General features: G+C 66.0%; 89 protein-coding genes and 2 tRNA genes (2 of these 91 running past the window's edge). 42 read left to right on the top strand and 49 right to left on the bottom strand.

Annotated elements, in window-relative coordinates:
• The 6 genes in view from VSX79_RS18325 to VSX79_RS18300 are tightly spaced (at most 48 nt apart) and all read right to left on the bottom strand, a layout consistent with a single transcriptional unit that may run on beyond the window.
• Positions 1-286 carry the 5' end (the start) of an HlyD family type I secretion periplasmic adaptor subunit gene (locus VSX79_RS18325; protein ID WP_179498081.1) on the bottom strand. 974 nt of this gene lie to the left of the window's left edge, so 286 of the gene's 1260 nt are visible here — the first part of the coding sequence; its start codon is at positions 284-286; the stop codon falls past the left edge of the window.
• A gap of 2 nt (positions 287-288) precedes the next feature.
• Complete coding sequence (locus VSX79_RS18320; RefSeq protein WP_326914038.1) at positions 289-1383, bottom strand: cell wall hydrolase; 1095 nt, start codon at positions 1381-1383, stop codon at positions 289-291.
• Positions 1380-3542, bottom strand: a complete 2163-nt coding sequence (locus VSX79_RS18315; RefSeq protein WP_179498079.1) for a type I secretion system permease/ATPase — start codon at positions 3540-3542, stop codon at positions 1380-1382. Before VSX79_RS18315 ends, VSX79_RS18320 begins: the two co-directional genes overlap by 4 nt.
• Before the next feature lie 36 nt (positions 3543-3578).
• The gene (locus VSX79_RS18310) at positions 3579-4973 is read right to left on the bottom strand and encodes a TolC family protein (protein WP_179498077.1); all 1395 of its coding nucleotides are present in this window, start codon (positions 4971-4973) and stop codon (positions 3579-3581) included.
• Entirely contained in the window at positions 4973-5698 is a 726-nt protein-coding gene (locus VSX79_RS18305) for an OmpA family protein (protein ID WP_326914037.1), read from the bottom strand. The genes VSX79_RS18310 and VSX79_RS18305 overlap by 1 nt, the downstream gene beginning before the upstream one ends.
• A gap of 48 nt (positions 5699-5746) precedes the next feature.
• Positions 5747-19063, bottom strand: a complete 13317-nt coding sequence (locus VSX79_RS18300; protein ID WP_326914036.1) for a beta strand repeat-containing protein — start codon at positions 19061-19063, stop codon at positions 5747-5749.
• 490 nt (positions 19064-19553) lie between these two features.
• Here VSX79_RS18300 and VSX79_RS18295 point away from each other — a divergent pair, with 490 nt between their 5' ends.
• Positions 19554-20039 (top strand): PilZ domain-containing protein, encoded by a 486-nt coding sequence (locus VSX79_RS18295; protein WP_179498071.1) that lies wholly within the window; start codon positions 19554-19556, stop codon positions 20037-20039.
• On the opposite strand, the gene VSX79_RS18290 is transcribed toward VSX79_RS18295, so the two are convergent.
• Entirely contained in the window at positions 20036-20515 is a 480-nt protein-coding gene (locus VSX79_RS18290) for a MarR family winged helix-turn-helix transcriptional regulator (protein WP_179498069.1), read from the bottom strand. The two genes, VSX79_RS18295 and VSX79_RS18290, sit on opposite strands and share 4 nt — an antisense overlap.
• 327 nt (positions 20516-20842) lie before the next feature.
• On the opposite strand from VSX79_RS18290, the gene ectA reads away from it, so the two are divergent.
• The 7 genes from ectA to VSX79_RS18255 are packed head-to-tail and all read left to right on the top strand — an operon-like array spanning position 20843 to position 28042.
• Positions 20843-21298 (top strand): diaminobutyrate acetyltransferase, encoded by a 456-nt coding sequence (gene ectA / locus VSX79_RS18285; protein WP_326915277.1) that lies wholly within the window; start codon positions 20843-20845, stop codon positions 21296-21298.
• Between the two features lies 1 nt (position 21299).
• The gene (ectB, locus tag VSX79_RS18280; protein WP_326914035.1) at positions 21300-22607 is read left to right on the top strand and encodes a diaminobutyrate--2-oxoglutarate transaminase; all 1308 of its coding nucleotides are present in this window, start codon (positions 21300-21302) and stop codon (positions 22605-22607) included.
• Positions 22608-22624: 17 nt separating this feature from the next.
• Positions 22625-23026, top strand: coding sequence for an ectoine synthase (locus VSX79_RS18275; RefSeq protein ID WP_179498063.1), 402 nt, complete (start codon positions 22625-22627; stop codon positions 23024-23026).
• A gap of 29 nt (positions 23027-23055) precedes the next feature.
• Positions 23056-23976 (top strand): ectoine hydroxylase, encoded by a 921-nt coding sequence (gene thpD, locus VSX79_RS18270; RefSeq protein WP_326914034.1) that lies wholly within the window; start codon positions 23056-23058, stop codon positions 23974-23976.
• A complete protein-coding gene (locus tag VSX79_RS18265) occupies positions 23973-25412 on the top strand; it encodes an aspartate kinase (protein WP_326914033.1) in 1440 nt (479 codons plus the stop codon). The genes thpD and VSX79_RS18265 overlap by 4 nt, the downstream gene beginning before the upstream one ends.
• A gap of 21 nt (positions 25413-25433) precedes the next feature.
• The gene (locus VSX79_RS18260; RefSeq protein ID WP_179498058.1) at positions 25434-26708 is read left to right on the top strand and encodes an MFS transporter; all 1275 of its coding nucleotides are present in this window, start codon (positions 25434-25436) and stop codon (positions 26706-26708) included.
• Positions 26693-28042 carry an MFS transporter gene (locus tag VSX79_RS18255; RefSeq protein ID WP_179498055.1) on the top strand — a complete coding sequence of 450 codons (1350 nt, stop codon included), beginning with the start codon at positions 26693-26695 and terminating at the stop codon, positions 28040-28042. Before VSX79_RS18260 ends, VSX79_RS18255 begins: the two co-directional genes overlap by 16 nt.
• 64 nt (positions 28043-28106) lie before the next feature.
• On the opposite strand, the gene VSX79_RS18250 is transcribed toward VSX79_RS18255, so the two are convergent.
• Positions 28107-28181 (bottom strand) — tRNA-Gly (locus VSX79_RS18250).
• 192 nt (positions 28182-28373) lie between these two features.
• Between VSX79_RS18250 and VSX79_RS18245 the strand changes: the two genes are divergently transcribed.
• Both VSX79_RS18245 and VSX79_RS18240 read left to right on the top strand, forming a co-directional pair.
• Positions 28374-29285, top strand: a complete 912-nt coding sequence (locus VSX79_RS18245; protein WP_179498052.1) for a tetratricopeptide repeat protein — start codon at positions 28374-28376, stop codon at positions 29283-29285.
• The gene (locus VSX79_RS18240) at positions 29285-29935 is read left to right on the top strand and encodes an LON peptidase substrate-binding domain-containing protein (RefSeq protein ID WP_179498050.1); all 651 of its coding nucleotides are present in this window, start codon (positions 29285-29287) and stop codon (positions 29933-29935) included. Before VSX79_RS18245 ends, VSX79_RS18240 begins: the two co-directional genes overlap by 1 nt.
• A 3-nt stretch (positions 29936-29938) precedes the next feature.
• Here the strand turns inward: VSX79_RS18240 and VSX79_RS18235 are convergent, their stop codons facing one another.
• Together VSX79_RS18235 and VSX79_RS18230 are read right to left on the bottom strand one after the other, a co-directional pair.
• Positions 29939-30637, bottom strand: a complete 699-nt coding sequence (locus VSX79_RS18235) for a sigma factor (RefSeq protein ID WP_326914032.1) — start codon at positions 30635-30637, stop codon at positions 29939-29941.
• Between the two features lie 96 nt (positions 30638-30733).
• Positions 30734-31975 (bottom strand): FAD-dependent monooxygenase, encoded by a 1242-nt coding sequence (locus VSX79_RS18230; protein ID WP_179498038.1) that lies wholly within the window; start codon positions 31973-31975, stop codon positions 30734-30736.
• A 124-nt stretch (positions 31976-32099) separates the two neighbouring features.
• Between VSX79_RS18230 and VSX79_RS18225 the strand changes: the two genes are divergently transcribed.
• From VSX79_RS18225 to ribA, 4 genes are all read left to right on the top strand, one after another.
• Positions 32100-34412 (top strand): FtsK/SpoIIIE family DNA translocase, encoded by a 2313-nt coding sequence (locus VSX79_RS18225; RefSeq protein ID WP_179498036.1) that lies wholly within the window; start codon positions 32100-32102, stop codon positions 34410-34412.
• 112 nt (positions 34413-34524) lie between these two features.
• Complete coding sequence (locus VSX79_RS18220) at positions 34525-35169, top strand: LolA family protein (protein WP_179498029.1); 645 nt, start codon at positions 34525-34527, stop codon at positions 35167-35169.
• 375 nt (positions 35170-35544) lie between these two features.
• Entirely contained in the window at positions 35545-36339 is a 795-nt protein-coding gene (locus VSX79_RS18215) for an exodeoxyribonuclease III (RefSeq protein ID WP_326914031.1), read from the top strand.
• A 5-nt stretch (positions 36340-36344) separates the two neighbouring features.
• Positions 36345-37391 (top strand): GTP cyclohydrolase II, encoded by a 1047-nt coding sequence (gene ribA, locus VSX79_RS18210; RefSeq protein ID WP_326915276.1) that lies wholly within the window; start codon positions 36345-36347, stop codon positions 37389-37391.
• 108 nt (positions 37392-37499) lie between these two features.
• Here ribA and VSX79_RS18205 read toward each other — a convergent pair whose 3' ends face one another.
• From VSX79_RS18205 to VSX79_RS18195, 3 genes are all read right to left on the bottom strand, one after another.
• On the bottom strand, positions 37500-38306 hold the full coding sequence (locus VSX79_RS18205) for a LytR/AlgR family response regulator transcription factor (RefSeq protein ID WP_179498025.1): 807 nt from the start codon (positions 38304-38306) through the stop codon (positions 37500-37502).
• A complete protein-coding gene (locus VSX79_RS18200; protein WP_179498023.1) occupies positions 38303-39427 on the bottom strand; it encodes a sensor histidine kinase in 1125 nt (374 codons plus the stop codon). Before VSX79_RS18200 ends, VSX79_RS18205 begins: the two co-directional genes overlap by 4 nt.
• Positions 39428-39490: 63 nt before the next feature.
• On the bottom strand, positions 39491-40012 hold the full coding sequence (locus VSX79_RS18195) for a winged helix-turn-helix transcriptional regulator (protein WP_179498021.1): 522 nt from the start codon (positions 40010-40012) through the stop codon (positions 39491-39493).
• Between the two features lie 124 nt (positions 40013-40136).
• Between VSX79_RS18195 and VSX79_RS18190 the strand changes: the two genes are divergently transcribed.
• Positions 40137-40472 carry a CC_3452 family protein gene (locus VSX79_RS18190; RefSeq protein WP_179498019.1) on the top strand — a complete coding sequence of 112 codons (336 nt, stop codon included), beginning with the start codon at positions 40137-40139 and terminating at the stop codon, positions 40470-40472.
• Between the two features lie 68 nt (positions 40473-40540).
• Here the strand turns inward: VSX79_RS18190 and VSX79_RS18185 are convergent, their stop codons facing one another.
• The gene (locus VSX79_RS18185; RefSeq protein WP_179498017.1) at positions 40541-41425 is read right to left on the bottom strand and encodes a glycosyltransferase family 2 protein; all 885 of its coding nucleotides are present in this window, start codon (positions 41423-41425) and stop codon (positions 40541-40543) included.
• 392 nt (positions 41426-41817) lie between these two features.
• Here VSX79_RS18185 and VSX79_RS18180 point away from each other — a divergent pair, with 392 nt between their 5' ends.
• Positions 41818-43911, top strand: coding sequence for a RelA/SpoT family protein (locus VSX79_RS18180; RefSeq protein WP_179498890.1), 2094 nt, complete (start codon positions 41818-41820; stop codon positions 43909-43911).
• Between the two features lie 163 nt (positions 43912-44074).
• Here the strand turns inward: VSX79_RS18180 and VSX79_RS18175 are convergent, their stop codons facing one another.
• The 5 genes from VSX79_RS18175 to gdhA form a co-directional block, all read right to left on the bottom strand.
• Positions 44075-48352 carry a hypothetical protein gene (locus tag VSX79_RS18175; protein ID WP_407697232.1) on the bottom strand — a complete coding sequence of 1426 codons (4278 nt, stop codon included), beginning with the start codon at positions 48350-48352 and terminating at the stop codon, positions 44075-44077.
• 112 nt (positions 48353-48464) lie between these two features.
• Complete coding sequence (locus VSX79_RS18170; protein ID WP_326914029.1) at positions 48465-50396, bottom strand: hypothetical protein; 1932 nt, start codon at positions 50394-50396, stop codon at positions 48465-48467.
• Positions 50397-50399: 3 nt separating this feature from the next.
• Positions 50400-52376, bottom strand: coding sequence for a heme-binding protein (locus tag VSX79_RS18165; protein ID WP_326914028.1), 1977 nt, complete (start codon positions 52374-52376; stop codon positions 50400-50402).
• A 3-nt stretch (positions 52377-52379) separates the two neighbouring features.
• Positions 52380-53813, bottom strand: a complete 1434-nt coding sequence (locus tag VSX79_RS18160; RefSeq protein ID WP_326914027.1) for a multiheme c-type cytochrome — start codon at positions 53811-53813, stop codon at positions 52380-52382.
• Positions 53814-53862: 49 nt separating this feature from the next.
• Positions 53863-55218, bottom strand: a complete 1356-nt coding sequence (gene gdhA / locus VSX79_RS18155) for an NADP-specific glutamate dehydrogenase (protein WP_326914026.1) — start codon at positions 55216-55218, stop codon at positions 53863-53865.
• 156 nt (positions 55219-55374) lie between these two features.
• Here gdhA and VSX79_RS18150 point away from each other — a divergent pair, with 156 nt between their 5' ends.
• Entirely contained in the window at positions 55375-56325 is a 951-nt protein-coding gene (locus VSX79_RS18150) for a tetratricopeptide repeat protein (protein WP_257018260.1), read from the top strand.
• 172 nt (positions 56326-56497) lie between these two features.
• On the opposite strand, the gene putA is transcribed toward VSX79_RS18150, so the two are convergent.
• Positions 56498-59593, bottom strand: a complete 3096-nt coding sequence (putA, locus tag VSX79_RS18145) for a bifunctional proline dehydrogenase/L-glutamate gamma-semialdehyde dehydrogenase PutA (RefSeq protein WP_326914025.1) — start codon at positions 59591-59593, stop codon at positions 56498-56500.
• Positions 59594-59691: 98 nt separating this feature from the next.
• On the opposite strand from putA, the gene VSX79_RS18140 reads away from it, so the two are divergent.
• Both VSX79_RS18140 and VSX79_RS18135 read left to right on the top strand, forming a co-directional pair.
• Positions 59692-60162, top strand: a complete 471-nt coding sequence (locus VSX79_RS18140; protein ID WP_179498007.1) for an Lrp/AsnC family transcriptional regulator — start codon at positions 59692-59694, stop codon at positions 60160-60162.
• A gap of 49 nt (positions 60163-60211) precedes the next feature.
• A tRNA-Gly gene (locus tag VSX79_RS18135) sits at positions 60212-60285 on the top strand.
• A 91-nt stretch (positions 60286-60376) separates the two neighbouring features.
• Here the strand turns inward: VSX79_RS18135 and VSX79_RS18130 are convergent.
• Complete coding sequence (locus VSX79_RS18130; RefSeq protein ID WP_179498005.1) at positions 60377-61162, bottom strand: transglutaminase-like domain-containing protein; 786 nt, start codon at positions 61160-61162, stop codon at positions 60377-60379.
• A 60-nt stretch (positions 61163-61222) separates the two neighbouring features.
• Here VSX79_RS18130 and VSX79_RS18125 point away from each other — a divergent pair, with 60 nt between their 5' ends.
• The gene (locus VSX79_RS18125; protein WP_326914024.1) at positions 61223-62461 is read left to right on the top strand and encodes an MFS transporter; all 1239 of its coding nucleotides are present in this window, start codon (positions 61223-61225) and stop codon (positions 62459-62461) included.
• Here the strand turns inward: VSX79_RS18125 and VSX79_RS18120 are convergent.
• Positions 62434-63195 (bottom strand): competence/damage-inducible protein A, encoded by a 762-nt coding sequence (locus tag VSX79_RS18120; protein WP_326914023.1) that lies wholly within the window; start codon positions 63193-63195, stop codon positions 62434-62436. The two genes, VSX79_RS18125 and VSX79_RS18120, sit on opposite strands and share 28 nt — an antisense overlap.
• Positions 63196-63297: 102 nt before the next feature.
• Between VSX79_RS18120 and VSX79_RS18115 the strand changes: the two genes are divergently transcribed.
• Positions 63298-63936 (top strand): glutathione S-transferase family protein, encoded by a 639-nt coding sequence (locus VSX79_RS18115; RefSeq protein WP_179497999.1) that lies wholly within the window; start codon positions 63298-63300, stop codon positions 63934-63936.
• Between the two features lie 111 nt (positions 63937-64047).
• Here VSX79_RS18115 and VSX79_RS18110 read toward each other — a convergent pair whose 3' ends face one another.
• From VSX79_RS18110 to VSX79_RS18080, 7 genes are all read right to left on the bottom strand, one after another.
• Positions 64048-64233, bottom strand: a complete 186-nt coding sequence (locus tag VSX79_RS18110) for a hypothetical protein (RefSeq protein WP_179497997.1) — start codon at positions 64231-64233, stop codon at positions 64048-64050.
• A 238-nt stretch (positions 64234-64471) separates the two neighbouring features.
• Entirely contained in the window at positions 64472-64933 is a 462-nt protein-coding gene (locus tag VSX79_RS18105; protein WP_326914022.1) for a YaiI/YqxD family protein, read from the bottom strand.
• An 11-nt stretch (positions 64934-64944) separates the two neighbouring features.
• Positions 64945-65226: a DUF427 domain-containing protein gene (locus VSX79_RS18100; protein WP_326914021.1), complete on the bottom strand. Its 282-nt coding sequence runs from the start codon at positions 65224-65226 to the stop codon at positions 64945-64947.
• Positions 65227-65246: 20 nt separating this feature from the next.
• A complete protein-coding gene (locus VSX79_RS18095; protein WP_257018259.1) occupies positions 65247-65378 on the bottom strand; it encodes a hypothetical protein in 132 nt (43 codons plus the stop codon).
• A 77-nt stretch (positions 65379-65455) separates the two neighbouring features.
• Positions 65456-66214, bottom strand: a complete 759-nt coding sequence (locus VSX79_RS18090) for a sulfite exporter TauE/SafE family protein (RefSeq protein WP_326914020.1) — start codon at positions 66212-66214, stop codon at positions 65456-65458.
• Between the two features lie 10 nt (positions 66215-66224).
• Positions 66225-66929, bottom strand: a complete 705-nt coding sequence (gene ung / locus VSX79_RS18085; RefSeq protein WP_326914019.1) for a uracil-DNA glycosylase — start codon at positions 66927-66929, stop codon at positions 66225-66227.
• A 183-nt stretch (positions 66930-67112) separates the two neighbouring features.
• Complete coding sequence (locus VSX79_RS18080; protein WP_326914018.1) at positions 67113-70202, bottom strand: TonB-dependent receptor domain-containing protein; 3090 nt, start codon at positions 70200-70202, stop codon at positions 67113-67115.
• Between the two features lie 182 nt (positions 70203-70384).
• Between VSX79_RS18080 and VSX79_RS18075 the strand changes: the two genes are divergently transcribed.
• The 5 genes from VSX79_RS18075 (at position 70385) to VSX79_RS18055 (ending at position 81051) form a co-directional block, all read left to right on the top strand.
• Complete coding sequence (locus VSX79_RS18075; protein ID WP_447954398.1) at positions 70385-70705, top strand: phosphoribosyl-ATP diphosphatase; 321 nt, start codon at positions 70385-70387, stop codon at positions 70703-70705.
• An 11-nt stretch (positions 70706-70716) separates the two neighbouring features.
• Complete coding sequence (locus VSX79_RS18070; protein ID WP_179497984.1) at positions 70717-71094, top strand: histidine triad nucleotide-binding protein; 378 nt, start codon at positions 70717-70719, stop codon at positions 71092-71094.
• A gap of 138 nt (positions 71095-71232) precedes the next feature.
• Positions 71233-77076, top strand: coding sequence for an alpha-2-macroglobulin family protein (locus VSX79_RS18065; RefSeq protein WP_326914017.1), 5844 nt, complete (start codon positions 71233-71235; stop codon positions 77074-77076).
• A gap of 173 nt (positions 77077-77249) precedes the next feature.
• Positions 77250-79391: a penicillin-binding protein 1C gene (gene pbpC, locus VSX79_RS18060; protein WP_326914016.1), complete on the top strand. Its 2142-nt coding sequence runs from the start codon at positions 77250-77252 to the stop codon at positions 79389-79391.
• A gap of 103 nt (positions 79392-79494) precedes the next feature.
• Entirely contained in the window at positions 79495-81051 is a 1557-nt protein-coding gene (locus VSX79_RS18055) for an amino acid permease (protein WP_179497978.1), read from the top strand.
• A gap of 367 nt (positions 81052-81418) precedes the next feature.
• On the opposite strand, the gene VSX79_RS18050 is transcribed toward VSX79_RS18055, so the two are convergent.
• The gene (locus tag VSX79_RS18050) at positions 81419-82741 is read right to left on the bottom strand and encodes a hemolysin family protein (protein ID WP_179497976.1); all 1323 of its coding nucleotides are present in this window, start codon (positions 82739-82741) and stop codon (positions 81419-81421) included.
• Between the two features lie 220 nt (positions 82742-82961).
• Between VSX79_RS18050 and VSX79_RS18045 the strand changes: the two genes are divergently transcribed.
• Positions 82962-83651 (top strand): OmpA family protein, encoded by a 690-nt coding sequence (locus tag VSX79_RS18045; RefSeq protein WP_179497974.1) that lies wholly within the window; start codon positions 82962-82964, stop codon positions 83649-83651.
• Between the two features lie 50 nt (positions 83652-83701).
• Here the strand turns inward: VSX79_RS18045 and VSX79_RS18040 are convergent, their stop codons facing one another.
• The 6 genes from VSX79_RS18040 to VSX79_RS18015 are packed head-to-tail and all read right to left on the bottom strand — an operon-like array spanning position 83702 to position 87836.
• Positions 83702-84331, bottom strand: a complete 630-nt coding sequence (locus VSX79_RS18040) for a MarC family protein (RefSeq protein ID WP_179497973.1) — start codon at positions 84329-84331, stop codon at positions 83702-83704.
• Positions 84328-84996 carry a hypothetical protein gene (locus VSX79_RS18035; protein ID WP_179497971.1) on the bottom strand — a complete coding sequence of 223 codons (669 nt, stop codon included), beginning with the start codon at positions 84994-84996 and terminating at the stop codon, positions 84328-84330. Before VSX79_RS18035 ends, VSX79_RS18040 begins: the two co-directional genes overlap by 4 nt.
• Positions 84996-85904 (bottom strand): bifunctional methylenetetrahydrofolate dehydrogenase/methenyltetrahydrofolate cyclohydrolase FolD, encoded by a 909-nt coding sequence (gene folD, locus VSX79_RS18030; protein ID WP_179497969.1) that lies wholly within the window; start codon positions 85902-85904, stop codon positions 84996-84998. The genes VSX79_RS18035 and folD overlap by 1 nt, the downstream gene beginning before the upstream one ends.
• Positions 85905-85907: 3 nt before the next feature.
• A complete protein-coding gene (locus VSX79_RS18025) occupies positions 85908-86207 on the bottom strand; it encodes a YggT family protein (RefSeq protein ID WP_179498882.1) in 300 nt (99 codons plus the stop codon).
• A gap of 46 nt (positions 86208-86253) precedes the next feature.
• The gene (gene argB / locus VSX79_RS18020) at positions 86254-87162 is read right to left on the bottom strand and encodes an acetylglutamate kinase (protein WP_407697231.1); all 909 of its coding nucleotides are present in this window, start codon (positions 87160-87162) and stop codon (positions 86254-86256) included.
• A complete protein-coding gene (locus VSX79_RS18015) occupies positions 87159-87836 on the bottom strand; it encodes a queuosine precursor transporter (protein ID WP_326914014.1) in 678 nt (225 codons plus the stop codon). Before VSX79_RS18015 ends, argB begins: the two co-directional genes overlap by 4 nt.
• Positions 87837-87961: 125 nt before the next feature.
• Between VSX79_RS18015 and VSX79_RS18010 the strand changes: the two genes are divergently transcribed.
• The 3 genes from VSX79_RS18010 to VSX79_RS18000 all read left to right on the top strand — a co-directional run bounded on the left by VSX79_RS18010 (position 87962) and on the right by VSX79_RS18000 (position 90395).
• Entirely contained in the window at positions 87962-89320 is a 1359-nt protein-coding gene (locus VSX79_RS18010; protein ID WP_326914013.1) for a NupC/NupG family nucleoside CNT transporter, read from the top strand.
• A gap of 123 nt (positions 89321-89443) precedes the next feature.
• Positions 89444-90061: a hypothetical protein gene (locus tag VSX79_RS18005; RefSeq protein WP_179497961.1), complete on the top strand. Its 618-nt coding sequence runs from the start codon at positions 89444-89446 to the stop codon at positions 90059-90061.
• Between the two features lie 13 nt (positions 90062-90074).
• Positions 90075-90395, top strand: a complete 321-nt coding sequence (locus VSX79_RS18000; protein ID WP_326914012.1) for an MliC family protein — start codon at positions 90075-90077, stop codon at positions 90393-90395.
• A 9-nt stretch (positions 90396-90404) separates the two neighbouring features.
• Here VSX79_RS18000 and VSX79_RS17995 read toward each other — a convergent pair whose 3' ends face one another.
• The 8 genes from VSX79_RS17995 to gluQRS form a co-directional block, all read right to left on the bottom strand.
• The gene (locus VSX79_RS17995; protein WP_179497957.1) at positions 90405-90893 is read right to left on the bottom strand and encodes a hypothetical protein; all 489 of its coding nucleotides are present in this window, start codon (positions 90891-90893) and stop codon (positions 90405-90407) included.
• Between the two features lie 67 nt (positions 90894-90960).
• Positions 90961-91563, bottom strand: a complete 603-nt coding sequence (locus tag VSX79_RS17990; RefSeq protein WP_179497955.1) for a class I SAM-dependent methyltransferase — start codon at positions 91561-91563, stop codon at positions 90961-90963.
• Positions 91560-92426: a 3-hydroxyacyl-CoA dehydrogenase NAD-binding domain-containing protein gene (locus VSX79_RS17985; protein WP_326914011.1), complete on the bottom strand. Its 867-nt coding sequence runs from the start codon at positions 92424-92426 to the stop codon at positions 91560-91562. The genes VSX79_RS17990 and VSX79_RS17985 overlap by 4 nt, the downstream gene beginning before the upstream one ends.
• A 68-nt stretch (positions 92427-92494) precedes the next feature.
• A complete protein-coding gene (gene egtD / locus VSX79_RS17980; RefSeq protein WP_326914010.1) occupies positions 92495-93481 on the bottom strand; it encodes an L-histidine N(alpha)-methyltransferase in 987 nt (328 codons plus the stop codon).
• A gap of 1 nt (position 93482) precedes the next feature.
• Positions 93483-94748 (bottom strand): ergothioneine biosynthesis protein EgtB, encoded by a 1266-nt coding sequence (gene egtB / locus VSX79_RS17975; RefSeq protein ID WP_179497949.1) that lies wholly within the window; start codon positions 94746-94748, stop codon positions 93483-93485.
• A gap of 96 nt (positions 94749-94844) precedes the next feature.
• The gene (locus tag VSX79_RS17970) at positions 94845-95426 is read right to left on the bottom strand and encodes a cob(I)yrinic acid a,c-diamide adenosyltransferase (protein WP_326914009.1); all 582 of its coding nucleotides are present in this window, start codon (positions 95424-95426) and stop codon (positions 94845-94847) included.
• A gap of 9 nt (positions 95427-95435) precedes the next feature.
• Positions 95436-95660 (bottom strand): HIG1 domain-containing protein, encoded by a 225-nt coding sequence (locus VSX79_RS17965; protein ID WP_179497945.1) that lies wholly within the window; start codon positions 95658-95660, stop codon positions 95436-95438.
• 9 nt (positions 95661-95669) lie between these two features.
• Entirely contained in the window at positions 95670-96533 is an 864-nt protein-coding gene (gene gluQRS, locus VSX79_RS17960; RefSeq protein WP_326914008.1) for a tRNA glutamyl-Q(34) synthetase GluQRS, read from the bottom strand.
• A 157-nt stretch (positions 96534-96690) separates the two neighbouring features.
• On the opposite strand from gluQRS, the gene VSX79_RS17955 reads away from it, so the two are divergent.
• Positions 96691-97257: an HNH endonuclease gene (locus VSX79_RS17955; RefSeq protein WP_037553138.1), complete on the top strand. Its 567-nt coding sequence runs from the start codon at positions 96691-96693 to the stop codon at positions 97255-97257.
• 79 nt (positions 97258-97336) lie between these two features.
• Here VSX79_RS17955 and VSX79_RS17950 read toward each other — a convergent pair whose 3' ends face one another.
• Positions 97337-97720 (bottom strand): hypothetical protein, encoded by a 384-nt coding sequence (locus VSX79_RS17950; RefSeq protein ID WP_326914007.1) that lies wholly within the window; start codon positions 97718-97720, stop codon positions 97337-97339.
• A 148-nt stretch (positions 97721-97868) separates the two neighbouring features.
• On the opposite strand from VSX79_RS17950, the gene VSX79_RS17945 reads away from it, so the two are divergent.
• Together VSX79_RS17945 and ppc are read left to right on the top strand one after the other, a co-directional pair.
• Positions 97869-98279, top strand: a complete 411-nt coding sequence (locus VSX79_RS17945) for a YbaY family lipoprotein (RefSeq protein ID WP_179497940.1) — start codon at positions 97869-97871, stop codon at positions 98277-98279.
• A gap of 65 nt (positions 98280-98344) precedes the next feature.
• A complete protein-coding gene (ppc, locus tag VSX79_RS17940; RefSeq protein ID WP_326914006.1) occupies positions 98345-101023 on the top strand; it encodes a phosphoenolpyruvate carboxylase in 2679 nt (892 codons plus the stop codon).
• Positions 101024-101068: 45 nt separating this feature from the next.
• Here the strand turns inward: ppc and VSX79_RS17935 are convergent, their stop codons facing one another.
• From VSX79_RS17935 to VSX79_RS17920, 4 genes are all read right to left on the bottom strand, one after another.
• Positions 101069-101587: a hypothetical protein gene (locus VSX79_RS17935; protein ID WP_326914005.1), complete on the bottom strand. Its 519-nt coding sequence runs from the start codon at positions 101585-101587 to the stop codon at positions 101069-101071.
• A gap of 151 nt (positions 101588-101738) precedes the next feature.
• Complete coding sequence (locus tag VSX79_RS17930; RefSeq protein ID WP_179497935.1) at positions 101739-102542, bottom strand: SDR family oxidoreductase; 804 nt, start codon at positions 102540-102542, stop codon at positions 101739-101741.
• A gap of 153 nt (positions 102543-102695) precedes the next feature.
• Positions 102696-103814 carry an acyl-CoA dehydrogenase family protein gene (locus VSX79_RS17925; RefSeq protein WP_326914004.1) on the bottom strand — a complete coding sequence of 373 codons (1119 nt, stop codon included), beginning with the start codon at positions 103812-103814 and terminating at the stop codon, positions 102696-102698.
• A gap of 3 nt (positions 103815-103817) precedes the next feature.
• Positions 103818-104999, bottom strand: coding sequence for an acyl-CoA dehydrogenase family protein (locus VSX79_RS17920; protein WP_179497933.1), 1182 nt, complete (start codon positions 104997-104999; stop codon positions 103818-103820).
• A gap of 171 nt (positions 105000-105170) precedes the next feature.
• Here VSX79_RS17920 and VSX79_RS17915 point away from each other — a divergent pair, with 171 nt between their 5' ends.
• The 9 genes from VSX79_RS17915 to VSX79_RS17875 all read left to right on the top strand — a co-directional run.
• Entirely contained in the window at positions 105171-106028 is an 858-nt protein-coding gene (locus VSX79_RS17915) for an SDR family NAD(P)-dependent oxidoreductase (protein ID WP_326914003.1), read from the top strand.
• A complete protein-coding gene (locus VSX79_RS17910) occupies positions 106025-107485 on the top strand; it encodes an MFS transporter (RefSeq protein WP_326914002.1) in 1461 nt (486 codons plus the stop codon). The genes VSX79_RS17915 and VSX79_RS17910 overlap by 4 nt, the downstream gene beginning before the upstream one ends.
• A gap of 110 nt (positions 107486-107595) precedes the next feature.
• Positions 107596-108885: an acyl-CoA dehydrogenase family protein gene (locus tag VSX79_RS17905; protein ID WP_326914001.1), complete on the top strand. Its 1290-nt coding sequence runs from the start codon at positions 107596-107598 to the stop codon at positions 108883-108885.
• Between the two features lie 22 nt (positions 108886-108907).
• Positions 108908-109999 carry a Zn-dependent alcohol dehydrogenase gene (locus tag VSX79_RS17900; RefSeq protein WP_326914000.1) on the top strand — a complete coding sequence of 364 codons (1092 nt, stop codon included), beginning with the start codon at positions 108908-108910 and terminating at the stop codon, positions 109997-109999.
• Positions 109996-111063: a phosphotransferase family protein gene (locus VSX79_RS17895; RefSeq protein WP_326913999.1), complete on the top strand. Its 1068-nt coding sequence runs from the start codon at positions 109996-109998 to the stop codon at positions 111061-111063. The genes VSX79_RS17900 and VSX79_RS17895 overlap by 4 nt, the downstream gene beginning before the upstream one ends.
• A complete protein-coding gene (locus tag VSX79_RS17890; protein WP_179497927.1) occupies positions 111060-111836 on the top strand; it encodes an SDR family NAD(P)-dependent oxidoreductase in 777 nt (258 codons plus the stop codon). Before VSX79_RS17895 ends, VSX79_RS17890 begins: the two co-directional genes overlap by 4 nt.
• Complete coding sequence (locus VSX79_RS17885; RefSeq protein WP_179498880.1) at positions 111836-112639, top strand: SDR family NAD(P)-dependent oxidoreductase; 804 nt, start codon at positions 111836-111838, stop codon at positions 112637-112639. Before VSX79_RS17890 ends, VSX79_RS17885 begins: the two co-directional genes overlap by 1 nt.
• A gap of 13 nt (positions 112640-112652) precedes the next feature.
• Positions 112653-113855: a serine hydrolase domain-containing protein gene (locus VSX79_RS17880; RefSeq protein ID WP_326913998.1), complete on the top strand. Its 1203-nt coding sequence runs from the start codon at positions 112653-112655 to the stop codon at positions 113853-113855.
• Positions 113856-113879: 24 nt separating this feature from the next.
• A protein-coding gene (locus VSX79_RS17875; RefSeq protein WP_179497925.1) for a 3-hydroxyacyl-CoA dehydrogenase NAD-binding domain-containing protein crosses the window boundary here: on the top strand, positions 113880-115343 show its 5' portion. It continues 570 nt past the right edge of the window; 1464 of the gene's 2034 nt are visible here — the first part of the coding sequence; its start codon is at positions 113880-113882; its stop codon lies off the right edge, out of view.

Here is a 115343-nt window from a genome sequence, read left to right as displayed (position 1 = left end):
CGAGCTGGCCGAGTTCGGACTGCGATGTCGTATTGTCGAGGCGAACGAGCAATTGTCCCTTCTTCACCGTTTGCCCCGACCGGACGAGGATTTCGCGGATCGTCGAGGGTTCGGACGACTGGATGATCTGCACCTTCGACGAAGGGATTACGCGCCCCTGCCCGCGCGACACTTCGTCAACGCGCGCGATGCTCGCCCACAGCAGGAACAGGACGAAGCCGGCCGCAGCCGCGACCATGATCTGCTCGCTCCCACGAAGGCGCTGCCAGAATTTCGCGATTCCCATAGTTAGGTTCCGGGCTGGATTTCGGGCGCGGCGTCGGCGCCCTGCTGGCTGGTCAGGCTGTCGAAACGCGCCTTGCTCTGGGTCGGATCGGGAATGTTCGGCACCCAGCCCTTGGTGACATCGACGCGGCCGCCGACGTCGTTGTCGGCGCGGTGATCGGTGGGGTCGCGCGGCAGCGGCACGCCCTGGGTCGCGATCACTACGCCGGGCAACGCCTCGGCAGCCGCCGCACCGCCCGCATAGAGCTGGCTGAAGGCGGGAATATATTCGGCGCCGGTATAGGCGTCGGAAAAGGCCCCGGGCTTCCCCCACGATCCCGGCCAGCGATAGAAGATATGCGCGCCGATCTGCTCGATCTTGGTCAGCTTGGGCGCCCAGCGCGGCAGGACATAATTGGCGTGATAGTGCGTCGCCATGCCGACGCTGGTCTCGACATGGCCCGCCAGCGCGGCGCGCGCGATCTCGGCCGAACGGCGCCAAAGCGCGGGCACCGGCGGACGGCGCATCGAGCCGTCGCACGCGAAGCTGAACTGGCAGCCGGGGCGCGTGCTGCCCTGATAGATCACGCCGCAGACGGTGTTCGGATAGGCAGGGTGCTTCATGCGGTTGAGGATAACCTGCGCGACCGCGGCCTTGCCCGCGTCGGATTCGGTCGCGGCCTCATAATAGATCGCCTGCGTCAGGCAGCGCTGCGCGTTGGTCGCCTGCACCAGCGAAACCACCGGCATCATGAACGGCCGCGCCGCCTCGACGGGCAGCGTCGACACGGGAAGCAGCGCATTTCGCGCGACGGCATCGGCGCCCTCGGCGGCCGGAACGATCGAGTCGGTCTCGGTTTCGGTGATCAGCTTCGCGATCGCCTTTCGCTTCGCCGCTTTCGCGGTTTCGGCGGGATCGGCCGTCCAGCCGGCGACAACGCCCTCGACGAAGCGCGCGAGGCGATCGTTCGATGCGGCGAAAAGGATTGCCGCCGCAAACAGCGTGAGCCCCAGCAATATGAGCTTCAGGCTCTTCGACGGCCGCCGCGTATCGGTGTCCGCCCAGGGAACCTCGGCGCGGGCCGTACCGTCGCGCCCGATGTTGAGCTCTGGGATCATGATGCCGGTTCCTTGGGCGCTGCGTCTTTGCTCGACCGCGCGAGGATGTCGGCGCGCGGGCCGTCGGCGACGATCCGACCGCCGTCGATGACGATGATGCGGTCGCACATCTGGAGGATCGCTTCGCGGTGTGTCGCAATGATCAGCGTTTGCGATTTCGCGACGGCCTTATCGAGCGCCTCGATGAAAAGCCGTTCGCTCTGCGTGTCCATCGCGCCGGTCGGTTCGTCGAGGAACAGCAAGCGCGAGGGCGAGGCAAGCGCGCGCGCGATAGTCAGGAAGCCGCGCTGGCCGCCCGACAACTGGCCGCCGCGTTCACCGGTGCCGCGGTCCAGCCCCGTCTCGTCGCGGCCCATGAAGCGGTCGGCGCCGATCGACTGCAGGGTCGCAAGCAGTTCGGCGTCGGTCGCCGCCGGCGCGCAATATTGCATATTCTGCTTGATCGAACCGCTGAACAGCACGGCGTCCTGCCCGACGAAGCGGAATTGCGAGCGCAGATAGATCGGCGAGTGCTGGCGGCTGTCGAGCCCGTCGATGAAGATATTGCCCGCATCGGGCGCATAGAGGCCGCAAAGCAGCCGCCCGAGCGTCGATTTGCCCGACGCGACGCGGCCGACGATCGCGATCCGCTCCCCCGCCTCGATTCGGAGGTCGATGTCGGTGAGCGACGGCGCAGCGGCTCCGGGGTAAGTGAAGGACAGCCCTTCAACCGCGACGTCGCCCTTGTCGATCGTCAGGTTCAGCGCGCTGCTGCCCATGCGGCGTTCGTCGTCTGCGTCGATCATCTGCTGGATGCTCGCCATCGTCGTCAGCGCCTGCCGCCCGCGCGTCATCAGGAAAGCGAGTTGGCCGACAGGGGCCATCGAGCGTCCGGCGAGCATGACGATCGCGATGATCGCCCCCATCGAAATCTTGCCGGCGTCAAAGAGGTAGAAGCCGCCGATGATGAGCGCGAGGCTGGAAAATTGCTGGCCGAGCGTCGCGAGGTTGATCGCGGCGGCGCCGGTCCGGCGCAGCGTCGCCTGGGTCCGCGTGCTGGTATCGACCATCCGGCGCCACTGGCCGAGTACCTGCCCCTCGGCGGCACAGCTCTTGACCGTTTCGGCGCCGCCGATCGCCTCGACCAGCATCGCGTGCTGGATGCTCATGTCGGCCTGGTTATCGAGCGAGGCCTGCATCATCCGCCGCTGAAGGAAGAAACCCGCAATGCCCATCACCGCAATGATCGCGAGCGGGACGAGCGCAAGCCAGCCCGCGAGCACGGCGATCATGATCAGGAAGAGGAAGAGGAAGGCGAGGTCGACGATCAGCACGATCGTCGTCGAGGCGAAGAAATCGCGCACGCTTTCGAATTCGGACACGCGCCGCGCGAGCATCCCGGTGCTGCCGCGCCGGTCGGCGAGCGGCATGTTGAGCACCTTCGAGAAAATCTTCTCGGACAATTTGACGTCGAGGTCGCGGCCGAGATCGTCGAGCAAGGTCGAGCGCGCGAGGCGTAACGTGAATTCGACCGCAAAGGCGAGCAGCGCGCCGATCGCGAGGACCCACAGGCTCGACACCGCCTTGTTCGGTATGACGCGGTCATAGACGTTCATCGTGAACAGCGGCAGCGCGAAGCCGAGCAGGTTGATCATCAGCGCCGCGCCGAGCACGGGATAGAAGGACCGGCGCACCCGCCGCACCTCGCCCCAGAACCAGTGGCGCTTCGCCGGTTCGTCCCACGGCCGCTCCTCGGCGCGGATCGCGGTCGGATCGGCGGCGACGGCCACCGCCTGTCCGGCATAGCTGTCCTCGACCGCCGCCGCGTCGGCCCAGAAAGGCAGGGCAGCGCCGGGTTCCCAGACGAGATATTGCTCGTCCTTCGCCTCAAGCAGCACCGCGCATGTGCCATCGGTGCGGCGGACGATCGCGGGCAGGTCGCGCGCCAGGTTCCGTACCTTGCGCGCATAGAGCCGCTCATTGTTGATGAAGCAGAGGTCGAGCGCGGCTTCGGCCTGATGAAAGGGAAGGAAGCCGCGCTCGTCGCGCGCGAGCGCCGACAGCGCGCCGCGCTGGAAATTCTGCCCGAAATGCTGCGCGACAAAGAGGATGCAGGCGATAAGCGGATCGCCCGGCGCCTCCCTACCGATACGCGCAATCGTGGATTGATCCTGCAACATGTCTGGTTTTTCTACTTGGAATCAATCCACTGCTGATCATTGCGGATAACGGCGACGCTGAAGCTCGGCGGGCGCCGGCGGGCCGTAGCCGACCTCTTCGCGTGCATAGACACGGCGCGATTCGGGTGCGGCCAGATTGAACGCGTCGAGCAGATTGTTGGTCGAGGCGAGGATCTGATAGACCGCGAACATCTCCGAGAAGCGCGCGGTTTCGGCGCGGACCTGGACATTGAAGCGCGTGTTCTGCGCATCGAGCACGTCGAGCAGCGAACGGCGACCGACCCCGAACTGGTCGCGGTACGACAGAAGCAGCTCGTCGGTCGCCTTGCTCTGATCGACGAGGTCGCGGAACACCGCGGTCTGCGTCTCGCGCGCATTCCATGCGCGGCGCGTGTCGGCCTCGGCATTGCGTTCGGCCTCGTGCAAGCGGAAACGGCTCTCGCTCGCGCGGCGCACCATCTCCTGATATTTCGCGCGGTTGATCCCGCCGTCGAAAATATCCCAGCGCATCACGACGCGGCCGAGCAGGTCGTTCGTCTCGCCGCGGAAGGCGTCGATATCGTCGCCGATCCGGCCCGACAGCTCGAGCCCGATCGTCGGGGCGAAATCGCCCTTGGCCTTTTTGGCTTCGGCGTTCGACGCATCGACGTCGGCCTGTGCCTCGAGCACTTTCGGATGCCGCGCGCGGGTGAGACCGACGGCTTCGCTGAGGCTCGCGGGCAGCTTTTCGGCCATCGCCGGCGGCATCTGCACCTCGTCGACCTGAAGCCCGCTCAGCGCGAGCAGTTCGATCCTGGCATTTTGTAGCGCTTCCTTGGCTTCGCTGACGCGTACGCTCGCCGCCTTGGCACGCTCCTGCGCCTGTTGCAGATCGGCGATGCTGATCGAACCCGCGGTCACCCCGCTCGACAGGTCGGAGACGAGGCCGTTGTGGAAGGTCATATTGTCTTCGGCGGCAGCGACGACGCGCTGCTGGAGCAGGATGTCGAGATATTGCCGCGCGCTTTGCAGCGCGATGAATTCGGAGCGCTCGACGACGCGTAGCGCCGCCCCGTCGACGCGCGCCGCCTGGCGCAGCTTCTCGCCGCGGCGCCGCCCGAAGTCGATAAGCGTCTGTTCGGCGCGAATCCCGGCTTCGAGCGGATACAGCTCGTCGTTGGCGATGCCGAGCGCGCGACGGGTCGCATTTTCGAGCCGCCGGACGCCCGCCGACAATTCGAGCGTGACGCGCGGCAGATAAAGGCCCTTCGCCTGCTCGAGCTCGAACTCGATCGCCTGCTTGTTCATTTCGGCCTGATGGATCTGCGGGTTCGAATCGATCGCGACCGCCATGACATTCTGCATGCTGGTCGGCTCGGCCGAAGCCGAGGCCGCGAAGAAGGCCATAGCGAGTGCCGAGGCAAGGCCTGCGAGCTTGTGTTGCGGTCTCATCACTGTCCCCCCATCCCGTTCACTTCGACTTCGACGCGCCGGTTTTCTGGCGTCCGCTGGCCGTCGACGGTCTGGACGCGCGGCTGGCGCTCGCCCATTCCCGAAACGGTGATCGCGCCTGCGGGAATCCCCGCCCCGCCCATCATGTCGGCGATCGCGTGCGCGCGGCGCAGCGCGAGGCCGTCGTTATAGCTATCGGGCCCCGACCGGTCGGTGTGGCCGACGACGGTGAAATTCGCCCAGCCGCAGCGTGCGCGGTTTTCGGCCATGAAAGCCACCGACTGCGCCGCATCGGCGGGCGGGGTGGTCGAATCCCAGTCGAAATAAAAGGTCGACGCGACCTCGGGCGGGCAGTTTTCGGTCGCGGGCGGCGCGGGCGGCACCAGCGGCGCCTCGGGCGCGGGCTGCGGCGCGCGGGTCATCATGCCATAGGCGAAATCGCAGCGGCGCAGGCTTTCGGCGTCCTTGCTGTTCGATTTCAGGAACCCCATCGCGATGCCGCACTGGACCTTCGCCTCCGACGCCCAGGCGTAGCTGCCCGTGTCCGCCGCGGTGACAGCTGGATCGACCGACATCGCCAGCGCCGCATCGTAACGGCTCCGCACCTCGGTCTTGAGTTCGTCGATCGGCCGATCGGCCAGCGCTTGCGCCATCGCGACGCCCGGCTGAGCGAGTAGCAGCCCCGCCAGCGCCCCCGCCATCCATTGTCCCGGTTGATATGCCATGATCTAATCGCCCTCCCACTAGGTCTTTTTGGTCCTGAAATGCGGCGGTCAGGCCGTCGCCAATTGATGAAGATCCTGCTCGATCGCCGGATGCGGCATGATCGCCGCGCCGGGCGCCACGCTCTGGCCCAGGAAGTGTGCGAGGTCGAAAGCGGGCGTTTCACCGCCCGCGACCTGCGCCGCCCCGCCTTTCGCGACGGCGTCGATCAACTGATCGACCGCGTTGCGGCCCTCGATGACTTCCGCGAGCACCGCGGTCGCGGCCGGGTCATGCGCCGCCGCATCGGCGACGCCTGCGTCGGCCGGCAGCGCGGCGAGTGCGAACAGTCCGTCCATCAGGCCATGAGCCGGGGCAATATGGTCCGCGACCTGATCGAACAGAGCGTCCGCATCGCGCTCGGCGGGCGCGTCGGTCCCCGTATCGTTGCGCCAATCGCCCCGATCCTCGTCGATCGAAGCGGCCGCTGGGTCGTCGGGCGTCGCCGCGGTCGATAGCACGGACGGCGCATCCTCCACCGATTCGAGCGCCGTTTCGTTCGCGATAGGCGGCGTGGTCGCGCCGGAGATCCCGGTCGCCGCGACGGTGCCGCTTCCCTCCGCCGTATCGACGGCAATCGCATTTTCGCTCACCATCTTGTCCATGACCGGACCGTCCGGCTGCGCGTCATGGACCAGCGCGACCAGCGACGCCGCCACCAGCGAGCTCGTCAGCGCCTGGGTGCCCGCCGTCCGTTCGGCGTCGTTCGCCGCGCGGGGGGTGATGAACGACACGTCGCCGACCGCGCCGCTGCTGCCGTCGGTTCGCGTGAAGCTCGCCTCGCCATGGACGATCACCTCGCCCTCGCCGGCGACATAGGCATTGCCGTCGGACGTCAGCGCGATGCTGACGATGCCGAGGTCGGCGAGCGAGCGGAACTCGCCCGCGTCGGTGAGGCCGTCGCCATTCGCGTCCTGCCACACGCCGAAGCTGGCGAATTCGGCGTCCCCGGCGCTGAGCCGGCCGTCGCCATTGCTGTCATATTGCAGCCGCAACCCTTCGAGGTCGGTCGAGCCGGCGACCGAGAAGCTGATCTCGCCGCCATGATTGGCGATGCCGTCCCCGTTGGCGTCGCGAACTAGGATGCCGTCGCCGCGGCCCGCCCACGAGGTCGCCTCGCGCACACCGTCGCCGTCATGGTCGAAGGCGGCTCCCGCAGAAGACGGGACGAAATCGAGCCCGTCGCCGCCGAGGTCGAGCGTCACCGGCGTGACGCGGGTGCCGATCAGCGTCGTCAGATTGGTGATCGTGACGCCCTGCAACTCGATGAGGATATCGTTAGCCGGGTTCGCATCGGCCCCGACCTGCTGATAGACGAAGGTCCGCGTGCCCGCGACGAAAGCGACGGTGGTTCCCGCCGGGCCGAGGTCATTGCGCTGCAGATAATCGACCGCCGCCGCGACATGCGCGTCGCTCGACAAGGTGAGCGCGTTCGCGAAGCTGTTATTGTCGTCGAACGTAATCACGCCGTTGGTGACCGAATGCGAGCGGATCGCTTGTCCGCTGATCGTCAGAACCGAGTTTGTTCCGTCCACCGCACCATTCCCGTCGGGGACCGGCGTTCCGGGCAGGTTCAAAATATCGGCCGCGAGATTGAAATCAGTGATCACGTCGTGCCCTGTGATCGTCCCGCCATTCCCGCTGCCACCCAACGTCGGGCGGCTGTCGCCCGCGTTGAAGACGTAGGTGTCGCCCCCGGTCCCGCCGGTCATGACATCGCGGCCCGTGCCGCCCTGGATCAGGTCGTCACCACCCCCGGCGTTGATCGTGTCATTGCCTTCCTGACCAAGGATGATGTCGTTGCCGGCGCCGGCATTGATCGTGTCGTTGCCGCCCGTCCGGCCGCTTTCCTGCGCCAGCGCCGTATAATTGGCGCGGACATAGGCGATCGTGTCCTGACGATTCCAGTCGGCGCCATTGCCGGCGGGATCGATCGCTTCGGCGTTCACGCGGCCTTCCAGCGTCTGGAACACCGCCCAGCCCGACCCCGGCGACAGGTTCACGCCGAGCTGCGCCGCGAGGGCGTCGGTGTAAAGCACGTCGCCGAAAATGATGTCGGCGCCGTCGCCGCCGTTGATCGTGTCGTTCCCCGCCGCGGCAAGGTCGGTCGAGCCGCCAAGCACCTGAAGCACCGCCGCGAGCTGTTCGGCGGACGTCGCGTTGGTCGCGCTGCCGGTTCCACCCGAAGCATTGCCATCCTCGACATCGCTGAGCCGCGCCAACAGGCTCGCATTGACGTTGACCCCCACCGAATCGATCGAATAGCCGGTCGCGAGGATCTGCTGCGGTTCGTTCGTCCCATCCGAGCCCAGCACCTGGTTCATCGAATTCTGGACGTTGGTGGCGTCACCGTCGTCGCCGTTGCCGCCATTGTTCCAGACGGTCGGGTTGCCGTCGGACACGAATACGACCTTGTTCACGTCGGCGCCGGTGATCCCGTTACCGCCGTTGATCCAGCTCAGCGCATCCTGCAGGCCGTCCTCGTAATTGGTGCTGCCCGATGCCGTCATCCCGTTGACCGCAGCCTTCGCCGCCGTGACCTGCGCCGCCTGGACCACGCCGTTCACGATGAGGTTGAAGGTTCCGAGATTGTCGCCGTCGCTGTCGAAATCGATCACGGTGATGCGCACATCGAGGGCGCCCGATTGCGACAGGCTGTCGATCAGCGCGTTCACGCCGTTCTTGAGCGCCTGCATCCGCGAAATCGTGCCGCCGCCGAACGCGATCTGGGTCGTCATGCTGCCCGAGCTGTCGAGCACGAGCACGACATTCGCCTGCTGCCCCTCGGTGATCGTCACCGATCCGGGGTCGCCGACGAGCGTGTCGTCAAACGCGCCGCCCGCGATCGCTCCGTCGGGCAGACCCTGCGGATTGGCGACGACATGGTCGGTCGCCTCGCCGCCAACGTCGCCGGTCGCCGACCCGATGACGAGCAGCGGCGATGCGGTCGTGATCGACAGCGACCCCGGCGCGGTGTCGCCGTCGCCATCGACGATCGTCACGGGGACTTCGAAATTCACCGGATTTTCGGTCTGGACCACCGCGCCGAAGTCGCCGATCTTGAACGTGTCGCCGCCCGCGTGGTGGAATTCGATGCTGTTGTAACCGTCGGCGGTGAAGCCCGCGAGACGGGTGTCCGCGACGACCCCGTCGATCGTCGCTTCGCCGCCGCTGAAGCTGACCGTATAATTCTGCCCGCCGACATTATAGATGCCCGCGGTGGTCACGATCAGCGTCGAACCGTTGTAGCTGATCGCGACCCCGGTGATTATGTCCTGGACCCCGTCGCCGACGTCATTGTCGGTGTCGATGTCGTCGCGCGCGACGATGCGGACGCTGCTGCTGCTGTTGATGTTGGAGAAGAAGGCCGACGCGCCGTTGGCCGAATAATGCGAATCGAACGCGTGAGTCTGATTGGCGATCGGCGCGTAGTCGTTGTTGCCGGGCGTTCCGGTGAGATCGACGACGAAATCGATGCGGACCGCCTCGGTCGGACCGACGCTGTTACCGTCCGATACGCCGGTGTTGGTCGCGTTCGCGTTCATCTTGCCGCCGTCGACGCCGTTCGTCATCGGCGTGATGAGAATGTCGGGGCTGTTATTGTCGCCGGCCAGGGTAAAGCCGATCCACGCGGTGTTGCCGCCGACGATGTCATAGCCGCCGCTGTTGAAATCGATCGTCGCCGTCGAATCGAGCTTCTGGACCATCTCGACCTGATATTGGTCCGCATGGCCCGCGGGTTGCAGGCGGATGATGAAGACATCGTCGCCATTCGGCTTTTCAGCGGTCAGGACGGTGCCGTTCGCCGAAATGACATAGGTCAGCATCTGGCCGCCTGAGGTCAGTTCCTGCGCTTGCAGCGCCGCGATCGTCGCGGCGGTGAAAATCACGCTTCCGGGCCCGTCGCCGCCATAATTATTGTCAACGTCGCCGTCGCTATCGAGCGACTGATACACCGACGCGCCCGGCGCGTTGATCAGCGCGGCGGCGAGCGGCGCGATCGCAGCCGGCGCGTCATCCTCCAGCCCGATGGTCAGCGCGGCCGCATTGGTCACGGTCGTCGTGCCGTCGTTCGCGCTTACCGGCACCACAAGCGACAGCGCATCCTCGAGCGTCGTGTCGGGGTGATCGATCGGTCCCTGCAGCGATACGGTGAAATTGCCGCCATTGTCGATCGCGACGCTGATGATCGTTTCGGTCCCGACCTTGCCGAGCAAGAGCTGCGGGTTGGTCGTGTCCCACACGATCGGCTGGCCGCCCGAGAACAGGGCGGTCGCGGGCGCACCGAGCGACAGCGTCAGCGGATCGCCATCGGGGTCGCCGACCGCGATGGTTCCGGTGCGGAGCGTGAGGTTGGTGGTGTCGACAGTCCCGACGCTGTCGGGCAATCCGCCCGCGAGGCCCTCGTCCGACACGGCGGTCGTCGACGATCCGATCGTCGGCAGGTCGTTCGCGCCGTTGATCGTGATCGTCAGCGTGGTCGTCGACTGGTCGCCGTCGCCGTCGGTGATCGTATAGGTGAAGGTTTCGGTCAGCGTCTCGCCCACGCCGAGCGCCTGCACCGCCGCATTGCCGTTGTTCAGCGCATAGGTGTAGCCGCCGCCCGCGCCCAGCGTCAGCGAACCATAGCTGCCCCCCAGCGCCGCGCCGACATTGCCCGCCACCGCCGTCGCCGACGTCCCCACGGCAACGCCGGTCACGCTGGCGCCATCGGCGCCCTGTGTGTCGGCGCTGCCCGGCGCGTTGGTCGTGCCGATGCCGGTCATGACATTGCCCGTCGCCCCGCCCGGCGCGTCCTCGGTCACCGCATCACTGTCGGCGCGCGCCGTCGGCAGGTCGTCGGAGACGGTGACCGCCACGCTGCCCGTCGCGGTGTCGCCATCGGCGTCGGTCGCGACGACGCCTACCGAACCGAGGTTCGCCAGATCGTCGAGGTTCAGTCCCGGATGGCTGTCATAATTGTCATTGAGCGTCGCGGTGACCGACGCGCTGTTGCCGACGCGCACCAGGTCGAGCGTAACGACGAGCCGCGCGCCGTCCGAACCCGTGACCTGCGTATCCGACACGCGCACCCAGGTCAGCCCGCCGCCAAGGCCCGCAAGGCTGTTCGCGAAGACGATCGAGGCGATCGCGTCCGAGCCCGGCGTGAAGACGAGCGTGTCGTTCGCCGAATCCGGACCCGCCGGGGTCGATCCGTCGGACAGATTCTGGTCGTCGAGCGCGAGCGTGATCGAACCGCCGCCGAGCGGACCGGCGCCGTCGGTCAGGCTGATCGCCTGCGTCGCGGTCGCGATATCGCCGTCGCCGTCGGTGATCGTGTAGCTGAAGCCGGCATCGACCGCCGCCGCGTTGTTCACCGGATTGGGATCGAATGTCCAGACGCCGGTCGCGGTGAAACTGTAGATGCCGTTCGCGGTCGGGATCACGGTCGTTCCGGCCGCGGCGATCAGGGTCACATTGCCGCCGATCGTCACCGAGGTCAGCGTCGCGCCGTCGGCGCCCTGCGTGTCGTTGGCGAGCAGATTGCCGCCGACCGGAGCGGCGTCTTCGGCCACTACAATGTCCGCATCGGCCGCCGCCGTCGGGATATCGTCGACGATGTTGATCGACAGCAGGCTGTCGGTGTTGTCGCCGTCGGCGTCGGTCAGCTCGACGACGAAATCCTCGAACAGGCTGTTTTCGCCCTGCACAGCGCCATGGGTTTCGGCGGCGCCTAGCGTATAGCTGTAGCTGACCTCGCCGTTCGCCGGATCATAGGCGGTGATGTCGAGCGTGTTGCCGAGCGGCGTGACGATCGTCGCCGGCGTGAAAACGCCATTTGCGATGACCTGCACCCCGTGGACCGACAGGTCGGCAACGCCGTCGGGCGCCGAGATGGTGAAGCTGCCCGTCTGCGTGAGCGACTCCTTCATCGTGTCGGACCCGGCGGGCAGGTCGTCCTCGTCGACCACCGCGTCGCCGCCGTCGAGCTTGGGCGTCAGGTTGGTGATCGTCACGCCGTCGTCGGTGCCGGTCAGCGTGACCGTCAGCGTCGCGGGATCGCTGTCGCCGTCCTTGTCGGTGAGCGTGTAGGTGAATATATCCGTCAGCGTCGCCCCCGGCGCCAAGCCGTCGATCGCCGCCTGTCCGTCAGGGGTCAGCGTATAGGTCTGGGTGCCGTCGCCATTCAGGGTGATCGTCCCATAGCTGCCCGTCAGGCTGGTGAAGGTCCGGCTGCCCAACCCGTCGGCGCCATTATTGTCGTTGGTATCAACGTCGAAGGTGACAAAGCTCGGCCCGCCCTCAGTCAGTCCCGCGCTATCATCGTTCGCTACCGGCGCATCGTCCCGGAAAACGAGATTCTGGCCGATGTTCGCGGTGGCGCTCGCGGTATCGCCGTCCCCGTCGGTGACCGTCGCGGTCAGGGTGACCAGATTGTCGGCGACAAGACCCGCCGGCTGGTCGGGCCCGCTGTCGGGCGCGTGGACCACGGCGCGGATCTGGTCGAGCGTGACCGTCCCGTCCGCCGCGACGCCGATCGTGAAGACGAGCGCGTCCGAGGTCGCGGTCCGGCCCTGGACCACCCCGCCGACGACGCTGAGCACGACAGCTTCGTTGGTCGCGGTGTCGACAAGACCCGTCGCTCCCGCGTTGATGCCGAGCGCATAGGTCGTCGGGTTGGCGAGGGCCGCTCCGTCGGCGCCGAACACCGGCGTGAACACCGAAGCAAAGCTGGCCTGCGCATCGGTGCCCAGCGCCGTTTCATCGACCGTCAGCACCGGCTGCGTGCCGCCTGCGGTGACTGTCGGCGCGTCATCGTCAAAGGTGATTTCGAGCGTGCCGGGCGCGGTCGATCCGTCGCTGTCGCTGACGACGAAGCCGAGCGTCGCCGACGCGTCATTTTCATCGCCCTGTGCGGTGTGCAGCACATTGTCGAGCAGGGTGACCGTATAGGCCCCGGTCGCAGGGTCGGTGACTTCGACCGTGAACAGTGCGCCACGCGGCCCGGTGGCCGTCAGCGTGCCCGCGTTCCAGTCATAGGTCACCATTTCGGTGCCGACCATTGCCGTCTGGCCGTCCATCGCGGCAAAGCTCACCGACCCCGCGCCGTCACCGCCGAAATCGAGGTTGAGCGCGCCGCTGAACGTCGCCTGGTCATTGTCGCCGTCGCCGTTTGCGTCGGGAAGATCGCCCGTCATGCTCGCGGGATTGCCGCCGAGCAGCGCATCGTCGTCGACCGACGCCTGCGTCGTGCCCGCGGTGGGGACATTGGCATCGACGATCGTGAAGGTAATCGGCGCGGTCGATGTGTCGCCGTCGCCGTCGGTGACCGTATAGGTCGCCGACGCGCTGCCGGTGCCGGCGACGGCGGCATCGGCGGTGAAGCTGTAGCTGCCGTCGGCCTTCACCTTGATCGTGCCATCGCCGATGTCGATGCCCTGCGAATAGCCGTCCATGCCGAAGACCAGCGCCGTGCCGTTGATTTGGGTGACGCTCGCCCCGTCGGCGCCTTCGACGAAGTCGAGCGTGCCGGTGACGGTCGCGCCCTCGGCGACATTCTGGTTCGGCTCGGCCGCCGCGGCCGGCACGTCGTCGATGACGACGATGTCGAGGCTGGCGTTGGCACCCGACCCGTCGCTGTCGGTGACGGTGACCGGGAAACTCTCGGTCACATTGTCTTCGCCCGCTGCCGGATGGGTCAGCGTGTTGTCACCCAGAACATATTCATAGGTGAAGGTGCCGCCGATCACCGAGCCGTCGCTCGCGGTGACGGGAGTGAAACCGGTGATCGTCACCGTGCCGAGGGGGCTCGTGGTCGTCAGGCCGGGGGTGAAAACGCCGTTCACCATCACCGGCGCGGTGCCGATGGTGACGTCGTCGAGGCCGTCGGGCGCGGCGACGGTGAAGGAACCCGTCTGGGTCAGCGCCGCGGCATCGGGCGACGAGCCGTCGGCCAGGTCGTCCTCGTCGACGATCTCCTCGCCGCCGGGAACCGCCAGGCCATTGATCGTGACCCCGTCGTTGGCGCCGTCGATCGTGATGGTCAGCGTCGTGGTGGCGGGATCGCCATCGCCGTCGGTGATCGTGTAAGTGAAGGTCTCGGTCAGCGTCTGGCCGGCCGAGAGGCCCTGCACGGCCGTGTTGCTGTTATCGAGCACATAGGAATAGCTGCCGTCGGCGTTGAGCGTCAGCGTGCCATAGGTGCTGACGAGCGGCGCGCCGACCGTGCCGCCAACGAGCGCGGTGACGGCCGCACCGTCGGCGCCCTGCGTATCCGCGGCGCCATCGGTGGCGTTCGCGTCACTGCCGCCACTGCCGGTCAGGACGTTTCCGTCCGCGATCAGCGCGCCGTCTTCGGCGACGCTGTCCGCATCGGGGTTCGCCGCCGGAATATCGTCGATGACTTGCACGGTGACGACGCCGGTTGCGGGGTCGCCGTCGGTATCGGTCGCCTGCACGGTGACCGTTCCCAGCGCCTGCGTCTGCGCCGCATTGGCGAGCGCGTGCGGCAGGTTGTCGGCGAGGGTTACGGTGACGCTTGCGTTCGCGGTCGCGCCGAGCGCGATGCTCGCGGGTGCGGTCAGACCGATCGTGATCGCGGCGGGACCGCCCAGCGTCAGCGAGCCGGTGATCGTCTGCCCGTCGGGCGCCATCGACCAGAAGATGTCGGTACCGGCGCCGTCGAGATTGGCGACGAGGCCCGCGACCCCGGTAAAGACGAAGCCCGAGAGCGTGTCCGAACCCGCGGTGAAGCTGAGGTTGCCGCCAGCGGTTTCGGCATTGCTGGCCGGATCGCTGCCGATGGCATCGAGCGCCGCCTCGTTCACGGTCAGCGTGATCGGCGTCGCGTTGATCGGGTTCGCGCCGTCGGTGATCGCGATCGTCAGGCTGTCCGATGTCGGATCGCCGTCGCGATCGACCGCCGACAGGGTGAAGGTCGCGGACGGATTCGTGGCGTCATCCTGATCGGCCGCCGCCGCGAAGCTGAAGCTGCCATCGGCGCCCACCGTCAGCGTGCCGGTCGGCTGCGCGATCGACACGCTGCTCCCCGGCGTCAGCGCAAGCGTGGCGCTGCCGCTGCCGAAACTGACGAGCACCGACGCGACGCCGTCGGCGCCCGCATCGAGCGTCCATGTGCCGTTCGCGGTCGCGCCTTCGACGACGCTCGTCGGCGCATCGGACACGCTGAGCGTCGGAAGGTCATCGACGATGGTGACGCCGAACGCGCCTGACGACTGGGTGCCGTCGCTGTCGGTGACGGTGAAGCCGATGCCCGTCAGAAGATCGCTGTCCTCGACGCCGGGCAGCGCCTGATCGACCGCCTGCGACAGCGTGACCGTATAGCCATAGGTGACTTCGGTCGCGCCGGGACCGGCGGTCGCGCTCGTCAGGCCAATACGGATCACCTCATTGCCGCCGACCGAGCCGACAAGATCGTCGCCAACCTTGGCAAAGGTTACTGGCACGCCGCCAACGGTCAGCTGCGTATCGAGCGCGGCGGCATCGTTCAGGACGAGCGAACCCGCCAGCGTCGCGGGAACATCGCTGCCGAAATCGACAATGATCGTGCCGCTCGCGCTCGCGCTGCCCGTCGAGGTCACCTCGCCCGCGAGGCCGTTGTCGATGTTCGCGCCCGCAAGCCCGTCCTCGTCGACCGTCAAATCGGCCACCTTGCCGATCTGCGGCGCCGAATCGGCGACGAGGGTGATCGTCGCGGTGGCGACGTCGGTGTCGCCGTCGCCGTCGGTGATGCGATACTGGAAGCTGACGGTGCCGCTTTCCTGCGCCGCGGGGGTGTAGGTGAAGCTGCCGTCGCCATTGTTCACGAGCGTGCCGGCGCCGGTCAGCGAACCGGCGACAAGCGCGACCGCAGACGGCTGGACACTGTCGGCGCCCTGCCCGTCGTTGGCGAGCACGTCGATCGTGACGGGCGCATTCTCGACCGTCTGCGCCGTGCCGTCGTCGATCGCGTCGGGCACATCGTCGGTAATGCGGATGTCGATCGCCGCGCTGGCACTCGATCCGTCCGCGTCGGTGACGGTGACGCCGACGCTGTCGGTGCGGTCGTCCTGACCCGCGGCGGGATGGTCGGTGCGATTGTCGGTCAGCGTATAGCTATAGGTGAAGCTGCCGCCGATCACCGATCCGTCTGAACCGATAACCGGCGTGAAGCCGGTGACCGAAAGCGTGCCATAAGCGGTCGTGACCGATTGCGGCGTGAAGCTGCCGTCGGCGGTAACCAGCGTCAGCGGTGCCCCGAGCGGCACGCCGTTGAAGCTGTCGAGCACGACCGTGCCCATGCCGTCGGGGGTCGATACGGCGAAGCTGTCGCCGTCGGTCACGCCGTCGGGGGCCGTGTCCGACCCCGGCGCTTCGCCCGCGCGCGCCGGCAAATCATCTTCGTCGACGAACAGTTCGGCGCCTTCAGCGTCGAGGCCGGTGATCGTCACGCCGTCGTCGGCGCCGGTTATGGCGATTGTCAGGGTCGCGGTGGCCGTGTCGCCGTCGCCGTCGGTGATCGTGTAGGTAACGCTGTCGGTCAGCACCTCGCCCGCCGAAAGGCCCTGCACCGCCTGCGACGCATTGGCGAGAGCGTAGCTATAGCTGCCGTCGCCGTTCAGGGTCAGCACGCCATAGCTGGTTGCGAAGGCGGCGCCGATCGTGCCGCCGGTCACCGCCGTGACCGCCGCGCCGTCGGCGCCTTGAGTGTCGGCGACGCCGTCGGTCGCATTGGCGTCGCCGCCACCCAAGCCCGTGAGCACATTGCCGTCGGCGACCGCCGGACCGTCTTCGGTCACGTTGTCGCTATCGTCGCGCGCGGTCGGGACGTCGTCGACGATGCGGACATCGAGGCTGGCGTTCGCGGTCGATCCGTCGCTGTCGGTGACCACGACATCGAAGCTGTCGATGACGCTGTCCTCGCCGTCGGGACCATGCGTCAGCGTATTGTCGGCCAGCACATATTCATAAGTGAAGGTGCCGCCGATCACCGAACCGTCGGCGCCGGTGACGGGGGTGAAGCCGGTGATGTTGACCGTCCCGAGCGGACTGGGCACCGTCGCGGGCGCGAACACGCCGTTCGTCACGACCTGGACGCCGCCGATGGTCACATTGCCGAGCCCATCGGGGGTCGAAACGGTGAAACTGCCGTCCTGTGTCAGCGCGGCGGCATCGGGCGAGGAGCCATCGGCAAGATCGTCTTCGTCGACGGTCAGTTCGGCGCCCTCTCCATCGAGGCCATCGACCGTCACGCCGTCGTCGGCACCGTTGATGGTGATCGTCAGCGTGGTCGTCGAGATGTCGCCGTCGCCATCGGTGATCGTGTAGGTGAAGCTATCGGTCAGCACCTCGCCAGCCGACAGGCCCTGAACAGGCTGCGACGCATTGTCGAGGACATAGCTGTAGCTGCCGTCGCCGTTCAGCGTCAGCGAGCCATAGGCGCCCGCAAGCGGTTCGCCGACGCTGCCGCCCGCCACTCCGGTCACCGTCGCGCCGTCGGCGCCTTGAGTGTCGGCGACGCCGTCGGTCGCATTGGCGTCGCCGCCGCCCAAGCCCGTCAATACATTGCCGTCGGCGGTCGCCGGACCGTCTTCGGTTACGCTGTCGCTATCGGCGCGCGCGGTCGGCGCGTCATCGACGATGGCGATATCGAGCGTGTCTGTCGCCGCGTCGCCATCGACGTCGGTGATGGTAAGGTCGAAGCTGACCCTTGTGCCGTCGCCGTCGAGCGTGTTGTCGATCAGGGTATAGACATAGGTGACCGATCCCTCGCCGGTCGCTGGATCGTAACTATAGCCGGTGACGACGAGCGTTCCTGTTGCGTCGCTCGCGATCGTCTGCGGCAGTGCGCCGGGCGTCAGCGTTACGCCGCCGATCGACACGCTGCCGACGCCGTCGAGCGAAGTGAAGGTGATGGTGCCGCTGGTCGAAGCGCCACCACCTTCACCGCCCCCGAAGGCCGAACCCGGGGTCTCGCCATCGCGGCCCGCCAGGTCGGCTTCGTATACGATAGTCCCGTCATCACCTTCGCCCGGGACGAAAGTGATGACGGTCGGCGCATCGGCGATACGGATCGTCAGGGTCGCCGTCGACGTATCGCCGTCGCCATCGGTGATCTGGTATGTGAAAATATCGTCGACGCCGCCCGGCGTTCCCGGATCGCGGACATAGCTATAGCCACCGTCGGCACCGATGGTCAGCGTGCCATATTGGCCCTGCACCGTCCCCGGCTCGGAGAAACCGCCTTCGCCATCCGCGCCGCGGATGCCCGTCAGCACGGCGTCGTCGGCGCCCGGCGTGTCGGCGCCCGCCGCGCCACTCGTAGTCCCCGCGCCGGTGAGCACATTGCCCGCCTCGGGCGCGAAGCTGCCCGCCGCGACCGCGTCGGTATCGGCGCGCGCGGTCGGGACGTCGTCGACGACATCGATGGTGAGCGTCGCGGTCGCGGTGTCGCCGTCGCGATCGGTGACGACGACGGTGAAGATGTCGGTCGGATCGCCGTTCGCATCGCTGTTGTCGGCCAGCGTATAGCTGTATCCGACATTGCCTGGCGTCAGGCTGGTGATCGTCAGCTGGCCGAGCGGGGTCGTGATGACCTGGCCGACGGCGGTGACCGCGGTGCCGTTGATCGTGATCGCGTCGAGGCCGTCGGCCGCGTCATAGACGATCGATCCGGTGGTGGTTTCGCTGTTCGCTTCGCTCGCGCTGCCTGCGGGTTCGCCCTCACGCACCGGAAGCCCCGCCTCGTCGACGCTCGCGGTGGCGGCCGCAGCGCCGGCGGGCTGGTCGGGAGTGACGATGACGATCTCGGGTTCGTCGTCGGGCACGGCGGGCAGCAGTTCGCGGTCCTCGGGCTGCGAAAAGGCGAGTTCGGTGTACGGCAGGAGGTCGCCGAGCGCATAGGCGTCCTGGATCGGCCCTTCGGGGTCGGCGAAATTGCCGCCCGAGCTGCGGGTTCCGGCTTCCGGATTCAGTTCGCCCAGATTTTCGAGCAGCTGCGCGACCGTGCTCGCGGGCACCGTGTCGCCATCGATGACGATCGAGGGAATATCGACCGCGCCGTTCGGAATGATCAGTATCTGCCCGTTCGGCAGCGTGACGATCAGGTCGGCGCCCGACACGCTGATGTCATCGACCGATGCGCCTGCGGGCAGGACAATGCGTCCGCTCGCGTCGGGAACGAGGATCGCCTGGATGGCGAGCGGCAGCGCCGATGCGGCCGCGGTCACGTGCGCGGCGGCGACCAGAAATTCGCTATCCGAAACGGCCTGGCTCGACTCTCCCGTCGATCCGCCTCCGCGTTGAAGCCCCGCATTTCCGTTCCGTGCCGGATTGTCGAAAGCATCCATATCTATTTCCCTCGCCCGCACCTCGCCCTGCCGCAAAAACGGCACAGCAAAATTTCCACCAATGTCAGTGCGACCCACTGTCCGAGCGACTCGGACCTTCCCCACCCATCAGGAGAGCATGGATTCTCGAGACTCTGCAAGCGTGTTAACAATTTTTTAGGAAAAGCGGCCTCGCGCTTAACCGTCGCCCATCGGACGCAACATTATCAGCCGGAAGAATCTTACTATTCAATTAGATGAAACAACTTGATGAAGCCGTAGCCTGTTCGCCCGGCGGCCGATTGCGTCCCAATTCGACCCACAAGAAGCTTCGGCTCGTCGCAGTTTTTTTCCGGCCCACGGCAACATATCCGTTTAATTGTTAAGTGGCGAGCGTCGCTGCGGTTCTTCACCCCGCCCGATATTTTGCGCCTCCAGCCCCGGCGATCGGGTCGGCAACAAGGCAATTTTAAGCTTGTCGTGCGATATCCGGTCGCCAAAGGAGACGTCGGTGAGATCCTTGCTGGCCCATATCGCCGGACCGTCCGAAACGGCCGACCGCAGGCGGACGCAGCGGCGCACGCTGCGGCTCGACGTTGCGGCGCGATCGGCGACGGCCGAAGCCGCGGTCGTCATCCGCAACCTGTCGCGAACGGGGCTTTTGATCGAGACCGACGCCGCCTTTTCGCTCGGCGAAACCTTTCTGCTCGTCCTCCCCGAACTCGGCGCCGCCCCGGCACGCGTCGTGCGCGAGGACGGCCGGCGCTTCGGGTGCGAGTTTCTGACGCCTGTCCCGGCAAGCGCCATCAGCGCCGCGCTGCTCAAGGCGCCGCACGACGACGAGGATGAGGATGCCGGCGCCGCGGCCGTGCGCGGTTTCGGGGAGCTTTATACGCGGCGCGCACCCAGCGCGGTCCTGTTCACGGCGCTGACGGCGCTGTTCACCGCCGTGATCCTGCTCTTCATCGTCGCACTCGCCTCGCTGACCTTCGCCTAGGCCCGGTCAATCGCCCCCGCGTCGAGCAACGGCGCGGCGTCCATGTCGCCCGCGCCGAGCAGGTCGGCCAGCCGTTCGGCGCCCGCCAGCAGCATCGCCTGTTCCCATGCGGGAAGCGCCGAAAAGCGGTCCGCGAATATTTCCTGCAGCATATCGGGCGCCTCGGCGAGGCAGCGCCGCCCTTTCGCCGTTGCCTCCAACAGCACGCGGCGCTTGTCCTGATCGCTCCGCGACCGTGCCGCGAGATCAAGCGCGACAAGGCGGTCGACGATCGCGGTGATCGTCGCATGGCTGAACTGCAGCCGCCGCGCGATCAGCCCCGGGGTCACCTCCTCACCCACATCGATCTCGCGCAGCACCAGCAATTGCGACGGCGTCAGCCCCGTCGCCGCGGCCAGCCGGCGGGTGCCGCCGTCGGTCGCGCGCAGCACGCGCCGCAAGGCCTTCAACGTCGCGTTCGCAATTTCGGAGTCCATGCGCCCTGTTAGCCGTCCGGCCCGCGCGCGCCAACGCATTATCGCCGATTGCGCAGGCCTGACACAGCGATGTCATATATTTCGATATATGAAATAAAATTACGGCGACGGGTTGAACGCCCGGCTTCAATTCTTATATTTTGCGCGACTCGCGGCCTTTCGGCGCCGCATGAATCCGAAATTTATTTCAGGAGATGAAAGATATTAGATCGGCAAAAAGACGAAGAGTCATTGCCTCCAGGGAAAGATTGGGATGCGGTGCCGGCCTCGGCGAACGATGTGCGGTTCCGGCGCCCGCGCGCGGCCGACGGACCGGCGGTGACGGCGCTGATCGCCGCCTGCCCCCCGCTCGACCGCAACAGCCGCTATTGCAACCTGCTCCAGTGCGAGCATTTCGCCGATCAATGCGTCATCGCCGAAAAGGCGGGGCGGATCATCGGCTGGGTATCGGGCTATCGCCCGCCTTCGGATCCCGCGGCTTTTTTCGTCTGGCAGGTGGCGGTGTCCACCGAGGGACGCGGAAAGCAACTCGCGAGCCGCATGATCGCCGACCTGCTGGGCCGGCCCGCACAGGACGGCGTGACCCACATGATCACCACGATCACCGCCGACAATCAGGCATCGTGGGGATTGTTCCGCAGCCTTGCCCGCAAGTGGGACGCCGAACTCGAACGCAGCGCGCTGTTCGAACGCGAAGTCCATTTCGCGGGCGCCCACGCCACCGAATATCTGGCCCGGATCGGGCCGATCGACCGCACGAAGATAGACGCAGAACAGGGATAAGATGATGATTACGACACCCCAGCCGTCCGGCGCGATTCCGGACAGGAATATCTATGAGCGCCGCGAATCGGCGGTGCGCAGCTATGCCCGCTCGATGCCGCGCCAGTTCGGCAAGGCCGAAGGCGTGTGGATGCACGACGATCAGGGCGGGCGCTATCTCGACTTCCTGTCGGGCTGCTCGACGCTCAACTATGGCCATAACCACCCGATCCTGAAGCAGGCCTTGCTCGACTATATCGCCGCCGACGGCATCACGCACGGGCTCGACCTGCACACCGATGCCAAGCAGGATTTCCTCAACACCTTCGAGGAGCTGATCCTGAAGCCGCGCGGGCTCGACCATCGTGTGATGTTCACCGGTCCGACGGGCACCAACGCCGTCGAGGCCGCGATCAAGCTCGCGCGCAAGGTCACCGGCCGCGAAATGGTAATCGCCTTCACCAACGGCTTCCACGGGATGACGCTGGGGGCGCTCGCCTGCACCGGCAACGCCACCAAGCGCGGCGGCGCGGGCGTGCCGCTCAGCCACGTCGCGCACGAGCCCTTTTATGATTATTACGGCCCCGAGGTCGATACCGCCGAACTGCTCGAACAACGTCTCGCCGATCCGTCGAGCGGGCTCGACGCGCCCGCGGCGATCCTGGTCGAGACGGTGCAGGGCGAAGGCGGGCTTAACGCCGCGTCGCCCGAATGGCTGCGCCGGATCGCCGAGATCGCGAAGGCCCACGGCGCGCTGCTGATCGTCGATGACATCCAGGCCGGCTGCGGCCGCACCGGCGGCTTCTTCAGCTTCGAGGATATGGGTTTCACCCCCGATATCGTGACGCTGGCGAAATCGCTGTCGGGCATGGGGCTGCCCTTTGCACTGACCCTGCTGCGTCCCGAACTCGACCAATGGTCGCCGGGCGAGCATAACGGCACCTTCCGCGGCAACAACCATGCCTTTGTCACCGCGACTGCCGCGCTCCGCCATTTCTGGAGCACCGGCGATTTCCAGCGCGACGTCGAACGGCGCGGCGAGCTGCTCGCGATGCGGCTGGGCCGCATTGCCGCCGAACATGGATTCGAAACGCGCGGCCGCGGCATGATGCGCGGCGTCAATGTCGGATCGGGCGAGCTTGCCGGCGCCGTGACCGCCGCCTGCTTCGACGCTGGCCTCATCATCGAGACCAGCGGCGCGCATGACGAGGTGATCAAGGTCCTCGCCCCGCTCGTGATCGACGACGCCGTGCTCGGCGCCGGACTCGACATCCTCGAAACCAAGATCCGCGAGGCGATGGCCAGCGATTATGCCGTCGCCGCCGAATAATCACAGGAGATATCCACATGATCCTTCGCAACCTCAACGCCATCCGCAAATCCGACCGCAACGTCCGTTCGGACGGCTGGGCCAGCGCCCGTATGCTGCTCAAGGACGATGGTATGGGCTTTTCCTTCCATGTCACCACCATGTTCGCGGGCACCGAGCTCAAGATGCACTATCAGAACCATCTGGAGGCCGTCTTCGTGCTCAAGGGCACCGGCACCATCGAAGATCTGGGAACGGGCGAAATCCACCGGCTCGAACCCGGCGTGATGTACGCGCTCAACGACCATGACCGCCATATCGTGCGCCCCGAAACCGACATTCTGACGGCCTGTGCCTTCAACCCGCCGGTGACCGGCAAGGAAGTGCACGACGAAACGGGCGCTTATCCGGCCGACGCCGACCTCGTCGCCGCCGACTGACAATCAGAAAACAGAAAGGGAGACGTCCGATGCAAGACCTCTACCCCTCACGCCAAGCCGCCGAGGCCGAAATGCGGCCGCGGCAGGATCCCGTCGTCCATAGTCAATGGAGCAATGACGCGCCGATCAGCCCGGCCCAGGCCGCGCAGTTCGACCGCGACGGCTACATCGTGCTCGAGGACATCTTCTCGGCCGACGAAGTCGCCTTCCTGCAAAAGGCGGCGGGCAATCTGCTCGCCGATCCGGCGGCGCTCGACGGCGACACGATCGTCACCGAGCCGCAGGGCAACGAGATCCGCTCGATCTTCGAGATTCACGCGCAGAGCACCGCAATGGCGCGGCTCGCCGCTGACGCGCGGCTCGCCGACGTCGCGCGCTTCCTGCTCGGCGACGAGGTTTATATCCACCAGTCGCGCCTCAACTACAAACCCGGCTTCACGGGCAAGGAGTTCTATTGGCACAGCGATTTCGAGACGTGGCACGTCGAGGACGGCATGCCGCGGATGCGCGCGCTGTCGATGTCGGTGCTGCTCGCCGAGAACACCCCGCACAACGGGCCGCTGATGGTGATCCCGGGGTCGCACCGCACTTACCTCACCTGCGTCGGCGAAACCCCCGACGACCATTATCTGAGCTCGCTCAAGAAACAGGAATATGGCGTTCCCGATGAGGAAAGCCTCGCCGAGCTCGCGCACAAGCACGGCATCGTCGCGCCGACCGGCAAGCCCGGCACCGTCATCCTGTTCGACTGCAACCTGATGCACGGGTCGAATGGCAACATCACGCCCTTCCCGCGCGCCAACGCCTTCCTTGTCTATAATGCGGTCAGCAACCGGCTCGAAAAGCCGTTCGGCGTCGACAAACCGCGCCCCTGGTTCCTCGCGCATCGCGGCGAACCCGAACCGCTGACGATCGAACGCGGCCCGCTCGCCGAGACGGTGCCGGCATGACCTGGCATAGCGTCGAGAAAATCGGCGGCACATCGATGGCCGCGACGGCGACCCTGTTCGACAATGTGCTGATCGCAGGGCGCTCGGGCGCCGACCTCTATAACCGCATCTTCGTCGTCTCGGCCTATGCCGGGATGACCGACCTGCTGCTCGAGAACAAGAAGAGTGGGGCGCCGGGCGTCTACGGCCGCTTCGTCGCCGACGACGATGCCGACGGCTGGCGCGAGGCGATGGAAGCCGTCCGCCGCGCGATGCACGAACGCAACGCGGCCATGTTCGCGCGGCCCGAAAGCCGTGCCGAAGCCGATGCCTTCGTCGATACGCGCATCGCCACGGTCGCGGCGTGCCTCGACGATCTGGCCCGCCTGCGCGCGCACGGCCGCTTCTGCGTCAAGGAACAGCTGATGACGGTGCGCGAGCTGCTCGCCGGGATCGGCGAGGCGCACAGCGCGCACAGCACGGCACTGTTGCTGCGCGACCGCGACGTGAACGCGCGCTTCGTCGATCTGACCTTGTGGGACCAGGACGACCTCAGCAGCCTCGACGAACGGATCAGGGAGGCTTTCGCCGCGATCGACCTCGCCACGACGATGCCGATCGTCACCGGCTATGCCGGCTGCGAGGGCGGCATGGTGCGGCGCTATGCGCGCGGCTATACCGAAATGACCTTTTCGCGCCTCGCCGTCCTGACCGGCGCGCGCGAGGCGATCATCCACAAGGAATTTCACCTGTCGAGCGCCGACCCCAGGCTGGTCGGCGAGGACAGGGCGCGCAAGATCGGCCGCACCAATTACGACGTCGCCGACCAGCTTGCTAACCTGGGGATGGAGGCGATCCACCCCGGTGCCGGGCGCGGCCTGCGCCAGACCGACATCCCGCTGCGCGTGCGCAACACGTTCGACCGCGAGGATGGCGGCACGCTCGTCACCGGCGACTATGTCTCCGACGTCCCGCGCGTCGAGATCGTCACCGGCATCCGCCAGTTGCAGGCGCTGCAATTCTTCGAGCAGGATATGGTCGGGGTGAAGGGTTATGACGCCGCGATCCTCGACGCGCTGACGCGCCACCGCCTGTGGATCGTCAGCAAATCGTCGAATGCCAACACGATCACCCATTATCTGTCGGCGAGCGCCGACGCGGTGAAAAAGCTGATCGCCGACCTGCAGAAAGACTATCCCGAGGCCGCCATCTCGGCGCAGCCGGTGGCGATGATATCGGCGATCGGCAGCGATATTTCGCGCCCCGGCCTCGTCCCCGACGCGCTGCGCGCGCTCGACGATGCGGGCATCGCGATGATCGCGATGCAGCATCAGATCCGCAATGTCGATGTCCAGTTCATCGTCGAAAGCCGCGATTTCGATGCGGCGGTGCGTGTGCTACACAAGGCGCTGATCGAGGACGTCGACGCGAGCGCGGAGGGCCGGCGCGCCGCTTGACGCGGCGGCCGGGCGCGGCCGATGTTCGCAACGATCCTGCCCGTGCGGAGCCTGCTGGTCGCGATTTTCGTGATGATGGCGGGCAGCGGATTCCTCTCGACGCTGATCGGGCTCCGGCTCGAACGCGCGGGCAGCGGGACGATGGTGATCGGTGCGGTCGCGACCACCTATTTTGCCGGGCTTGTGCTGGGGGCCTTGCGGGCCGGCGACGTCGTGCGCCGCGTCGGCCATATCCGCGCCTTCGCCGCCTTCGTCGCGTTGCTGTCGGCGAGCACGCTCACCTATGCGCTGTTCCAGCACCCGCTGCTATGGGCGGCGCTGCGCTTCGTCGACGGGCTGTGCGTCGCGGGCGTATTCATCTGCGTCGAAAGCTGGCTCAACGACCGCGCCGAGGCGAACACGCGCGGCACGGTGCTCGCCTGGTACATGGTCGCGCTCTATTCGGGGCAGGCGCTCGGGCAGATGCTGCTGCGTTCGGGCAGCAGCGCGCCGCAAATCCCGTTCGAACTCGCCTCGATCCTGATTTCGCTCGCGATCATCCCCGTTTGCCTGACGCGCGCCGCCGCGCCGTCGCTCGAGGATGCGGCCTCGCTGCCGCTGCGGCGCCTGTTCGAAGCCTCGCCGCTCGGCGTCGCGGGCGCGGGGATCACCGGGCTGCTGCTCGGCGCCTTCTATGGCCTTGCCGCCATCTACGCGCGCCGGATCGGCCTCGGCCTCGGCGACACCGCGACCTTCATGATGACCGTGATCCTCGGCGGCGTGGCGCTGCAATGGCCGCTCGGCCGCCTGTCGGACCGCTACGACCGGCGGCGCGTCATCATCGCCTGCTTCGCCGCGACGCTTGGCGTCAGCATCGCGCTTGCCATGGCGCCGACCGGCGTCCTGCTGCTCGGCCTCGGCGCGCTGTTCGGCGGGCTCAGCTTCGCGCTCTACCCGCTGTGCGTCGCCTTTGTGAACGACCGGCTTTTGCCGTCGGAGCGCGTGACCGCGAGCGGCCAGCTCGTCCTTCTCTATTCGACCGGCGCCGCGCTCGGTCCGCTTGGCGCCGCGGCCTCTATGACGCTGGCGGGCGCGGGCGGGCTCTTCCTCTTCATCGCGCTCGCGGCGGGGATGATGCTCGCCTTCGGGCTGTGGCGCCTCGCGACCAGCGATCCGGTGCCCGGCGCCGCGCAGCAGGATTTCCAGATCCTGCCGCGCACGACGCCGGTCGCGGCGCTGCTCGACCCCGCCGGTCCCGATTCTCCCGCCAGTTCCGACTCCCATTCGCAAACAGGTGACCCATGGAAAAGCCCGTAACGACCCACGCCCCGGGGCATCCGCCCCCCTTTCGCAAGCCTTCGCCGCTGCATCGCGCGGTCGGCGCCTCGGCGCTCGGCAATGCGGTCGAGTGGTTCGACTATGGCATCTATGCCTATGGCGTCACCTATATCTCCGCAGCGCTCTTCCCCGGCGATACCGAGGAAGCGGTGCTGTTCGCGCTCGCGACCTTTGCCATCTCCTTCCTCGTCCGGCCGCTCGGCGGGCTGTTCTGGGGGCCGCTCGGCGACCGTATCGGTCGCAAGTCGGTGCTGGCGATGACCATCCTGCTGATGGCGGGCGCAACCTTCGCGGTCGGGCTGATTCCCTCCTACGACAGCATCGGTTTCTGGGCGCCCACCTTGCTGATCCTGCTCCGGATGCTCCAGGGCTTTTCGACCGGCGGCGAATATGGCGGCGCGGCGACCTTCATGGCCGAATATGCGCCCGACGACCGGCGCGGCTTCTATGGCAGCTTCCTCGAATTCGGGACGCTTGCGGGCTTTTCCTTCGGCGCCGCGCTGATGCTCGGCTATTCGCTGCACCTTGGCGACGCGGCGATGCACGAGTGGGGCTGGCGCATCCCCTTCCTGATCGCGGGGCCGATCGGGCTGATCGGCATGTATGTGCGCTCGAAGATGGAAGATACGCCGATTTTCCGCGAGGAAATGGCATCGGCCGAACGGCGCGAGCCGCCGGGGCTCGGGGTCCTTGTCCGCGACTATTGGCGCCCGCTGCTCGTCGTCGGCGGCCTCGTCGTCGCGCTCAACGTCGTCAACTATTCGCTGCTCAGCTATATGCCCACCTATCTGCAGCGACGCATCGGCCTGTCGAACGAAGAGGCGTTGCTCGTGCCGATCATCGGCATGCTCTTCATGATGCTCTTCCTGCCCTTCGCGGGGGCGCTATCCGATCGCGTCGGCCGCCGCGCGATGTGGCGCTGGTCGCTGGTCGGCCTGCTGCTGCTCGTCGTGCCGCTCTATATGCTGATCGGGACGGGGTTCGCCGGCGCGCTGATCGGCTTCATGGCGCTCGGCCTGCTCTATGTGCCGCAGCTCGCGACGATCTCCGCCACTTTCCCCGCGATGTTCCCGACCGCGGTACGCTTCGCGGGTTTCGCGATCGCCTATAATATCTCGACCTCGATCTTCGGCGGCACCGCGCCGATGATCGGCAGCGGTCTGATCAGCCTGACCGGCGATCCGCTGATGCCCGCCTATTATATGATGCTCGCCTGCCTCGTCGGCCTCGCCGCGCTGCGCTACATGCCCGAAACCGCTGGCCGTTCGATGCGCGAAGATCCGTTCAGGCCCGCGCCGGCCGCCGAAAATTGATCGGCGCGCGGCCGGTCGGCACCAGCGGAGGCCCGCGGGCATGGTGTTACCGCTATTCGGAAACTGGAGCGGGCGAAGGGATTCGAACCCTCGACCCCAACCTTGGCAAGGTTGTGCTCTACCCCTGAGCTACGCCCGCTCTGGCGGCTGGAAACCGGTCGGTTCCAGCGGGTGAGGCGGGCGATTAGCACCGGCCTTTTGACTCGGCAACCCCTGATTGCGCATTTTCTCCGAAGGGTTGGCATATCGTCCGCAAATCCCACATAAGCGGGACAAGCGTCCGATCCGCATCGGCGGTGGCGGCGCACATTCTGAACAGGAGCATGTTTTCGTGGCCACTCTCGGTCTGAATCCGCAGGAAAAGGAAGCCGTCGAAGCCTTCCGCCGCGACGTCGTCGAACCGTCGATGAGCAATCTCGTCATCCTCGATTTCTGGGCCGAATGGTGCGGCCCGTGCAAACAGCTCGGCCCCGTGCTCGAAAAGGTTGCCGAGGATTATGCCGACAAGGGCGTCCTGCTGGTCAAGGTCGACGTCGATGCGAATCGCTTCATCGCCGGCCAGTTCCAGGTCCAGTCGATCCCGACCGTCTATGCGATCTTTCAGGGCCAGCCGGTCGCGAACCTGACCAACGCACGCACCGAAAGCCAGCTCAAGGCGATTCTCGACCAGCTGCTCGCACAGCTGCCGATCGAAAGCGCGGCGAAGGACCTCGCGGTCGAGATCGCACCGCTGATCGACATGGGCGAAAGCGTGCTCGCCGAAGGCGACGGCGCGCGCGCCGCGAGCATCTTTGCGCAGATCCTCGAGATGGCGCCCGATAATGCCGCGGCGCACGGCGGGCTGATTCGCGCGTTCGTGCTGACCGGCGATGTCGAGGGCGCGCAGGCGGCGCTCGACGCGCTGCCCGCCGAGATCGCCGCGGATCCTGCCATCGCACAGGCGAAAAGCGCGCTGGCGCTCGCCGCCGACGCCCCCGACCCGGGCGAACTCGCGGCGTTCGAAGCGGCGGTCGCGGCGAACCCCGCCAATCATCAGGCGCGCTTCGACCTTGCGAGCGCGCAGATCGGCGCCGGCCAGCGCGATGCCGCCGCCGACAATCTGCTCCACATCGTCGCGGCCGACCGCGAATGGAACGACGATGCGGCGCGCGCTAAGCTGTTGTCGCTGTTCGAAGCCGTCGGGCTCGAAGACCCGTGGGTCGCCGCGCAGCGCCGCCGCCTGTCGCTGATCCTTTTCGGCTGATGGGCGAAACCGCGCCTTTGACGATCCAGCGGATCGCGATCTTTCCGCTCACCGGCGCGGTGCTGTTCCCGGGGCTGCACCTGCCGCTGCACATTTTCGAGCCGCGCTATTCGGCGATGGTGCAGGAGGTGCTGGCGCGCGACCGGCAAATCGGGATGATCCAGCCGCGCCAGCTTCCCGGCGAAGAGGATCGTGAACCGCCCGCGCTCTATGACGTCGGCTGCGTCGGACGCATCGTTGATGTCGAGGCGCTCGACGAAGGGCGCTTCAACCTCGTGCTCGAAGGCGTCGCGCGTTTTCGTGTCCGTCGCGAGCTCGACGTCACCACGCCGTTTCGGCAGGTCGAGGCGGAGCTCGAGCTTGAGGGTGAAGACGATGCCGTGCTGGCGAGCATCGAGCGCGCGAGCCTCGAACGCGAAGCCAAGCGTTTTGCGGCGCGGCAGGGTTATGTCGTCGATTGGGATTCGGTCGGCCAGCTCGACGACGCGACGCTGGTCAACGGCATCGCGCAGGTCGCCCCCTTCGATGCGGCCGCGAAACAGGCGCTGCTCGAAGCGAGCCCGATCGACGCGCGCGCCGAACTGGTCGTCCAGCTGATGCAATTCTTCGGCCGTTTCGACAGCGACGACGGGCGCGCGACGCTGCAGTAACTTTCAGTGAAGCTTGCGGACCGGCGCATGCCGCGCGATGTCGGCGAGCGCCCGGCGCACGATATGACGGTCGCTTTCGCGCAGACGTTCGGCGGCGTCGCTGACCGTCAGATGGCGGCGAACGAGATCCGTCTCGGTCGCAAGCCGCGCGTCCATCCGGGCGCCGTCCGCGCGCGATGCGCTTGATTTTGCGCGGCGACGGTCTGCCCAGTCCTCGACCAGCCGGTCGGCCAGAAGCGCGGCGAGATTGTCGGCCGCGCCTTTTTCGGTCCCGATTTCCGCCGCCGGATCGAGCAGCCACTCGTCGCCGTCTTCCGCCTGTAACGCGTCGATCGACAGCGTCGCGGTGACGTGGCGGCGGCCGGCGCAACGCTGGTCGCCGTGAAGGCGAAGCCGCAGCGCCTGCAACTCGGCACGGATTTGCCAGTTCACATAGGTGGTGAAGCGCGCCCGCGCGGGATCATAGCGTTCGGCGGCGCGGTGGATCGCGATCGCGCAGACCTGCGCCGCGTCCTCGGCGACGTCGGAAAGGCCATAGCTGCGCGTGAAATAGCGGATCCGCGGCGCCGCCAGCGCCGCGAGCCGCGCAAAGGCGCGATCGGCGAGCGCCCGTGCCCGCACGCCCGGCGCCGCGTCGAGCGCGGTGCGCGCCCGGATATAGTCTGTCACAGCCGTTTCGAGTGCATCGCTTTTTGCCGACATGGCCCCCTCCCCATCCTGCCGCGGCACGGTTGCCGCGCGGTTGAGGATAGGCGGGCATGCTTAGCGCCCGCCTGTCCGGGACCTAGGTAGTAATACCTAGATTTCGGCGCCCGCGAGCAGGCGCGGCAGGTCGCCCGCCTCACCGCGCGCTTCGTCCATGAAGAAGCGTTTGAGCATCGGCATGCGCTGCACCGCGCCGAGCCCGGTGCGGCGGACCGCTGCCGCCGTGCGTCCCGGAATGCCGAACAGCCGCGTCAGCCCGTCGGTCGCGAGGCTAACCATCATATTGTCGAGCCCGCGCCAACGCTGGTAGCGCGCGAGCAGCGCCGCATCGCCGAGGTCGAGCCCGAGCCGCGCGCCCTCGACGAGCACTTCGGTCAATGCCGCGACGTCGCGCAGGCCAAGGTTGAGCCCCTGCCCCGCGATCGGGTGAATGCCGTGCGCCGCGTCGCCGACGAGCGCGATCCGGTCGGCGACGATCGAGGCGCTGTGGTGGAAGCCGAGTGGATAGGTCATGCGCGGCGCGACAAGTTCCATCGCACCAAGAACGCCGCCCGCGCGTTTCTGCAGTTCGGCGACGAAGCCGCGCTCTCCGAGCTTGGCGAAGCCGGGACCGTCCTTCTCGGACACGGTCCAGACAAAAGCCGAGCGGTGGCGCCCCCGTTCATCGTCGACGAGCGGCAGCAGCGCGAAGGGCCCCGACGGATAGAAGATTTCGTGCGCGACATGGCCGTGCGGCTTTTCGTGCGCGACCGCGCCGATCATCGCGTGATGATGGTAGGACCAGTTCGCGATGCTGAATCCGGCGGCATCGCGCGTCGGCGAGCGGCGACCCTCGGCCACGACCAGCAGCGGCGCCGCGAGCTTCGTGCCGTCGGCGAGCGTCAGCGTGACGCCATGCCCGTCGATCTCGCGCGACACGACGGCGGCGGGCATCGCAAGTCGCACCAGCGGCGCATTGGCGAGCGCGGCAGCCAGCGCGAGGCGCAATTGACGATTTTCGACCATCGTGCCGAGCGGCGGATCGCCTTCGGCGGTGACGAAATCGAGTTCGCCGCCGCGTCCGCTATCGGGCGCACCGTCGCCCACCTTGATGGCGCGGATCGGACAGCCGTGCCCGGCGAGGCGGTCGGCGATCCCCAGCGCCTCGAACATCTGCCACGTCGCGCTCGCGATCGCCGAGGCGCGGCCGTCGAAGCCGAGCGCGATCGTCGCGACGGGATCGGCGGGATCGACGACCTGGACCGACAGGCCGTGGTGGGCCAGGGCAAGGGCGAGCGCCTGGCCGACGAGGCCGCCGCCCGAAATCAGGACATCGCTGCGCAGGAGTTCGGTCATGGTTTCGCCCTAGCGCGCGGTGGGACGGTTGGAAAGGCTGTGGGCGAGCGCGGGGCCCCGCTTGACGGCGAGTCCGCCCCATGCGCATATCGCCGGATCAACTGACAGGGACCGGAACAAGAGCATGGCTAGCCGCAAGGCCGCACCCGCAAAGGCCGATTGGCGTACGGTTTTCCGCCAAAGCATCGCGCGATCGCTCGTGATCGCGGCGGCGGTGGCGCTCGGGCTCTTCACGCTGTTCCTCACGCTCGCTCTCCTCACCTACGACAGCACCGACGCCGCGCTCAACACCGCGGCGCACGGCACCGCCGCCAACTGGATGGGCAGCGCGGGCGCCTGGTTCGCCGACCTCGGCCTGTCGATCGGCGGCATCGGCGTCGCGCTGCTGCTGCCGCTGCTCGGCATCATCGCATGGCGGCTCTGGACCGGCGAAGCCCAGCCTTATTGGCCGCGCCAGCTCGCCTACAGCTTCATCGGCATCCTGCTCGTCGGGCTAGGCGCCGAGCTCTGGTCGCCGGCGACGAATGCCCCGCTGCCCGCGGGCTGGGGCGGGATCATCGCGCTGCTGCTCGGCGGCGCCATCGCGCCCCTCTTCGCTCAGGCGGGCGAACCCGCCGCGGCGCTGATCCGCTTCGCTACGATCCTGCTGCTCGTGGGGCTGGGGTTGTGGCTCGCATGGCGCGCGCTCCGGCTCGAAAAGGGCTGGGCGTCACGGTTCAGGCTACCCGCCGCCCAAAACAGCCGCGTCGTCGAGCCCCCCCGCGTCGCGCGCGCCGACGACCGCGCGCCCGGCCCGATCGAGCCCACCGTGCGGCCGCGCGCCGTGGCCGAGCCGGTCGACCGCGCTCCGCCCGAAATCGCCGATCCCGCGCAGCGCACCGCGCCGTCGAAACCCCGGCCCAAGCCGCAAACCGAGCTGTTCACCAATTACCAGCTGCCCTCGATCGACCTGCTTGCCCCTGCGCCCGAGCGGCCGGCGGGACAGATCGACAAGGCGGCGCTCGAGCGCAACGCGCGGCTGCTCGAATCGGTGCTCGAGGACTTCCAGGTCAAGGGCGTCGTCACTGCGGTGCGCCCAGGACCGGTTGTCACCATGTACGAGCTCGAACCCGCACCGGGCACCAAGGCGAGCCGCGTGTCGAACCTCGCCGACGACATCGCCCGCAACATGTCGGCGCTGTCGGCGCGCATCGCGCCGATCCCCGGGCGCACGGTCATCGGCATCGAGCTGCCCAACGCGCAGCGCGAAGCGGTGGTGCTCCACGAAATCATCGGCAGCGCGCTGTTCCAGGACCAGACCGGGGCGCTGCCGATCATCCTCGGCAAGAATATCAGCGGCGACGCGATGATCGCCGACCTCGCACCGATGCCGCACCTGCTGATCGCGGGCACCACCGGCTCGGGCAAGTCCGTCGGCCTCAACGCGATGATCCTGTCTTTGCTCTACCGCCTCGGCCCCGACCAGGTGAAGATGATCATGATCGATCCAAAGATGCTGGAACTCAGCGTCTATGACGACATCCCGCACCTGCTCGCCCCCGTCGTCACCGAGCCCAAGAAGGCGATCCGCGCGCTTAAATGGGCGGTCGAGCAGATGGAGGACCGCTATCGCATGATGTCCTCGCTGTCGGTGCGCAACCTCGCCTCGTACAACGACAAGGTGCGCGGCGCGCTCGCCAAGGGCAAGTCGCTGGGGCGCCGCGTCCAGACGGGCTATGACCCCGACACCGGCCAGCCGGTCTATGAGGAAGAGACGCTCGACTATCAGCCGCTGCCGCAAATCGTCGTCGTCGTCGACGAACTCGCCGACCTGATGATGACCGCGGGCAAGGAGGTCGAATTCCTGATCCAGCGGCTCGCGCAAAAGGCGCGCGCGGCGGGCATCCACCTGATCCTCGCGACGCAGCGCCCGTCGGTCGACGTCATCACCGGCGTGATCAAGGCGAATTTGCCGACGCGCATCAGCTTCAACGTCACGTCGAAAATCGACAGCCGCACCATCTTGGGCGAGGCGGGCGCCGAGCAGCTGCTCGGCAAGGGCGACATGCTTTACGTGCCCGGCGGCAAGCAGATCACGCGCATCCACGGCCCCTTCGTCTCCGATGACGAGGTGCGCGCGGTCGCCGATCACTGGAAGGCGCAGGGACGCCCCGACTATGTCGAAAGCGTCACCGAGGATCCCGAGGATGGCGGCTTCGCGATGGAGGGCGCCCCTGCGGGCGGCGACAGTGCCGAGGACCGCATGTACGCCAAGGCCTGCCAGATCGTCGCCGAAAGCCAGAAAGCCTCGACGAGCTGGCTGCAGCGCCAACTCCGTATCGGTTACAACAGCGCGGCGCGCCTGATCGAGCGGATGGAGGAGGAAGGCATCGTCAGCCCGCCGAACCATGTCGGCCGCCGCGACGTACTCACCGACCAATATGGGCAGCCGCGCTGAGGAACCTTTTTCCCGGTTCGCGACTTGAACAGCGTCTAACGGTGGGGTTCAGCGCGGGTTCAATGCCCCGATGCGAGAAATCCTCCAATCAATCCGAAAAGATGAGAGCCCGATGATTTTCAAGACCACCCTCCCCCGCGCCCTTGCGTGGACGCTCGCTCCCGTCGCCGCCGCCGGTCTTGCCATCGGCGCGCCCGCGATCGCCCAGTCGGCGAACGCGCTGGCTTCGGTGCAGTCGCACCTCAAGTCCACCAGCTCGATGACCGCCAACTTCGTGCAGACCGACCGCAACGGCCAGCGGCTGGGCGGGCAGCTCACGCTGAAGCGCCCCGGCAAGATCCGTTTCCAGTATCAAAAGGACGTGCCCTTGCTGATCGTCGGCGATGGCAGCCGGCTCACCGTGATCGACTATGAGGTGAAGCAGGTACAGAGCTGGCCGGTGAAGAATTCGCCGCTCGGCGCGCTGCTCGATCCCGACCGCGACCTGACCAAATATGCCAAGGTCCTGCCGACCGGGAACAACGATGTGCTGAGCGTCGAGGTCAAGGATCCGAAGCGCCCCGAATATGGCACGATCACCATGGTGTTCGTCCGCGACGGCGCGGCACCCGGCGGACTGCGTCTGCGCGGCTGGGTTGCGCTCGATTCGCAGAACAACCGCACGCGGATCGACCTCAGCAACCAGAAATTCAACGTCGCGGTCGCCGATTCGGCTTTCCGCTGGACCGATCCCCGCCCGAAACGGCGCGGGCGTTAACCCTCGCGCCATCATCGCGTCGGTCCGGCGCCACGGCCGGCGCCGATTTTCCGGACCAACCGTCGCCCTGGATCGACGAACTGCACAGGCGACGCCGAAGCGGGATTTTTGTTCAGCTTGGCGACAGGGAAGGGCGGTTATTCCATCTCTCGAAGGCGCCAACACGGCCCCCGGATTTGGGTTTCCCCCTGTTGCCCCTCCCGGGCTGCCAGGCACCTTCATTCAAGAGCGTGACGAACGCTGACCTTGAACCCCCGTTCCACCGCCCCTGGGACGGGGGTTTAATTTGTCCGGTGTATTTTCTGCCGCCAACGCGGCGGGGCCGCAACAACGACCTCGTTGCGAACCGAACCGCGCGCCGATAGAGCCGACCCCATGACTCGCACCAGCATTGCTTCGTGGAACATCAACAGCGTTCGCGCCCGCATCGGCATCGTCGAGAAATTCCTGCGCGAAGAAGCCCCAGACATCCTCTGCCTTCAGGAAACCAAGGTCGAGTGCAGCTTGTTCCCGCCCGAGATGTTCCGGCGGCTGGGCTACGAGCATATCGTCACCCACGGCCAGCGCATCCACCACGGCGTCGCGATCGTCAGCAAGATGCCGCTGACCGACGTGCGCAAATATGACTGGCAGGCGAATGGCGAGGCGCGCCACGTCGGGGTGACGCTGCCGTGGGGCGTCCGCCTCGACAATGTCTATATCCCCGCGGGCGGCGATATTCCCGACCGCGATCTCAATCCCAAATTCGGGCAGAAGCTCGATTTCTTCGGCCGCATGACCGAATGGTCGGGCGCGCTGAACGGCACGCCGACGGTGCTGACGGGCGATTTCAACGTCGCGCCGCTCGAAAGCGACGTCTGGAACCACAAGGCGCTGCTCGACGTCGTCAGCCACACGCCGGTCGAGGTCGAAACGCTGGCAAGGCTGCAGGCGGCATCGAACTGGGTCGATCTCGGTCGCCACTTCATCGAAGCGCCGACGCCGCTCTACACCTGGTGGAGCTACCGCGCGAAGGACTGGGAGGCGTCGAACCGCGGCCGCCGGCTCGACCATATGTGGGTGACGCCCGACCTGACGGCGAAGGCGGTGTCGCATCGCATCGTCCGGCCGGCGCGCAGCTGGGAACGGCCGTCGGACCATATCCCGCTGATCACCGAGTTCGACTTTTGAGCGATATCGGAGCTCGCCGGGCAGCCCGCGCCATAGACGCGCTGCGGCGTGGCTGGCCGTTCCGCATCGCGGGCGGCGATGGCGCGCTCGACCTGCTCGCCGTCGAAAGCGCGCGCGATGGGGCGCTCGCCGACTTCGCCAGCCAGGATGTGCTGCTGTCGGGCGAACGCGCTGTTACGCTCAAGCTCACCAACCAGCGCGCCGCCGCGACGCCCGGACCGGTGCGGCTGGCCCATGCGGCCGATACGGTCGCGGCGGCGCTGGCGATTGCCGACCCGGCGCTCGACCTCGCGAATCCGCTTAAAGGGCCCTTCCGCACGGTCTCGACCGGGGGCGAAACCGCTGCCGCGGCCGCGATGACGATGGCCCGTCATGCCGGGCTGCTCCCGGCCTTTTTCGTGCGCGAAGCGACCGGCGATGCCGAGACCGAATGCGGCGTCGACGATGTCGCCGCGCTGCTCGATCCCGCCCGGCTCGAAATCGCGGCGCGCGCTCGCCTGCCCGTCGCGGCGAGCGAGAGCGCCGAAATCGTCGCCTTCCGTTCGCCCGAGGAGGCGTCGGACCATGTCGCGCTGGTCATCGGCAAGCGCGATGCGAATCCGCCCGTGGTGCGCCTGCACAGCGAATGCCTGACCGGCGACGTGCTCGGCAGCCTCAAGTGCGATTGCGGGCCGCAGCTCCACGCCGCGCTTCACGCGATGGCCGATGCCCCATGGGGCGTGCTGCTATACCTGCGGCAGGAAGGGCGCGGGATCGGCCTCGTCAACAAGCTGCGCGCCTATGCGCTGCAGGACCAGGGCTATGACACGGTCGATGCGAACCTGAGGCTCGGCTTCCCGGTCGAAGCGCGCGATTTCGCAATCGCAGGACGGATGCTCTATCTGCTGAATGTCCCCCGCATCCGGCTGATGACGAACAACCCCGAAAAGGTCGCGCGGCTGGAGAAGGAAGGGGTCGAGGTCGTCGAACGGCTGCCCCTCGCGCTGCCGACGAACAAATATAACGAGCAATATCTCGCGACGAAGCGCGATCGCACGGGGCACCAGCTTTAGGCGAACGTCATTGCGAGCGAAGCGAAGCGATCTCCAGCTATCGTCCTAAAAGACCGATGGCTGGAGATTGCTTCGTCGCTACGCTCCTCGCAATGACGAGGTGTTGGATTAATGCACGAAGCGCGCCACCACGTCGCGATAGCTGCGGCTGACCTTCACCTGCGCGCCCGATCCGAGCACCAAGAAGCATTCGCCGTTGGTGTGCGGCTTGACCTGCTTGACCTGGCTGAGGTTCACGATCGTCGAACGGTGGACGCGCTGGAAATTGCGCGGGTCGAGCCGCTTTTCGAGATCCTTCATCGTCTCGCGCAGGATCAGCGAATTGTCGGCGGTATAGATGCACATATAATCGCCCGCCGCATCAATGCGCTCGATGCTATCGACATCGACGCGAAAGATCTGGCCGCGATCCTTGATGTTGATCATCTTTTCATAACGGTCGGCGGCGTGCGCGTCGGGCTGCGTTTCGGCGTCATAATCCTCGACCGCTTCGGGCGCGACTTCGGCGAGCACGGTCTTCAGCCGCTCGACCTCGGCCGCACCGCGCTTTTCGGTAAGTCGCTGGCGGACGCGGTCGAGTGCGTCGGCCAGCCGCTCGGGCTCGACCGGCTTCACCAGATAATCGACCGCCTGCGCCTCGAAGGCGCGGATCGCATGGTCCGAATAGGCCGTGACAAAAACCACCAGCGGCGGTTCGACTTCCATCAGGCCCTGAATCACCGAAAAGCCATCGAACCCCGGCATCTGGATGTCGAGGAAAACAAGGTCGGGTTTGTGGGTCTTGATCTTTCTTATCGCCTCGCGGCCGTTCTGTGCGGTGTCGACAATTTCGACATCGGCATGCGCTTCGAGCCGCAATTGCAGGCCCTGGGTCGCCAATTTCTCATCATCCACCAGGATGGTTCTGATCGTCATGTGCGTTCGGTTCCAATCGTCATTTGCCCGTCGGGCTGGAACGGAAACTCGATGACCACCGTGAATCCGCCTTCACCGCCCATATGGACGTCGAACCGTTGCTGATCGCCAAAAGCCTGCGCCAGCCGGTCCCTGATGTTGGCTAAACCCACACCGGTCGATTCCGTTGCAACGCCAGTGGTGGGGTCGGTGGGGTCGGCTGACAATCCCGCGCCGGTGTCGGACACGGTGATCCGGACATTTTGACCGGCCAGCTGTGCGGAAATCGTGATATCGGCGCCTTCCTCCTGCGGCGTCACCGCATATTTGATCGCGTTTTCGATGAGCGGCTGAAGCAGAAGCGACGGCAGACGCGCGCGCGAAACCGCCGGATCGATCGCGAAATGCGGACGCAGTCGTTCCTCGAAGCGCATCTTTTCGATATCGAGGTAGAGCTTCAGCGTCTCGATCTCCTGCGCCAGCGTCACCTGCGCGGTCGGCTCGTTCGCGAGCGTGTAGCGCAGGAAGGCCGAGAGGCGCGACAGCATCGCGTTGGCGGGTTCGGCCTGCTTCAAGAGCACGAGCGTCGAAATGCTGTTGAGCGTGTTGAACAGGAAATGCGGGTTGAGCTGGTAGCGCAGCATCGCGAGTTGTGCCGACGCCGCCTGCGCCTCGAGCCGGATGACGCGATCATTCTGCTCCTCGAGTTGGAGGAAATAGTTGATCGCGAAATAGAGCGCCGACCAGGCCGCGAGCGACGTCGCGTCGATATACATCGCGCCGAGCAACAGGCTGGTGAAGCCCGCCTCGCTCGCCGGATTCTGGATCTGCGCCACCCATGCATCGATGAACGCCCAGAGCGCGGTCGCGACGCCGGCGAGGCCGAAGCTGACCCCCCACATGAGCAACGGGCGGCGGCTGATCAGCGCGCGGTAGCAGACCGACAGGATCAGCGTCAGCGAAAAGCCCGTGATCGCCGAAATCGTCTGTGGGATGAAAAAGGTGAAGGCCTGCCCATTGGCAAGCCCCGACACACCGCGCAGCCCAAGCCACGCCGCCCATCCCAATATCTGTAGATTCCAGAAGGCCCGGACCTTGTTATCGAAGAAGGGCCCGGGCGAAGTCAGTCGAAACAGCGGCATGAGGATCCGTCGTATGGCGATGTCAGTGGCCGCGCGCAGGGTAGCGAACGGCGGCGTGGCGGATCATTCCGCCGCGACCGTCGCCGCGGGATTGTCCGCGCGCACGCGCGCCTGCCCCAGCGGCTGCAGCTCCGAGCGATGCTTCCACAGCAATTCCTTGTATCCGATCACCCGGCCGTCGTGCGCGGTCAGCGTGACGGGGCCGATCGGCTGTTCGTCGCGCGCATCGACCAGCACCGGGGTCGAAGGCACGCCCGCGCCCCATTTCTCGCCCCATTGGCGCAGCGCGATCATCGCCGGCAGCAGTTCGATACCCTTTTCGGTGAGCTGGTAGCGGACCTTGCGCCGGTCCTCAGCCATGACCTCGCGCGCCATGATGCCATGGTCGACGAGCTTCGACAGCCGGTTCGACAGGATGTTGCGCGCGATGTTCAGTTCCTGCTGGAACTCCTCGAAATGATGGACGCCGTTGAACGCGGCGCGCAGGATCATAAACGACCATCGCTCGCCCATCGCCTCGAGCGCGAGCGGCAGGGCGCAATTGCCCCCATCGAGATCGTTCAATAATTCGCGTAATTTTCCCATGGCCAATGCCCTAACGTAAAATCGCCCCGTGCGCCAAAAAAATATAAGACCTTCGTTGCATTTCGCAACTCAATTGCTACGGCGCGTTTCGCGGCCCATCGGGCGCGCAAAACAGGAGGTCCAGATGCCCATATTCAAGCTTTCTCCCCTTTTCGGATCGCTGCCGCTGGCTGGCACGGCGCTGATCGGCGGCCTCGCGCTCGTCCCCGCCGCAGCGACGGCGGCGGGTGGAACCTATTACAGCGCCGAACTCGCGAGCCCCGCGCCCAAGGCCCGCTTCGTCGCGCGCGATGTCGTCTGGGCGTGCAAGGATGCCGGCTGCACAGCGGGTCAGGGCACGAGCCGTCCGCTGATTATGTGCGCGGCGCTTGCCAAGGCGGCTGGGCCGGTCGCGAGCTTCACCGCCGGGGGCAAGGCACTCGACGCCGACGAACTCGCGCGTTGCAACAGCGCCAAATAATCGGGAAAGCGAAAGGACCGCCGCATCATGGCGGCGCGGCGGTCCTTGCACGGCTCGGTGCGAGCCGATCAGCCCGCTATGCGGTTGCGCGCGACGACGAGCGACCAGCGTAGGATCGCGGGGGCCTTTGCCAAGACATGCGCGGGGTCTGCACGAAAGGCGCGGCCGACGAGGTCGAGCCGCCAGCGGCGGCGGCTGCGCAGCGCGAGCCCGAGCAGGATTTCACTGCGGCTGTGCGCCGGCAGTGTTTCGGGCAAGGCGCGCTCGACTATCTCGGCAGTCAGCGCCTGGATTCTTTCGGCACGCTGGCTCGTCAGGCTGCCGTCATGTTTGCGATAGAGATAGAGATCCTCGTGCAGGGCGACGAAGGCGAAGCGCTGCGCGGCGCGTAGCCAGAAGTCATAATCCTCGACACCGAACAGCGCGGTGTCATAGCCGCCGAGCGCCTCGGTCACGCGCGCGCGATAAAGGAAACAGGCACCGACATTATTGCCATAGAGCAGCCGATCGACCGGGCCGACGCGCGAGCGGCCGAGTTCGCCCCCAGCATCGTCGATCAGCATGAAATCGGCATGGACGATATCGGCGTCGGGCTTTGCGTCCAGCGTTGCGACGAGGCGGTCGAGCATCTGGGGTCGGAGGAGGTTGTCGTCCGAGGTCCAGCTGTGCAGTTCGCCGCACGCCACGGCAAAGCCGTGATTGAGCGCCGCGGGCAGCCCGACATTCGCATCGAGCCGCAGCAGCCGCACGCGCGTGTCGCGCGCCGCGGCGTCCGCCATGATCGCGGGCGAGGCGTCGCGCGAGGCATCATCGACGAGGATCAGCTCGAAATCGGCGAAATCCTGCGCCAGGACCGACTCGATAGCCTCGGCGAGCCAGCGCGCACCATTGTGCACGGGCATCACCATCGACACCCGCGGCGGCGCTGTCGAATCGAGCGTTTCGGTCCCCATCTCTGATCGTCCTACCCGCGACGAACGATGCTTCCAACGGGCTTTACCAAAGTTGCTAACGACTTCGGCCCCGCGCACACAAATTTCGCATTGCAATATATGCAACATGAACGACATTGGGGACTAAGGGTCAGGACCCACCTATTGCACGATCGAGGTTTGAAGCGATTTTGTTCAGGGCAAGGAAGCGAGGCGCAGGCATATGAGTATATTCCAAGGCTCGCTGACGCGGCCATGGACAAAATCGGTCAAATCCCGAAGGGACGTCGAAATGGCTTCGATCTCGTCCCCGCGCGGCCTCGCTGATGGAACCACCATCTGCGGCGACCACGCGAAGCCGATATCTTCGCCATTTCGACGCCTTGAACGTGCAATAGGTGGGTCCTGACCCTGTGCTGAGGCAATATGAACTTGTCGAGCGCGTGCGCGCTTATGATCCCGACGTCGACGAGGCGCTGCTGAACCGCGCCTATGTGTTCACGGTACAGAAGCATGGCAGCCAGAAACGCGCGTCGGGCGATCCCTATTTCAGCCATCCCGTCGAGGTCGCGGGCATCCTGACCGACCTGCATCTCGACAGCGAGACGATCGTCACCGCGCTGCTCCACGACACGCTCGAGGATACGCTCACGACGCCCGAGGAAATCGAGCGGCTGTTCGGCCCCGATGTCGGCCGGCTCGTCGATGGCGTGACCAAATTATCGAAGATCGAAGCGCAGACCGAGAATGAGCGCGCGGCGGAAAATCTGCGCAAATTCCTGCTCGCCATGTCGGACGATATTCGCGTGCTGCTGGTCAAGCTCGCCGACCGGCTGCACAATATGCGCACGCTGCATTTCATCAAGAATCCGGACAAAAGGCGGCGCATCGCCAAGGAGACGATGGACATCTATGCCCCGCTCGCCGAGCGGATCGGCATGTATGAATATATGCGCGAGATGCAGCTTCTCGCGTTCAGCGAGCTCGAACCCGAAGCCTATGCGACGATCACCGGCCGCCTCGCCAAGCTGACCGCGGGGGGTAAGGACAAGGTCGCGGGGATCAGCCGCGAGTTCAAGGAGCTACTCGCCGGGGCGGGGATCGAGGCCGAGGTATCGGGACGCGAAAAGCACCCCTATTCGATCTGGCGCAAGATGCAGGAACGTCACGTCAGCTTCGAGCAGGTGACCGACATCATCGCTTTCCGCATCGTCACCCCGACCGACGCCGACTGCTACGCGGCGCTGGGGCTGATCCATCGCAAATGGAAAATGGTCCCCGGCCGTTTCAAGGATTATATCTCGACGCCGAAGCGCAACGGCTACAAGTCGCTGCACACGACGATCATGCACCAGCAGAATATGCGGATCGAAATCCAGATCCGCAGCCTGGGCATGCACCAGCAGTCCGAATTCGGCCTCGCCGCGCACTGGGCGTACAAGCAGGGCGGCTCGGCGCCCGACGGTCAGGCGGGGTGGATTCGCGACCTCATCGAAATCCTCGAACAGACGCACGACCCCGAAGAGTTCCTCGAAAACACGCGTATCGCGATGTATCAGGACCGCATCTTCGCCTTCACCCCCAAAGGAAGTCTGCACCAGCTGCCCAAGGGCGCGACCCCGGTCGATTTCGCCTATGCCGTCCACACCGGGCTCGGCGACCGCACGGTGGGGGCAAAGGTCAACGGGCGGCTCGTCCCGCTGCGCACCCAGCTTTCGAACGGCGACACCGTCGAAATCCTGTCGTCGGACAAGCAGACGCCGCAGCCCACGTGGCTCGGATTTGCCGTCACCGGCAAGGCGCGCGCCGCGATCCGCCGCCACGTCCGGTCGAAGGAAAAAGTCGAACTCGCGGCTTTGGGCCGCAAAATGTATGACGAGATGGTCGCGCGGCTGCCGAACAAGGTCGGCGACAAGGCGCGCGCTGCCGCGCGCGAACGGCTGAAGCTCGACGACGATACGGCGCTCTATGTCGCGATCGCCAAGCAGCGGCTGACCGACAATGCGGTGCTCGAAGCGCTCGTGCCCGGCATCACCGCCGAGATGAAGACCAAGCCCGGAAAGCTGGTGCAGGGCGCGGCGGTATCGATCGCGGGGCTCACTCCCGGGGTCGCTTACCAGCTCGCCGATTGCTGCCATCCCGTTCCCGGCGACCGCATCGTCGGCCTGTCGCGCCCCGGCGAGGGCATCGAGGTGCATGTCATCGACTGCCCGAAGCTCGCCGACGGGATCGACGCCGACTGGATCGACCTGCGCTGGCAGGAGGACAGCGAGGGCGGCAACGCGCGGCTGTGCATCGTTATCCTCAACGAACCCGGCACGCTCGCCGAAATGTCGGGCATCCTCGCGGCCAATTCGGCGAACATCACCAATTTGCGGCTGTCGAACCGCGAGGGCGGTTTTCACACCTATGACGTCGTCGTCGAGGTGCGCGACGTCCAGCATGTGATGCGTATCCTGTCGGCGCTGCGTGCGTCGGACACGGTGGTGCAGGCCGAACGGCTTTAGGCAGGATTGGGACGCCCGCCTTGGGGTGGTGAGCTGCCGTTCCCTTGTTCGTCATCCCGGACTTGATCCGGGATCCACTGCGGCGCTGAAGTCATGGACCCCGGATCAAGTCCGGGGTGACGATGAAGGAGAACGCACTTCCAGTCGAAACCCGACGCTCCCCTCAATTCGCGTAAAGCAGCGGCGGCCTCCACGCGCTTTCATCGACCTCGTCGCGCACCTTGTAGACCATCCCCTTGCTGTTCAGGAACAGCTTCTCCATTTCGCCGCGCGTGAAGGGGCGCGAGCCGACACGCCCGAACACCGCCATCTGCCCGCCGGTTTCGTCGACCGCGCGGTCGCGGTCGAGACCCTTCGACAAAGCGAGCGCCGGCGACGGTGTCTTTGCCCACGCGATCAATTCGGGGGTCGGCTTGGGCGAGAAGCCATAGAGGCCTGGATTGTCGGGGCTGGTGAGCTGGAGCACCTTGATCCCGTTCCGGCCGTCGGCGACATAGCCGAAGAGCGACGCATTGGTCGATGCGACGATGACGTCCTCGGCATCATTGAGCGCGCCGCCAAAGGTCAGCCCCGGCCAGACGACCGGCGCCGCAGGACGCGTCACATCGACGATCACCAGCCCGTCCGCCTTCGCCGCAACATATATATAGGTGCGCGCGATATAGATTTTGCGCGCATTGGCGAGCCGCACCGTGCCCGCGGGGACCGCGACCGGCTGCGCGAGATTGGTGACGTCGAACAGCTTCACCCCCTCGGCATCGGTCACCCAGAGATAGCGGAACTGCACCGCGCTCGCGCGCGCGTCGGTCAGCGGCAGCTGCGCCGTGACCTTCGGCTGCAGCGGCGCCGTCAGGTCGAGCACGACCAGCCCGGCGTCGGTCGTCACATAGGCGATGCTGCCCGCAAGCGTGATGTGCCGCGCGCCCGCGAGTATATTGCCGTCATTCCACGTCAGCGCGCGCTTCAGCTTGTTGTTGCGGAACTCGCCGTCAGCCATCGTGTCGATGTCGACGAGGATCAGGCCTTCGACGCCGTCGGTGATCACCGCGTAACGATAGATGTCGTGCATCGCCTGTTCGTGGTTCTCGGGGAAATTCTTCACGATATTCTCGTTGCGCGACACGCTGATCGGCTGCGTCGTCGGAAGCGCCATGCAGGTCGCATTCTTCGTCTTCACATGCGTATCGTGCCCGAGCGGCGAGAAGGGCGCGCGAACGATGCGTTCGGAGAAGCCCTTGTTGCCGATCGAGGCGACGTCATAGACGCGGAACCCGCCCTTGCCCTCGGCGACGAACATATATTCGCCGCGCTGTTGCAGGCAGTTGACCCGCCCGCTCGTCCCCTGAACGATATTGGCAAACTCCTCGAGCGCGTGCGTTTCGCCCGATCCTTTTTTGTCGAAGGTCTTGCCGCGCACCCAGTTCTTGAGTTCGCGCCCATTCTGTTCGACGTGCAGCTTCCAATAGTCGGGATAGGCATATCTCTGAAGATAGCTGCCGATCACCGCCTGCGGTTCGTCCCATTCGGTGACCCGCGTCGCCTGAAAGCCGTCTTCCATCCCCGACCAGACGTTGAGGCCGACGAAATTGACGAAATTGGTGCCGAGCAACAGCAGCTGCGACATGACCGCATTATTATCGTCGGCGGCCGACAAATGGCAGTCCGAACATTGCTTGGTTTCCTGCCGGCGGACCGTGTGCGGGAAATGCGGCGCGAACGCCTGGCTCGAATAGCCCGCCGAAGAGATCGGCGGCTGCTGCACATAGATGCGCTCGCGGTTGATGTTCGTCGATGAGAGCACGAGCGCCGAAGTCGAACGCACGGGCGTGATGATGCCGCGCACCTCGCCATCGGGACCGGGTTCGCCGGGCTTGGTGAGCTGGTGCCGGCCGAGCTGGAACATCTCGTCGCGCGCGACCTGCGGGTTGTAGGTCGCGAAGTTGCGCGTCTCCTCGCCCTCGAAATGATGCGACGTCGTCTTCCAGTTCGCCTCGATCGGCAAATGGCAGCCCCCGCAGCTCGTCGTCCATGACAGGTGACAGGTGAAGCAGGTCATCCTGTCGTCGCCGTGCGCGCGGTCTTCCTTGGCGACCCCCGGACCCCATTCGAACTTGCCGTCCTCCGATCCGCTGCGCGCCATCAGCTTGGCGCGCGCCGCCTTGGCATTGAAATGCGGCCCCGGGGTCACTGCCTGCTTGACCAGGCTGACCTGCCATTCGAGCTTGGGGTCGACGATCGAGCGCTGGATCAGGCCGATCACCTCGGCATCGTCATTATACTGGAATTCGAAGCGCCGCCGCCCGTCGGGGTTGCGCAGCAGCGCAAGGTTGGTCCCCTGCGGCCGCGCCGCGACGTTCGACGTGAGCAGGTTCGGGAAGGCATCGGCGGTGCCGTGACAGTCCCTGCAACTGATCTCGACCGCGTTCGCGACTTCGCCCTGAATATAGCCGTTGCCGTGGCTGTCCTGCGCAAAGTGGCAGTCGGCGCACTGCATCCCTTTTTCGGCGTGGATGTCCATCATATGGACCGTTTTGCCGGGGTTGAGGCCCGGCGGCACGAACTTGCCCTCGACGCCGGGCTTGCCCGGATCGGCGCTCGACAGGCAGAGGTCGCGTTCCTTGGGATCGCTGTAATGGCTGCAGCTCTTGCGCCATTTTTCGGGATCCTTGGGGTCGATGATATTCGCCGCGTCGGTGCCCCAGGTCGCCATATTGCCGTCGGCGTTCAGCAGGTTCCCGTTGCGGTCGCGCTTGAAGATGCCGCGGAAGTTCCAGCCGTGACCGTGATAGTCGGCGAACTGCGTGTCCTTGTTGCTGTCGTTGACGTCATAGACGTCGCGCAGGAACTCGACGTCGGCCCACAGCCCGCGCGTCGCCGCGCCCTCGGGGTTGCGTTCGAGCACCTGATGCACTTCGGCGGCGGTCGGATAGCGCTGCTGCTTGTATGTCTTCTGATACTCCGCGTCGCTCATCCCCGGCGGGCGCGGCGCGCTATTCTCCGGGCCCGGCCACATCTGCGGCGCGTCCGATTCATAGTCCCACATCGTATAGCCGAGGTAGGAGTTCAGGAAGATGTTGGGCTGGTGCATGTGGCACGACATGCACTGCGAGGTCGGGATCGCGCGGGTGAAGGCGTGGCTGATCGGATGGCCCGATTCGCGCCGCTGCGGCGATCCGGGGCGCACCGGGACCTCCGGATCGGCGGGGTCGATCAACGTGCCATGCCCGCCGCCGCCATGGTCGCCGGCGTCGGCGCCATGCGCGTCGCCGCCCTTCGGCTTCTTTTCCGCGATCGTCGGGTCGATCGTCGCCGTCTCGCCGTCGCGGCCGAACTGCGCATAGGTCAGGCTGTGCCGCGGCTCGCGGTCGTTGGCATAGACGACGTGGCAGCCCGAACAGCCCGAATGGCGATAATCGCCGGGCTGGTCGTTCGTCCCCATGAACCATGACAACGGATCGTTGAGGCGCGTCTTGTGGATGTTGAGCACGGGGATCGAGACGCGCAGGCCGGTGCCGGGACCACGATTCGATTGTTTGAGGTCGGGGCGCCCCGGCTCCTCGAGCCGCTGGATGCTGCCGGTCGGGTTCGGCAAGCCGATTTCGGGGAATTGCGTGTTGATGTTGCGCCCGCCGCGTTCGAAGACACGGAAGACATCGCCCGGCGGGATAACGTTCCAGCGCGGCAGCGGATACATTTTGGCGAGCGCGCCGCGCTTTTTCTCGGCATCGGTCAATATCTTGTCGAAACCGAAGCTCGGCTTGCACGCTTCCTTATACTCCTCGGCCGTCAGCCGCGACGAGGGCGACAGGATGCACGCCGGCTCGCCGGTGCGCGTATAGGCCTCGCCGAAGACATAATTCTTATAGGGGACGATGCCGTTGTTATACGCCGCGCCGCCCCACAGCATCGCGCCGGTCGACATCAGCGAGCGCTCGGTCGCCTCGATCACCTCGAGGTGGCACGCCCCGCACGCCTCGCGCGCGATGCGATAGTCGCTGGGGTTCACGAAACGGATGAATTCGGGCGATTCCTTGTTAAGCAGGGTATAGCTGCGCTGCGGGTTCGCCGAGCTGTCGTGCCAGGCACCGGGCAGCGTCGGCTGTGGATGCGCGAGCTTCATCACCGCCTTGTTCGTGGCGTGCGCGTAACCAAGGCTCGGCGTGCCGCGCTGGCTCGCATCGCCGCCGTGGCAATCGGTGCAGCCGAGCTTCACCGCCGGGGTCGCGTGCATCGACGGCTGGTCGGTGCGCGTGTGGCAGCTGTAGCAGCCTTCCGACTTCGCGCTGACATCGGCGTCGCTCTGCTCGCGCGGCGCGGGCGGGGTGAAGCGATATTCGATCTTGAGCGGCTTCTCCTCTTCCGCCGCGCGCGTGACGCTGACGCCCAGGCTGATGCTCACCAGCAGGAAGGCGAACAGGGCGAAGAGTTTGCGCGCCATCATTCGCCCCAGGCCCGGTTCGCATCGAGCGAAGTCGAGATGCCGTGAAGGCAGGCGCGACCGATGGGCATCTCGACTTCGCTCGACGCGAACGGATTATGTGGGAACAGCGCCATCAGAAACTCACGATCACATTGGCGAGGATCGACACATAGGCGTCGTTCTTCTGCTTGTTGTCGAACAGATCCTTGAATCCCTTACCCGGCAGCAGCACCGCGGCGCTGAGGCGCCCGACGATATTCTGCGTCGCTTTCGGGCGCCAGATCGTCGCGACCGACAGGTCGAAGCCGATATCCTTCGGGATCGACCCTTCGCTGCGCAGCACCTGCAAGCTCGACGTGTCGGCAAACCACAGATGGTTGAAATTGGTGCTGACGCGAAACTCGGGGGTCAGGTCGAAATCGGCCCCCGCGCCGATGAAGACGGTGCCCGGATTGTTGAAGTTCGACTGCCCCTCTTCCTTCGACGAGCGCAGCGAGTTCAAAATGCCGTTGCGCCCGTTGATCGCAATCGCGCGCCCGCCGCCCGCGAAGGGGATCGTCTGGCGGATCCAGTAGCTCGTGTCGGCGCCGCCGAAGATCGGGTTTTCAAAGATCGCGTCGAACCCGCCCTCGGTGTTGTTGTACGGGTCGCCGTCGCCGGTCGCATAGAGGCCCGACAGGCGGAAGCGCATCCAGTCATGATCGTAGCTGAGTTCGACCGCGCCAAAGCCCGCGCGGATTTCGGCGGGCTTGCTGGTGAAGAAGCTGTTCCGGTCCTCGCCCAGCGCGGCATAGAAACTCGCGGTCAGGTTGATCCGCCCGATCCGCCCATCGGCGCTGTAGCCGAGGTAGACGACATCATATTCGCGCCCGCGCAGGTCGCCGAGCAGCGCCGGTCGCACCGGGAAACCATTATGGTCGATCTGCACGTCATTCTTTTCGCGGTTCATATTATAGGTGACGCTGATCTGGCTGGTCAGCCCGACGACCGGAAAATCCTGGCGATAAAGGTTGCCGATAAAGATGAAATCGTCGCGCGGCGTCTGGGTTATGTCGTTGAGGCCCGAATTGGTATCCTTTTCGAGCCGCCAGAACGCCGCGAGATTATATTGGAAGCGATTATTGTCGCGGTTGCCGAACAGGCGGATACCAAGCTGGCTGTCGTTGAACAGGAAGCCGCGAAAATCGCTCTGGAACGGCTGGATGCCGACGCGGATCGAATAGAAATCATAGCGGTCGGACGTGTTGCCGAGATGCTTGTCGACGAACAGCTCCTGCACGCCGAGGAAGCTGTCGTAACGATGGCTCGCCTTCGACGGGCGCACGTCGAGCACGCGCCGTTCGGGCACGTCGACATAATTTGCCTGATAGGCGAGCGTGACGCGATATTCGATGTCGGGCGGCTTGAACGCGGTCGAACCCTTGATCAGCGCCGCGCCGGCGATGAAGGTCTGCGCAAAAACGAAGCTGCGATCCTTGCCGAACACGTCGAGGCTGCCCGGCCGCTCGGTCGTCTGGACGCCGACGGGAATCGGGAAGGTGCGCGGTTCGAACACCGTATCGGACACCGCATTGGCGACAAAAAACCAGTCGTCGCCCTTGATCGGCAGCCATTTGACCTTGCTGCGGTCGATCGCGCGGTCGCCCTTGTACGTATTCTGGTGATAGGGATCGAACCAGCGTTCCTTAACCACGCCCAATGTCTCGATCAGGCGCCAGCGGTCTGGGACGGGCAGCTGATCCTCCATCCCCGGAAACGCCTGCGGCGGCGGCGGACGTAGCGCGCCGACATTGTCCTGGCTGAGCGCGTCGGGCAAGTCGGGGCGATAGCCGGGGCGGCGGCGGCCCTCGATAATCTCGGTGACCAGATCGTCCTTGACCATCTCCTGCCAATTGACGGGCGGCGGCGGCGGGATCAGCTCGTCGGCGGGCTGCTCGGCGGGCGCGGCATCGCCCGCGACCGGCGGGTCTTCGGGCGCGGGCGGCGGCGGCAACGCCTCAGCCTCCGGCGCGCCTTGCGCCGCGAGTGTCGCGATGACCGGCCAAAGGCTGCCCCCCGTCATCATCGCCTATAGCCCGTCGCAGACATTCTGCTGCGCCGTGTCGAGGAACGGCGCGAAGGGACAGCTGATGTAACGCAGGCGAACTCCCGCGCCGACATTGACGACGATCGTGTCCGCGCGAATCGCCTTGGGCGCATTACCGATGCCGCCGACGCGCGCGCCGCCATTATGCGTCCCCAAAAAGCTGATCATGTCGTCCTGGTCGATGCCGTCGCCCGAGACGCCGATCGCGCCCACCAGCTGGTTGCCGCGATAGATGGGGACCGAGCCGGGGAAGATCTGGATCCCGTTCTGCAGTCGGTTCTGCCCCGCCGCGACATCGGGCAGCGTCGTGCAGCGCGCCGGCGTATCGGTCGGGCTGGCGCCCGAAACAAAGCCCAGATGCGTGCCGAGATTGCCGATGATCAGCGCCGATTGCAGCCCGGTCGAGAAGGGATTGAACTGCGCGATCGGGCGCGACAGCGGCCCGTGCGGACGGCCCACCTCACCGTCGGGGAAATAGGGCCGCGACAGATTGCCCCCCGAGCGGTCGGCAAAGGCGATCGTGCCGGTCAGCGCCGCCGGATCGTTCAGGAAGCTTCGCACGGCGGGCACGAACTGGCGGACATCGGCGCTGGCATTGGCGCTGAGTTCGGTCCCCGCCTGTGCGCCCGAGAAGAAAGCCGCGGTGCGCGCTTTCTGCAACGATACGTCCGTGCCGAAGATCGGCGCATCGGGCGAACGCACGATGCCGAGCACCGCGCCGTGCGTGTCGACGATGCTGATCGTCACCTGCGCGCGGCTGTCGAGCGGGCGGCGGATCTGCGCGCGCGCGCGGCTCATCACCGCGAAGGTTTCCTCGAGCACCGCGCGCGCCTCGGCCTGCGTCAGCGGGGCGCTGTTCGTGGCGCCGTCGGTGCCGGCGCGCAGCGGGTAGCGGTTCGTGCCGCTGCCGTCGGTCAGCACGAACGCGTCGCGGTTGGAAAATTCGGCCGCCGTCGAGGCGCGGATGCCCGACGCTTCGGTGCCATAGGCGATCCCCGCGGTGACCGCGGCATTGGCATAGCCGGTCACTGCGACGAGATTGCCCGCAGTACCATTGAGGCTCGCAAAGCTCGCGCCGCCGCTGCTCATCACCCCTGCGAAGGTCGCATCCGAAAAGCGCAGGCTCGTCCCGTCGACGGTGATCTTGTCGGCGGTGATCGTCGACGGCGGCTCGAAGCCGCGCGTGCCCGCGAGTGCGATAAACTCTTCCGCGTCATTGTCGATATCGAGGATATTCGGATCGCTGCCATAAACGCCGTCGCCCATCACCCCGATACCGCCGACGAGCACGCCATTCTTGTAGAGCGGCAGCCCGCCCGGATCGGCAGCAAGGCCGAGCGGCGAGCGTTTGGGGCCGATCAGCGCCGCTGCGCCGGGTGCGCCGAAACGCGCCGACAGGTCGCTGCACGGCAGCTGGCTGAACTGCACGCCGAACAAGGGACCGCTTTCGAGGCCGACCGTCGTCGGCGCGGGCGGGAAATGTTCCTGGACGATCTGGCTCGCGGTGCGCGTCGAAAAGGCGTTGCCGCCGCTCGACAGATAGGCGCCGGTCACCGCTTTCGCGATCGCGCCGCCCTCGGCCGGAAAGGTAACGTTTTGCGCGTCGATATTGTCGCCATTGGGCGCGGGAGCGGTCGTCGCGGTCGCGCGCGCGCCGGTCATGCGGAAGACGCCGAGCACATTGCCGACGCGGTCGGTCACCGCGATCACCGACGGCAGACCCCGCGCCTGTGCTTCCGATATCGCCTGCGCGAGCACGCGCTCGACCTCGGTCGTGGTGAGCGCCTCGGCGGCGGGCGGGGTGTAGAGGCCGCCCGTCGACGTCGGGGTTGGTGTGGGCGTCGGCGTGGGTGTCGGGGCCGGCGTGCTGCCCCCGCCGCCGCCGCCGCACGATGTCAGCAACAAGGCGCCCATTGCAGCAAGGGCGGCCGAACGGAAAAGACGGGCTTTGCTTCGCATGGCTTACCGCAGCGCCCCGATCGCGCGCACCGCGCTGCCGAACGAAGCCTGGAATTCTGAGGGCTTATAGGCATTGGGGTCCTTCACCGCGGCATAGGCGCGGTCGATGTCGCCGCGGATTCCCGCCGCCGCGCCCACGGTGACGCGCCCCGACGACACCATCGCGTTGAGCAACGTATCGACCCCCATGACGGCCTGCTGCGACCCCGAATAGTCGGTGTAACGATCGCTGATCGCCTTCGCCGAGATCGCATCGACCATCGCGAACGCATCGGCGCCCGAGAAATTGCGCGAGGCGAAGGCGCTCTTGAGTGCCGCCACCGTCTGCGCCAACTGCGCCGCCGCCGCGACCGCACTCGCCCGATCGCTCGCCATGGCCTTGTGAAACGCCGCTGTGCGTGCCGCGAGCTGCTCGGCGAGCGCGGGCGACGCCATGCGTGCGGCAGCGGCGAGCATGATCAGATTCTCGTCATTATAGGGCGGCATGCCTTCGGGGATCGACCGGCCCGGATTGTCGAGCCCGGTGCGGACGGGCTTCGCCTGGTCGAAGATACGGCGGTGGCAGCTGTGACAGTCGAGGAAAGTGAATTCGGGGAATATCCCCTCGGTCCCGCGCCGCGTCTGAAACAGCGCGAGGCTGCGCTCGAGCGCGGTCGCCTGCCCCACCGCCCACATCTGGACATGATCGGTGCGCCGGCCCGCCGCGCCGAACTTGCGCCAGCCATAATCACCATCCTCCTGATGATGCGCCTGGAGCGAAGAGAAGAGGTCGAGCTCGAACGAGATACGCGGATGCCCCGCGGCCATGATGCGGTGGGTGACGAACTGGCCGTCGGCCGCCGAACCGAAGTGGCAATCGACGCACACGCCCGCGCGCACGACCGGATCCTCAAGCTTCTTCAGCCCCGCCGACAGGTTGGCGAGATGCTTGTCGCGCATTTCGCGGTCGGGATCGGCGTTGGTGCCGACCCCGGCATAATGGCTCGCGAGCCAGCCGCCCGCAGGTCCGTGGCACGATTCGCATCCGACGCCGTCCTCGGCGGGGACCGCGCGCGCCGTGCCCGTCGTGCTGTGGCACCCAAGGCACATCTGCGCCTTGGCGGGATCGCCGATACCAAGGTTGCGCGCGATGAACTGGCTGCGGTTATTGTTCAGCACCGCCCAGGCGCGGCTGTGCGCGCCGCCGGGGGTCGAGGGTTCCTGCCAGCGCATCAGCTCGTCCTGGCGGACGATTGTGCCATCGCCCTCCATCCGGCCATGACAGGTCGATCCCGCGCAGGATGCGACGCCCGTGTAGCGCGCGCCGCTTTCGCCCTGTGACCGCGCGGGCGGAGCAAAAATGAAGGCGGCAATCGCCAGCGCGCACAGCATCGCGACGAGGACGGCAAATGCCGTCCAAGGTCGATCGCCGCGCTCCTTCCCAGCGTGCGCCGTCATCCGCAATACCCCTTTTCCCCAACCCGGCGCTTTTACGCCTTGGGCCGAATTACACCACCCCGAAAGCCAACATCGCGTCGGCAACCTTCTTGAATCCCGCGATATTGGCGCCCTTCACATAATCAATATAGCCGTCGCCCTGGTCGCCATAGGTCAGGCAGCGCGCGTGGATGCCGTCCATGATGTCTTTCAGCATCTGTTGCAGTTCGCCCTCGCTCCAGCTGCGGCGGCCGCTGTTCTGACTCATCTCGAGTCCCGACACCGCGACGCCGCCGGCATTGGCGGCCTTGCCGGGCGCGAACATGATCTTCGCATCCTTGAAGACATGCACCCCGTCGAGGTTGGTCGGCATGTTGGCGCCTTCGCTGACCGCGATGCAGCCATTCTTGACCAGCGTCTTCGCATCCTCGCCGAGCAGCTCGTTCTGCGTCGCGCACGGCAGCGCGACATCGCACTTCACCCCCCACGGCGTCTTGCCGGGGGTAAAGGTCGCGCTTTTGAACTCCTCGCAATATTCCTCGATCCGCCCGCGGCGGTGCGTCTTGTGTGCCTTTACCCAGTCGATCTTGTCCTGCGTGATCCCGTCGGGGTCGTGGATGAAACCGCCCGAATCGGACAGCGTCAGCACCTTGCCGCCCAATTGCACGATCTTTTCGGCCGCATGCGTCGCGACATTGCCCGAACCCGAAATCACGGCGGTCTTGCCGACCAGATCCTGCCCCTTCGCCGCGAGCATGTTGGCGAGGAAATAGACCGCGCCATAACCCGTGGCCTCGGTGCGGATCAGCGAGCCGCCCCATTCGAGCCCCTTGCCGGTGAGCACCCCGGTAAATTCGTTGGTGATGCGCTTATACTGGCCGAACATGAAGCCGATCTCGCGCCCGCCGACGCCGATGTCGCCCGCCGGCACGTCGATGTCCGCGCCGATGTGGCGATACAGCTCGGTCATGAAGCTCTGGCAAAAGCGCATGATCTCGCGCACGCTCTTGCCCTTGGGATTGAAATTCGACCCGCCCTTGCCGCCGCCCATCGGCAGGCCGGTCAGCGCATTCTTGAACGTCTGTTCGAAGGCGAGGAATTTGAGCACGCTTTCGGTGACGCTCGGGTGGAAACGGATGCCGCCCTTGTACGGGCCGATCGCGTTGTTGTTCTGGACGCGCCAGCCGCGCTGGACGCGGATATTGCCGTTGTCATCCTCCCAGCAGACGCGGAAGGACACGACGCGATCGGGCTCGGCGATGCGGCGCAATATCTGCTGCGCGTGATATTCTTCCTTGTCGGCGATGAAATCGAAAATGTCCTCGGACACTTCCTGCACCGCCTGGACGAACTCGGGCTGGCCCGGGTTGCGCCTTTTCACGCCCTCCATGAACGTCGCGAAATCGACGTGATCCGAAATTGCCATGCACCCCTCCCCTGCTGACTGGGAAAGCCGGTGCGACCCCTGACGATTTTATCGTTGACCGACCTTGTATGCCAAAGGCTACACCATCGCCAAACAAAGGCAATATGACGGCGCGCACAGCCCGCATTTTTCACATCGCGTAAAAGAGGGGCAAAAATGAGCGAGGGCGACAAGATGGCCGAAGACGCGAAGCGCGGCATGACGCGTACCAATCGTGCGATACTGATCGCCGCCTTCGTGCTGCTCGCTGCGGCGGTCGGCTATGCGATCTGGCGCGATGCCGCGCCATCGGCCGCCGCTCCGGCCAGCGAAACCGCTGCCGCGCCCTCCGACCAGCTCGCCGCGCTCGAAACGCGAGCGCAGCGCGAACCGAACAGCGCCGATGCGTGGACCGCGCTCGGCGCGGCAAAATTCGACCTCGGCGATTTCGCGGGCGCCATCGCGGCGTATGACAAGGCCGTGGCCCTCTCACCCGAATCGGCGGGATTGTGGTCGGCGCTGGGCGAGGCGCGCGTGATGGCGAGCGACAGCGACCCGATGCCCGCCGCCGCTTCGCAAGCGTTCGACAAGGCGATCGCGCTCGACGCGAGGGATCCGCGCGCGCGCTATTTTCTCGCGGTCCGGAAAGACATCGGCGGTGACCACCAGGGCGCGATCGACGACTGGTTCGCGCTGCTCGCCGACACGCCGCGAGGCGCGCCGTGGGAAGCGGACCTGCGCCGCACGATCGAACAGGTCGGCGCGATCCACAAGATCGAGGTTGCCACGCGCCTTGCCAGCACCCGGCCGCGACCGCTCACCGCCGACGAAATGCCCGTCGCCGCGCGCGCGATTCCGGGGCCGAGCCGCGCCGACATGGAAGCCGCGTCGCAGCTCCCCAAAGGCCAGCAGGATGCGATGATCGAGGGCATGGTGAGCGGGCTTGAGGCCAAGCTCAAGGCCAATCCGGCCGACGTGGACCGCTGGATCATGCTGATGCGCAGCCGCATGACGCTGGGCGAGACGGCGAAGGCGGCGCAGGCGCTGAAGGACGGCGTCGCGGCCAACCCCGCGGCGGCAGGGCGGCTCCAGGCCCAGGCGCAATTGCTCGGCGTGCCGGGCGCATAGACTCGCTTGGCGAAAAGCTGCGAAAGGCGTATGGCGAAGCCGCTGCGGGGGGCAACCATAACAAAGGGTCGCCGCGGCACAATGCCGCGAGACGCTTTCGGACGTATTGCCTGGGACAGCCGTCCACTCTGTATCAGGCCTCGTGGTTGAAGCGTGCCGACGCGCGCCGGCCTTATCCCGCCAACAGCGCCGCATTGCCGCCCGCCGCGGTGATGTCGGTCGAGATCGACTTTTCCTCGGCGAAGCGGTGGAGATAATGCGGACCGCCGGCCTTGGGCCCGGTACCCGACAGGCCGCGCCCGCCAAAAGGCTGCGAGCCGACGATCGCGCCGATCTGGTTGCGGTTGACATAGACATTGCCGACCGCCGCGCGCGCCGCGATATGCGCCGCCACGCCGTCGATGCGCGTGTGGACGCCGAGCGTCAGGCCATAGCCCGAGGCATTGATCGCATCGATCAGCGCGTCGAGTTCGCCGCCCTTCCACGTCGCGACGTGCAGCACGGGACCGAAAATCTCGCGCTTCAAGTCGGTGACATGGTCGAGGCGGATCGCCACCGGCGGCACGAAATGGCCTTCGACGGGCAGGTTCGTCCGCCCCGCTTCGGCGATCACGCGCCCCGCGGCGCGCGCTTCGGCGACATAGGCGGCGATATTCGCGCGCGCCTCCTCGTCGATGATCGGGCCGACGTCGGTCGCGAGGATCGACGGATCCCCGACATTGAGTTCGGCCATCGCGCCCGCGACCATTTCGATCATCGTGTCGGCGACATCTTCCTGCACGCAAAGCAGACGCAGCGCCGAACAGCGCTGACCCGCCGACTGGAACGCCGAAGCGACCGCGTCGCGCGCGACCTGTTCGGGAAGCGCGGTCGAATCGACGATCATCGCATTCGCCCCGCCGGTTTCGGCGATCAAGGTCGCGATCGGTCCGTCGCGCCCCGCGAGGCTGCGATTGATCATCCGCGCGACCTCGGTCGACCCGGTGAAGGCGACACCGATGATGTCGTCATGGCTCGTCAGCGCCGCGCCGACGGTTTCGCCGCGGCCGGGAAGGTAATGCAGCACATTGCCTGGAATGCCGGCCTCGAGCAGCAGCTCGACCGCGGCGTGGGCGATGAGCGGCGTCTGCTCGGCGGGCTTCGCGAGCACGCTGTTGCCCGCGGCGAGCGCCGCCGACACCTGCCCCAGGAAGATCGCGAGCGGGAAGTTCCACGGGCTGATGCACACGAACACGCCTTTGCCTTCGAGCATCAGTTCGTTGCGCTCGCCGGTCGGGCCGAGAAGTGCAACCGGATAGGTGAAGTCGGCGCGCGCCTGCGCGGCATAATAGCGCAGGAAATCGACCGCCTCGCGCACTTCGGCGATCGCATCGACGAGCGTCTTGCCCGCCTCGTCGATCGCGAGGCCGAGGAAGAGCGCGTCATGCTCTTCGAGCAGGTCGGCGGCGCGTTCGAGCCGTTCGGCGCGGAAAGCGCCGCCGGCGAGGCTCCAGTCGCCCTGCGCCTTGCGCGCGGCAGCTACGGCATCGGCGACTGTCGCGGTATCGGCCTCGATCACCTGTCCGACGACCGCCCCCGTCGCGGGATTGCGCACCGGCTCGGCCTTGCCCTTTCGCGAAACACCGCCGACGATGGGCGCCGCGACGAGGTCGCTGCGCCGCGCCGCCCCGATCGCCGAAACCAGCGCTTCGGGCACGCCCGGATCGCCAAGGTCATAGCCGCGCGAATTGCGCCGCGCCGGGTCGAACAGGCCAAGGCCCGTCGCAATGGTCGAAGACGCCGCGCTTGCGACGCTGCGCGGATCGACCGCAAGCTGCTCGGCGGTGACGCCGGGGTCGGAGAATTGGTGCACGAAGCTCGAGTTCGCGCCATTTTCGAGCAGGCGGCGGACGAGATAGGCGAGCAGGTCGCGGTGCGTCCCCACCGGCGCATAGACGCGCACCGGGCGCGGCGGCGGGAAAAGCGCGACCAAGGCGTCGTGGGCGCCCTCGCCCATGCCGTGCAGCCGCTGCAGCTCGTAATCGGCGCCGTCGAACAGCTCCGAGACGAAGGCGAGCGTCATCGCATTATGGCTCGCGAAGGCCGGATAGATGCAATCCTGGCAGTCGCGCAGCAACTGCGCGCAGCGCATGTAATTGAGGTCGGTGTGCAGCTTCGCCGTGAACACGGGGAAGTCGCCGAGCCCCAGCGTCTGCGCGCGCTTGATCTCGGTATCCCAATAGGCGCCCTTGACGAGGCGCATCGACAGCTTGACCCCGCGCGTCCGCGCCCGGTTCGCGAGCCACTCGATCACCGCCGGCGCGCGCTTCTGATACGCCTGGACCACGATGCCAAGCCCGGTCCAGCCGTCGGCGATGCCCGCATCGATCAGCGCCGCGAACACGTCCATATGCGGTTCGAGCCGGTCGCTTTCCTCGGCGTCGATCATCAGCGGGATGTTGACCGCGCGCGCGGCCTTCGCGAGTTCGATGACGTTCGGGATCAGCTCGTCGCGGACACGCGCCGCCTGCAGATATTCGTATCGCGGGTGGAGCGCCGAGAGCTTGATCGAAATGCCGTGATTGGCGTGCGGATCGCCCGGCTTCGCCGCCTTGCCGATCCGCGCGATGGCATTGGCATAGCTGTCGTAGTAGCGCGCCGCATCTTCGGCGGTGCGCGCCGCCTCGCCGAGCATGTCGAAGCTTGCGAGTTCGGACTTTTCCTTGTCGGCGCGCCGACAAGCGGCGTCGATCGTCTCGCCCATCACGAACTGCTGGCCGAGCAGCTTCATTGCCGCGAGCGCCGCCTGGCGGATCACCGGCTCGCCCGAGCGTCGGATCATCGACTTGAGCAGGCCCAGCGGGTTCGCCTTGCTGCCCATCGCGTCGAGCATCAAGGTCGCCGATCCGAGCGACAGGCCGCGCGCCGACAGCGCGACGACCAGCGGGCTGTCGTCATCGTCGCCCTCGGCCCAGTGACGTCCGGCGATCTTGTCGCGGATCAGCGCGTTGGCGGTCGCATTGTCGGGCACGCGCAGCAGCGCCTCCGCAAGGCACATCAGCACGACGCCCTCTTCGGTCGACAGGCGATAGCGGTTCATCAACTGCGCGACGAGTGTCTCGCGCTCGCCCTCGGCCTTCGCCTTGCGGATCAGTTCAAGTCCGCGCCGCGTCACGGCATCGACGCTCGCCGAAGAGGTCGCAAGAGCGGAGCGCAGCTCGGCGACGAGGTCGGCTTCGCTGCGGCGGGCGAGGGCGCGGATGGGCGCGCGATCGGGGCTGTGAGTCATGGCATTCCGTTACCATATCGCCGAAAGTCGATCCGACTTGTTTATTGGCATATCATATATCAATTGACCATGTTTTGGATCAATCCTAGTCGATTTGCATGAAAAGGTCTTCTTCGACAGTCGAAATGGATGAGTTCGACCGCAAGATCCTCGCGATTCTGGGCCGCGACGGGCGGATCACCTTTACCGAGCTCGCCTTGCAGGTCGGCCTGTCGAAAACGCCCTGCCAGCAACGCGTGAAGCGCCTGGTCGACAGCGGGCTGATCGTCGGCTTCCGCGCGATCGTCGATCCGGCCAAGGTCGGGCTCGACCATGTCGCCTTCACCGAGGTCAAGCTGTCGGACACGCGCGAGGAGGCATTGAAGCAATTCAACAATGCGGTGCGGCGGATTCCCGAGGTCGAGGAGTGCCATATGATCGCGAGCAGCTTCGACTATCTGCTCAAGGTCCGCACCCCCGACATCCGGCGCTATCGCATCGTGCTCGGCGAGAAAATCTCGAGCCTGCCCCACGTCGCGAGCACGTCGACCTTCGTCGCGATGGAGACGATCCTCGAATCGGCGCGCTGACGCCAAGAGATTGACCGCCGCCCCGGCCTGTGCCAATCGCGCAGGCCACGCGGGTGTAGCTCAATGGCAGAGCAGAAGCTTCCCAAGCTTACGACGAGGGTTCGATTCCCTTCACCCGCTCCAGCTTTCGCGGCGATTGAGCTGAGCTGGATCGCGGCTAGCGAAAACTCGGCCAGACCCTTATGCGGGATGGCGGGGCTTTGCCACGCCGAGCTTATTTCCCTTCATAGGCCTCCACCCTCACCTCCTGCTCGACCAGCTGGATCTCGCGATAGGCGGTCAGGAAGGCGATGTCGGCGGCGTCGCGGCCGGCGCAGATGCGCGCGCATTGGGTGGGCCGGGTCATGCCCGTCGCGTCGGCCATATACCAGTCGCCGTCGAGATAGACTTCCGCGACCGCGTGGAAGTCCATGGGCTTGACGCCGAGCGCATAGACGCTCGCCATGCGCGCCGGGATATGCGCGGCGCGGGCGAGCGCGATCATCACATGCGCATAGTCGCGGCACACGCCGCGCCGCTCGACGAAACTGTCGAGCGCGCCGGTTTCAGCATCGCTCGAGCCCGAGACATAGGTAAAGCGGCTTTCGATCCAGTCGCGCATGCGCGCGACCTTCGCCCCGCCTTCCAGCTCTCCGAAGCGGCGGTCGACGAAGGCGTGGAATTTGTTCGACGGGCAATAGCGCGATTCGTTGAGATAGGGGACGGCCTCCGCAGGGAGCCGATGGAGCGGTACCTCGCCAAGCGACGAAAGGTCGACGTCGGGGCGGTCGATAGCGACGCGCGCACGATATTCGGCGCGGAGCCTGCCCTCGGCGCGCAGCCAGATCGGCTCGCAAATGCCGCCGACGGCGGGAACGCGCGAGATATATTCGGGTTTGCCGAGGTCGAGCGACGCGTCGAGGATGCGCTGGCCGCCGCCGTTCGCCGCCTCGATCTGCAGCATCAGATCGACCGGTTCGGGCAAGCGATAATTTAGGGAGGCGGTTATTTCGAGTTTCATCTATCGGCTACGCATGAGGGAGGCTTCGGTGGCGCTAGGATCGACAAGGACAAAGAGCAAGTGACGTCGTCGCGCACCATCCCGTTCATCGTCGCGACGATCTTCATGGACGCGGTCGGTTTCGGCATCATCATGCCGGTGCTCCCGCAGCTGGTGATGGAGGTCGGCGAGATCGATCTGCCCCACGCGATCGAGGTCGGGGCGTGGATCGGCCTCGTCATGGCGGTCGCGACCTTTCTTGCCTCGCCGGTGCTCGGCAATCTGTCGGATCATTTCGGGCGGCGGCGCGTGCTGCTGCTCGCGCTCGGCGGACTCGCGGTCGATTATGCGCTGCTGACGATCGTCGAAACCTTGCCCTGGCTGTTCGTCGCGCGCGCATTATCGGGGATTTTCGGCGGTAGCTATGCCGCGGCGCAGGCGGCGATCGCCGATATAACGGCGCCGGAAGAACGCGCGCGCAACTTCGGGTTCGTCGGCGCGGCCTTCGGGATCGGCTTCGTCGCGGGACCCGCGATCGGCGGCTTCCTCGGCGAGATCAGCCCGCGCGCGCCCTTCGTCGCCGCCGCGATCCTCGCCGCCGCGAACATGCTCTACGGCCTTTTCATCTTTCCCGAAACGTTGCCGCCCGAGCGACGACGCACCTTCGACTGGCGCCGCGCCAATCCGCTCGGCGCGTGGAATACGATGCGCGCACTCCCCGGCATGGACGGCGTCGCCGTGGTGCTGGTGCTGTGGCAGATCGCGAGCCTCGTCTATCCGATGACGTGGAGCTTCTATTGCATCGCGCAGCTTGGCTGGACACCGGCGATGATCGGCGCAAGCCTTGCCGCGGTCGGGGTGATGATCGCGCTGGGGCAGATGTTCGTCGTCGGCCCCGCGGTCGCGCGCTTCGGCGAGCGCGACGCGGCGACGCTCGGCATCCTCGTCGCGGTCGCCGTCTATATCGGCTATGCCTTCACCACCTCGACGGTCGGCGCCTTCCTGCTGCTGATCCCCGTAGCGCTGCAGGCGCCGGTGCAGCCGTCGCTGATGGCGATGATGTCGCGCCGCGCAACCGCCGAAACGCAGGGCGAGGTGCAGGGGATTTCGGCGATGGCGATGGGGCTGGGGCAACTCGTCGCGCCGCTATTGCTGACGGGGACGATGGCCTATTTTACCGCCGACAAGGCACCCGTGCATTTCCCCGGCGCGGCGTTCGTTGTCGCCGCGATCTTCGGCTTGCTCGCGATCCTGATGCTCCGCCGCCTGCCGCGCCCGGCGCAGGTCGCCGATCAGATGCCGCCGTCGGTCACCGTATAGCCGAGCGCCTCCAACCCCGCTGTCAGCATCGCGACGCACGCCGCGACCTCGGCGCCATCGACCGAACGGACGACGAAATTGGCCCCCACCTTGCCCTCGCGAAAGAAGGGATAGCTGCCGATCGCGACCCCTGGATGCTCCTTTTCGCCGAGGCGCAACAGGTCGGCGATCTCGCTTTCGGGCGCCCAGGCGCCGATCGTGTGCGCGGCGAGCGGCGTGCCGCCTTCGAGTTCGCCGGTCAGCGCGTCGAGCATGCCCGCGGTGATATGCGGAACGCCCGCCATCACGAACAGATTGCCGATGCGGATTCCGGGCGCGCCCGACATGCGGTTGGGGATCAGCTCGGCGCCCTCGGGGGTGCGCGCCATGCGCAGCCGCGCCTCGGTCAGCTCGCCGCCGCGCGCACTGTAATAGCGTTCGAGTATCGCGCGCGCATCGGGGTGAACGATCACGCCGACGCCCAGCGCCTTCGCCACCGCATCGACGGTGATGTCGTCGTGCGTCGGGCCGATACCGCCGGTGGTAAAGACATAGTCGTAGCGCGCGCGGATCGCGTTGAGCGCCTCGACGATCTCCTCTTCGACGTCGGGAACGATGCGCACCTCGCGCAGCCTTATCCCCTGCACGTCGAGCCATGTCGCGATCTGCGACACATTCTTGTCCTGCGTGCGGCCCGAGAGAATCTCGTCGCCGATGACCAGCACGGCGGCGGTCCAGATGCGTTCGTCGCTCATCGCTTTGCCTTAACCCCGAACGATGACAAAACAAGCCCGGTGGAACGGTGATTTCGTTCCTGATATGTTCGCATCCGAATCGAAATGCATGGGAGACGCGCGATGGCCGACGAACTGATTTTCTATACCAACCCGATGTCGCGCGGACAGATCGCGCGCTGGATGCTCGAAGAGGTCGGCGTCGCCTACGAACCGCGCATCCTCGATTATGGCACGACGATGAAGGATGCCGCCTATCTCGAGGTGAACCCGATGGGCAAGGTTCCGGCGATCGTACACAATGGCAAGGCCGTCACCGAATGCGCCGCGATCTGCGCCTATCTCGCCGACGCCTTTCCGGAAGCGGGCCTCGCGCCCGACCCCGCAGACCGCGCCGATTATTATCGCTGGCTCTTCTTCACCGCGGGCCCCGTCGAGCAGGCAATCACCGCCAAGCATTTCGGGATCGAACCCGATACCGACCAACAGCGCATGGCGGGCTTCGGATCACTGGCCGCCGCGCTCGACGCGCTCGAAAGCGCGGTCGCGGGCAAGGCGTTCGTCGCGGGCGATCGTTTCAGCGCCGCCGACGTCTATGTCGGCAGCCAGATCGATTGGGGGCTGCAGTTCGGCACCATCGCGCCGCGCCCGGCGTTCGAGGCTTATGCCGCCGGGCTTCGCGAACGCGCCGCCTACAAGCGCGCGAAGGACATCGACAACGGCCTGATCGCCGAAATGCAGGCGGCGGGCGCCGCGAGGTAGGCGCGGAACTCGAAAACGACACAGCCCTCCCGCCTGGGTCGCAGGGGCGGGAGGACTGTGGTTCCGGACCGGCGTGGTGGGCCGGCCCGGAGACGAAATCGGGATGCGGGCCTAGCGCGCCGCGGCTTCGCGAACCTTCTGCACCGCGGGGAGCAGCAGACCGACGAGGATCTGGATCGGGTTCGAGGTCACCGTCATCCCACCCTGCGCGGGCTGCGCCGACTGCGCCATCGCCGGGGTTGCCGACAGGAGGACTGTGAGGGCAAGCGCGGGCGCGAGAATCATCTTCCTGGTCATCGTCATTTCCTTTCCGGATCGGTTCAAGTCGTCGAATTGGGCTCGGGTCGTTCCCGATGACCTGAGTTATGCCGCGCGGCGCCGTGCCCGGCGGTGATCGCCGTCACTCGGCCGAATAAATTTCTCAAGCAACTGAAAGAAAACTGAAAAATATTTTAGCGCGTTTTTTCGGGTGAAATCGTCATCCCGGCGAAGGCCGGGATGACGGGATGAGGCGTTCGGCCTAACCGATCAGCCCCTAACCGCGCTTGAGCCGAACGAGTGCGGTGTCGAGCGCCTGGAGGAATTGCGAGCGATCGGCCTTCGAGAAGGGCGGCGGCCCGCCCACCCGGCCGTCCATGCCCGCGCGCAGGTCGGCCATGATCGCGCGCGTCGCGATCGCGGGGCCGATCGATGCCGTCGTAAAGGGTTTGCCGTTGGGCGCGAGCACGCTCGCCCCGGCTTTGAGCGCGCGGTCGGCGAGCAAGATGTCGGCGGTGATCACGACGCTCTTCGCATCCGCCGTCTCGGCGATCCAGTCGTCGGCGGCATCGAAGCCGTCCGAGACGACCACCCGCTCGACCAGCGGGTGCTCGGGCACGCGCAGCCGGCTGTTGCTCACGACCTTCACCTGCGCCTCGTGCCGCCACGCGACACGATAGATTTCGTCCTTCACCGGACAGGCGTCGGCATCGACGAGAATCTGGATGGCGGCAGACATGCAGGAAAGGCTCAGCCGACCTCGACGCCTTTCCAGAAGGCGATGCGGTCCGCAATCGCGGCAGCGGCCTCCTTGGGGTCGGGATAATACCAGGCGGCGTCCGCGTTCACCCGTCCGTCGATGGTGACATGATGATAATGCGCGATGCCTTTCCACGGACACAGGCTCGTCGTCGCGCTATCGGACAAGGCTGCGGCATCGACCGCCGCGCGCGGGAAATAATGATTGCCCTCGATCACGACCGTGTCGTCGCTGTCGGCGATCACCGCGCCGTTCCACCGTGCCTGAACCATGACCGCCTCCTTGCGCGCGATTATTTCTTCATATTGTCGAGCCCCGCGACGACCCCCACCTTGGTCGAAGGATTGCTCGCATTGGGCTTTTTCGGCTTTTCGGCCTTGGGCTTGCGGGTTTCGCGGTTCGATTTTTTCTGGCCCTTGGCCATGGTCAATACCTTGAAAAAGGCGGGCGCCTGTGCCCGCCGGCGACGAGCCTACGCGCTTTCGCGGCGCCCGTCGCCCCTTATCCGGCCAGCCCGTCCCACAGCAGCTTGGCGCCGAGCAGCACCATCAGCATATAGATGAGCACATAAAAGCGTTCGGGGTTCATCCGCTTCATCCAGCGCACGGTCAAAAGGGTCGATACGATCGCGAGCGGCATCAGCAGCAGCGCGGCGACGACCACCTCGTGCGGAAAGGCGCCGAGCGCGAGATAGGCGGGCACCTTCATCCAGTTGATCAGCGCGAAGAGGATCGAACTCGTCCCGATGAAGGCGAGGTGCGGCAGGCGGCGCGGCGTGACCCACATCTGGAACGGCGGCCCGCCGGCGTGCGCGATCTGGCTCGTCAGCCCGGTCGCGAAACCGAACAGGCTGCCGACCCAGCCCGACGACTGCGACGCGGCGACGATCCGCCCGCCGCGCTCGACCCACAGGCGATAGAGGCCGAAGGCGAGCGTGATCGCACCCAAGGCCGCCATCAGCTGCGCTTCGTTCACCCGTTCGGCATAATACCAGCCCGCGAGGATGCCGAGCGCGGCGCCGGGGAGCATCCAGCCAATGATCCAGCCGTCCCATGTCTTGCGGAACGACCAGACGCTGATCACGTCCTGCACGATCAGCACGGGCAGCAACAGCGCCGCCGCGGTCGCGGGCGGCAACACCAATGCAGCCAACGGCGTCGCCAGCGCGCCGACCCCGGCGAGCCCGCCCTTCGCCATGCCGAGCAGCACCACCGCGACGATCAGAATCGCCAGCGTCGCCGGATCGGCCAGGATGCTCATGCCGCGCGGTTCATGCTTCAGGATTGTCCGGCAGGCGCCAGTCGATCGTGCCGCGCCCGTGGCCTTCGAGAAACGCGTTCGCCTGACTGAACGGCCGCGACCCGAAAAAGCCGTTATGCGCCGACAGCGGCGAGGGGTGCGGCGCGCGCAGGATCAGGTGCGGGCTTCCCGAGCCCAGACCCGGCACGTTCGCCGCCTTTTTCTGTGCGTGGCTGCCCCACAGGATGAAGACCTTGGGCGCCGGATCGGCCGCGACTGCGGCGACCGCGGCGTCGGTGAACTTCTCCCACCCCTTGCCCTGATGCGACGCCGCCATCCCCGCCTCGACCGTCAGGCAATTGTTGAGCAACAGCACGCCCTGTTCGGCCCAATGTTTGAGATAACCGTGCGAAGCGGGCGCGATACCGAGGTCACTCCGCATTTCCTTATAGATGTTGACGAGGCTCGGCGGCGTGCGCACGCCGGGCTGGACCGAAAAGCAGAGCCCGTGCGCCTGCCCCGGCCCGTGATAGGGATCCTGCCCCAATATCACGACCCGCACATCCTGCGGCGGCGTCGCGTCGAGCGCCGCGAACCAGTCGCGCGGGCGCGGAAAGATCGCCTTCCCCTTCGCGCGCTCGTCGGCGAGGAATTGCCTCAGCGTCGCCATATAGGGCTGCTCGAACTCGCCGCCGATGCGGGTGAGCCAGTCGGGATGCAGTTTGACCTCGGCCATGCCGCGCGCTTCACCAGAGCGGCGCGGGCTTGTCCAGCCCCTGTTCCCCGTCCTCCTCGATGGCGCGATTATCCACGTCGCAAATTTGGACGTCCGCTAGCGAGCGGTTGCGACCGTAAAGCCTCTCTCCTTGGGAGAGAGCTTATGTCCGCTTCCTACCCCAAAAGCCGACCTGCCCGAACTCTAAATCTTCCCGCGCACGCCCAGGAAGAAGCGCCGCCCGAGGTAGTCGTACTGCGTCCCGAACGCCGGCGCCTGGCCGATCACCGGCGGCGTCGCGGTCACCACCGTCGACACGCGCGGCGGCGGCGTGTCGAACAGGTTGGCGACCCCCAGCGTGATGCGGAAACGGTCGGCCACATCGCGGCTCAGCGACAGCGAATGATAGAAGGTCGCGGGCACGCTGACGTCGGGGCAGAAACGCCCGCCCGGACGAAAGCTCGACGTGCGGCACGCATCGCCGCCCTGCGCGCGGAGCAGGTCCCTCCTGTTCGATGCCGCGCCGATGACGTCGAGCCCATAGAAAAGCGTCCACGCGTCCTTCGTCCAGCCGAGGTTGAAATCGCCGACCCATTTCGGATTGCCGATCGTGCCATTGTCATCGATCTCGGTGCCGGGGAACAGTTCGACCTTGTCCTCGACCTGCCACGTCATCTGCGCGCGAAAGGCAAGCGATCCCATATTGCCGAGGTCCTGATCGATCGCGAGCGAGAGGTCGACGCCGCGGTTGCGCTGGCGGCTGATGTTGACATAGCGGTCGGTGACGCTCGCGACGCTCTGCGCGTCGGGGCCGGCTGCGGTGCGCGTGAACAGGCCGCAGAAGGCTTCGCTCGTGAAATCGTCCGAATCATAGCAGCCGGCGAGGATGTTGGACGCGCCGAGCAGCGTAATCTCTTGCCTGACCTTGAGGTCGAAATAATCGACGGCGAGGCGCGCCTTGAGCCCGCCCCACAACGCACCCGACAGATCGGGGGTCAGGATGACCGACACCGTCTTCGCGGTCGAGGTTTCGGGCTCGAGCCGGCCAAGCCCGCCGCCCGACACGATCGTCGCCGGGGCGATCCCGCCGGCATAGTCCGGCGCGATGCCGTCGGCGGCGCAATTGTCGAAGACGCGCTGGCTGATCGCGCCCGCCGCGAGCCGCGCTGCGGTCTGGATGCACGGATCGATGTCCTGCTGGCCGAGGAAACCCGTCTGGTCCTGCAGGAACAATTCGAACAGCGCGGGGGCACGGAAAGAGGTGCCCCAGGTGCCGCGGAAACGCAGCCAGTCGGTGACCGCCCAGTCGGCGCCGACCTTCCACGTCGTGTCGCCGAAACCGTCCTGCGCGCCGGTACGCGATGTCGCCTCGACATGCGTATAGCGCGCCGCGCCCGACAGCGTCAGCCGCTCGATCATAGGCACGCCTTCGAGCAACGGCACTTCGACCTCGCCGAAGACTTCCTTCGACACGGTATGCCCCGCGGTGATACCCGAGGTCGTGAAATTGGCGACATTGCCGGCGAGCGTCGCTTCGCCCGGCGTGTCGTCGATCTCGTCACGGCGGATATTCGCGCCGAACGCGACGCCAACGGATCCCGCGGGCAGGGTGAACAGCTTGCCGGTGAGCAGCGCTTCGGCCGAAGTCTGCTTGAACAAGGTGCGGCCCGTCTCGCGGCCCATCAGGAAGACACGTTCGGCAGGCGTGAAATCGCCGCGCAGCACGCGCGGATCGGTGAAGTCGATGTCGATGCACTCCGCGCCGCGAATCGCCGTGGTCGTCCCCGCGCACGATCGCGTGCGCAAGGTCTGCGAAGCGATCGCGTCCTGATAGATGACATCCTGCGTATAGCTCGCGTCCGACCGGCTGTGCTGGCCGTGGACATCCCATTTCCACCCCGCCCCGAAATCGCCGCGCAGCCCGAGAACGCCGCGATAATAATCGACATCGGCTTGGCTTTCAGACTTCACAAGCACGCGCGGGCGCAGGATGAGGTTGCCGCCGAATTCGGCGTTGAGCGGATCGCCGAGGTCGCCCGGGTCGCAGTTGAACTGCGTCGGATCGCACAGGAAAAAGGGCAGCATTGACGCGCCGGTGAACTGCTGAAGTTCGATCCGCTGGACGCCGTTGTTATGCGACTTGCGGTTGCTGAACAGGAATTCGCCATAGGCGGTGATGCTGTCGGTGACGTCGTAGGCGCCCTCGGCGAACGCGCTGACGCGGCGCACGCCGGAGAATACGTCCGAATCCTGCTCGGCGGGTTCGAACTGGTTGAGCGCGCCGGTCGACGGGCCGTCGAAATTGACCCCGAAGAAATCGGCGGGACCGAACACCCCGATCGGATTATAGGCGTTGATAGGGATGCCGACCCCCGCATATTCATTGCCATATTGGCCCGCGAAAATCGCCTGCCCGTTCGGCGCGATCAGCCCGGGGCCGAAGGTCGGAAAACCGTTTTCATCGACCCCCGAAAAATCGCTGAAGACGATCATATTGGCCTGCGTGCTGCTGCACGCCGGATGCCCGGTGCGGAAATCGACGATATCGGCGCGGCTGCCATCGGCCTCGCGCTTCAGATATTCTTCCGAACAAAAGAGGAAACCGCGGTCGTGGCGCGTCAGATTCTGCTGGCGGAAGACATCGACCGTCGCAAAGATATGCCCCCGGTCGAACTTTTTGCCGAAGCTGGCGTCCGCGCCATAGCTCTCGCCGCCGCCATGCTCGGTGATCGATGAGAAACCGCCCGCCTCGAAACCGTCGAGGTCGTCGCGGGTCAGGATATTGACCACCCCCGCCACGGCGTCCGAGCCATAGATCGACGAGGCGCCGGTCTTGAGCACCTGGACCTCTCGCACCACTGACAGCGGCAGCACATTGAGGTCGAAGGGCGCGACCGCGCCGCGGATGCCCGCGGGCCCCGCACGGCGGCCGTTGATCAGTACCAGCGTGCGCTCGGCGCCGAGCCCGCGCAGCGACACTGTCTGCACATCGTTGCCGCCATTGGCGACGAACCGGTTCGAGATCGCCGAATTGATCTGGATCGACCCTTGCGCCGCCGGGGTGGATCGCAGCACGTCGACGAGCTGGACCTGCCCCTGCAGTTTCGCCGTTTCGGGGTCGATGATCTGGATCGGGTCGGCGCTGGTGAATTCGCTCTTCGCGATGCGCGATCCGGTGACGATAATCTCGTCGCCCTCGGTCTGCGCCGCCGCGGGCGATGCCGCGAGCGCAATCGGCGAGGCCGTTGCGGCCAGAAACACCTGGGCCAAAAACACCTGGGAGCGGGTGCCCATTTCCATCATCCTTGTCCGAATAGAAGTTGATCTCGCCCCCCGGCGCGACGGAAACTAAGCCAAAAGGCGTTTCGATATGGTTTACGCCGCGGTAAGTTTTCGCGGGGCCCCCTTCGTCGCTTGTCGGGGGCGGCGCCCGCCGCTACGCACGCGTCCGAAAGGATCGCGCAATGACCAAGGCAATGGGCGAAACGCTGGAACGGCTGCAGGCGGTTATCGACGACCGGCTCGCGGCGGGCGACGCCGGCGCATCCTATGTCGCGAACCTCGCCGCGAAGGGAAGGGGCAAGATCGCGCAAAAGCTTGGCGAGGAAGCCGTCGAAACGGTGATCGCCGCGGTCAGCGAAGACGATACCGCGCTGGTCGGCGAGGCGAGCGACCTTATCTTCCACCTCGCGATCCTGCTCGCCGCGCGCGGCCTCGGCTGGGACATGATCGCCGCCGAGCTCGACCGCCGCCACGGCACCTCGGGCCACGCCGAAAAGGCCAGCCGTCCCCAATAGGAGCTTTCCCCATGCCGATCGACGCGACGCTTCCTTATGACGACAGCAACATCTTCGCCCGCATCCTGCGCGGCGAGCTGCCCGCGAAGACCATTTATGAGGACGAGTATGCGCTCGCCTTCCACGACATCAACCCGCAGGCGCCCTTGCACATCCTCGTGATCCCCAAAGGGCCCTATGTCAGCTGGGACGACTTCTCCGAACGCGGGAGCGACGCCGAAATCGCGGGCTTTATCCGCGCGGTGGGCAAGGTCGCGCGCGAGCAGGGCCTCGTCGCGCCGGGCTACCGCCTGCTCGCGAACGTCGGTCTCGACAGCCATCAGGAAGTCCCCCACCTCCACGTCCATATTTTTGCCGGACGTCCGCTCGGGCCGATGCTCGCGCGCTGAATTTCGCCGCTGTCGGTGACAGCGGTCACAGCCCATTTCCGAAGTGCGTCTAACCGTGCCCGACGCACGGCGACGGGTGGACTCTTGCCCCTGTTTCCAGCAGGATAAAGATCCGGGCCAAAAGGGGGAGACGAAGCGATGCAGCGGGGATGGCGCAAGCTGGCTACATGGCTGGGCGGCAAGGCAAAGCTGGCGCTGATCCCACCCCTTGCGCTTGCGATGGCGGCGACGGCCACCGCCGACACGGTGCCGCAGGTCACGCTCGCGACCCCCGGCAGTTCGGGCACCGGCGACGGCACGATAACCCGTTTCACGCTGCGCTTTTCCGAAGACATGGTCCCACTCGGCGATCCCCGCGCGCCGGCGCCCGCGACCAACGACTGCAAGCTCGCTTCGTCGGGCCGCTGGGTCGATACGCGCACCTGGGTGCTCGAGTTCGACAAACCGCTCCCCGGCGGTCTCGCCTGTCACGTCGAGCTGCGCGACGGCCTCAAGACCGCGCGCGGCGTTGCGGTCGCGGGCAACAGCCGCTTCGCGCTCGACACCGGCGGCCCCTCGGCGCGCGCCGTGCTCGCGGGAGGTCTCGGCGGCGATATCGAGGAGGAGCAGGTCTTCCTCGTCGCGACCAACGTCGCCGCCGACCGCGCCTCGGTCGGCCGTTTCGGCTATTGCGCGGTCGACGGCATCGGCGAGAAAATCCCGCTCGACGTGCTGCCGCGCGAAACCGCGACCGAAATCCTGACCGGGCTGGGCGACAACAACTGGTCGCGCCAGTCCTTCACCGCCGACGCCGGCCTGCCGCAGCGCTTCCCCGCTGTAGGCGCCGACCGCGACGCCGCGCTCGACCGCATCGTGCCCGTCAAATGCCGCCGCCCGCTGCCACCGGGGCGCGAGATGGCGCTCGTCTGGGATGCGCGGATTTCACAAGCTGGCGTTCCCGGACGCACTGCGGGACGCGACCAGCGTTTCGATTATGATGTCCGCCCCGCCTTCACCGCCAAAATGTCGTGCAGCCGCGTCAATCCGCAGGCGGGGTGCAATCCGATCAAGGACGTCGTGCTGAGCTTCGCCTCACCCGTGCCGCGCGACACGATCCTCGCCGCGACGCTCGACACCGCCGACGGCAAGCGCCTGACGCCGAGGATCGACGATGATGACAAAAACGACGACTGGCTGACCACCGTCCGCTTCACCGGCCCGCTGCCGCAGAATGTCGACGCGACGCTCGTCCTGCCCGCCGACGTCACCGACCAGAGCGGCCGTAAGCTGCAGAACCAGTCGAATTTCCCGCTGAAATTCCACATCGACCGCGCCCCGCCTTTGGTCAAATTCGCCGCCGAATTCGGCATCCTCGAAGCCGGCGAAGGCGGCGTGCTGCCCGTCACCGTGCGCGGCGTCGAAAGCGCGCTCGTTCAGGCGAACCTCAAAATGCCCGCGATCGCGCTTCGGGTGAGCGACGACGATGCCGCGATCGCGCGCTGGCTTCGCCGCGTCGACGACGCCGACGACACCGACTATCGCGAGGAAAAGGACCGCAGCGGCAAAGAGGTCACGGTCAACTACACCGGCACCAAATCGGTGTTCGCGGGTGCTCCATCGGGCGGCGAACGCCGCGACCTGCAACTCTCGCCCCCCGCCGGCGGCAAGGAATTCGAGGTAGTCGGCATCCCGCTCACCGAAAAGGGATTCCATGTCGTCGAGATCGCCAGCCCCGAACTCGGCGCCGCCCTGCTCGGCCGCAAGACGACGCGCTATGTCGCGACCGCCGCGCTCGTCACCAATATGGCGGTGCATTTCAAATGGGGCCGCGAAGGCTCGCTCGCGTGGGTGACCTCGCTCGACACCGGCCTTCCCGTTTCGGGCGCCGAAATCCGCGTCTCGGACAGCTGCACCGGCCGCCTGCTCGCACGCGGCACCGCCGACAAGGCCGGCCGCCTCGCCTTCGCGGGCGGCTTGCCGCAGCCCGAAACCTATTCGAGCTGCGAGGAAACCCCCGATCCGACCAAGAGCGAGGGCCATGCGCTGATGGTCAGCGCCCGCGCGGGCGACGATTTCAGCTTCACCCTCACCGACTGGGGCGATGGCATCCGCCCCTATGACTTCGACCTCCCCTATGGCTGGTCGGAACGCGAGGACATCCTCCACACAATCTTCGACCGCGCGCTGGTGAAAGCGGGCGAGGCCGTCCATATGAAGCATCTACTCCGCCGCCCGATCGGCCTCGGCTTTCGCACCCCCGATGCGCTCGCGGGCAAGCTCCGCCTCGTCCACCGCGGTTCCGACACCGAGTTCGAAATGCCCTTCGCGATTGCCGCGACCGGCAGCGGGGAGACGACATGGAACGTCCCCGCCTCGGCGCCGATGGGCGATTATGAACTCGTCTTCGTGACGAAAGACAAGGATGGCGAGGACAAGACGATATGGACGAACCAGTCGGTCAGGGTCGACGAATATCGCCTGCCGACGATGAAGGCGACGATCACCGGGCCGAAGAATGCGCTCGTGCGCCCGGCTGCGGTCCCGCTCAACCTGTTCGTCGGCTATCTCTCGGGCGGCCCCGCCCCCAATATCCCGGTCGAACTGCGCAGCAATTTCCGCGCGAGCTGGTCGCCGCCGGAAGATTATCGCGACTGGGATTTCGACGGCCAGCCGGTGAAGGAAGGCGTGGTTCAGCTCGACGACAGCGGCGATACGCCGTCGGCCGAACTGCCGCTCGCGCGCTCGGTCCCGCTCACGCTCGACGCGAGCGGCACTGCGACGACGAGTATAACGGTCGACCAGCCGATCACCGAACCGACGCTGATGGCCGCCGAAATGGATTATGAAGACGCGAATGGCGAGACGCTGACGTCGAGCCGCCGCATTACTCTCTATCCGTCCGCCGTTCGGCTGGGCCTTAAGACCGACGGCTGGTTGATGCGCGACAACGACCTCCGCCTCAATTTCATCGCGCTCGACCTCGATGGCAAGCCGATCCGCGGCCAGCGTGTCGCGGTCGCGCTCTATAATCGCGAGATCATCACCGCGCGCCGGCGCCTGATCGGCGGCTTCTACGCCTATGACAACCAGATGCGTACGACGCGCCTCGATGCGACGTGCAGCGCGACGACCGACCGGCTCGGCCGCGCGAGCTGCGCGATGGCGCCTGGCATTTCGGGCGAAGTGACGGTCGTTGCGACGACGGTCGATGCCGACGGCAACGAAGCGCGCGCGGTGCGCTCGGTCTGGCTCGCGGGCGACGACGACTGGTGGTTCGGCGGCGACAACGGCGATCGTATGGACGTGATCGCCGAACAGCCGCGCTATGCGGCGGGCGACACCGCGAAATTCCAGGTCCGCATGCCCTTCCGCGAAGCGACTGCGCTCGTCACCGTCGAGCGCGAGGGCGTCTTGTCGAGCTTTGTCGTGCCGCTGAAAGGCACCAACCCCGTCGTCAAGGTCAAGCTGCCCGCGACCTACGCCCCCGACGTCTATGTCTCGGTGATGGCGGTGCGTGGCCGCGTCACCGGCGGCGAAAGCTGGTTCCGCAAGCTGAAGCGCGCGGCCGGCTTTAGAATCGAGAATAGCGAAGGCGCCCCGCCGACCGCGCTGGTCGACCTTGCCAAGCCCGCCTACCGCATGGGCATCGCGCGCATCAAGGTCGGCTGGGAGGGCCATCAGCTCGGCGTCAAGGTGAAAGCCGACAAGGAAAAATATTCGGTCCGCGAAACCGCGAAGGTCGCGATCGAGGTCAAGACGCCCGGCGGCAAGGCGCCGAAGAACGCCGACGTCGCCTTCGCCGCGGTCGACGAGGCCTTGCTCCAGCTCGCCCCCAACGAAAGCTGGGAAGTGCTGAACGCGATGATGGGCGAACGCACGCTCGACGTGCTCACCTCGACCGCGCAGATGCAGGTGGTGGGCAAACGCCATTATGGCCGCAAGGCGCTCGAACCCGGCGGCGGCGGCGGCGGTGACCTGTCGGGTCTGACCCGCGAAGATTTCCGTCCGGTCCTGCTGTGGAAGGGTAACGTCCCGCTCGATGCGAAGGGCCGCGCGACGGTCGACGTGCCGCTCAGCGACAATCTCTCGGGCTTCCGCCTCGTCGCGATCGCGACCGACGGATCGCAATTTTTCGGCACCGGCGAAACGACCGTCCGCACCGTGCAGGATCTCGGCGTCTTTGCCGGCATGCCCGAACTGGTCCGCACCGGCGACACCTATGACGCGCGCTTCACGCTGCGCAACGGCACCGACAAGCCAATGGAGGTCACCGCGACCCCGACGCTGTCGCCCGCCGTCGCGACCGCGCCGCCGCTCACCGTCACGATCCCCGCGGGCGGCGCGGTGCCGATCAGCTGGTCGATGACCGCGCCCGAACAAACTGGCCCGATCGAATGGACGGTCGAGGCGGTCACCAAGGGCGGCAAGCAGCGCGACCGGCTCGTCTTCCAGCAGCAGGTCGAACCCGCGATCCCGGTCGAAACCTGGGCCGCCAGTCTGTTCCGCGTCGGCCCGAACACGACGCTGCCGATCGCGATCCCGGCGGGCGCGCTGCCCGGCGGCTATGTCGACGTCGCGCTCGCGGGCACGCTCGCGCCGCCCTTGTCGGGGGTGCGCGATTATATGAGCGCCTATCCGTATAATTGCTTCGAACAATCGACCTCGCGCGCGATCGCGCTCGGCGATCTCGGGGGCTGGCAGGCGCTCGCGGGCGCGATGCCGACCTATCTCGATAGTGACGGGCTGCTCCGCTATTGGCCCAATGAGCGGATGGAAGGGTCGATCGAGCTTACCGCCTATGTGCTGAGCGTGACCGCGGCAAACGGCTTCGCGATCCCCGAGGCGTCGAAAGCGAAGATGGTCAAGGCGTTGCAGGCGGTCGTCGAAGGACGGCTAACGCGCAAAGGCTATGGCCCCTGGGATATCCGCCCCGTCCGCATCGCGGCGCTCGCGGCGCTCGCGCGCAACAATGCGTCGAGCGCGCAGCTGGTGTCGGCGATCGACGTCGCCCCGATCGACATGGCGACCGGCACGCTCGCCGACTGGCTCGTCGCGATCGAACGCACGCCGAATGTCCGGGGTGCCCCCGCGCTGCGCACAGCGGCCGAGGCCGAGCTGCGCAAGCGCCTCGTCTACGAAGGCACGCGCCTCGACCTTGTCGACGATGCGAAAGCGCCATGGTGGATGATGACCAGCGGCGACGAAATGGCGATCAAGGCGTTGGAAGCCGTGCTCGGCCGCAAGGGCTGGGAAGATGACGCGGGCAAGCTGATGGTCGGCGTCGCGCAGCGCCAGCGCCGCGGCCATTGGGACACCACCCCCGCCAACGCATGGGGCGCGGTGACCGTCCGCCGCTTCGCCGAGCTGTATCCGGCGAACGCGATCACCGGCGTCACTACCATCGGCCTTGCCGGCGCCACCGCCTCGCAAAGCTGGCCGCTTCCCACCGAACCCGTCTCGCCGCTTCGTGTCGCGCTGAACGCTGCAACGATGAGCCTGAAGCATGAAGGCACCGGCACGCCATGGGCGACCGTCAGCGTCAAGGCCGCGGTCCCGCTCAAGGAACCTCTCAACGCCGGCTACAGGATCAAGCGCTCGGTCAGCATCGTCAAGGCGGCGAACAAGGACCGGCTGACGCGCGGCGACGTGATCAAGATACGGATCGAGGTCGTCGCGGCCGCCGGCCGGACGTGGGTCGTGATCAACGACCCGATCGCCCCCGGCGCGACGATCGTCGGCAACCTTGGCGGCCAGTCCGAAATGCTCGCCGACCAAGCGAGCGGATCGGGCGCGCAGCCAAGCTATGTCGAACGCGGCAAGGACAGCTGGCGCGGCTATTTCGGCTGGATGCCCGCGGGCACCCACGCGGTCGAATATGTCGTGCGATTGAACGGCTCGGGCCGCTTCACCCTGCCGCCGACGCGCGTCGAGGCGATGTATTCGCCCGCGATCCGCGGCCAATGGCCGAACGCCCCGCTGACGGTGGCGAGTGTCGGGCAGTGATGACGAGCTGCGGACGAACCAGATCCTCCCCGTCGCGAAGCGATGGGGAGGTGGCAGCGCGAAGCGCTGACGGAGGGGTTATGGCGCCACCGCCGCAACCCCTCCACCATCCTGCGGATGGTCCCCCTCCCCATGCCTTCGGCACGGGGAGGATCGTTTAGGCATCACGATCAATGACTCTCCGCAAATCCCGCTGGCGCGACATTCTCGCCTGGCTCGCCCTCACCCTGCTCATCCTCGTCACCATCGCCCACCTTCTCACCCGCCCACCGGCGATGCCCGACTACGCCACCGTCCGCGCCGAATGGCAGCCAAGCGAAGCCTGGCTCACCGATCGCGACGGCCAGCTGCTCGACAGCGAACGCGTCAATTTCGAACGCCGCCGCCTCGCCTGGGTGCCGCTCAACGACATCAGCCCCGCCGTCCGCACCGCCGTCGTGCAAAGCGAGGACCGGCGTTTCTGGTCGCACGGCGGGGTCGACTGGCTCGCGGTCGCCAGCGCGATCCGCGCGCGCCTGACGATGGGGCGGACCGGCGACCGTTCGCGCGGCGCCTCGACGCTGCCGATGCAGCTCGCCGCCTTCCTCGACCCCGGCCTCGCGCAGCCGGGAAAACGCGACTGGCGCACCAAGCTCCGCCAGATGCGCGCCGGACAGGCGCTCGCGGCAAACTGGTCGCACGACGAAATGCTCGAGGCCTATTTCAACCTCCTCCCGCTACGCGGGGAGGCGCAGGGCATCGGCGCGGGCGCGCAAAGCCTGTTCGGCAAGAAGCCCGCCGAAATGACCCGCACCGACGCCGCGCTCTTCGCCGGCCTGCTCCCCAACCCCGCCGCCAGCGCCGAAGTGCTCGGCCGCCGTGCCTGCCGCATCGCCCAAACCAAGGATTGCGCCGCGATCCGCGCCGCCGCCGCGACGCTCGTTTCGGGCGAACATGCCGCGCGCTTCGATCCCGCGCTCGCCCCCCACCTCGCCGTCCGCCTGCTCGACAAGCCGGGCAAGCGCGTCACCACCACCATCGACCGCCGTATCCAGACTGCGGCGATCGTCGCGCTGCGCCGCCAACTCGCCGGGCTCGGCGCCGACCGCGTCCGCGACGGCGCGGTCGTCGTGCTCGACAATGCCACCGGTGAGGTGCTCGCCTATGTCGGCGGGGTCGGCCTCAAATCGACCGCCGCGTCGGTCGACGGCGCCAACGCCCGGCGGCAGGCGGGATCGACGCTGAAACCGCATCTCTATGCGCAAGTGATCGAACATGGCTGGCTCACCGCCGCCTCGATCCTCGACGACAGCCCGGTCCAGCTCGACACCGCCTCGGGACTGTACGTGCCCAAAAACTACGACCACAGCTTCAAGGGCCCGGTCAGCGTCCGCCACGCACTTGCCAGCTCGCTCAACGTCCCCGCCGTCCGCGCCCTCGTCATCGACGACGTCCAGCAATTCCGCGACCGCCTCTGGGCGCTCGGCTACCACGGCCTCGTCGAGGACGGCGAATATTACGGATTCTCGCTGGCGCTGGGCTCCGCCGAAGTTTCGCTCGTAGAACAAGCCAACGCCTTCAGAACATTAGCGAATATGGGCAAGTGGTCACAAGTCCACTTCCTCGATGTGCGCAACGATCGAGAAGTTGCGCGCCAGATCGTCAACCCCGCTGCCGCCTTCATCGTCGGCGACATCCTCGCCGACGCCTCGGCCCGCGCCGACGCCTTCGGCGCCGACAGCGCGCTCCGCCTCCCCTTTTGGGCGGCCGCCAAGACCGGCACCTCGAAAGGCATGCGCGACAATTGGTGCGTCGGCTTCACCGACCGCTTCACCGTCGCGGTGTGGGTCGGTAATCTCGAGGGCGATTCGATGCGCGCCGTCTCGGGCACCTCGGGCGCCGCTCCCGTGTGGCGCGACGTGATGCTCGCCCTCCACGCCGGCCATCCCGGCAAGCCGCCGACGATGCCCGAAGGCGTCGAAGCGCGCCAGATCACCCTTCCAGGCACTCGCGAACCGCCACGCCGCGAATATTTTCTCGCCGGCACTGCGCAAACCGAAATGGCCGCGGCGCCCCACGTCGCGCGCCGTCCACGCATCACCAGCCCGGTCAGCGGCAGTGTCTATGCGCTTGACCCCGACATTCCATTGAACCGCCAGCGGCTCGCGGTCGCGGTCAGCGGCGACGTTGCGGGCTACCGGTTGATTCTCGACAAGACATTGCTGGGCGATGCCGATGCGGGACAGCAGATATTGCCGCGTCCCGGCATCCATATGCTCGCGCTCGTCGACCCGGGCGGGCGGATGATCGATCGGGTCCGCTTCACCGTGCGATAAAGTGCGTGTCACATGTCTGAAATTAAGTTGCGCTGACGTGTAGAGCGGCTAGTCTGCCCCGCCAGGAGACGGGCCCGCACCGGGCCCCAAAGGGGACATCTACATGATATTTGGCCGCGTCAAATCACTCGACGCCATCTTGGCCACTGCCGAGAAAAAGTCGCTTCATCGAACACTCGGTGCCTTCCAGCTCACCATGCTGGGCATCGGCGCCATCATCGGCACCGGCATCTTCGTCCTGACCGCCGAAGCTGCTCAAAAGGCAGGCCCGGGCATGATGTGGAGCTTCGTGATCGCGGGGCTCGTCTGCGTCGTCGCGGCGCTCTGCTATTCGGAGCTGGCCTCGATGGTGCCGGTTTCGGGTAGCGCCTATACTTATACCTATGCCGTGATGGGTGAATTGCTCGCCTGGACGGTCGGCTGGGCGTTGATCCTCGAATATGCGGTCGCCGCTTCGGCGGTGTCGGTCGGCTGGTCGGGCTATTTCGTCGGATTGCTCGCGAACGCAGGTATTGACTTGCCGATGGAGTTGACCGTCGGGCCCTATGCGGGCGGCATAGTCAACCTGCCGGCGCTGGTCATCGCGTTGCTGGTTACCTGGCTGCTGATGATCGGTACGACCGAAAGCGCCCGCGTGAATGCGGTTCTCGTGGTCATCAAGGTCACCGCGCTGACCTTGTTCATCGTCCTGACGCTGCCCATGATGAAGGGCCAGAATTTCGATCCTTTCATGCCCAATGGCTGGTTCGGCCAGACGGCGGGACTCGGCGCGGTCGGCGCGGCCGCCTCGATCTTTTTCGCTTACGTCGGCTTTGACGCGGTTTCGACCGCCGCCGAAGAAACCAAGAATCCGCAACGCAACGTGCCGATCGGGCTCATCGCCTCGCTCGGTATCTGCACCATCTTCTATCTCCTCGTCGCCGCCGGCGCGATCGGTACGATGGGCGCCCAGCCGGTAAACGGAGCCGCCGGCGAGATCCTCTCGCCCGGTTCGACGGCGCTCGCGGAACGCTGCGCCTCGCTCGCCGCCATGGGTCAGGAGCCCCTGGTCTGTTCGCGTGAAGCCTTGGCGCACGTGCTGCGCCAAGTCGGCTATCCCGCGATCGGCAATGCGATCGGCATTGCCGCCTTCCTGGCGCTGCCGTCGGTGATCCTGATCATGCTGTTCGGTCAGACGCGCATCTTCTTCGTGATGGCGCGCGACGGTTTGCTGCCCGAAAAGCTCGCGACGATCCATCCGAAGTGGAAGACTCCGCACATCGTGACGATGATCACCGGCGTTGCCGTCGCTTGTTTCGCCGCCTTCCTGCCCGTCGGCAAGCTTGCCGACATTTCGAACTCGGGGACGCTCTTCGCCTTCTTCATGGTGGCGATCGCGGTGCTGATCCTGCGCATCAAGGATCCGGGTCGCCATCGGCCGTTCCGTACGCCGCTCATCTGGGTCGTCGCACCGCTCGCCGTCCTCGGCACGCTCGGCCTTTACATGAATCTGCCCTTCGACGCGAAGATGGTTCTGCCGGTATGGGGCGCCATCGGCCTCGTGCTCTATTTCCTCTATGGCTATCGCAAGAGCCACGTCGGTCGCGGCATCATCGAGGTTCACGAGGACGACAGCGACGCGCCGCCGCCGCCGGTTCCGCCGGCACCCTCGTTCAACTGACGGTTCGGACGATCATAGGGAAAGGGGGCTTCGGCCCCCTTTCTTCTTCGCGCTGCAATCATGCACCGCGGCAGCTTCCCGACCGAATGCTGATATCAGCCTCCCAACTCCGTTCGCATCGAGCGAAGTCGAGATGCCCCTCGGGCTATGCGTCGCGTCGATGGGTGTCTCGACTTCGCTCGGCACGAACGGAAAGAGAGGAACCGCATTTCCCCACCCCAAAGCCGGTAATCCCCTCGCCTTGCCCGTTCGGCAGCAGCGCCAACGCGGCCGCGGCTGGCTGCCGACCGCGCAGCGCTGTTTCTTCCATGCGCCCGAAGCAACGGCCCGGTCCCCCGGGCGGGTCCATTATGGCTTAGAGCCGGACTTACCCCGAGCCTTCGTCCTTCGGTTTGCTGATCTCGGTGACGAGCAGCTTGTCGATCTTGCGCCCGTCCATGTCGATGATCTCGAAACGCCAACCCCTGTCGGTGAACTTCTCGCCTTCGGTCGGCAGATGCTTCAGGATCGCGAGAACATGGCCCGCAGCGGTCGCGTAGTCGCGATCCTCGCCCAGCTCGATGCCAAGCCGCTCGGCCATCTGGTCGGCGGGCATCGATCCGGCGATCAGCAGGCTGCCGTCGTCGCGTTCAACGACGAAAGGCTCGCTGCCGATGTCCTGGTCCGACGCAAATTCGCCCGCGATCGCCGAGAGCAGGTCGGCGGGAGTCACCAGCCCGTCGAAATGGCCATATTCATCGTGAACGAGCAGCATCGGCACCTCGGCAACGCGCAAGGCTTCGAGCGCGTCCATTGCGTCGATCTGGTCGTGGATGACCTTGGCGGGGCGCATCAACTGCTCAAGGTCGAGCGTCTCGCCCTGAAACAGTGCCGCGGCGATATCGCGTGCCTGGACGACACCGACGATGTCGTCGACCGACCCGCGCGCGACCGGCAGGCGGCTGTGCGGGGTTTCGAGCAATTTGTCGCGCACCCCGCGCGCGTCGAGCGAGATATCGACCCAGTCGACATCCTTGCGCGGCGTCATCACTTCGCGCACCGGCCGGTCGGCGAGGCGCACCACGCCCGAGATGATCGCGCGCTCGCTCTCCTCGATCACTCCCGATTTCGAGGCCTCGGCGACGATCAGGTGCAGTTCCTCGGCGGTCACCCGGTCTTCCGATTCGCGATTGAGGCCGAGCAGGCGGAACACGAGCGCCGAACTATTGTCGAGCAGCCAGACGAGGGGGGCCGCGATCTTCGACAGCCAGATCATCGGCACCGCCATGAAGATCGCGATAGGCTCGGGCGCGCGAAGCGCGAATTGTTTGGGCACCAGTTCGCCCGCGATCAGCGAGATATAGGTGGTGAGCGCGATGACGGTGGCAAAACCTGCCGCCTCGGCGGTATCGGCCTCGAGCCCCAGCCACGCGGCGAGCCGGTCGGCGACCGGCTGTCCCAGACTCGCCCCTGAATAGGCACCGGTAAGCACGCCGATGAGCGTGATTCCGACCTGCACCGTCGACAGGAAGCGGCCCGGGTCGGAAGCGAGCTGTCGCGCGATTTTTGCGCCCCGGCTGCCGCGCTTTTCGGCCGCTTGAAGGCGCGGGTCGCGCGACGAAACGATCGCAAGCTCGGACATGGCGAAAACGCCATTCAAGAGGACGAGGATCAGGATGATCACAACATCCGACCAGGGAAAAGGGGTCATTGGGCGGTCGTACGGCGCGGCGGCGCCCGGCCCCTGTCAGCTTCGGTCATATCCTCCCTATAGGCGAAAGCCGGGACATTACACAATGGCGCACGGCTGAACGCCCTGCTCAGCCGCCATTCAGTCGATTTCGGGAACCAGATCGCCGGCCATATGTTATCGGCACACAGGCGCGGGATGCAGAGGACCAACAGCATCCGCCGGATAAAGGGAGCGACAAATGAACAGCAGGACAATCAAGCTCACCATTTTGACCAGCATCGGCGCAATCGCGCTGACCGGTTGCGTCACCGACCCGGTGACCGGGGAAAGGAAAATATCGAAAGCCGCGATCGGCGGTGTCGGCGGCGCGCTAGGTGGCTATCTGCTCGGCGACCTGATCGGCGGCAAGAACAGCCGCACCGAGGAAATTGTCGGGGCGGGCATCGGCGCGGTCGCAGGCGCAGGTGTCGGCTATTATATGGACCAGCAGGAAAAGAAGCTGCGCGAACGCACGGCGGGCACCGGCATCGACGTCGAGCGTCAGGGCGACCAGCTTGTGCTCAACATGCCGGGCGACGTGACCTTCGACCTCAACAGCGCGATGGTGAAGTCGCAGTTCCGCAGCGCGCTCGACAATGTCGCCTCGACGCTCGCCGAATATCCGAGCACCTATATCGACGTTTACGGCCACACCGATTCGACCGGCAGCGATACCTATAACCAAGGGCTGTCCGAACGCCGCGCCGCATCGGTCGCCGATTATCTGGCGGGCCGCGGCATCCAGCGCGCGCGCATGGCGACGCTAGGCTATGGCGAATCGCAGCTCAAATGCTCGCCCGAGCAGAGCGAGGCCGACTATCAGTGCAACCGCCGCGTCGAAATCCGCATCGCGCCGGTCACGCAGGCCGACGTCAACGCCGCGCAATAACCGGCTCGACCCCGTGGAGAGGAAGGGGCGCCGCTGAGACGGCGCCCCTTTTATGTCAGGCTCGGGAAGCTGGCTTTCAGCCCGTCGATCACGAATTGCGCCGCGAGCGCCGCAAGCAGCACGCCAAGCAGGCGCGTGATTACAGCCTCACCCTTGTTCCCGATGAGGCGCATCAGCGGCCCTGCCGCAAGCAGCGCCGCGAGCGTCAGCAGCAGCACGAGCAGCAGCGCGCCAAAGATGACGAAAGCCCGCTCAAGCCCGTTATTCTGCGACACGAGCAACATCACCGAGGCGATCGACCCCGGCCCCGCGAGCATCGGCATCGCCATCGGAAAGACCGACACATCCTCGATCTCGGGGGTGGCCATGACCTTCTCGGCACGCTGTTCGCGACGTTCGGTGCGCTTTTCGAACACCATGTCGATCGCGATGATGAACAACATGATGCCGCCCGCGATGCGGAAACTGTCGAGATCGATATGGAGGAAGCTGAGCAAGGCTTCGCCGAACATCGCGAAAAAGACGAGGATCAGGCCGGCGATGATCGTCGCACGGATCGCCATCGAGCGGCGCTGCTGCGCGCTGGCGCCGGTGGTCAGGCTGGCGTAGATCGGCGCGCAGCCCGGCGGATCGATCACGACGAACAACGTAACGAAGGCCGAGATGAAAAGGTCGATCATGGCCGCTTCGGTGCCGCGACCTGATCGTCGACGACGGTAGCCATTTCCTTGCCGTCCCACAGGCGGATCGTGACGCGGCGCGACTTGTCGGCGCGGACGGTCGAGGTCCAGCTGAGCGTCTGGTCGCCGGAAAGGCCGACGGCCATATCCTCGCCCTCGCCGCCCGCCTCGATCGGCACGGCGGGCCGCGAACCGCAGACCCCGAGCTTTGATGCGATGAAGTCGGGTGCTTCGCGCGGTGTCGTCAGCGCATCGCCATGGTCGAGAATCCAGCTGAGCCGACCCTTTTCATCGCGCGTCCAGACAGTGGTGAAAAAGCCGTTCGCCGGCCCCTTTTGCCAGGCGCCGGTCGTAACGCCGCTATTCCCGTCGCAGCTGACATAGACGGCGTGCGGTTGCCACTTCACCGCCTCGGCAGGGTCCTTTTGCGATTTCAGCCAGTCGCGCGCCTTCACCCGCTCGGGCACGAACATAACGGCATCGGGATGCGACGTTTCGCGGAACGCGGTCCATTGCCCTTTTTCCTGCGCGAGCCTCGCGAAGCCGATCTCGGCGGCGATGAACGCGCTGGGGTTGGCGGCGAGCGGCCGGTTGCGGAAATCGTCGGCCGACCCTGTACAGCCCGCAAGCATCAGTGCCAGCGCGGGAAAGAGCAGTTGGCGCATCAAAAACCCTCGGGATCGGCAAGGCCCGCGCGGCGATGCGCGGCGACCAGCGTGTTGCGCAGCAGGCATGCGATGGTCATGGGACCGACGCCGCCGGGCACCGGCGTGATCGCATCGGCCACCGCCGCCGCCGCGGCATAGTCGACGTCGCCGACGAGCCGCCCCTTGGCTTCGCCCTGCGCGGGCGGCAGACGGTTGATGCCAACGTCGATCACGATCGCGCCGGGTTTGATCCAGTCGCCCTTCACCATTTCGGCGCGGCCGACCGCGGCGACGACGATATCGGCGCGGCGAACGAGGTCGGGCAGGTCGCGGGTGCGGCTATGCGCCATCGTCACGGTGCAATTGGCGCCGAGCAGCAATTGCCCCATCGGCTTGCCGACGAGGATCGAGCGCCCGACGACGATCGCGTCCTTGCCCGACAGGTCGCCGAGCCGGTCCTGGAGCAGCAGCAGACAGCCGTAGGGCGTGCAGGGCACCATTCCAGCTATGCCGAGCGCGAGGCGGCCCGCGCTGACCGGGGTCAGCCCGTCGACATCCTTGTCGGGGTCGATCGTCGCAACCGCCGCCTGTTCGTCGAGATGGCCGGGGAGCGGGAGTTGCAGGAGGATGCCGTCAACCGCCTCGTCGGCGTTGAGCGCCGCGAGCAGCGCTTCGACCTCATCCTGCGTCGCGGTAGCGGGCAGGCGGTGCTCGAAGCTTTCCATTCCCGCCGCGACCGTCGCCTTGCCTTTCGACCCGACATAGACCGCGCTCGCCGGATCGTCGCCGACAAGAACCACGGCAAGCCCCGGCGCTCGCCCCGTCGCCGCGCGAAACGCCGGAACCGCGTCGGCGATCCGCGCGCGCAAGCCCGCGGCGAAGGCCTTGCCGTCGATCGATTTGGTGGCGGGTACGGAACCTGTCATGCGTCAGGCCATCCCGGTCTGGACGCCGAGCCGGTACAGATAGGCCATGACCGGGCCCTGGATGATGATGAGCAAGATCAGCACCACCATCGGCGTCAGGTCGATGCCTCCGAAATCGGGCATGATGCGCCGGAACGGGCGGTACAGCGGCTCGGTGATCCGGTCGAGGACGTGCCAGAGCTGCCCCACGAAATCATTGTGCGTGTTGATGACGTTGAACGCGATCAGCCACGACATCACGGCCTGGACGATGATGATCCACCAGAGGATGTTGAGCAGGATCGACAGAATATCGAGAAGCATGAAATACAAGGAAGGTCTCCGGCCGAAAAGGTCGATGGCATCAATGTTAGCGGTGAATGAGCGTCCCCGCACCCCTCGCGGTGAAAATTTCGAGCAGCATCGCGTGCGGAATGCGCCCGTCGAGGATGACCGCCGCCTCGACCCCCGCATCGACCGCGGCGACGCAGGTGTCCACCTTCGGGATCATTCCGCCGGTGATTGTGCCGTCGCCCTTCAGCCCGTCGATCGCGGCGCGATCAAGGTCGGTGAGCAGCGCGCCAGACTTGTCGAGCACACCGGCGACGTCGGTGAGCAGGAAGAAACGCTTCGCGCCGAGAGCACCCGCGATCGCGCCCGCCATCGTGTCGGCGTTGATATTATAGGTCGCGCCATCGGCGCCGAGCGCGACAGGCGCGACAACAGGGATGAAATTGTCGTTCGTCAGGTTGACAAGGATCGTCGGGTCGACCGCGACGGGTTCACCGACGAAGCCGAGGTCGACGTGGCGCTCGATCCCCGAATTGGGATCCGGCTCGGTGCGGCTGACCTTTTCGGCCAGCACGAGGTTCGCGTCTTTACCCGAAATGCCGACCGCGCGGCCGCCGAGTCCTGCGATCCAGCTGACGATTTCCTTGTTGATCTTGCCCGCAAGAACCATCTCGGCGACCTCGGCGGTCGCGGCGTCGGTGACGCGGAGGCCGCCGACGAACGTCGATTCGATCCCGAGCTGTTTCAGCATCGCGCCAATCTGCGGCCCGCCGCCATGGACGACAACCGGGTTGATGCCGACGGCCTTCAAGAGCACGACATCCTCGGCGAAGTCGCGCTGCGCCTCGGGATCGCCCATCGCATGGCCCCCATATTTGATCACGAAGGTCTGACCCGCATAGCGCTGCAAATAGGGCAGCGCCTCGACGAGCGTTTCGGCCTTGGCGAGCAGATCGGGCATTTTCGAGGGATCGGTCATCGATATCATCCGGCGTTCTTCGCATCGAGGCTGCGGCCGAGTGCGACCAGCCCGGTGATGACGAAAGGAATGACGAGCACCGAAAGCGCCACCTTGGCGAGCATCTGCCCGCCCATCAGGTTCGCGATCGGGAACACGCCGTAAAAGGCGATGGTGACGAACAGCAACGTATCGACGATCTGGCTCAGGGCGCTGGCGATCGCACCCCGAATAGCAAGCCAGGTCGTGCCCGTGTCGGCGGCTTCGCGTCCCCGGAGCTTGCTGAAGATGGTAACGTTCAGAAATTGCGAGGTGCCATAGGCGACGATCCCCGCCGCCATCAGCCGCGGGCTCTGGCCGAGGACCATGTCAAACGCGGCGAGCCGTTCGGGCTGCATTTCGGGCGACGCCGGAAGCGCGAGCACCAGCGCGGTCAGCATGATCGACAGCACCAGCGGGACGAAACCCCAAAGGACGAGCCGGTTCGCGACCGATTGCCCGTGCAGTTCCGACACTGCGCTCGACAGGGCAACGAGGATCAGGAATGCGAAGATACCCGCCTCGACCGCGAGCCAGCCGCCCAAGGCCACCTGCTTGTTCCCGAGCACGCCGGCGAGCACGACCATGCCGCCATAGACGATCGAGAAAAGGAAGAGCGAGGGTGAAAGCGTGCGCGGCAGCGCCGCCGAGGTCGGTTCGGTCATGCCGCCCGATAGTCGGTTTTACGCAGGCTGGAAAGTCCGAGAAGCACGGCTGGCCGCGCGCCCCTTGCCCCGCCGCCAAAGCCCGTTATTCAGGCCCATTAACTTGCGGGGGACGCATTGACATCATGGAACGCCTGATCGGTCTGCTCGGAATCGTCGTATTGCTTGCGATTGCCGTGCTTTTTTCATCGAACCGCCGCTGGATTCGCCCGCGCATCGTCGTTCCCGCCTTCCTGCTCCAGGCCGGTTTCGCAGTGCTCGTAATCGGCACGCCATGGGGGCGCGCGGTGATCCAGGCGATGTCGAACGGCGTGTCGAACCTGCTGGGCTATGCCAAGGCGGGCACCGATTTCATCTTCGGCCCGCTCGCGTCGCCCGAAATGGGGGCGAACAGCTTCGCGATCGCGGCGCTTCCCGTGATCATCTTCTTCGCCTCGCTAATCTCGATCCTCTATTATCTCGGCATCATGCAGCTGGTGATCAAATGGGTCGGCGGCGCGATTCAGAAGGTCACCGGAATCACCAAGGTCGAAAGCCTCGGCGCCGCGGCGAACATCTTCGTCGGCCAGTCCGAATCGCCGCTGGTCATCCGTCCCTATCTCGCCGGCCTCACCCCTTCGCAGCTCTTCACTATCATGACGGTCGGCATGGCGGGCGTCGCGGGCACCATCCTCGGCGCCTATGCGAGCATGATCGGCGAGCAGTTGCTCCCCTATTTGCTCGCGGCAAGCTTCATGTCGGCGCCCGGCGGCATATTGATGGCCAAGATCATGATGCCCGACGATCCGAAGGATCTCGGCATCGAGCCGGTGATCATGCCCGAGGCCAGCCACGACGAGGAAAAGCCCGCGAACATCATCATGGCGGCGGCGCAGGGCGCGCAGACCGGCGTCAAGCTCGCCGTCGCGGTCGGCGCAATGGTTCTTGCCTTCGTCGCGCTCGTCGCGCTTGCCAACGGGCTGCTCGCCGGCATCGGCGGCTGGTTCGGCTATGAAGGCCTCTCGTTCCAGGCGGTGATCGGCACGATCTTTCGCCCGGTGATGTGGCTGATGGGCGTGCCGTGGGACGAAAGCGCGACCGTCGGCGGACTGTTCGGCAGCAAGATCGTGCTCAACGAATTCGTCGCCTTCATCGACCTCGGCAAGGTGCAAGGCGACATGTCGATGGCTGCCGTCGCGATCGCCACCTTTGCACTTTGCGGATTCGCCAATTTCAGCTCGATCGCTATCCAGATGGCGGTGACCGGCGGGCTCGCCCCAAACCAGCGCCCGATGATCGCCAAGCTCGGCCTGAAGGCGCTGCTCGCCGGCAGCCTGTCGAACCTGATGTCGGCGGCGCTCGCTGGACTGATGCTCGGTATCGCGCCGCCGCTCGCGACACCTCCCAACGAACGCCCCGTGCCCGAAGCATCGGCATCGGCATCGGCATCCGCCTCGACACCCGAAACGGCGGAATTGGCAACGTCCCCCAAGACGGCGCCCTGATCTAACGTGCGATGCCGGTTGGCTTTCGCCGGTCGCTGGGAAAATTTGCAAGCTCCCTCGGGATAACGTAAACTTCCGGGACATAACGAATCCCCGGGTCGCGCCGCAAAATGGGAGGCTGTGATGAAAACCGCTTGTCGTTTGTCGATCCTTGCCGCGGCTGCAGCGTCGATAGGGGCGGGGTTCCTTGCCACGTCGAACGCGCAGTCTCCCGAAGACCGAATGGCCCGGCCGCCCGAAGCGACCATCTATCGCGATGCGGGATATCGCGGCCCGGCGGTGTTCATCGGCGAAGCGAAATCGAACCTCGGCCTCGCGTGGCCGGTCAATTCGATCCGGGTTCCGACCGGGCGCTGGGAACTTTGCGAGAGGACGCGCTATCGCGGCAATTGCCGGACGGTCGATCGCGATACGCCGATGCTCAATAATGTCCTGCGCGGCATCACGGTCCAATCGATGCGTCCGGTAGGTTCGGGCGGCGGCGGAGGCTGGAACCCCAATCCGCCGGCCAACGATCAGGTCGCGCGCGGCAATTTTGCCGAATTCCATACGCAGCCCTCGACCGGCAACTATCGCATCCTCGCCTGCACGCGCGGTTCGGCAACCGCCAATTGCGCGGCGCAAGCGGCCGATAACTGGTGCCGTTCGATCGGCTGGAACGGATCGGCGCGCGAGCATATGGAGACGGTGAGCGGGCGGGTTTATCTCGCCGACGTGCTGTGCGTCCGGTCGGGTTATTGAAGGGGAAGGCGACATGAGGACGACATCTGCTTTCGCGGCGGGCGCCGCAATTCTCGCGCTTGCCGCCTGTTCATCGGTGCCGCCGCGCAACACCGGCACCAGCTATGAATGCAACGCGGGCACACGGCTCAAGGTCGATTATGTCGGCGACGGCGCGATCGTGCGCGTCAACGGCGGGCGGACGCTCGTGCTCAAATCAACGCCAGCGAACCGCGGCCAGATTTACGAGAACAAGAGCGGCGTGCGGCTGCAGCGCAACGGCAATGAGGTGACATGGAACACCGCGGCGCGCTCAGCGCCCGAGCGCTGCCGCGTTGTCTACACGCCGCTCTGAGAAGCGCGATCAAGGCCGCGCTGGCGCCTTGCAACCACGCTCAAGCCCGACGCCTTTGAGAAAGCCCCGACGCACCGTCCCCGCATAAACGGCGAGTGCGTAGCGGCGCCGTTCGGCATTGGCGCCGGTTACCTCGCCGATCAGCCCGCGAAAGGGAATGATGCCGCCCGCCACCGTTCCGGCGACGCGACCGGCGGTTTCCTCGCGCTTTTTCGCGCGGCTCTTGTCGACTTGCTCGTTGACATCCGCACCGAGCACTTCGTCGAGCTCGCGCACTTCGCGGATGATAGCGGCGCATTTGCCGAGACCTGCCAGCGAATAGGGATCGCCCTGCACTTCGAGCAGCTTGGGAGGAACCTCCTTGCCGTCGAATGGCTCGGTCACCGAATTGGCCGTATCCTTGATCGTCGAATCTTCGGGGGCACCTTGCTGGGCATGCGCCGATGCAGTTCCGACCAGCAAGATTGCCGCGAGAGCGAGGAAGGCCTTGTTACGCATGATCAACTCATCCCCTACATTTCGCATATCCAACGCACCCGATGCCTTTCGGCTCCGTCGGCCGCCCCTATAGGGCGCGGCGCGCGATAATTTGAACCCATGGCCCCTGCACCCCGTCATAGCCACCGCCAAGCCCTTCCGTGAGATCGAGGCCATCCCAGGGTGCGGCGTCACGATAAGCGGCTTCGAGTTCCTCGCGCGCAAAATAGTTGAAATAGCGTCCGAAACGGTCTCTCCCTTCGCGTCCGCCACCCTTGTAGCTCGCGAAATGCAGTCCGCCGGGCTTTAGTGCGCGATGGATGCGCGCAAGTACGTCGGGAAGATCGCCACGCGGAACATGGAGCAAGCTGGCCGACGCCCATATGGCATCGTAGCGTTCGGCGACGGCGAGTTCGCCGAAGCGCATCACACGAACCGGCCTGCCGAGCCGGGCCTCGGCCTGAATCGCGATCTCGGCCACTCCATCCGTCGGATCGACCATGAAGCCGCGCGCGATCATGTGCGCGGCATCGCGGCCGCCACCGCAGCCGAGTTCGAGAATCTTGGCGCTTTCGGGCAACCGGTCGAGGAAGGAATCGAGATGACGCGCGGCGCCCGTCGGGCCCGACGCCGCATAAACCGGCGCTTCGGCCGCATAGAAGGCAAGGGTCCGGGCGTCGTAGCCACTCACCGCGTGGGCAGGGGCTCGGGACCGCTCCAGTCGTAGAAACCGCGGCCCGCCTTTTTGCCGACCCAGCCCGCATCGACATATTGGACGAGCAAGGGCGCCGGGCGAAATTTCGGATCGCCGGTGCCGCTGTAGAGCACGCGGATGATTTCGAGGCAGGTGTCGAGCCCGATGAAGTCGGCGAGCGTGATCGGGCCCATCGGATGATTGAGGCCGAGGCGGCAGCCGGTGTCGATGTCTTGCATCGTCGCGACGCCTTCGCCGAGCGCGAACACCGCTTCATTGATCATCGGCATCAGCACGCGATTGACGATGAAGCCCGGCGCGTCGTTGGCGTGGACGATTTCCTTGCCGAGCCCGCGGCCGAAGGCCTCGACCTTTGCCAGCGTATCGGCGCTCGTCGCGAGACCGCGGATCAGTTCGATCAGGCCCATGACGGGCACCGGGTTGAAGAAATGCACGCCGATGAAGCGCGCCGGGTCGGGCGCAGCCTGCGCGAGACGCGTGATCGGGATCGAACTGGTGTTCGAAGCGAGGATCGCGGTCGCCGACAGATGTTGGCCGACGCTGGCGAAGATCGTCCGCTTGATTTCCTCGCGCTCGGTCGCCGCCTCGATCACGAGATCGGCGGGGGCGAAGGCCGCATGGTCGGCGACGGGGGTGATGCGGCCCAGCAGCGCGTCGGCGTCGGCCTGTGTCGTCTTTTCTTTTGACACCAGACGGCCGAGCGCCTTGGCGATGCCCGCCTTGCCCGCGTTGGCGCGCGCGATGTCGATGTCGGAGAGGAGCACGTCGTGGCCGGCGCCCGCCGACACCTGCGCGATGCCCGCACCCATTTGCCCCGCCCCGATAACGCCGACGATCATATCCTGCCCTTTCGCTGACAATCTGCCCGTGGCCCTACGGCTTCGGACAGGGGCGTCAAGGGTGAGCGTCAGGGGGCGGAGCGGAACTCGGTCGCTTCGGCCAGGATCAGGGCAAAGGCGGGGTCGGCGTCGTCCCAGGTCGCGATCGGTGTCCAGCCGCCGGCGCGGAGCAGCAGGTTCGCGTCGCGGGGCCCGTATTTATGGCTGTTCTCGCTGTGGATCGTCTCGCCCTTCGCCAAATGATAGCTGTGGCCGTCGACGGTGAAATCCATGTCGCATGCGGCGACGAGATGCATTTCGATACGCGCGTGGACATCGTTCCACACCGCGCGATGGCTGAAATTCTCCACCGCGATATCGCCGCCGAGTTCGCTGTTGATCCGTTCGAGGAGGTTGAGATTGAAAGCAGCCGTCACCCCCGCCGGGTCGTCATAGGCGCGTTCGAGGATGCCGATATCCTTGATCCGGTCGACGCCGATGAGCATCAGCGCCCCGTCGCCGAGCGCGCTGCGCCAGTTGCGCAGGAGGTCGATCGCGGTGCGCGCGACCATGTTGCCGATCGTCGAGCCGGGGAAAAAGCCTAACTTCGCAAGCGGGCAGATTTCGCGCGGCAAATCGACGCGCTGGGTAAAGTCGGCCTCCACCGGATAGATGGCGAGTCCGGGGAAGCGCGCCGCGAGCGCCTCTGCGCTGTCGCGGAGGAAATCGCCCGAAATATCGACCGGCACATAGGCGGCGGGGTCGATCGCGTCGAGGAGCAGCGGCGTCTTGGTCGAACTGCCCGAACCGAGTTCGACGACCGCACGGCCGGGGCCGATCGCCGATGCGATATCGGCGGCGTGGCGCGTCAGCAGGTCGGTTTCGCTGCGCGTCGGATAATATTCGGGGAGCGCGGTGATATCCTCGAACAGCGCCGAGCCGGTCGTGTCGTAGAACCAGCGCGCGGGAATCGCCTTCGGCCGTTGCGAGAGGCCAGCGTGGACGTCGGCGCGGAAGGCGATGTCGATGCCGGTGTCGTCGGCCGAAACCTGACGAAGATTGCGCACAACGCCCATGTCAAAGATCCTTTGCGAGCCGCACGCCGGTGAATTGCCAGCGCTGGTGGGGGTAAAAGAAGTTGCGGTAGGAGGCGCGGCAGTGACCGCGCGGGGTCGCGCAGCTGCCGCCGCGGAGCACGAACTGGCCGCTCATGAATTTGCCATTATATTCGCCCACCGCGCCGGGGGCGGCGCGGAAGCCCGGATAGGGGCGATAGGCGCTGCCGGTCCATTCCCAGACGCTGCCGAACATCTGTTGCAGGCCCGTGTCATCGGCGAGCGGCGCAGGTTGGGCAGGTCCCGCGGCGTCGAGTTGCTGTCCGCCGTCGGGGTCGAAGGACGCGGCGGCAGTTTCCCATTCAGATTCCGTCGGCAGGCGCGCACCGGCCCAGCTCGCGAAGGCGTCGGCCTCGAAAAAGCTGATGTGGGTCACGGGCGCGGCGGGGTCGATGCCCTGCCAGCCCGCGAGGGTAAAATTCTGACCGTCCCGCCAATAGGCCGGCGCCTCGATGCCTTCGGACTGCACCCATGCCCAGCCGTCGCTGAGCCAGAGCGCGGGCGTGCGATAACCGCCGTCGGCGATGAATTCCTGCCATTCGCCGTTCGTCACCGGGCGGCTGGCGAGCGCGTGCGGGGTGAGCAGCACATGGTGGCGCGGCCCCTCGCAGTCGAAGGCGAAGCCGTCGCCCGCATGGCCGGCCGCCGCAATGCCCTCGGCGCCCTTCACCCACCTCATCGCGGAAAACTGCGAAACTTCACGCGCGATCGGCGTTTCCCACGCCGCCGGACCGAGCGGGTTTTGCGCGAAGAGATGCTTCAGGTCGGTGAGCAGCAATTCCTGATGCTGCTGCTCGTGATGGATGCCGAGTTCGACAAGCGCGAGGGCCGAGGGCGGCAGATCGGGCAGCGCGTCCCGCACCGCCGCATCGACATGCGCGCGCCAGACGCGCACCTCGTCGAGCGAGGGGCGCGTCAGCAGACCGCGATGCGGGCGCGCGTGGCGCGGCCCTTCGGCCTCATAATAAGAGTTGAAAAGATAGGGGTATCGCTCGTCGAAAAGACGATAGCCCGGCACATGGTCGCGCAGGATGAAGGTTTCGAAGAACCAGGTCGTGTGCGCGAGGTGCCATTTGGCGGGCGAGGCGTCGGGCATCGACTGCGCGCTCGCATCCGCATCCGAAAGCGTGCCCGCGAGATCGAGCGAGAGGCGCCGCGTCGCGGCGAAGCGCCCAGTCAGCGCCTCGATCGGGTCGGTGCGGGTCGAAGCATCGGTGCGGCTGGCCATGTCGAGACAATCCCCCGAGGTGCGATTCGGTTTCGCGGTTCGTCGGATTATGGTTACAGGGCGCGGAATTGTCTAGAACATTTAGGGAACGCCGGTTCAGCGCGTCGCGCCGGGTTTCCAGAGGATGTCGCCGCCCGCCGCGGCGTTGAGGTGCCGGGTGAGCACGAAGAGATGGTCCGACAGGCGGTTGAGGTAACCCAGCGCGAGCGGGTTGAGCTTGCGCCCTTCGCCCGCCGCGACCGCGGCACGTTCGGCGCGGCGCGCCACCGCGCGGGCGAGGTGGAGCCGCGCGGCGGATTCGGTGCCGCCGGGCAGGATGAAGCTTTTGAGCGCACCGAGCGCCGCGTTCATAGCGTCGATCTCGTCCTCCAGCCGCGCGATCTGGCTCGGCACGATGCGCAGCGCCATGTCGTGCGGGCCAAAGCCGAACTGGATGTCGGGCGGGGTCGCGAGGTCGGCGCCGAGGTCGAACAGCTCGTTCTGGATTCGCGACAGCATCGCGGCTTCGTCGCGCGCCGGGTCGAGCGCGGCGGCGGCGAGACCGACCCAACTGTTCGCTTCGTCGACGTCGCCGATCGCCGCCATCAGCGCGTCGGACTTGGCGATGCGCGACCCATCGACGAGGCCCGTCGTGCCGTCGTCGCCGGTGCGCGTGTAGATCTTGTTGAGCTTTACCATTGCCGGGATTTAGCTGCCGGCAGCAAACACGCCGATCAGCACGAGCAGGATGATGGTGATCGCCTGCCACTTCACCCGCGACATCATCATCTTGTTCTGCATCACCTGATTCTCGTGGACCGTGCCGTCCATCTGGGCCTTGTGCCCCTGCGAGAAATAGAAGAGGCCCCGCGCGAGCGAGAAGAGGACGAAGCCGGCGGCGATGACGACGCCAAGGACGAGCAGGATTTCCATAAACCCTATCTAGGGATTTTGCAGCGAATAGCCAGTGGGAAGCCGGTCCGCCGCCAAATCGGCGGCGAGCGCGCGGCCGTCGATGCCCGCATCGCGCAGTCCCTTGAGCGATGCCGCGGCGTCGCGCTTCGCCAGCCTTTTGCCGTCGGGTCCGCAGACGAGCGCGTGGTGACGGTAAACCGGCGCCGGCAGGCCGAGCAGCGCCTGCAACAGCCGGTGGATATCGGTCGAGGCGATGAGGTCGGCACCGCGGATCACATGCGTCACGCCCATCGCGGCATCGTCGAGCGTGCTCGCGAGATGATAGCTCGCGGGCGCGTCCTTGCGCGCGAGGACAATATCGCCGTGCGCCAGGGGGGCGGCGGTACGAAGCCCCTGCTCCATCTCCTCCCATTTCAGGTCGCCCGCAAGCGCCGCGGCGCGCGTCATGTCGAGGCGCCAGCAATGCGGTTCGGCCGCCATGCGCCGTGCGCGCTCGGCGTCGGAAAGGTTGCGGCAGGTGCCGGGATAGGTCGCACCAGACGGGCCGTGCGGCGCCGACAGGCTGGCGGCGATATCGGCGCGGGTGCAAAAGCAGGGATAGACGAGGCCGCGCGCGCGAAGATCGTCGAGCGCGGCGACATAATCGCCGAGCCGATCCGACTGGCGTACCGGATCGCCGTCCCGGTCGAGGCCGAGCCAAGCAAGGTCGGCAAGCGCGGCCGCGACAAACTCCTCGCGCGAGCGGCTGCCGTCGATATCGTCGATGCGAATGCGGAAGCGCCCACCCGCCCCGCGCGCCGCGGCGTGCGCCAAAACCGCACTATAGGCGTGGCCGAGGTGGAGTTCGCCGGTGGGGCTGGGAGCGAAGCGGGTCAGCATCTTCGGTCCCATGAATCCATATGCTGTGCCAAGTCAAAGTGAATCATCCATATCTTGCGACAGATGCCCTCTTGACGGCAGAATCTGATCGGGCATGTAATGATGGTGTCACGCGCGGGAGGCAGTGGCGCGCCATCCCGTGAAGAAATGGGGGCAGCGTTATTTAGCCATGTTCCATCCCGATCTTGCCCGGCACCCCGATAGCTGTCCGGCGCTCGTTCTCAACGCCGATTACACGCCGCTCAGCTATTATCCGCTGAGCCTCTGGCCCTGGCAGACCGCGGTGAAGGCGGTTTTTCTCGACCGCGTCACCATCGTCGAGAATTATGAGCGCGAGATTCATTCGCCGACGCGGACGATGCCGATCCCGAGCGTCATTGCGCTGCGCCAATATGTGAAACCGTCGGAGCATCCGGCGTTCACGCGCTTCAACCTGTTCCTGCGCGACCGTTTCGCGTGCCAATATTGCGGGTCGGGCAAGGACCTGACGTTTGACCATGTCGTGCCGCGCCGGCTGGGCGGGCGCACGACGTGGGAAAATGTCGCGACCGCCTGCGCCCCATGCAACCTGAAAAAAGGCGGCCGCACCCCGCAACAAGCGCATATGCCGCTCTATCGCCAGCCGTGGCGACCGACGAGCTGGCAGTTGCAGGACAATGGCCGGGCGTTTCCGCCCAATTACCTCCACACGAGCTGGATCGACTGGCTGTATTGGGATGTTGAACTCGAAGGCTAGGCTGCGGCGCTTTGGACACGGGGGCTTTGGGGTGGTTTACGGTCTGGCAGCAACGGTTTAGAGCCTTAGCTGCCGTTGATCAGTCACCACGCATGAAGAAGCCTTGTGTGAACATCGCATAGAGAATCGCAATTAGTGCGAGCGCGGCCACGAAGCTTCCTAAAAGAACGTGCGTCGCTTGATGCTCACCACGGTTAATCTCATTCGGATCGTAGCCGGCCTCGAGCCCTTCCAGATCCGCCAGTGCTTCGGCGATGTTTCGCCGCTGCTTGTCGGCATAAACTTTGTCTTTTGCACGGATGTCGTCATCGTCTGCCCAATGGCTGAGTCTTTGCCATGCCACACGCTCTAGCTCTGCTAGGCCTTTAGGATCGGGTGCGGCAGCGAATAACTCATTGTTCGTGATGTTGCCGTCGGCTAGCGCTCGCTTCATCATGTCAATCAAGGTGAGCCGGGTGTTCATGCGGTCATCATGGCACCGCTAGGCAGTGCCTGCAAATAGACTGCGCCAGTTCGTTGCTGAACGACTGAGTTCGGTCGATTGCGGTCTTCCATCTCTGGGTTGCGCGCTGTAAACCTTTACCCTTGGGGACGGTTTCAAGGAGACTAAAATGGTTCGCGCGGTCTTTTTCGGGGTTTCCGCCCTTTCGCTCGCCGCGTGCGCAACCACGCCCGCCGAGCGGCCCGTGACCGTCACCGGCAGCATCACCTATCGCGAGCGGATCGCGTTGCCGCCGACCGCGCAGGTCGAAATCACCCTAGCCGACGTCAGCCTGGCCGATGCGCCATCGACGACGATCGCGCAGCAGGCGTTCACCGCCGACGGGCGGCAGGTGCCCTTTGCCTTTTCGCTGACCGTCGATCAGCGCCGGCTCGACCCGCGCCACAGCTATGCGGTGTCGGCGCGCATCAGCGATGCGTCGGGACGGCTGATGTTCATCACCGACACGCGCAACAGTGTTGCGTTCGATGGCCGCCGTGCGATCGATCTGGGGATGTTGATGCTGGTGAAGACGAACTGAAATAAGCCGCGCATAGCTATGCGCGGCTTGACCCTGCACCTTCGCAGGTGCAGCAAGTTGGGCCCATGGGCCCACCTATCCAGATCTCGCAAAATCCCGACATCCGCTATTTGGGGCGGATCCTCGGCGACGTCATTCGCGCCTATGGCGGCGACAAATTGTTCCGCCAGACCGAATATATCCGCTCATCGAGCGTCGACCGGCATCGCGGAATCGCGGGGGCCGAGGCGATCGACCCGGGGCTCGACGCGCTGAGCCTCGACGACACGATCGCCTTCGTGCGCGGTTTCATGCTGTTTTCGATGCTCGCCAACCTGGCCGAAGACCGGCAGGGGGTGGCGGCCGAGCCCGAGGCGACGGTCGCCGCGGCGCTGGAAAAGCTGAAAGCCGACGGGATCGACAGCGATGCGGTCGCGGCGCTGCTCGGCGCCTCGCTCGTCGCGCCGGTACTGACCGCGCACCCGACCGAGGTGCGGCGCAAGTCGGTGCTCGATCACAAGAACCGCGTCGCCGAGCTGATGCGGATGCGCGATGCCGGGCTCGACGAAACGCCCGAAGGCGATGTGATCGAGGACGCGATCCGCCGGCAGGTCGTCCTCCTGTGGCAGACGCGCCCGCTGCGAACCGAAAAATTGTTCGTCGCCGACGAGATCGACAATGCGCTGACCTATTTGCGCGACGTCTTCCTGCCCGTGGTGCCCAAGCTTTACGCGCGGTGGGAAAAGGAGCTGGGGCAGCGCCCCGCGAGCTTCCTGCGCGTCGGCAGCTGGATCGGCGGCGACCGCGACGGCAACCCCTTTGTCACCGCCGAAACGATGCGCATGGCGACCGCGCGCAACGCCGCGGCGGTGATCGGCCATTATATCGACCAGGTCCACGCGCTCGGCGCCGAGCTGTCGGTGTCGTCGAGCCTCGCGCCGGTGCCCGAAGCGGTCGAAGCCTTGGCCGAGGCGAGCGGCGACGGTGCGCCGAGCCGCAGCGACGAACCCTATCGCCGCGCGCTGTCGGGCATTTATGCGCGGCTGTCGGCGACCTATGCGGCGATCACCGGCAAGGCGCCGCCGCGCCCCGCCGCGCTTAAGGGCGAGGCCTATGCCACCCCCGCCGATTTCCGCCGCGACCTCGTCACCATCGCGAACGGCCTGTCGGCGAGCGGCAAGGGCCAGCTCGCGGGAATCGGCGCGCTGGGGCGGTTGATCCGCGCAGTCGAGGTGTTCGGATTCCACCTCGCGACGCTCGACATGCGGCAGAACAGTGCGGTGCACGAACGCGTGCTCGCCGAGCTGCTTTCGGTATCGGGCGTGTGCGCCGACTATCTGGCGCTGGACGAGGAGGCGCGGGTCGCGCTGCTCACCGCCGAACTGGCGAGCGACCGGCCGCTCGCGGCGCCGTGGCACGAGTGGAGCGAAGAAACCGCGGGTGAGCTTGCGATCGTCCACGCCGCCGCCGATGTGCGCGCGCAGCTCGGCCCCGACGCGATCTGCCAGTGGATCATCAGCATGGCGCAGGACCTGTCCGACCTGCTCGAAGTCCATGTCCTCGCGCGCGAAGCGGGGCTGTGGCGGAGCGGCGGCGACGCGGGCAAGTCGAACCTGATGGTCGTGCCCTTGTTCGAGACGATCGCCGACCTCGACAAGGCGCCGGCGATCATGGCGCGCTATTTCGCGATGCCCGAAATCGGCCCGCAGGTCGGGCAGCGCGGGCATCAGGAAGTGATGATCGGCTATTCGGATTCGAACAAGGACGGCGGTTACATGACCTCGACCTGGGGGCTGCACCAGGCGTCGCAGGCGCTGACCCCGGTGTTCGAGGAGTTCGACACGTCGATGCAGCTGTTCCACGGCCGCGGCGGCGCGGTCGGGCGCGGCGGCGGCAGCGCCTTTGCCGCGATCCGCGCGCAGCCCGCCGGCACGGTGCAGGGACGCATCCGGATCACCGAACAGGGCGAAGTGATCGCGGCGAAATATGGCACGATCGATGGCGCCGCGACAAATCTGGAAGCGATGGTGTCGGCCAGCCTGCTCGCGAGCCTCGAGCCCGAGGCGAAGAGCGACGCCGATGCCGCGCGCTTTGCCGAGGCGATGGACGCTTTGTCCGACACCGCCTTCGCGGCGTATCGCGGGCTCGTCTACGACACGCCGGCGTTCAAGGATTTCTTCCGCGCGATGACGCCGATCGCCGAGATCGCGACGCTGAAGATCGGGTCGCGGCCGTCGAGCCGCACCAAGTCGAACGCGATCGAGGATCTGCGCGCGATCCCGTGGGTGTTCAGCTGGGCGCAGGCGCGCACGATGCTGCCCGGCTGGTACGGCACGGGCGAGGCGTTCGCGGCGTTCGAGGACAAGGCGCTGCTGACCGGCATGGCGGAAAGCTGGCCCTTCTTCGCCGCGCTGCTCGGCAATATGGAGATGGTGCTCGCCAAGTCGGACATGGGGATCGCGTCGCGCTATGCGGGGCTCGCAAGCCATGTCGAAGGCCATGCCGCGATCTTCGGCCGCATCAAGGACGGCTGGAACCGCGCGCACGACGGGCTGCTGGAGATCACCGGCCAGACGCGCCTGCTCGAGCGGAACCCGGCGCTCGAAGCGTCGATCCGGCTGCGGCTGCCCTATATCGAACCGCTCAACCTGCTCCAGATCGAGTTGATGAAGCGCCACCGCGCGGGCGAGACCGACCCGCGCATCGCCGAGGGCATCCAGCTGACGATCAACGCGATCGCGACGGCGCTGCGGAACAGCGGGTAAGCGCCCAGCGCTTCGTCGCGATGCTCGTCGCAATGACGTGGAGGGTCAGATCTTCGTAATCACCACTTCGCCCTTGGCGTTCGCGCCGTCGGGGGCGAATTTGATCGTGAAGTCGGCGCCGTCCTTGTCCTTGCCCGCGAGCGTGTCGCCGGCGCGCGTGACCTTGACGCCCTTTTTGGCGAATTCGCCCGCCATCCAGTCGGCGGCCTTCGTCGGCGCGGCGGGCGAGGTGAAGCCGAGCTTGACCGTTGCCTGATCGGCGCCGGCCTTGTCGCTGGCGTTGACATCGACCTTGGTCACCTGACTGCCGGGGTAGAGCGTCACGCCGTCGATGTCGAAATCGCTCGCGACATCCAGGTCGACGAAATCGGGGACGTCGATATTGATCGCGGCGCCATCGCCGCCGATGCGGATCTTCCCGCCATCCTTGCCGGTCTGGATCTTGATGCCGCCGCCATCGCCCTCGGCATTGATCGAGACTTCGGCGCCCTCCCCGGCCTTCTTCTCCTCCGACCCGCAGGCGGCGAGGAGCATCATCGGGGGGATCAGAAAAGCGAAACGCATGGCTGGGCTCCTTGGTGCATTATCTGAATAATACACCTCCGAAGCAGACGAGTCAATCGCGTCATGCCGGACTTGATCCGGCATCCATAACAGCGGCGCGGTCGTGGACCCCGGATCAAGTCCGGGGTGACGGACGGCAGATACCGCAGAATCAGGCGTCGATGCTGGTCTTCAAATCGCCGTGGACCAGCCCGCCGTCGACGGTGATCGTGTCGCCGACGACATAGTCGCCCGCCTTCGACGCGAGGAAGATCGCGGCGCCGGCCATATCCTCGGGCACGCCGATGCGCTTGACCGGGATGCTTTTTGCCACCGCATCGCCATGATCGCGCGCGGCCTTGTTCATGTCCGACTGGAAGGCGCCCGGCGCGATCGCGGTGACGAGGATATGGTCGGTGACCAGCCGCGCCGCCATGCGCTTGGTCAGATAGAGGATCGCCGCCTTCGACGCGTGATAGCTGTAGGTTTCCCACGGGTTCAAACGCATGCCGTCGATCGAGCCGATGTTGATGACCTTCGCGGGGCGATCGGCGGTGCCGCCGGCCTTGAGGAGCCCGTGCAGCGCCTGCGTCAGGAAGAAGGGCGATTTGACGTTGATGTCCATCACCTTGTCCCAGCCCGCTTCGGGAAAGCCCTCGAAGGGTTCGCCCCACGCGGCGCCGGCATTGTTGACGAGGATGTCGAGTCGCTCCTCGCGCGCTTCGAGTTCCTTGGCGAGCGCGCGGCAGCCCTCGACGGTCGCGAGGTCGACGGGCAGACCGATCACCTTGCCAGGATAGCGCGTCTCGAAATCGGCCACGGCTTCCTCGATCTGCGCGGTCTTGCGCGCCGAAATGTAGACGCGCGCGGCGCCCGCGGCGAGATAGCCCTCGACGATCATCTTGCCGATGCCGCGCGAGCCGCCGGTGACGAGCGCGATGCGGCCGTCGAGGCCGAACATTTGCTGGAGGTTCATAAGCTTGGCTCCTTAAAGCCCCTCCCCTTCAGGGGAGGGGTTGGGGTGGGGGCTCGCGGCATGGCGCAAGGCCGATGGCCCCCACCCGCTGCGACTAAGCCAGCAAGCTGGCAAGTCTCGCTGCCCTCCCCTGAAGGGGAGGGCTAGTCAAAATCAGTAGCCGTTCATCCGCGCGACCTGGTCAATATGGTAATGCACGTCGCCCATATATTCGGCGAGCGCGCGGTCGCGTTTCATATAGAGGCCGATGTCATATTCGTCGGTCATGCCGATGCCGCCGTGCATCTGGACGCCCTCACGCACCGCGAGGTTCGCGGCGCGGCCGGCCTTCGCCTTGGCGACCGAGACCATCAGCTTCGCGCCTTCGCTGCCCTCGTCGAGCAGTTGCTGCGCCTTCATCACGGTGGCGCGCGCGACTTCCATCTCGCCATAGAGATGCGCGGCGCGGTGCTGGAGGCCCTGGAACTCGCCGATCAGCTTGCCGAACTGCTTGCGTTCCTTGAGGTAATTGACCGTCATGTCCATCGCGCCCTGCCCGACGCCGACCATTTCGGCGGCGGCGCCGGTGCGGGTGGCGGCGAGCAGCGCGTCGAGGATGTCGCCGCCCGCATCGACTTCGCCGATCACGGCGTCGGCATCGACCTCGACGCCGTCGAGCGTGACATGGCTCGCAAGACTCGAGTCCACCAAGCGGCGCGGATCGGCGGTGACGCCCGTGGCATCCTTCGGCACCGCGAACAGGGTGATGCCGCCGTCGGTCTTGGCCGCGACGATGCTCATGTCGGCGACATGGCCGTGGAGGACGAAGCTCTTCTTGCCGTCCAGACGAAACCCGTTGCCGGCGCGCGTCGCCGTCGTCGCGATGCGGTCGGGGCGGTGCTTCGCGCCTTCATCGATCGCGAGCGCGACGATTGCCTCGCCGCTCGCAATGGCCGGAAGCCAGCGCCCCGCCTGTGTGCCGCCCGCCTTTGCCAGCGCGGCGACCGCGCCGACGCCGGTCGAAAGGAAAGGCGAAGGGGTCAGATTGCGGCCGATTTCCTCGAGCACGATACCCGCCTCCATATGCCCCATGCCGAGCCCGCCGTGGGCTTCGGGAACGAGCATCCCGGGCAGGCCCATTTCGGTGAACTGCGCCCAGAGGTCGCGCGAAAAGCCGGTCGCGTCGGCGCTGTCGCGAAGCCCGCGCAAGTGCGACACCGGCGCCTGTTCGGCCACGAAAGGCGCGACGCTGTCCTTGAGCATCGCCTGGTCGTCATTGTGGTACAAAGGCATGGGTCAGGCTCCGGGCAGGTCGAGGATACGCTTGGCGATGACATTGAGCATGACTTCGCTCGTGCCGCCTTCGATCGAATTGGCCTTGGTGCGCAGCCAGCCGCGCGCGCGCGCGCCGCCCTTGGTCTCTTCGCTGTCCCATTCGAGCGCCTCGCTGCCGCCGCCCGACATGACGAGTTCGTGGCGGCGCTTGTTGAGCTCGGTCCCGACATATTTCATCATGTTCGACGACGCCGGATGCGCGCGGCCGGTCTTCCACATGTCCATGAAGCGTTCGCCCATGGCCCTGTAGGCAAAGACGTCAACGTCGAACGCCGCCATTTCGGCGCGCAGGATCGGGTCGTCGAGTTCTCCGGAAGCATTCTTGCCGAACGCCTTGGCAAAGGCGCCGCCGATGCTGACCATGTCGCCGCCGGCGCCGCCGCCCGAGATCATCTCGCGTTCGTGGCCGAGCAGATATTTGGCGACGTCCCAGCCGCGGTTGATCTCGCCGACATATTGCGTCTTGGGCACTTCGACATCGTCGAAGAAGGTTTCGCAGAACGGCGAGTTGCCGCTGATCAGGAGGATCGGCTTGGTGGTGACGCCCTTGCTCTCCATGTCGAAGAGCATGAAGGTGATGCCCTGATATTTATTCGCCTTGTCGGTGCGGACGAGGCAGAAGATCCAGTCGGCCTTGTCGGCGTAGCTGGTCCAGATTTTCGACCCGTTGACGACCCAGTGATCGCCCCTGTCCTCGCCGAAGGTCTGCAAGGACACGAGATCGCTGCCCGAACCGGGTTCCGAATAACCCTGGCACCAGCGGATTTCGCCGCGCGCGATCGGATTCAGATACTGGACCTTCTGTTCCTCGGTGCCGAATTGCAGCAGCGCGGGGCCGAGCATCCAGATCCCGAAGCTGTCGAGCGGCGAGCGCGCCTTGATGCGCTTCATTTCCTGTTTGAGGATCTTGGTCTGTTCGGGGGTCAGCCCGGCACCGCCATAGGCTTTGGGCCAGTCGGGCACCGTATAGCCCTTGGACACGCAGGCATCGAGCCACTGTTTCTGCGCTTCATTCTTGAATTTGAATTTGCGCCCGCCCCAGCAGACGTCATCCTCGTCGCGGATCGGCTCGCGCATTTCGGCGGGGCAATTCGCCTCCAGCCATTCGCGCACCTCGGTGCGGAAAGCGTCCAGTTCGCTCATCCTTTTGGCTCCTCTTCTGCGCGCAAACCTACGTCCGCTTGGCTGCTTTACGCAAGCGTCAACTTGGCGGGGCGCACCTGCCGTTACGGCGCCGTAGCGTCCGTCAGGCCGACGTTGACGCGTCACCTTTGGCGCCTAAGCTAAGTGGCAAAAGAAAACGGGAGCAGAGATATGCGATTCGCAGGCAAGGTCGCCGTCGTCACCGGCGCAGCATCGGGTATCGGCAAGGCAAGTGTGCTCAAACTGGCGGGCGAAGGCGCGCATGTCTTCGCCGCCGACATCGACGAGGCGGGCGGGCGCGCCCTCGCCGAACAGTCGAACGGCATGATCGATTTTATCCGCTGCGACGTCACGAAACCGTCGGACATCGAAGCGCTGATGAACGCCGCCGCCGCGAAAGCGGGCGGGATCGATATCGTGTTCAACAATGCCGCCGCGGGCGGCGACCGCGCGCCGATCGACGAGATCACGCCCGAGGGCTGGGACCGCACGATGGACCTCGTCCTCAAGTCGGTTGCGATGGGCATCCGCTACGCCGCGCCGCATATGAAGCATCGCAAGGGTGCGAGCATCGTCAACACCGCGAGCGTCGCCGCGCTGGGCGCGGGCTATTCGCCGATCGCCTATGCGGTGGCGAAGGCGGGGGTGCTGCATCTGTCGAAGGTCGCGGCCACCGATCTGGCGCGATATGGCATCCGCGTGAACGCGATCTGCCCCGGCTTCATCAACACCAATATCTTCACCGCGTCGCTCGAGGTGCCGGGCGAGCTCAAGACGCAGGCGAATGAAGTGATCGCGCAAATGAGCGCCAACGCGCAGCCCGTCGCGCGCGGCGGCCAGCCCGAGGATATCGCCAACGCCGTCGCCTATCTCGCGAGCGAGGAGTCGAGCTTCATGACGGGCACCCACCTGCTCGTCGACGGCGGGCTGACGATCGGCCAGCGCCACGCGTGGGACAAGGAAACGCCGGGCATGTTCGACGCCCTGCTTGCGATGGAGGAAGCGGCGAAAGCCGGAGCCTCCGCGTGAGCGCGGCGACAATCGCGGTTCCGCGCCCCGAGCGCCTGCCCGTCTGGCTGAAGGCCACCCACGGGCTTGGCAGCATCGCCTATGGCGTCAAGGATAACGGGTTTTCGACCTTCCTGCTGCTCTTCTACAATCAGGTTATCGGGCTTGATGCGGGCATCGTCGGCGCCGCGATCATGGTCGCGCTGATCGCCGACGCCTTCGTCGATCCGGTGATCGGCGAACTCACCGACCGCACCCGCAGCTGCTGGGGGCGCCGCCTGCCCTGGCTCTACCTCGCTCCCATCCCGCTCGCAATTGCATGGATGTTGCTGTGGAGCCCGCCCGCGATGAGCGACACGATGACGGTCGCGTGGCTGATCGGCTTTGCGATCATCGTCCGGTCGCTGGTGTCATGCTGCGAAGTGCCATCGGTCGCGATCGTCCCCGAACTGACCGGCGATTATGACGAGCGCACCGCGGTGATGCGCTATCGCTTCCTGTTCGGCTGGGGTGGTGGGCTGCTCATCCTGTTGCTCGCCTATGGGGTTTTCTTCGGCGGCGGCAAGGGGCTTGTCGATCCTGCGGGCTATTTCCCCTATGCGCTCGCCGGGGCGCTGATGATGGCCGGCGCGGTGCTCGTTTCGGCAGCGGGGCAGCATAAACGCATCGCGGTGTCGAACCTCGCCGATGTGAAGCCCAAAACGACGCTGCGGCAGGTGCTCGGCGAGATGCGCGACACGCTGTCGAACCGGGCCTTCCTGTGGCTGATCTTCGCGGCGCTGTTCGGCTTCATCAATCAGGGCATCACCTTCTCGATGAACAATTATCTGCTCGGGTTTTTCTGGCAGTTCACGCAGGGCGAGATGGTCGCCTATGTCTTCCTGCTGTTCGCCTCGATGATCGCGGCCTTCGTGCTCGTCGCGCCGCTCTCGGCAAAGCTTGGCAAACGCGACGGGGCGATTTTCGCCGGCGCCGTCGCGCTGCTCGTCAACAGCGGCATCTATTTCGCGTGGATCCAGGGCGTCTTTCCCGGCCTGCCCGGCAAGCCGAGTGTCGCGACGATGTTCGCGCTGGTGTTCGTGTCGAACAGCTTCTCGATCATCCTGATGATCCTGTCGTCGTCGATGATGGCCGACGTTGTCGAGGCGTCGCAGAGCGAGACGGGGCGCCGCTCCGAGGGACTGTTCTTCGCCGGCTATTTCTTCATGCAGAAATGCGCGACCGGAATCGGCATCTTCGTCGCCGGGCTGATCCTGTCCTTCGCGGCCTTTCCGGCAAATGCGAAGCCCGGCGAGGTCGGCGGCGACGTGCTCGGCAATCTCGCGCTCGGTTATGCGCTCGCGGTGCTGATCATCGGGACGATGGGGCTGATCGTGATGCGAAAATTCCCGATCTCGCGCGCCGACCATGAAGCGCGGCTGGCGTTGCTGGGCGATGCCGCGCGCGCCGAACCCGACGCCAGCGGGGCGCACCCCTGAAGGAAAAATACGCTGGCTGACCAAATGAGGTAATTTTCGGACCGCAGGACTTGGCAAGGCCCGCGAATCGGTCCAAAGGTTTACGTGAACGTAAAGGGAAGGATGCGGAGATGGATTTCGATCTCACCGACCGGCAGGTCTATTGGCGCGACCGCGTGCGCGATTTCATCGAGCGCAAGGTTCGCCCCGCGGTCCCGACCTATAACGAGCAGGACAAGGCCGGCGATCGCTGGAAGGTGATCCAGATCGTCGAGGATCTGAAGGCCGAGGCGAAAGAGGCCGGCATCTGGAACCTGTTCATGCCGCCCAAGTCCGCCGCGCACCATCATGTCGACGAGACGTTCGAGTTCGAGGGACCGGGGCTCACCAACCTCGAATATGCGCTCTGCGCCGAGGAAATGGGCCGCGTCGGTTTCGCGAGCGAGGTGTTCAACTGCTCGGCGCCCGACACCGGCAATATGGAAGTGTTCCACCGTTACGGCACGCGCGCGCAGAAGGACAAATATCTCGGCCGCCTGATGAACGGCGAGATCCGTTCGGCCTTCCTGATGACCGAGCCGCGCGTCGCCTCGTCCGACGCGACCAATATCGAAACGCGCATCGAGCGCGACGGCGACGACTATGTGATCAACGGCACCAAATGGTGGTCGTCGGGCGCGGGCGATCCGCGCTGCGAGGTCGCGATCGTGATGGGCAAGACCGATTTCGCCGCCAAGCGCCACGCGCAGCAGTCGATGGTGCTGATGCCGCTCGACGCCCCCGGCGTGAACATCCTGCGCCACCTGCCCGTCTTCGGTTATGACGATGCGCCGCACGGCCATATGGAAATCGAGCTCAAGGACGTCCGCGTCAACGCCGAGGACGCGATGCTGCTCGGCGAGGGCCGCGGGTTCGAGATCGCGCAGGGGCGCCTCGGGCCCGGCCGCATCCATCACTGCATGCGCACGATCGGCGTGGCGGAAGAAGCGATCGCCAAGATGGCGAAGCGGCTGCAATCGCGCGTCGCCTTTGGCCGCAAGGTCGCCGAATACAGCATCTGGGAGCATCGCCTCGCCCGCGCGCGCATCGACATCGAAATGACGCGCCTGCTGTGCCTGAAGGCCGCCGACATGATGGACAAGGTTGGCAACAAGTCGGCCGCGGCCGAAATCGCTATGATCAAGGTGCAGGCGCCGAACATGGCGCTGAAGATCATCGACGACGCGATCCAGGCGCATGGTGGCGGCGGCGTGTCGGAGGATTTCGGGCTGGCCAAAGCCTATGCGCATCAACGGACTTTGCGGCTCGCCGACGGTCCCGACGAAGTGCACGAACGCGCGATCGCGCGGATCGAATTCGCCAAGCATAGCGAAGCGAGCGACCCCGGTTTCTCGTCGGGCGACATCGGGGTTTCGCGTTAAAAGCAGCATTCGGAGAGATATTGTGACCAAAGCCGCGATTCTGATCGAACCGGGCAAGCCGCTGTCGATCGAGGACGTCGTCGTTGCCGATTGCGGCCCGCACGAGGTGCGGATCCGCACCGCCGCGTGCGGGCTGTGCCATTCGGACCTGCATTTCATCGACGGCGCCTATCCGCACCCCCTCCCTGCCATTCCCGGCCATGAGGCCGCAGGCATCGTCGAGGCGGTGGGCAGCGAGGTGCGCACGGTGAAGGTCGGCGATGCGGTCGTCACCTGCCTTTCGGCCTTTTGTGGGCACTGCGAGTTCTGCGTCACCGGGCGCATGTCGCTGTGCATGGGCGGCGACACGCGCCGCGCCGTCGGCTCCGCGCCGCGCATCACGCGTCCCGACGGCAGCATCGTCAACCAGATGCTGAACCTCAGCGCCTTTGCCGAGACGATGCTCGTCCACGAACATGCGTGCGTCGCGATCGATCCAGATATGCCGCTCGACCGCGCCGCGGTCATCGGCTGCGCGGTGACGACCGGCGCGGGGACGATCTTCAACGCGTGCAAGGTGACGCCGGGCGAGACCGTCGCGGTGGTCGGCTGCGGCGGCGTCGGCTTGGCGACGATCAACGCCGCGAAGATCGCGGGCGCGGGCCGCATCATCGCCGCCGATCCGGTGCCGGAGAAACGCGCGCTGGCGGTGAAGCTCGGCGCGACCGATGTCGTCGATGCGCTCGCCGAAGATGCCGCGAAGCAGATCGTCGACATCAGCAAGGGCGGCGTCGACCATGCGATCGAAGCGGTGGGGCGTCCGGCTTCGGCGAACCTTGCAGTCGCGTCGCTGCGCCGCGGCGGCACCGCGACGATCCTCGGCATGATGCCGCTGTCCGAAAAGGTCGGGCTCAGCGCGATGGACCTGCTGTCGGGCAAGAAATTGCAGGGTGCGATCATGGGCGGCAACCGCTTCCCGGTCGACATCCCCCGCCTCGTCGATTTTTACCTCCGCGGCCTGCTCGACCTCGACTCGATCGTCGCCGAGACGATCCCGCTGGCCAAGGTCAACGAGGGGTTCGACAAGATGCGAAAGGGCGACGCCGCGCGGTCGGTGATCGTTTTCGACCAATGACATTAGACGCGCAAAAGGCTTTCAGCGGCACCGTCGCGCCCGAGGGTGCCGATATCCTCGACGAAGCGAAGCTGACCGCGTGGATGGAAGCCAATGTGGAGGGGTTCGAAGGCCCGCTGACGCAGCATAAATTCGCCGGCGGCCAGTCGAACCCGACGTACAAGATCTCGGCCGCGTCGGGCAATTATGTGCTGCGCCGCAAGCCGTTCGGTCCGCTGCTCCCGTCGGCGCACGCGGTCGACCGCGAGTATAAGGTGCAGGCGGGACTCCACAAGATGGGCTTCCCGGTCGCGCGCCAATACGGGCTTTGCACCGATGACTCGGTGGTTGGCAGCTGGTTCTACGTCATGTCCATGGTCGATGGCCACACCATCTGGGACGGCGCGATGCCGGGATCGACGCCGGAAAATCGCCGCGCCACTTACGAGGCGATGATCGACACGCTCGCGGCGCTGCACAGCGTCGATGTCGAGGCGGCGGGGCTCTCCGATTTCGGCAAGCCCGGCAATTATTTCGGGCGCCAAGTCGACCGCTGGACCAAGCAATACCGTCTCGCCGAGACCGAGACGATGGACGAGATGGAAAAGCTGATCGCGTTCCTGCCGGCAAGCCTGCCCGAGCAGACGCGCACCAGCGTCGTCCACGGCGACTATCGCATCGACAACATGATCTATGCCAAGGATCGCGCGCAAGTGCTCGCGGTGCTCGACTGGGAGCTGTCGACCTTGGGCGATCCGCTCGCCGATTTCACCTATGTCGCGATGGCGTGGGTGACCGAGAATGGCGGGCGTTCGGGGGTGATGGACCTCGACCGCAAGGCGCTCGGGATTCCCGAATTGGACGAGATGGTCGAGCGCTATTGCGCCGCCACCGGACGCGACGGCGTGCCCGACATGAACTGGTATTTCGCTTATAATTTCTTCCGCCTCGCGGGAATCATCCAGGGCATCAAGAAGCGCGTGATCGAGGGCACCGCCTCGTCGCAGCACGCCAAGGACATGTCCGAACGCGTCCGTCCGCTCGCCGAGCGGGCGTGGGACTTTGCGAGGAAGGCCGGCGCATGAGCCTGTTCGATATGAGCGGCCAGGTCGCGCTGATCACCGGATCGTCGCGCGGCATCGGCAAGGCCACGGCGGAGGCAATGGCCGAACAGGGCGCGAAGGTCGTGATTTCGAGCCGAAAGCAGGATGCGTGCGATGCGACAGCGGCGGAGATCAATGCGCGGTTCGGCGAAGGCACCGCGATTTCGGTCGCCGCCAACATCTCGTCGAAGGACGACCTCCAGAATCTGGTGAACGAGACGCGCGCCGCGTTCGGCAAGATCACTGCGCTCGTCTGCAACGCGGCGTCGAACCCCTATTATGGCCCCGGCCTTGGCATCACCGACGACCAGTTCCGCAAGATCATGGACAATAATATCCTGTCCAACCACTGGCTGATCACGATGGTCGCGCCCGAAATGCTCGAACGCGGCGAAGGGTCGATCACGATCATCAGCTCGATCGGCGGGCTGAAAGGATCGCCGATCATCGGCGCTTACGGGATTTCGAAGGCCGCCGACATGCAGGTCGCGCGCAACTTCTCGGTCGAATTCGGCCCCAAGGGCGTGCGCGTCAACTGCATCGCGCCGGGGCTGGTGCGCACCGACATGGCACGCGCCTTGTGGGAAAATCCCGAAAATCTCAAACGCTCGACCGCCGCCTCGACGCTGAAGCGCATCGGCGAACCGCACGAGATCGCGGGCGCCGCGGTCTTCCTCGCCAGCAAGGCGGGGGCATTCACCACCGGCCAGACCATCGTGTGCGATGGCGGGGCCACGATTTCGGGAGGCGCATGATGGGCGCGTTGGACGGCAAGGTTGCGATCATCACGGGTGCCGGTTCGGGTATCGGCCGCGCGAGCGCGTTGCGCTTCGCCGCCGAGGGCGCGAAGCTCGTCATCGGCGACAAGAGCGCGGCGGTGCACGAGACGGCGCAAATGGTGAAGGACGCGGGGGGCGAGGCCGTCGGGCTCGAAATCGACGCCGGCGTCGAAGCCGATGTGGCGTCGCTCGTTGCGACCGCGAAAGACACTTATGGCGCGCTCGACGTCGCCTTCGCCAACGCCGGGATCATCGGCGACATGGGCGGCATCTTCGATTTCGATCCCGATGCCTGGGCCGAGACGCTGCGCGTCAACCTGATCGGCCCCGCGCTGATGGTGAAACATGCGGGCAAGGCGATGGTCGACCAGGGCCGCGGCGGCGCGATCGTGCTGACCGCGAGCGTCGCGGGGATAAATTCGGGTGCGGGTCCGGGCGCCTATTCGGCGTCGAAGGCAGGGGTGATCAACCTTGCCAAGGTCGCGGCGCAGCAGCTGTCGACGAGCGGCGTGCGCGTCAACGCCGTCTGCCCCGGCCTGACCGAAACGGGAATGACCAAGCCGACCTTCGATTATGCCAAGGCGAAGGAAGTCACGCACAAGTTGGGCCAATTGAACCCGCTCCGCCGCGCGGCGCAGCCCGAGGAGCTTGCCAATGTCGCGCTGTTCCTCGCGAGCGATCAGGCGAGTTACGTCAACGGGCAGGCGATCGCGGTCGACGGCGGGCTGACCAGTTCGCATCCGGTGACGCGCCAGTTGCTTGGCCAGACCTCGCACTGATAGGCAGCCACGCATGACACATGGATTCGACACGACGCGGCTGGACCGCATCCCCGCCTTTCTCGCCGCCAAATATGTCGGCGCCGGCCGGCTGCCGCACGCGGCGACGCTCGTGTCGCGGCGCGGCGAGATCGCGCACCAGTCCGTCATCGGCGACGCGCGGCCGGGCGAGGCGCTGAAAGACGATGCCATCTTCCGCATCGCGAGCATGACCAAGCCGATCACCAGCATCGCCTTCATGATGCTGGTCGAGGAGGGCAAGGTGGCGCTGTCCGATCCGCTGGTCAAATATTGCCCCGAGTTCAAGGAAACCGGCGTGTTCGTTGCGGGCGGCGGCAATGTCCCGTTCCTGACGCGGCCGCCGGCACAACCGATCCGCATGGTCGACCTGCTGCGCCATACGTCGGGGCTGACCTATGGTTTCCAGGAGCGCACCCCGGTCGATGCCGCGTATCGCAAGGCGCGGATCGACGATTTCGACGCCGATTATTCGATGGACAGCTTCATCGCCGACCTCGCGAAAATCCCGCTGCAGTTCGATCCGGGCGCGCACTGGAATTATTCGATGGCGACCGACGTGCTCGGCGCGGTGATCGAGCGGATCGAGGGCAAGCCGTTCGCAGAGGTGTTGCAGGAGCGCATCTTTGGCCCGCTCGGCATGGTCGATACCGGGTTCAAGGTGCCCGCCGACCAGCAGCACCGGCTCGCCGACGCCTATGCTTTCCACCCGAAAGACAAGATGCAGGGCTTTGACGAAGGCGCGCGCAGCCGCTGGGCGAAAGACAGGAGCTTTCATTCGGGCGGCGGCGGGCTCGCCTCGACGCTCCACGATTATCACCGTTTCTGCCTGATGCTGCTCGGCGGCGGCAAGCTGGGCGATACGCGGATTATCAGCCGCAAGACGCTCGACCTGATGACCGCGAACCACCTTCCCGGCGGCGGCGATTTGACGCAGCATAGCGTCGGTATTTTCAGCGAAGATGAAAATGCGGGCGTAGGTTTCGGGCTCGGCTTTGCCGTCACGCTCGATCCGGCGCGCGCGGGTATCCCCGGCTCGGTCGGCGACTTTTACTGGGGCGGCATGTTTTCGACCGGCTTCTTCGTCGATCCGGTCGAGGAAATCTGCATGGTCTTCATGACCCAGCTCATGCCCTCCTCCACCTATCCCGTGCGGCGCGAGGTCAAGACATTGGTCCACGCCGCGATTGATGACTGACATCCAGACCCAAGGAGTTCTCCCATGACCGAAGAAACCCCCGTTTCCGTCACGATGGAAAAGGATGGCGAAATCGCCGTCATCATCGTCAACAACCCTCCCGTGAACGCGCTGAGCTGGCACGTCCGTCAGGGACTCGAAGATAATTTTGGCGCCGCGCTCGCCGACGATAGCGTGCAGGCGATCGTGCTGCGCTGCGCCGGCGCGACCTTCATCGCGGGCGCCGACATCAGCGAATTCGGCAAGCCGCCGCGCGGCCCCGATTTCAACGCGGTGCTGAACAGCATCGAAGCGGCGTCGAAGCCGGTCGTCGCGGCGATCCACGGCACGGCGCTCGGCGGCGGTCTGGAAACCGCGCTCGTCTGTCATTACCGCATCGCCGTTCCTTCGGCGAAGCTTGGCGTGCCCGAAGTGAAGCTCGGCCTGCTGCCCGGCGCGGGCGGTACCCAGCGGCTGCCGCGCGTCGTCGGGGTCGAAGCCGCGGCGACGATGACCTCGACCGGCGACCCGCTGCCCGCCGCCAAGGCGAAAGAGCTCGGCCTTGTCGACGAACTCGCGGGCGAGGACAGCCTGGCCCAGGACGCTATTGCCTTTGCGCGCGCCAAGATCGCCGACGGCCCGCGCCCGACGCGCGAGCGCCCGGTGTTCGGCGACGTCGCGGTGATCGAAAAGCTGAAGGCCGCCAACGCCAAGCGTTGGCGCGGGTTCGAGGCGCCTTACGCCAACCTGGCGTGCGTCGAGGCCGCGACGCGCCTGCCGTTCGAGGAAGGCCTCGCGTTCGAGCGCGAGCAGTTCATGAAGCTGATGTTCGGCAGCCAGTCGGCGGCGCAGCGCCACATCTTCTTCGCCGAGCGCCAGGCGGCGAAGATCGACGGCCTGCCGAAGGATACGCAGCTGCGCGAGATCAAGAAGGTCGGCATCATCGGCGCCGGCACGATGGGCGGCGGCATCATGATGAACTTCCTGCAAAAGGGCATCCCGTGCACGATCGTCGAAATGCAGCAGGACGCGCTCGACCGCGGGCTGGGCGTCGTGCGCAAGAATTACGATGCGTCGGCGGCCAAGGGCCGTTTCAAGCCCGAGCAGGTCGATGCGATGATGGGGCTGATTACCCCGTCGCTCAGCCTCGACGCGCTGGCCGACTGCGACCTCATCATCGAGGCGGTCTATGAGAATATGGACGTCAAGAAGGACATTTTCGGCAAGCTCGACAAGATCGCGAAGCCCGGCGCGATCCTCGCGTCGAACACCTCCTATCTCGACATCGACGAAATCGCGACCGCGACGAGCCGTCCCGGCGACGTGCTGGGCATGCACTTCTTCTCACCCGCCAACGTCATGAAGCTGCTCGAGGTCGTGCGCGGCGACAAGACCGCACCCGATGCGCTGGCGACGGCGATGGCGATCGGCAAAAAGATCGGCAAGGTCGCCGTGGTCGCGGGCGTGTGCGACGGCTTTATCGGCAACCGGATGCTCAAGCCGCGCCAG

The sequence above is a fragment of the Sphingopyxis chilensis genome (assembly GCF_035930445.1).
Classification (GTDB): Bacteria; Pseudomonadota; Alphaproteobacteria; order Sphingomonadales; family Sphingomonadaceae; genus Sphingopyxis; species Sphingopyxis chilensis.
The sequence above is the reverse complement of the archived record's forward strand: the minus strand, read 5'-3'. Positions and strand labels throughout refer to the sequence as shown.

What these genes read in the sequence shown, in the direction of transcription:
- VSX79_RS18215 (WP_326914031.1), top strand. Translation starts at nt 35,545, where the DNA reads ATGACTCGCACCAGCATTGCTTCGTGGAACATCAACAGCGTTCGCGCC.
- VSX79_RS18225 (WP_179498036.1), top strand. Translation starts at nt 32,100, where the DNA reads ATGGCTAGCCGCAAGGCCGCACCCGCAAAGGCCGATTGGCGTACGGTT.
- VSX79_RS18130 (WP_179498005.1), bottom strand. Translation starts at nt 61,162, where the DNA reads ATGAAACTCGAAATAACCGCCTCCCTAAATTATCGCTTGCCCGAACCG.
- VSX79_RS18240 (WP_179498050.1), top strand. Translation starts at nt 29,285, where the DNA reads ATGGGCGAAACCGCGCCTTTGACGATCCAGCGGATCGCGATCTTTCCG.
- VSX79_RS18310 (WP_179498077.1), bottom strand. Translation starts at nt 4,973, where the DNA reads ATGAGACCGCAACACAAGCTCGCAGGCCTTGCCTCGGCACTCGCTATG.
- VSX79_RS17995 (WP_179497957.1), bottom strand. Translation starts at nt 90,893, where the DNA reads ATGCGTAACAAGGCCTTCCTCGCTCTCGCGGCAATCTTGCTGGTCGGA.
- VSX79_RS17905 (WP_326914001.1), top strand. Translation starts at nt 107,596, where the DNA reads ATGGATTTCGATCTCACCGACCGGCAGGTCTATTGGCGCGACCGCGTG.
- VSX79_RS18050 (WP_179497976.1), bottom strand. Translation starts at nt 82,741, where the DNA reads ATGACCCCTTTTCCCTGGTCGGATGTTGTGATCATCCTGATCCTCGTC.
- VSX79_RS18115 (WP_179497999.1), top strand. Translation starts at nt 63,298, where the DNA reads ATGGCCGACGAACTGATTTTCTATACCAACCCGATGTCGCGCGGACAG.
- VSX79_RS18305 (WP_326914037.1), bottom strand. Translation starts at nt 5,698, where the DNA reads ATGGCATATCAACCGGGACAATGGATGGCGGGGGCGCTGGCGGGGCTG.
- VSX79_RS18200 (WP_179498023.1), bottom strand. Translation starts at nt 39,427, where the DNA reads ATGCCGCTGTTTCGACTGACTTCGCCCGGGCCCTTCTTCGATAACAAG.
- VSX79_RS18230 (WP_179498038.1), bottom strand. Translation starts at nt 31,975, where the DNA reads ATGACCGAACTCCTGCGCAGCGATGTCCTGATTTCGGGCGGCGGCCTC.
- VSX79_RS17985 (WP_326914011.1), bottom strand. Translation starts at nt 92,426, where the DNA reads ATGATCGTCGGCGTTATCGGGGCGGGGCAAATGGGTGCGGGCATCGCG.
- gluQRS (WP_326914008.1), bottom strand. Translation starts at nt 96,533, where the DNA reads ATGGGACCGAAGATGCTGACCCGCTTCGCTCCCAGCCCCACCGGCGAA.
- putA (WP_326914025.1), bottom strand. Translation starts at nt 59,593, where the DNA reads ATGACTCACAGCCCCGATCGCGCGCCCATCCGCGCCCTCGCCCGCCGC.
- ectB (WP_326914035.1), top strand. Translation starts at nt 21,300, where the DNA reads ATGATGATTACGACACCCCAGCCGTCCGGCGCGATTCCGGACAGGAAT.
- VSX79_RS18315 (WP_179498079.1), bottom strand. Translation starts at nt 3,542, where the DNA reads ATGTTGCAGGATCAATCCACGATTGCGCGTATCGGTAGGGAGGCGCCG.
- VSX79_RS17885 (WP_179498880.1), top strand. Translation starts at nt 111,836, where the DNA reads ATGGGCGCGTTGGACGGCAAGGTTGCGATCATCACGGGTGCCGGTTCG.
- VSX79_RS18005 (WP_179497961.1), top strand. Translation starts at nt 89,444, where the DNA reads ATGAAAACCGCTTGTCGTTTGTCGATCCTTGCCGCGGCTGCAGCGTCG.
- VSX79_RS17925 (WP_326914004.1), bottom strand. Translation starts at nt 103,814, where the DNA reads ATGCCTTTGTACCACAATGACGACCAGGCGATGCTCAAGGACAGCGTC.
- VSX79_RS17915 (WP_326914003.1), top strand. Translation starts at nt 105,171, where the DNA reads ATGCGATTCGCAGGCAAGGTCGCCGTCGTCACCGGCGCAGCATCGGGT.
- VSX79_RS18055 (WP_179497978.1), top strand. Translation starts at nt 79,495, where the DNA reads ATGATATTTGGCCGCGTCAAATCACTCGACGCCATCTTGGCCACTGCC.
- VSX79_RS18025 (WP_179498882.1), bottom strand. Translation starts at nt 86,207, where the DNA reads ATGCTTCTCGATATTCTGTCGATCCTGCTCAACATCCTCTGGTGGATC.
- VSX79_RS18070 (WP_179497984.1), top strand. Translation starts at nt 70,717, where the DNA reads ATGCCGATCGACGCGACGCTTCCTTATGACGACAGCAACATCTTCGCC.
- VSX79_RS18150 (WP_257018260.1), top strand. Translation starts at nt 55,375, where the DNA reads ATGAGCGAGGGCGACAAGATGGCCGAAGACGCGAAGCGCGGCATGACG.
- VSX79_RS18185 (WP_179498017.1), bottom strand. Translation starts at nt 41,425, where the DNA reads ATGGGGACCGAAACGCTCGATTCGACAGCGCCGCCGCGGGTGTCGATG.
- VSX79_RS18190 (WP_179498019.1), top strand. Translation starts at nt 40,137, where the DNA reads ATGCCCATATTCAAGCTTTCTCCCCTTTTCGGATCGCTGCCGCTGGCT.
- ung (WP_326914019.1), bottom strand. Translation starts at nt 66,929, where the DNA reads ATGGCCGAGGTCAAACTGCATCCCGACTGGCTCACCCGCATCGGCGGC.
- VSX79_RS17930 (WP_179497935.1), bottom strand. Translation starts at nt 102,542, where the DNA reads ATGAACCTCCAGCAAATGTTCGGCCTCGACGGCCGCATCGCGCTCGTC.
- VSX79_RS17895 (WP_326913999.1), top strand. Translation starts at nt 109,996, where the DNA reads ATGACATTAGACGCGCAAAAGGCTTTCAGCGGCACCGTCGCGCCCGAG.
- VSX79_RS18090 (WP_326914020.1), bottom strand. Translation starts at nt 66,214, where the DNA reads ATGAGCATCCTGGCCGATCCGGCGACGCTGGCGATTCTGATCGTCGCG.
- VSX79_RS18235 (WP_326914032.1), bottom strand. Translation starts at nt 30,637, where the DNA reads ATGTCGGCAAAAAGCGATGCACTCGAAACGGCTGTGACAGACTATATC.
- VSX79_RS17950 (WP_326914007.1), bottom strand. Translation starts at nt 97,720, where the DNA reads ATGAACACCCGGCTCACCTTGATTGACATGATGAAGCGAGCGCTAGCC.
- folD (WP_179497969.1), bottom strand. Translation starts at nt 85,904, where the DNA reads ATGACAGGTTCCGTACCCGCCACCAAATCGATCGACGGCAAGGCCTTC.
- VSX79_RS18040 (WP_179497973.1), bottom strand. Translation starts at nt 84,331, where the DNA reads ATGATCGACCTTTTCATCTCGGCCTTCGTTACGTTGTTCGTCGTGATC.
- argB (WP_407697231.1), bottom strand. Translation starts at nt 87,162, where the DNA reads ATGATATCGATGACCGATCCCTCGAAAATGCCCGATCTGCTCGCCAAG.
- VSX79_RS18175 (WP_407697232.1), bottom strand. Translation starts at nt 48,352, where the DNA reads ATGATGGCGCGCAAACTCTTCGCCCTGTTCGCCTTCCTGCTGGTGAGC.
- VSX79_RS18255 (WP_179498055.1), top strand. Translation starts at nt 26,693, where the DNA reads ATGGAAAAGCCCGTAACGACCCACGCCCCGGGGCATCCGCCCCCCTTT.
- egtB (WP_179497949.1), bottom strand. Translation starts at nt 94,748, where the DNA reads ATGGCCAGCCGCACCGATGCTTCGACCCGCACCGACCCGATCGAGGCG.
- VSX79_RS18100 (WP_326914021.1), bottom strand. Translation starts at nt 65,226, where the DNA reads ATGGTTCAGGCACGGTGGAACGGCGCGGTGATCGCCGACAGCGACGAC.
- VSX79_RS18010 (WP_326914013.1), top strand. Translation starts at nt 87,962, where the DNA reads ATGGAACGCCTGATCGGTCTGCTCGGAATCGTCGTATTGCTTGCGATT.
- VSX79_RS18320 (WP_326914038.1), bottom strand. Translation starts at nt 1,383, where the DNA reads ATGATCCCAGAGCTCAACATCGGGCGCGACGGTACGGCCCGCGCCGAG.
- thpD (WP_326914034.1), top strand. Translation starts at nt 23,056, where the DNA reads ATGCAAGACCTCTACCCCTCACGCCAAGCCGCCGAGGCCGAAATGCGG.
- gdhA (WP_326914026.1), bottom strand. Translation starts at nt 55,218, where the DNA reads ATGGCAATTTCGGATCACGTCGATTTCGCGACGTTCATGGAGGGCGTG.
- VSX79_RS18160 (WP_326914027.1), bottom strand. Translation starts at nt 53,813, where the DNA reads ATGACGGCGCACGCTGGGAAGGAGCGCGGCGATCGACCTTGGACGGCA.
- VSX79_RS18035 (WP_179497971.1), bottom strand. Translation starts at nt 84,996, where the DNA reads ATGCGCCAACTGCTCTTTCCCGCGCTGGCACTGATGCTTGCGGGCTGT.
- VSX79_RS17935 (WP_326914005.1), bottom strand. Translation starts at nt 101,587, where the DNA reads ATGCGTTTCGCTTTTCTGATCCCCCCGATGATGCTCCTCGCCGCCTGC.
- VSX79_RS17965 (WP_179497945.1), bottom strand. Translation starts at nt 95,660, where the DNA reads ATGGAAATCCTGCTCGTCCTTGGCGTCGTCATCGCCGCCGGCTTCGTC.
- VSX79_RS18000 (WP_326914012.1), top strand. Translation starts at nt 90,075, where the DNA reads ATGAGGACGACATCTGCTTTCGCGGCGGGCGCCGCAATTCTCGCGCTT.
- VSX79_RS18140 (WP_179498007.1), top strand. Translation starts at nt 59,692, where the DNA reads ATGAAAAGGTCTTCTTCGACAGTCGAAATGGATGAGTTCGACCGCAAG.
- VSX79_RS18300 (WP_326914036.1), bottom strand. Translation starts at nt 19,063, where the DNA reads ATGGATGCTTTCGACAATCCGGCACGGAACGGAAATGCGGGGCTTCAA.
- VSX79_RS18165 (WP_326914028.1), bottom strand. Translation starts at nt 52,376, where the DNA reads ATGCGAAGCAAAGCCCGTCTTTTCCGTTCGGCCGCCCTTGCTGCAATG.
- VSX79_RS18195 (WP_179498021.1), bottom strand. Translation starts at nt 40,012, where the DNA reads ATGGGAAAATTACGCGAATTATTGAACGATCTCGATGGGGGCAATTGC.
- VSX79_RS17955 (WP_037553138.1), top strand. Translation starts at nt 96,691, where the DNA reads ATGTTCCATCCCGATCTTGCCCGGCACCCCGATAGCTGTCCGGCGCTC.
- VSX79_RS17945 (WP_179497940.1), top strand. Translation starts at nt 97,869, where the DNA reads ATGGTTCGCGCGGTCTTTTTCGGGGTTTCCGCCCTTTCGCTCGCCGCG.
- pbpC (WP_326914016.1), top strand. Translation starts at nt 77,250, where the DNA reads ATGACTCTCCGCAAATCCCGCTGGCGCGACATTCTCGCCTGGCTCGCC.
- VSX79_RS17920 (WP_179497933.1), bottom strand. Translation starts at nt 104,999, where the DNA reads ATGAGCGAACTGGACGCTTTCCGCACCGAGGTGCGCGAATGGCTGGAG.
- VSX79_RS18095 (WP_257018259.1), bottom strand. Translation starts at nt 65,378, where the DNA reads ATGGCCAAGGGCCAGAAAAAATCGAACCGCGAAACCCGCAAGCCCAAG.
- VSX79_RS18045 (WP_179497974.1), top strand. Translation starts at nt 82,962, where the DNA reads ATGAACAGCAGGACAATCAAGCTCACCATTTTGACCAGCATCGGCGCA.
- VSX79_RS18170 (WP_326914029.1), bottom strand. Translation starts at nt 50,396, where the DNA reads ATGATGACGGGGGGCAGCCTTTGGCCGGTCATCGCGACACTCGCGGCG.
- VSX79_RS18290 (WP_179498069.1), bottom strand. Translation starts at nt 20,515, where the DNA reads ATGGACTCCGAAATTGCGAACGCGACGTTGAAGGCCTTGCGGCGCGTG.
- VSX79_RS18220 (WP_179498029.1), top strand. Translation starts at nt 34,525, where the DNA reads ATGATTTTCAAGACCACCCTCCCCCGCGCCCTTGCGTGGACGCTCGCT.
- VSX79_RS18080 (WP_326914018.1), bottom strand. Translation starts at nt 70,202, where the DNA reads ATGGGCACCCGCTCCCAGGTGTTTTTGGCCCAGGTGTTTCTGGCCGCA.
- VSX79_RS18205 (WP_179498025.1), bottom strand. Translation starts at nt 38,306, where the DNA reads ATGACGATCAGAACCATCCTGGTGGATGATGAGAAATTGGCGACCCAG.
- VSX79_RS18265 (WP_326914033.1), top strand. Translation starts at nt 23,973, where the DNA reads ATGACCTGGCATAGCGTCGAGAAAATCGGCGGCACATCGATGGCCGCG.
- ppc (WP_326914006.1), top strand. Translation starts at nt 98,345, where the DNA reads ATGGGCCCACCTATCCAGATCTCGCAAAATCCCGACATCCGCTATTTG.
- VSX79_RS18075 (WP_447954398.1), top strand. Translation starts at nt 70,385, where the DNA reads ATGGGCGAAACGCTGGAACGGCTGCAGGCGGTTATCGACGACCGGCTC.
- VSX79_RS18120 (WP_326914023.1), bottom strand. Translation starts at nt 63,195, where the DNA reads ATGAGCGACGAACGCATCTGGACCGCCGCCGTGCTGGTCATCGGCGAC.
- VSX79_RS18065 (WP_326914017.1), top strand. Translation starts at nt 71,233, where the DNA reads ATGCAGCGGGGATGGCGCAAGCTGGCTACATGGCTGGGCGGCAAGGCA.
- egtD (WP_326914010.1), bottom strand. Translation starts at nt 93,481, where the DNA reads ATGGGCGTTGTGCGCAATCTTCGTCAGGTTTCGGCCGACGACACCGGC.
- VSX79_RS17970 (WP_326914009.1), bottom strand. Translation starts at nt 95,426, where the DNA reads ATGGTAAAGCTCAACAAGATCTACACGCGCACCGGCGACGACGGCACG.
- VSX79_RS18110 (WP_179497997.1), bottom strand. Translation starts at nt 64,233, where the DNA reads ATGACCAGGAAGATGATTCTCGCGCCCGCGCTTGCCCTCACAGTCCTC.
- VSX79_RS18260 (WP_179498058.1), top strand. Translation starts at nt 25,434, where the DNA reads ATGTTCGCAACGATCCTGCCCGTGCGGAGCCTGCTGGTCGCGATTTTC.
- VSX79_RS18105 (WP_326914022.1), bottom strand. Translation starts at nt 64,933, where the DNA reads ATGTCTGCCGCCATCCAGATTCTCGTCGATGCCGACGCCTGTCCGGTG.
- VSX79_RS18015 (WP_326914014.1), bottom strand. Translation starts at nt 87,836, where the DNA reads ATGACCGAACCGACCTCGGCGGCGCTGCCGCGCACGCTTTCACCCTCG.
- VSX79_RS18275 (WP_179498063.1), top strand. Translation starts at nt 22,625, where the DNA reads ATGATCCTTCGCAACCTCAACGCCATCCGCAAATCCGACCGCAACGTC.
- VSX79_RS17880 (WP_326913998.1), top strand. Translation starts at nt 112,653, where the DNA reads ATGACACATGGATTCGACACGACGCGGCTGGACCGCATCCCCGCCTTT.
- VSX79_RS17890 (WP_179497927.1), top strand. Translation starts at nt 111,060, where the DNA reads ATGAGCCTGTTCGATATGAGCGGCCAGGTCGCGCTGATCACCGGATCG.